Here is a 115,343-nt window from a genome sequence, read left to right on the forward strand (position 1 = left end):
ACTTTTTTGCTCTAGTTTTAGTTTTTTTATTAATATATCTATGTATTTAAACAAATCTCCACCTGTAGCAATAGATGATGAAGTTAATTCAAACATATGCTCTATCTGAGGAAGAGCCTCATCGTGAACAATATGATAAATTTCGTAAGCAGACTTCATCTGTGAGTAAGCATTTTTAAACTCAGAATCAACAGCTATTTGTGTGTCTTCTTTTAAGCTTTTAGCAACTAGTGTTGATTTTCTTGCTTTTTCTTCTTTGTAATCTTCGGTTGAGTATATTGGGAGGTTTATCCCTACCCCAAAAGTCATAAAGTCATCAAAATTATTTCTAGATGAGTATGCAGCTAAAACATTTACATCTGGATAGTTATTTGTTTTTGCACTCTCTAAAACCGCTTTACTCTTATCAATCTGCTTATCTCTTAGAGAAATGCTATTATTGTTTACTAAACCAGCTTCTAAACTCTGTATACCCGGCATATTTCCAACACTAAGTTCCAGGTCTATTTTTTTTACTTCAAAAGAAGAAAGATAAGACAGTTTTGCATACGATGAATATATTTTTGCATTTAAAGTACTCTTTTGAATACGAAGATCAGATAGAGTTAATTCAGCTGACATTATCCCCATATGTTGGTTGTCAGAAGTGGCTGTGTAAGATTGGAAAAGTTCAATATTTTGTTTTGTTAGTTCTTCATATGAGTTGATTATTTTATAAAGATTCTCAAGCTCCCATATTGTGTAAACTTGATTTTTTATCTTATTTACTAGGTTTACTTTGGCTTGTTCTAGAGAAGTAGTTAAGACTTCTTTTTCTGCTAAAGAGATTTTTTTTAAATTTTCTCTTTTCCCATAGAATGGAAGTTTTTGTTGCAGTGTTAAAATCTTTTGACTCATCGCTTGAGCATCATCTAAAGTATTTTGTGCATAAGATAAAGTAGGGTTGGAAAACTGGTTTGAAATATCTATGATTGAGTCATTTACCTCGATACGGTGTATTATAGATTCTAGCGATGGGTTTTTGTCTAAGGCTCTTGTTATTATCTCATCAAGAGTTAAGCCGTAAAGACTTGAAGCAAGAACAAAGATGGTTAAAAATATGTTTTTCATTTACTTTCCTTAAAAGTTCAAAGAGGTTTTAACACGTGATTTCTTACCAACTGTAGGCGTTATAAAGATATGCAACTGCCATGTACCGCCCATAGAGAGGTTTACAGTAGTTTCAAATTTTCCATTTCCCAAATCTTTTGCATCAGCTTTTGATTCCATCGCCGGCATTCCAGGCATCGCAGGCATAAAAGCTTTTACGCTTACTTTTGCATCTTTATATTTTGGTGTAATATCAAGAATAATAGTATTTGAGCCTGTAGTAAGTGGTTTGTCAGAACTGATAATTACTTCAGTCGTTCTACTTTTTGCAGATTTTTCAAAAGCTGCAGCTTGCAAGAAACTAAGACTAAGTAATAAAGTCAGTAAAATAGTTGAAATATTTTTCATCATGTATCCTTTTTTAAGTATTTTGAATTGTACCATACTGTATGTGCAGAGAGTGTGTAGAGTTCAGTGTGTGTTGTGTATAATTGCACTATGGATAAGATTAAACTAATTGCAATCAATGACTCAAATAGAGAATCCTTAGAGATTTACCACAAACTAAGGGAGAACGCTTTTACAAAGGACAACAGCTTTATAGCAGACTCTCCTAAGGTGGTAAATATACTCTTAAAGACAGAGATAGAGGTTAAGAGTATACTTGCCACACAGGAGTATTATGATGAGTTTGAAGAGTTGATATCTTTAAAAAAAATCCCTAAACTTTTTGTTATAAAAAAAGAGGAGATGGAGAAAATAATCGGACACAAAATACACCATAACTGTATGATGCACGGAATTCGTCCAGATGACACTTCGCTTGAGAATATGGGTCAGAATATAATAATGCTAGACGAGATAACTTCAACTGAAAATGTCGGCTCAATTGCTAGAAGTGCAGCCGCACTCGGAGTTACTTCATATATGCTTCCAAAACAGGCTCCACACCCTTATTCACGCAGAGCACTTAGAGTTTCAATGGGGCATATTAGTAAGCTACATGTACATATTTATGATGATATATTTTCCGCACTAAACTCTTTAAAAGCTGATGGGTATAAAATATTTGGAGCTGAAGTAACAGAAAATTCCACTTCACTTAAGGACGTGAAAATTCCTAAAAAATGGGTACTTTTGATGGGTCATGAGGGAAAAGGGCTGAGCGAAGAGGTTATCGAGATGTGTGATGAAATTGTAGAAATTGAGATGATGGATGATGTAAGAAGTTTCAATGTCGGTATTGCAGCATCAATACTAATGTATCAGTTTAAAAATAGCACAAATCTAATATAATCTGTTGAAGCTACTAATGTATAGGATGGTATTATGCAAAATGTATATTTAGGACGTCAGCCAATTCTTGATTCAAAGGGCACTCTAGACTCTTACGAAATTTTATATAGAGAAGAGTGTGAATCAAAAGAGGGTGTCAGCAATCGCTTTGTAAGTGCTGCTGTAATCAGTAGTGTATTAAATAAATTTGGAACACATGCAGTACTTGGAAACCGTAAAGCATTTGCAAAAGTAGATGCAAAATTTTTAATGAGTGATATGATCTTCACAATCCCAAAAGAATTTTTCATATTTTCTATAGTTGAAGCTGATGTTAATGAGAGAGTTATTGAGAGGTGTGAACAGTTACAAAAGAAGGGTTATGAACTTGCAATAAATGATGTAACATTCAATGAAGATAATTTAAATAATTATTTAAGAATACTATCTACACTCTCTTTTGTTAAAATGAATTTTGATAAGACATTTAAAGACGATGAGTATGTTAAAAATATAATAATAGGTCTTAAAGATAATAATATAAAAGTTGTTGCTACAAAAATAGAAAACGAAGAAGAGTATGAACTAGCTAAAAGTTTAGGGTGTGAACTATTCCAGGGCTACTTTTTCGCAAAACCAAAAATTTTTGAAAGTGCAAAGTATGATTCTTCACAGATGAATGTATTAAAACTCTATAGCTTACTTATGGATGACACAAATATAGACGAAATCACATCAGAGTTTGAAAAAAATCATGCCCTTACTATTCAGTTACTTCGGTACATAAACTCAGGTGCATTTCATTTTAGAACTAGAATCTCTTCAATTCACCATATATTGACTCTTGTTGGCAGAACTCCTCTTGCTCAGTGGTTAATGCTTATGATTTATTCGAAGTCTGTTGCTAAAAAAGGTGAAGTATCACCTTTACTGTTAATGGTGAAGCACCGCACAGAGTTGATGCAGACTATTTTAAAAAAAATAGAACCAGATGTTAGAAGTAATGTTCTAGGACAAGCATATTTTGTCGGAGTATTGTCTCTTATAGATACTATATTCGGCGTTAAGCTAGATAAAATTTTAGATGATATGAATGTGGATGCAGCTGTAGGAGAGGCTCTTATTAGTGATAATGGTCTCTTAGGTGAGATATATGCTTTAGTGCTAGATGTTGAGCAATTTAATACAAAAAGCATATCTCTCTTTGAGAAAAAACATAATTTAGAAAATAATACAATTGAGTGCTTAATGTTTGATAGCATGAGAGAAGTAACAGCATTTGAAAATGCATTTTGTTCAATATAAAGGTTAAATATGGACGGTACAAAACGGGTAAATATTAGAAGCGGAATGAGTGTGGCAATTGTTCTTAAAGAGGACCAAGAGAGCGGACGTCTTACAGATGGTATTGTCCGTGATATTTTAACAAAATCTTCAACTCACCCTCATGGGATTAAAGTCCGTCTTATGAGTCGTGAAGTTGGAAGAGTAAAGGTAATACACTAATGAACAAAACAGATTTTTCAAACCTTCCTTTATCGAAAGAGATGCTTAATAACCTTAACGAAATAGGGTACACAGAGATGACTCCTGTTCAAGCGGAGAGTTTGCCTTTTATTTTAGAAGGGAGAGATGTGATTGCCCAAGCTAAAACAGGAAGCGGAAAAACAGCTGCTTTTGGGATTGGTTTGCTTCACAAACTTCAAGTAAAAAAGTTTAGAGTTCAGACTCTTATACTCTGTCCGACTCGAGAGCTAGCTGATCAGGTTGCAAAAGAGCTTCGTACATTGGCGAGATTTGCTCACAATGTAAAGATTTTAACATTATGTGGCGGAAGTGCTTTTGGACCGCAGCTTGGTTCACTTCGTCATGGCGCACACATAGTTGTAGGAACTCCTGGGAGAATTTTAAAGCATCTAAAAAAAGAGACACTTTCCCTTGAAAATATGGATACGCTTGTTCTTGATGAAGCTGACAGAATGTTAGACATGGGCTTTAGTGAAGAGATAAATGAAGTTTTAGGGTTTGCTCCAAAAGAGAAACAGACTCTTCTTTTTTCAGCTACTTATACAGATGAAATTATGAACATAAGTGCAACTTTACAAAAAGATGCTGTAAATGTTAAAACTATCTCTACAGAAATTGCAAACAGTATAGTTGAGAGATTTTATGAGGTTCAAAATTCTCAAAAACTAGATACTTTAGTAAATATTTTCAGCACTTTTAAACCTGAAAACGTTATAGTCTTTGCAAATACAAAAGTAGAAGTTCAAGAGATCGCAGAGACTCTGCAGAAAAAGAAAATTGATGCACTTGCAATTCACGGCGATTTAGAACAGTATGAGCGAAATGATGTGTTAGTTCAGTTTGCTAACAAAAGCTGTCCTGTGTTAGTAGCAACTGATGTAGCAGCAAGAGGACTTGATATAAAAGAGCTCTCAATGGTTGTAAACTATGATGTTCCTCATGGGGAAGAGACTTATACTCACCGTATTGGTCGAACAGGACGAGCTGGAAAAGAGGGCTTGGCTTTTACGCTCTTCACGGCGTATGAGGCAGACAAAGCATATGAGTATAAAAATGAGACTCGTCTTTTTGAGGATGCGGGTGAGCTAAAAGCTGCTGTTGGCTTTACAATGAAACCACCATATATAACACTTGTTATAGAGGGCGGTAAAAAAGACAAAGTTCGTGCCGGAGATTTACTGGGTGCTTTAACAGGAGACGCCGGACTTGATGGTAGCTCAATCGGTAAGATAGATATTTATGAGAGACAAAGCTACGTAGCAATTGAAAGTAAAAAAATAGACGAGGCTCATGATAAGCTGAAAAATGGAAAAATCAAAGGTAAAAAGTTTTCGGTTTGGATTCTCTAAAATATATAAATCACTACTCTGAAGATACAAAGAAGCAGGTGCATGAGCTAATTAAACAAGATAAGTTAACTCACCATCTTTTAAAAAAATATCCAAATTCACATGTTAAAAAAACAGACAAAGCACTCTTTTCCTATTTGAATGATTTAAAAAACACTCATATGAAAAAAGTAGCTCCTCTTAGCAAAGTTCTTTATGATGGGAAGATAAATGTTATTCACAACGCTTTGGGTACTCATCACTTTGTCTCCAGAGTGCAGGGTTCGAAGCTAAAATCTAAAAATGAGATTCGCATAGCTTCGATGTTTAAAAGTGTGCCTGAAGAGTTTTTACAAATGATAGCTGTTCATGAGTTAGCACATTTTAAAGAGAAAGAGCACAACAAGGCATTTTATAAACTGTGTGAGTATATGCAACCTAATTATCATCAGGTAGAGTTTGATTTAAGACTCTATTTAACGCAAATTGATATAAAAGGTAAAATAGAGGCGTGGTCCTAAGATTCTAGCTTTTCTATTTTTTGTTCATAATCTAGAGTTATCTCATCAAGCTCAGATTGCACAGTTTCTAAAAGCTCAAACTTCTCTTCTACTTCGCTCTCCTGCGTTGAGACAAGTTTTGAAAGATCAATAAGCTTAGAACTTTCACCGCTGTTTGAGACCTCAATGAGCTTTTTATGGTTAATATCCAAAAGCTCCTCTATCTTTATAATTTCGCTCTCTAGCTTTTTAACCTTTTTTTTCAAAGGCGATGTTATGGCATTTCTCTCACGAACAAGTTCAGCCTTTATTTTTTTGTTATCTTTGTTGTTCGCTTTTGGCTTTTGTTTTGCACTCTCTACGGCTTCCTCTTCTTCCCATCCTATTTTCTCTAAAAAGAGTTCGTAGCCGCCGTCAAAATACTCTGCACCATCTTTTGCAAAGATAATAAGTCTATCACAAACACGTCGAAGCAGCTCTTCTGAGTGAGTGACAATAATAACCGACCCTTTAAAGTTTTTAATTGCATTTGTCAGTGCCTCGATAGAGTCCATGTCTAAGTGGTTTGTAGGTTCATCAAGAAAGAGGAGGTTTACGTCACGAGCCAATATCTGCCCTAGCATTACACGGCTTTTCTCCCCGCCCGAGAGAAGTGAGATTTTTTTGTCTGCGGCATCTCCGCTAAACATCATTGCGCCGCTAATACTTCTTATCACCTGCGTTGAGAGCTTGGTATTTGCTGAGTGAATCTCATCCATGACCGTGCTCTCTGGGTGGAGACGGGAGATATTTGTTTGACCGAAATGGGCAAAAGTTGTGCTGGTGTGCATATTGATTTCGCCGTGAAGCTGTTTTAGCTCACCGGCAATCGTATTTAAAAGGGTAGATTTTCCCTTGCCATTTTTTCCGATAATTCCAAGACACTCACCTTTTTCAAGGGTAAAAGAGATGTCTTTAAAAAGAATGTTATCGGGCGTATAGCCAAAGCTCAGATTTTTTACATCAAGGAGAACTTTAGCAGGAGTCTCTTTAAAGTTAAAATCAAATTTCAAACTTGCATCAAATCCCAAGTCATCGAGTAGCTCCATCTTCTCCAATTGCTTTACTTTAGACTGGGCAAGCGCAGCTGTTGATGCACGTGCTTTATTACGAGCGATAAAATCTTCGAGCTCTTTTACTTTTTTATCCTGAGCTATTTTTTGTTTTTCATACAGCTCGTCGTTGGCTTGGAGTTGCTCGTAGTATTTGTGGGTGTCGCCGGGTATAACTCTTAGAGTCTTGCGTACTATCCCCATAGTGTGTGTAGTAACAGCATCCATAAAATTGCGGTCGTGTGTTATCAATATGACTTCACCCTCAAAAGCTCGTAAAAATGCTTTCAACCATCTCAAAGAGAGAATATCAAGGTAGTTGGTAGGCTCATCAAGGAGTAGCAGATTCGGCTCTGTTACTAGAAGCTTTGCGAGGTTTATCCGTATCTGAAATCCGCCCGAAAAAGAGAGAGGGTTTTTCTCTAAATCTTCCTGAATGAAACCTAGTCCGAACAGAATTTTCTCAACCCTGTAAACATCATACTTCATATCCTCTTCAAGCGCCAATGCAGCCTCTTCTCTTAGAGTACTCTCGCTAAACTCTAAATGCTGTTTAAGCGCACCTATTTTGTAACCCTTAGGTATTACAACCTCACCGCTGTCAGGGCTCTCTTCTCCTAATATAATTTTGAACAGTGTAGATTTTCCGCTGCCGTTTCGACCTACCAATCCAACTCTGTTGCCGGAGTTAAGTTTAAAGTTCAGGTTGCTGAAAAGCTCTTGAGAAGAGAAGCTTTTTGAGATATTGATTAGTTGTATCATAATGTTCTTTTGCTATTTAAAATTTTTTGTATTATATCAGGTTGTTTTTATAAACAAAGTATATTTGGTATTTGAAATTAATTAAGTTAAGTTTTCATATAATTCAATCCTTATTTTTATTTGTTAAGAAAATTATGATTAATAGGACAATTAATGAACACTTCAACTCTTCAAAATGTTGCACTCTCTAACTTATGGCAACTTGTTATTTTTGTAGCATCATTTGCTATAGAGACCTTTTTCCTCGGCTTTTCAATAGTTGTTGTTGCACTAACAGCAGTACATATTTCACTGGCACTCTATTTAAGGTCTCAGCTGATGATAGTAAAGAGTGCTATTGGTGAATTAAATAAAACAATCACGAAGGCATCTTTAGGCGACTTTGATGTTGCAGCACAAATCGTTGGTGAAGGCGAAATTAAAGAACTATCGACTGAGTTCAACTCACTTTTGGCACAATTTACGTTTTATATGAAAGAAACAATGAAAGCTATTGATGTAGCAGTAGACATAAATGCCTCTTATTATGCAAAAACTGACGGTTTAAATCCAGCTCTTGTTAATGCTGTAAAGTCTATAAATAAATCAGTTGTAGATATTGAAAAAAGTTATAAACTTCAAGTACGTGGTGAATTCACACAAAAACTTCATAGCTTAGGCGGTGGTTTGTCACAAAGTTTAAAAGTTATTCAAGATAGTATTTTGCGTAATCTAGAAGAAGTTAAAAAGATAACTGACATGTCCAAAGAGACATCAAATAAAGCAAGTAATAGTAGTAGTTCTATGGAGGATGTATCAGCCCTTTTTAGAGAGTTGATTGAAAAAATTGATTCATCCCATGACAGCATAGGGGCATTGACTGCACGTTCTAATGAGATTTCCACTATCGCCGACCTTATCAAAGATATTGCCGAGCAGACAAACCTGCTTGCACTAAATGCTGCTATTGAGGCTGCACGTGCAGGTGAGCATGGTCGAGGTTTCGCAGTAGTTGCTGATGAGGTCAGAAAGCTTGCAGAGCGAACTCAAAAAGCTACACAAGAGATATCTATTACTATTTCAACTCTTCAACAAGAGACACAAGAGATTCAATCAAATTCAGAGGAGATGTCAACAATTGCTCAAAATGCAACCAACAGTATAGATGATTTTTCTACTACATTGGATGGTTTTGAAGTTGATGCTAAAGAGTCCGCTGACTACACAGGATACATAGGTGGTTCACTGTTTATGGTACTTATAAAAATCGATCATATTTTATTTAAATCAAATGCTTATGCAACAATTGTTGCAGGCAATAGTGATGCAAAATTTGTTGATCACCATAATTGTCGCCTTGGAAAGTGGTACGAAAATGATGGTAAAAAACAGTATGGCAATACAAATGGTTACGCTCTGATTGATACTCCTCATTCTAAAGTTCATCAAAATGTACTAAAGAATATGGAGTTTGTTAAGCATGGTACGGCACTGAATCAAGTAAATGAAGATGCAATCATTAATAATTTTATAGAGATGGAAAAAGAGAGTGAAAAACTTTTTGGTATTCTTGATGGTATTGTTCATGAGTTAGACCCTTCTTTAAAATAGACTTTATTATTAGTTAGACATATAAGAGCGAGAAATATTTTCGCTCGTCTGCAACATACTTTAAATCCGCCTACTTCTGCATTGATAATTTAACCTTTGTATATGTTTTATCAAGAGAGTAAAATAAATTAGAGCAATTGCTCTTGACATTAAATATCTTTCTTAGCTATACTTTTAGAGTAATTACACTAATTAAATAAAAGGATAGAAAATGAAAGTATTAACTTCATTGGTAGTAGCAAGTATTGTAGGTGTTTCAGGTTTGTTCGGTTCAAGTTTTAATGTAGATCCGTCACACACAAATGTAGGCTTTAAAGTAAAACATATGATGATTTCAAATGTTAACGGTAAGTTTAATAATTTTGAGGGGACATTTTCTATAGACGACTCAACAAAGAAGTTCACAAAGCTTGATGGCATTGTAAAAGTTGCTTCTATAACAACAGAAAATGAAAATAGAGATAAACATTTAAAAAGTGCAGATTTTTTTGATGTTGAAAAATACCCCCAGATGAAACTAAAATTAGTGGAGCATAACGGCGATACTGCATTGGTTGAACTATCTATTAAAGATGTTACAAAAACAATCAAGATGGATGTTGAAGATATAAGCGGTATGGTTAAAGACCCATGGGGAAATGTTCGTACAGCTTTCGTTTTAGAGGGTAAAATAGATAGACAAGAGTTTAATATTAAGTTTAGTAAAGTAATTGAAACTGGTGCCCTTATGGTTGGAAATGAGGTTAAAATCATCATTGAAGCTGAGGGAATTTTAACTAAATAATATGTATAATAGCCCTCCTAAAGAGGGCTAAAAAAGGATTTTTTTGAAAATTATAAAAGCAGTTTTATTTGTATCGGCGCTAACAACACTCTTATACTCCAAATCACCATTTACCCTCACCGGCGTTAAATCTTACTATCCTGTGGTTGAGCTTCATAGCGATAGAATAGATAAAAAATATAAAAAAATTATTTTAGACTCGTTGATAGAGATGTCAAATGAGCTGGGTATTGAGACAAAAAACTTTTCTTCCCGCTCTTTAACTTTTTTAATAAACTATATAAGTGTCGGAGATATTCTTGCTTTAAAAGTATCTCTTGTTTTGGGCGAAGACGTAATGCGTTTAGATACAAAAGATGAAATTTTTGTTCTCGCATATGCAAAGAGTCGTATATTTGTTGTAGAAAATCTAGAAGAAGACTTGATGGATAACGTAGAAGAGTTGCTAGAAGAGTTTGCTGAACAATACAAAGAGGATCAGCTATGAAGAATCTAGTTTTACTATTACTATTTACAACAATATTATCTGCACAGGGGTATAGGGAGTTTGCTCAAAAAATGGGTTACGAAACATCATATGAGACAGCTGTGGAAAAAGCAAAAAAAGAGAATAAAAATATAATGTTTTTCATGATAACAAACTATTGCCCGTGGTGTAGTAAGATGGAAAAAAGAATACTTTCAAATTTAGATGTAGATAAAACTTTAAAAGCTAAGTTTGTACCTCTTATTTTAAATAAAGAAGAGAAGAAATTTCCAAAAAAGTTTGATGTTCCGGGTAGTCCAGTTACATATTTGATAGAACCAAAACAAGAAAAAGTTTACGATAAAAGACTTGGATATATGAATAAAAAAGAGTTTTTAAATTTTATAAAATAAGAGTGGATATGAGCACAAAAGAGAGAATTTTGCAGACGGCTTTAGAGCTGTTTAATAGTGGAAATACCCAAATGGCTACGACAAACCATATTGCAAAAGCCATGAATATTAGTCCAGGTAATCTGCATTATCACTATAAAAATAGAGAAGAAATTATAAGAGTTTTGTATAAGCAGATGAGGAGTAAAGCATCATTACCTATTGAAGAACTTCCAACTACTATTTTAGAGTTAAATAAGCATCTAAAAGATTTGTTGGAAATACTATGGGAGTATAGATTTTTTTATAAAGAGTTACTTTTTTTATTTTCACGTGACTCCGAACTAGAAAAGATGTGTGTTGAGGATAATTTAAAACATCGTCAAAGGATTATAAAGAGTATTGAGAATTTTATAAAAAATGGTGAATTAGAACTACACAACGGACAAAGTACGGGGTATGTTGCAGACTATGTTTTAATGACAGAGCAATTTTACTTCTCTTATTCAAAAACTTTAGGCAAAGAGATTGATAGAGATAGCGTTAGAGAGACTATAAACCATATCAATGGAGTTTTTAGACCTTATTTAACTAAAAAAGCTATTCAAAATCTCAAACTAGACTAAGCCCTATTTTCCCCTTTTCGCTATCTATCGATATTACCTCTATTTGAGGAAGGTACTGGTTTAGTGCAAGAATTTCAAGGGGGTGGGAAATTCTTTTTTCACTCATTTTGGATATATGAATCATCCCGTCATTCTTGAGTCCAATATCTACAAATGCACCAAAGTCAGCGATGTTTCGGACAACACCGGATACAAAACTCCCAACACTAAGCATAGCAATATCTGTAACGCCATCTTTAAAAGGAATAGGGGGCAAATCCTCCCTAGGGTCAAAACCAGGCTTATTTAGCTCTTTAATGATATCTTTTAATGTCTCTTCCCCTACATGTAGCTCCTGAGATTTTGTTTTTATATCTATCGAGCTTAACTCTAAAGCGCTCAATTTTTTTGCAATATCATAACTCTCAGGATGAATACCGCTGTTGTCAAATACACTTTTTCCATTTTTTATACGTACAAATCCTGCAGCTTGCTCATAGGCTTTTTTTCCGAGCCCTTTGACTTTTAAAAGTTGTTCTTTCGTTTTAAAGAGACCATTCTCCTCTCTAAAGGCAATTATATTTTGAGCAACTTTAGCGCCGACTCCGGCAACATAAGCAAGAAGAGAAGCCGAAGCTGAGTTTATGTCAACACCAACGCGGTTTACAAGGTCTTGGGTTACATCTGTTAGCTTTTTTTCCAAAAGTTTTTGGTCAACATCGTGTTGATACTGCCCTATCCCCAAAGATTTCGGGTCTATTTTAACTAGCGCTGCCATAGGGTCTTGCAATCTTCCGGCAATAGAGATAGCACCTCTAATTGTAACATCAAGGTTTGGGTACTCCTGAGCGGCTATTTTTGAAGCAGAGTAAACAGACGCACCAGCTTCAGAGACAACCGTGTAATTTAGTTTGGCATCTTCTTCTTTGTTTAAGCGGGCAAAAAACTCCTGTGTCTCACGAGAAGCTGTCCCGTTTCCAATAGCAACGCCTGTTATGTTATACTTTTTTGTTAGTGTTAGTACCTTGTTTTTAGAGTTCTCATAATCTTTTTTTGGCTCGGTAGGGTAGATTACAGCAGACTCTAGATAATTTCCGTTTTCATCAATAACAGCTAGTTTGCATCCACTCACAAAAGCGGGGTCAACTCCAAGAAGAACCCTTTTTGTGACCGGAGGTGTCATAAGAAGTTGGCTTAGATTCTTGCCAAAAGTATTAATTGCAGAAATATCAGCCTTCTCTTTTAGCTCTACATGTAGCTCTCTCTCAAGCGAGGGGAGGAGAAGTCTTTTCAGCCCATCTCTGTAAGCTTCAAACAGCAACTCTTTGGAGCTTGAGGCATGAGATGGGATTTTGTACCGTTTTATATTCTCTTCTATATGGCTTATGTCTGTGGTTATCTTTACCGAGAGCTCTTTTTCTTTTACCCCGCGCATAATTGCAAGGTAGCGATGGGAAGGGATATAAGCAACTTTTTCACCCTTTGCGTCTTTGTTTGCAAAATTCTTAAAAGTACCGTTCTCATCAAAACTCTTACTCTTTTTAACCTCTAAAATACCAAAACGGAGCATATTATTACGGATGGCTTCGCGCTCACGCGGCAAATCGGCATAACGCTCTGCTAAGATGTCTTGTGCACCTTTTACGGCTCCATCAACGGAGGAAACAACCCCTTTTATAAACTTTTTAGCTTCTTGTTTAAACTCAGAAGTAGTTAATCTGGCACTTTGCAAAGTATTGGCTAGAGGTGTTAAACCATTTGCCATAGCAGTTGTTGCCCGAGAACTTTTTTTCTCTTTAAAAGGTCGGTAAATATCTTCTAAAACTCTAAGAGTATCAGCCTCTTCTATGCTTTTTTTAATAGAGTCAGTTAAAGTTGCTCTCTCGGATATAAGTCTAGCAACTTCTTCTTTTCTCTCTAAAATTTTTTTACTACTTATGTAGATTGTCTCAAACTCACGAAGAACTTCATCATCTGCACCACCAGTCATCTCTTTTCTGTAGCGTGCAATGAAAGGGATAGTAGAACCCTCATCTAGAAGTTTTAAAATGTTTGCGATGTGCTCTTTTTTTAGTGGAGTTTTTTGTGTTAGTAACGTTATTAGATTTGTCATAAATGCAGCTTCTTTAATGATTGTATTTTTGAGAGATTTTATCTTATATTCACTTTGTTTTAAGTCTCTTATTTAGATATTAGTCGTTAAATACAAATTTAACAGTAATTTTAAGTTATAATCAATGTAATTTTTTTATGTTAAATTTAGATTGTTAAGGATTTTATCGTGAAGCAAACAGACCAGACTTTATTGGAACAGATGAGAATTACAGAATTTGAAATGGCAAATCGAAAAGAGTTGTTTTATCTTGAAGATGTTGATTTTAACCTTTTAAAAAAATGTAAAACTTTTATAGAGCCAAGAATGAATTCTCTAGTTGATGAATTTTATGAGATGCAGACATCGATTATAGAGATTGCACTGTTGATTGGTGATTCTGATACTCTATTTAGGCTTAAAAATGCACAGCATAAATATTTGCAAGATCTTTTTAGCGGAGTGTACGACCTTGAATATATTAATAATAGACTTAGAATCGGATTGGTGCACAAGCGTATTGGCGTTGAACCAAAGCTCTATCTCTCAGCAATAGGTACGCTAAAAAACCTCCTATTTAAAGTTATTAGAGAAGAGATGAAAGACTCACAAGAGCTAGTAGATACACTGTCATCACTGGATAAACTATTTTTATTTGATATAACTCTGGTCTTTGAGACATATATTAAAAGTTTGGTGGCAGAGATAGAATCTTCAAAAGAGAAGTCAGAACGGTATGCTTTAGCATTGGAAGAGACAGTAATGGAGCGTACGCATCAACTTGAGATTATGTCAACAACTGACGCTTTAACTGGTTTACTAAATGTAAGAAGTCTCTCAGAAACGCTTACAAAAATACTCAGGTCAGCTGAGCGTCGTTCTGAATTAGTAAGCATTGTTTACATTGACGTTAATGATTTTAAAATAGTAAATGACACAGACGGACATCAAAAAGGAGATGAAATTTTACGGGCAGTAGGTGATGCAATAAAAAAGGTATCTCGTATAGTGGATAACTGTTATCGTTACGGCGGTGATGAATTTTGCATAGTTTTACCAAATTGCTCTAAAGAAGAGGCGCATAATATTTATATGAACCGTCTTAGAACTGAGTTAAAGAAGAGTTTTAAAGATGTAACTTTAAGTATTGGTATTGTTGATGCAGGACCGACTGATTATTATGGAGCTCATACACTAATTCAAAAAGCTGATGAGCAGATGTATATTGATAAAAAAAAGCATAAGGAAAATAAGTCTAAATAAAAGACCTATTTAACACTTAGTATCTTTTTCCCTCACACTCCATGAGGTCTCTTTCACTAAGGTCTTCAACAAGGCTTTTAAAGTTTTTAAGAGCAAGCAGTTTTACATCTGCTCCCTTTAAACTTTTAAGCTCATTTGTAAAACCACTTTTTGAGATAACTACACAGATATCAGGGGTCATCTCTGCTAAAGCACATTGCTCTTTTAGTTTAGTAAGCTCAGATTTTTTCGCTTTTGAATTAGAATATTTGCATATACCGGCAACGACTTTGCCTGATTTTGTTTTTGCTAAGATATCTATTTCTGTATTTCTATCCCAATAACTTCCTATCTCAGTAATAGGGTCATCTTTGAAACTATTTTTCATAACTTCCTGTGCTAACTTCATAAAGACTAGCTCAGAAAACTCTTGTTCACGGTTAGCAAAACTCTCTTTTGCTTCTTTATAATCGCCATCTTTAATACTTTTAAAATATGGGGATACAAATGAGAACCAAAAGCGCATGAATGGCTTAGTAAAGTTTAGTTTTTCATCTACTCGTTCTTCTTCATTTGGAGGATTTTCAAGAGAGTACTCAGCTTCTAGCATACCTCTGTCAAACATCTTTTCCATAGCGTATTCGCCATCATTTCTAGAGATACGTCCTCTTTTTAGTGCAGAGTGAGTACGACGGTCACCAGTAGCAATACCGCTAAGTAGAGAGTGACTGTGCTTATCACTCTCTGTAAGCTGAGTAATGTCCGCATGAATGTAGCGGTAGTTGTTTAAAACCTTACTTATTATAATCTCAGGAAGAGGTTTCTCCATGTCAACACTCCAACTCATACCACCAAATACAGCAAAGTATTTTATAGCCTGCTCAAGGTCTTTAGGGTTGTTTTGAAAATAAAAAGAGCGAAACTGTTCTAAAATTGTAGGGTTTTTTTTGTACTTGTTGTATTTTGACATGTGAATGACCTTGGAGTTTGTTTTTGTAATTATACAGTAATAGAATGAAAGTGGGGTTTTTCTGATTTATGACATGTAATTAAGATATTTTCTTATTTAGTATGAATTTATTTTAGGCTGGATATAATAAATGAAAATAAAACTAACAAAAATTAATAAAGGATTTAAAAATGAATTATTATCTTTTTGGGTATGGATCTATCATGAGTCCAAAAAGTGCTTCACGTGGGATGAAAAAAGTTTTGCATAAAGATGATTTTATACATGTAGTTTTAAACGGATATATAAGAACATGGACGGCGGCAGAATTACTGTTTTTTGAGCAAACTCAAAAAGAGTCAACAGGGGTGTTCTTAAACCTTAGTGAGAAAGTGGACAAGAAAACCAACGGAGTACTGATACCTATCTCTGAAAAAGAACTAGAGCATATGAAAAAGAGAGAGAAGAATTACGACTGTGTAGATGTTACAAACAAAATAGAAACATCATTAGAAAATATTTCAGTTTTTACTTTTATCACACCCTTGGAGCGTCAGGCAAAAACAGGAATGCCAAATGCATATATACCTGCAAGATACCTTGATATTTTACAAGATTCTTTTGACACATGGGGTGAAGATTTCGAAAATAGTTATAAGAGCACGACAGAAGATATGAATTTTACATTAATGCAAGGGCCTTACAGGTTTGTTGATGCTCAACAGCAAGAACATGTTTGAGTATAATAATGAATACTAGTAATATAAAAAATATAGTAATACAAAGTTTTTCACTTCACAATTCTAAGCGTTCAGGCAAAAAAAATTTTGTATATAAATCAGAGACAGAACTTGAAATTTCTCTTTTAGAAGATGATGATTTTGAGACTTTTGAGAGAACACTTCTAGCACTACGCAAAAAAGGGAAACTGTACTATAAACTTTTAGAGTATTGGAGACATTTAATTGTAGTTATGGTTCCTGCCTTGGTTATTGCTATTGGCTTTGCCTCCGTTTCTATTTACGAGGACACTTTTAAACAGCTGCTCTTTTCATTTCCACAAACCTTTGGTTCAAAAGAGACAATAGCTGTCATTATATCATTGTTCACGGTAGGCATGATAGCTTTTCTTCCTGCTCTTATTGCTGGAGAAAATGGGCATTTTGAAGAAAAAGTTCGTTCCTGGTTTAATCATGAATATCGACTTACTAAAAGGCTTGAGTTTTTACTTAAAACACTCCTTCGCAGTAATAGTTCCATACATGTATACAATGTGGATATGTTTTGTGAAAAAAGCTGGATATGGACTGTGCTAATCCCTTCTGTTATTAAACAACCAAATTCGCTTATTCTACATGTACGTCATGATATGAAAAATGAATTTAGTAAAAAGTTAGAGCAAATTGCTAAAGAGAACTCATTATCTATAAATATAATATTTAAAGATGAAAAGATTTCTAAAGAGCCAATAAGAATAGAGATGCTTTTTAAAGACGAGCAGAGATTGCTGGGAATACTTTACTTTTGTTCATTGTATAATCTTCCTAAAGAGTGGAAAAAAGAAAAAGAGACAGAGCTATCTTCCATGGAACGGATATCTACTGTTTTTGCAGATTTTATTTTTGATATACTTGAAAAACAGGATAAATGGAAAAATAAAGTATCTTTTGAACATTTTTTGCAGCGATGCTCACAAGACTACGGTTTTTGTCAGTTTGAAGATGGAGAGTGGTATCTAAATAGATTGGAGCACAAACCTGCTTCATATGAGAATGATTATGTTACTTTATATAATTATCTTCATAGTCATCCTCATGAGATTTTGCATAAGCAAAGTGATGCAATAGGACTTATGATTATATATGCTATTTTACCATCAATGCGTCAAGTTTCATCTTATAAAAAACCATTGATTTCTCTGCTAATTGACAAGCTTTATAAGAATGAACAGTATTTTCTTGTTTCAAGGTATTGGCATAATATTGCAGGGAATATACCTGATATCAAAAAGCCTGCTCAAAGTTTTTCAGTTAATTCAACAACTTTATACAGAGAACTTAATGTAGAGAGTCTAGATGCATTAGAGACACTGTTTGAACGTGCAGGTATGTTTGACGAAGCACTTCTTCTGTCACAATTTTTATATAATTATGAACCATTTAAATACCATATAGGTATTGCCAGATTGTATGAGAGAAAAGGGGAATTTACAAAAGCAATAAAAGAACTTGAAAGTGCAGAATATTTAGATTTTTTTACTAAAGAGAGCCCTGTATATCTACAGTATCTTCAGTATCGTGCTTGGTTTATTGTTAGTGCTCGTGAAGAGGAAAAGAAAAAATGGGGTCAAAAAGCCCTTGAGGAGTTTGAATCAGTATTAAACTCTTCAAATATTGGCATACGGGATACAAAAATGCTTTGGCATCTTTATAACACTAAGGCTAATTATGCAGAGTGGGAAGGTGATTACATAAAAGCTATAGAGGCTTATGAAAAGTGTCTTCTTATGCCAGGTGTAGGCTATTATGAGTATGGAGGTACATTTGTAAATATGGGTATATCCTACCGTCTTTTAGCTGATAGTAAAAATATTGAAGAAGCAAAAGAAAAAGCGAAACTTAGTAAGATATACGGAGAAAAGGGAGTCAAGCTTAAACGTATGCTTGGTGATGAGGATGAACTTCCTATTGCATTGCATAATCAGGCTTTAAACAGGTTGACAGAATATATGCTATCTCCATCTGAACCACTATTGCAGGAGGTGTTGGATGAGACTAAAGAAGCTTGCAGTATTTTAGAAAAAAATGGTGCAAAAAAACGTTATGCTATGCTATTGTGTGAAAGATACATTGCTTATATCCTCTTAGGCAAAGATATTGAGGGAGATGAAGTTTTTAACAGGTTATTGGAATGGGTGCAAAATTCTAATTCATCAAAACAAGAGTGCAGAAATATATATAATACTTTCAACACTTACTTAAGTTTAAATCCAGATAAGCTTGCTTTTTTGGTTGAGATATAGAAATTGCAGTTAGTTCACGATTAGCACACATTTATTTAATACCATATGCAATCACTAAAAATAGTTAGTGTATAATCGTCTGATTAAAGCTAATAAGAAAGTTATGAAATGTTGAAATTTTTCACTATATTGCTCTCATCTTTATTGTTAATCTCTTTTTTGTATGCCAAAGAGAACTTTAGTGAAATGAGTACACAAGAGCTTATTTCTATAATGGGCTATGTGAAAAAAGAGAATGTTCAAGAGTTTAAAAAAGAGCTTCAATCAAGAGTCTCAAGTATGAGCCAATCAGAGAAAAAAACTTATGAAAAAAACATAAAAAAGATAAAATAACTAATATGAAAGCAAAAATACTTTTACTTGAAGATGATTTAACTCTTAGTGAAACTGTAGTTGAGTTTTTACAAGAGAATGACTATGAAGTGATAACTGCTTACGATGGTGAAGAAGCTTCGGAGCTTATTTATGAGCAACAGTTTGACCTTTTTTTACTTGATGTAAATGTTCCTCTTCTTAATGGGTTTGAGCTTTTAAAACAAAAGCGAGACGATGGCATTAAAACTCCTGCTATCTACATAACATCGCTAAACTCAATAGACTCTCTTGAAAATGGCTACAAAAGTGGTTGTGATGACTACATTAGAAAACCTTTTGTTTTAAAAGAGCTTCTCTTTAGAGTGGAAAGTATCTTAAAAAGAGGCTTTTTTCATGAGAGTAGTTCAAGGGTTAAAATAGATGTACATGTAGAGTATGATACAGAATCAAATCTGCTTTTTGTAGACTCTAAACATGTTGGGCTAAATACAAAAACATCTCAGCTTTTAAAACTATTTTTACAGAATCAAGAGGAAGTGATTTCACATGAGAGGATTTACGATGCTCTTTGGAGTTACGGCGAGACACCGAGTGAAAATGCTTTGAGAACATACATAAAAGATCTTAGAAAAATTATAGGAAAGGAAAAAATTGTTAGCATCAAAAAGCTTGGGTATAGATTTTCCCCGCAGTGAAAAACAGACTCTAGTTAGATTCTTAGCTCTGTATATTTTACTAACGGTTATTATAATATTGGTATTTTCTTTTATCTATTTTGAACTTCAAAAAGATTTGATGCTGCAAGAAAAAAAATCAACCCTGCAAAAGTATTCTAAGGAGCTTATAGAAGACCTCAAGCAACTACATGTATATTTTGATAAAACACAAATCTATCCAAGAAGCGACAAGTTTGATTCTGCAATTTTTGATAATGAAAAAAAGCTGATTTTTTCAACGAATGATACTAAATTAAGATTAGATAAGATTTTATATCTTGAAAGTGGAGTGATTCACTTAGTCAACATTCCTGAGTCTTACTATCTTGGCGCTAGATATATTATAGTCAAAGTAAAAGATGATGAGGTCTGGCTAGAGCAAACCAAAAAAGAGATTATAACTTTTGGAGCTATAACATTTTTGTTTATGTTAGTTATTGGCTATATCTTGCTTAGGCTGTTTTTGAAACCAATGCGTGATGCAATCACTCTTCTTGATGAGTTTATAAAAGATACCACCCATGAGTTAAATACACCTGTTAGTACTATAGTCGCGAATATAGAGATGATAGATAAGTCGTCTCTTGATGAGAAGCTGTTAAAAAAGATAAATAGAATAGACATAGGTGCAAAAACAGTATCAAATATTTACCAAGATTTAACCTATCTAACACTTGGTAATGAGATAGCCTCCAATAATGAAGATATAGATATAGAGCAGTTAGTCCTAGAGAGGGTAGAGTACTTCACTTCACTTGCCCTTGCTAAAAAAATAAAAATCTGTACAAATATTAGAGAGAGAACATTTCTACATGTAGATAAGTTTAAAATCTCAAAACTTTTAGATAACTTGCTATCAAATGCGATAAAGTACAATAAAGTTGGTGGAGAGATTATAGTCACTGTAGAGAGTAGAGTCTTTAGTGTAGAGGATTCTGGCATTGGTATAGCAGAGGAGGACATCTCAGAAATCCAAGGGAGATACAAAAGGTTTAACAAAAGTAGCGGTGGGTTTGGAATAGGTCTTAGTATAGTATCTGCAATCGCTAAAGAGTATAACCTGAAAATTGATATAACTTCCAAAGAGAGAGTTGGAACAAAAGTGAGTGTCTCATGGTAAAAAAAACAGTTTTAATTCTTAGTCTTATGTTTTGTATTGCAAACGCAGATGTATATAAAAACAATTGTGTAAAGTGTCATGAGCAACTCCCTATAAGCATAGATAAATATTTTTATAAATACTTACTTATATATAGTAGCGAGACAGATATGAAAAATGCGATTATTAGTTACTTGAAATATCCAGCAAAAGAGACCACTGTTATGTCAGATGCATTTGTAATTAAGTTTGGTATAAAGAAAAAAACTAAACTTAGTGAAGCTGAACTAAAAGAAGCTGTTGATGTTTACTGGCAAAAGTATAAAGTCTTTGGAAAGTTAAAATAGTAAATATCTCATTACACAATTGCCTCACAATTAATTGTTAAACTTACTCTATCAAAAAAGGAGTTTCAAATGAAAACTACAACAATAACAAAAACATTAAAATCTTTAGTTATAGCAAGTGCTATTATTGGTTCATCAGCTCTGTTTGCTGCTGATGGTGCTTCACTTTACAACAAGTGTGCAGGTTGTCACGGTACTACAGGTGAAAAAGTTGCTCTTGGTAAGTCAAAAGTTATTGCGAATATGAGTGAAGATGAGATAAATATAGCGATAAATGGCTATAAAGCTGGTACTTATGGTGGAGCAATGAAAGGTCTTATGAAAGGTCAAGTTGCAAGTCTTTCAGAGGATGATGTTAAAGCAGTGTCAGCTCATATTGCTTCGTTAAAAAAATAGGCTAGGTTGCCTCGTGTTTAGAATAACAGCTAATAGATACTTAGCTGTTTTTTTAAACTTTAATACTAGTCAATAAAGTTTTGAAATTATAAAAAATCTTTTGAGTATAATAATGAAAATCAATTATAAGGATATTCATGAAAACTATCAAATTACCAACACTTATTTTAGGGGCGGTTTTATTTTTAAGTGTGGGTGCTACAACGGCTAGTGCAGAAGCTATGAAGTGTGGAGCAGGAAAGTGCGGTTCTGAGATGAAAACACCTAAAGCTAAGAAAGAAAACATGAAGTGTGGAGCAGGAAAGTGCGGTTCTGAGATGAAAACACCTGAATCTTCAGATGATAAAAAATGGGGCAAAAAGTATTATGAAAAAGAGAGACCAAGAGGTGAGATAAAGACTCACTAAATTTTTTTATTAACCAAACTACTCAAGACATCTTCAAATCTGCCTTTTATTATCTCATAGCAAGAACAGGCAATCATTAGGTTTATTGGGTGGCTGAAATCTTCTATACTCTTTCCATTTGAATCTACATGTAGATTATTTACCAGTTTTTTTTCATCTTTAGAAAACTGGTTGATGTACTCAGAAGTATCATCCATATAGCCGTAAACTTTTTTACCTAAAGCACTGGCATAACCACACTCCCAGATAGTTCCGCTATCGGCTTCTTTGCCTCTAAAAGGGTTAAGGTTCGCTATAACTATATCTGCTTCTTCTATTAGGTTTACATTTGCAACAAAAATATCTTTGGCAATCTTTTTCTTCTCCTGGCTAAAGTCAACAATGTTATCTAAAGGATAAAGTCCTTTAAAACCATACTCCTTGCACAAAGCAGAATACTCTTTACCAATTTCTATCGAGTTAGGCTCAAAAACATCAGGACCAGCTATGTAGATTTTTTTCATTTGTTTATCTCTTCTAGCATCCAAGGCCATTCACCAAAACCGCTGTCGGCGTTTATATGCCCAGAAGCATCTAAAACCTTCATAGGAATATCAAGAGCTCTCTGGAGTGCTTTTGCTTCATCTAGTGTCATATAAGGGTCATCTGTTGAGGTGATTAGAAGAGACTCTTTTGCGTGGAGGTTTGTAGGTATTTCACAAGGAAAGAAGCTTTTTAACTCCTTTATATCACACTTTAAACTTGGTGGAGCTACTATGTATAATTTCTCTATTTTTTCTACATGTAGATCATTAGAAATATGAAACCAGAGGATATTCGCTATGGAGTGACAAATAACTATGTCTGGTTTGAACTCTTCGAGCTCTGTTTTCAGCTCCTGCTCCCAATCATTTTTATTTGGAAAATCAATATTGCTAAACCTCAAAAAACTTACTTTTCCATAATTTTTTGCAATTTCACTAGCCAACCAACTCTGCCAATGTGGAAAATCGCTTCCGCCCCAGCCGTGTATAAGTAAAACTTTTTTACTCATATGTTCTCATTTTTTAAAGTACGGTTTTAGTATAAAAAATAGCATAAAGCCCCAGAGTATAATAGAGCTTGCTATCTCTAAAATACCTACCTCTTCATGAAAATGCACTAATGATTTTGGGTCAATTGAGTTGATGTCAAATATATAGTCTAGACCAAGTCCAAACAGAACGCTTCCAAAAACTATGCTTCCTAGATAGATATACAAAGATTTTGTGCCAAGCATCTTTTTAACAACACCGATTGTCACTGTATTTGTTGCAGGCCCGGCACTTAAAAATACAAAAGCAGCTCCAGCACTTACTCCACTTAGCATAAGTGCCGCTGCAATCGGAAGAGAGGCTGTCGCACAAACATACATCGGTACTGCAATTGCGATAACAATTAGATAGGAGAGCCAAGAGTATTCAACTAAAACATCACTCAGGTTTTGAGGAATAGCTATTGTGATTAGTGCACCCAAAAGCAGACCATAAAAGAGAGGTTTTGCTATGTCTGAAAGGAGTGTTAAAAAAGCGTAGTTGATTGCTTTTTTGAATGAAAATCTTATCTTCTTTTCATCTGTTGAGCAAGATGATTCCCCTGCGCAGCAACAGCTTTCTCCTTCTTCATCTGGAACTTCAATGCTGAAGTTTTGAGGATGGATGCTAAACTTGTTCATAGCAACAACTTTTTCTGGCTCTTTGTCTAAAATATTAGTCATTATCCCTGCAAACATAGCAATAACCATAGATGTAATAACTCTATATATAGTAAAAACCCAGCCAAACATACCAAAAGTAGCCAAAATAGAGTCAACACCTGTAATGGGTGTAGAGATTAAAAATGAGAGAGTTGCACCTTTACTTGCACCACTTTTTTTAATACTTGTAGCAAGAGGAATTACACCGCAAGAGCATACGGGAAGAGGTATTCCAAAAAGTGTAGATTTGACAACTGAGCTGATAGTCTCTTTGCCTAAATGTTTTGTAACAATTGTGTCTGGAACTAACTCGTGTAAAATACCCGCAAAGATTAGTCCAAAGAGAATATAAGGAGCCATAGCATTGCTAAGCTCAATTAATGCCGTAAAAAAAAGAGTAACTATCTCCATGATGTTTAAGAGTGAACTGTTATTGCATTTGCAATTCTAAGCATAGTCTCATCTCTGCCTATAATCGCCATAACGTTGTCAAGTCCAGGACCACTCATCTTTCCTAAAAGTGCAACTCTAAGAGGTTGTCCAATTTTGCCAAAACCTATACCCATTTCATTAACCACATCTTCCATTAAATGGTGATAATCACTTGGAAGATGTAGCTCGTCACATGAGCTGATTTTTGCCCCAAAAGCATTTAAAACTTCAATAGAGTCTTCTTTAAAAGCTTTTTTGACAGCTTTTTCATCGTATGAGATTGGAGCAACAATAATCTCATTTGTTAACTCTGCTAACTCTTTTAAAGTTTTTGCACGATCTTTTAGTGCATCTAAAAGTATCTCTTTTTTATCATGTGAAGTTAAGATTAGTCCATACTGCTCTAGAAGCTTTGCAAGCTCTGCATTTGAAGTATTTTTGATGTAGTGTGAACTTAACCAATCAAGTTTTTCAGTATTGTAGATAGATGCTGATTTGTTTATGTCTTTAGGGTTGAAAAGATCTTGCATCTCATCCATAGAGAATATCTCTTGGTCGCCATGACTCCAGCCAAGACGAACTAAAAAGTTTAAAAGTGAAGCCGGAGTATAACCCATCTCTTTGTAAGCCATAACATCAGTCGCACCATCGCGCTTACTTAGCTTTTTCCCCTCAGAGTTATGAATCATTGGTACATGGTAAAACATTGGCAGATCAAAACCAAGAGCTTCGTACACAACTATCTGTTTTGGAGTGTTTGATAGGTGGTCATCCCCGCGGATAACCTCATTTACACCCATTAAATAGTCGTCAATAGCTACAACAAAATTGTAAGTAGGAGAGCCGTCAGCACGTGCTATAACAAAATCATCTAAGATATCTTCAGCTTGAAAACTCACATTGCCCTTTACTCCGTCTCTAACTAAAATTTCCCCAGTTAGTGGTGCTTTTATGCGAATAACAGGCTCTACGCCATCTGGTGCTGTTCCATCAAAGTCACGATATTTTCCATCGTATTTTGTTCTCTCTTTATTCGCCATCTGACTTTCACGAAGTTCTGTGAGTTCCTCTTTTGACATATAGCATCTGTAAGCTTTTCCTTCATCTAAGAGTTGCTTTATATATTGTGCATAAATCTCATCTCTGTTTGATTGGTATATTATCTCGCCCTCATGTTCTAAACCTAACCACTCGAATGCTCTTAAAATAGCATCTGTAGCCTCTTGAGAATTTCTGGCTTTATCCGTGTCCTCTATGCGCAGAAGAAACTTGCCACCATTTTTTTTAGCCCAAAGATATGAAAACAAAGCGGTTCTTAAACCACCAATATGTAGATAGCCAGTAGGGCTTGGAGCGAAGCGAGTAACAACCATGAAAAACCTTTTATTATAGTTAATGGAATTTTAGGCAAATGTTTGTTAAAGGTGGGTAAAATACTTCTTTTAATTAATAGGAATATATATGTATAAAATATTTTTGATTCTTCTGTTTAGTGCAATTTTAAATGCTGAGCTGATTAACGGTGTTGCGATTGTTGTAAAAGGTGAAGCGGTAACTCTTCACGATATAAGAGAAGAGATGCGAATCTCCAAGCTAAACATTAGTGATGCTACTGATGTTTTAATAAGAAAAAAACTTGAAGAAGTTGAGACAAAAGAGAGAGAAATAAGTGTAAACAGCAGTGAAATTTATGATCACATAAAGCAAACAGCGGCTAAAAACAACATGAGTATAAGTGAGTTTTATGAGGCTGTTAGAAACTCTAACGGATTGAGTTCTGAAGAGTTCAAAGAAAAAACCAAAGAGAAATTACTCTCTCAAAAACTATACTCAGCAATATCTTATTCATCGGTTTCTATGCCTACGAAAGAGGAAGCAGAAGAGTATTTTGAACTTCATAAAAATGAGTTTACGCATCCAGGCAGTTTCGATGTTATTATTTATAACACTAAAGATGAAGCAGCACTTCAACAGAAAATAAATAACCCAATGTTCTACTCAGCGAACATCAAAGAAGATCAACAGAAGCTTGAATATGAAAGAATTTCACCAGAATTAGCAGGATTTTTAGAAAAGCAAAAAGTAAAAAGCTTCAGCCCCATTGTTCCTGATGGAAAAGGTGGGTTCATGTCTTTTTATATAAAAGAGATTGATAATATTAAAGAAGCGACTTATGAAAGTGTTGAACAACAGATAATCAATTTGATTATGGGTAATAAAAGAGAACAGGTTCTTAGTGACTATTTTGCAAGACTTCGTGATAGCGCAGATATAAAAGTTATAAGAGAAGCTAAATAGATGCTAAATGATGAAAACTTTATAAAAATTGCATTAGAGTTGGCAACAGCTTCGAAATGTGTATCCAAGCAGGTTGGAGCAGTTATTGTAAAGGATGGAAGAATTCTAAGTACTGGTTACAATGGTACTCCTGCAGGTTATAAAAACTGTTGCGATCATTGGGATGGTGAGTACACAAAAGACCATCATGAATGGTCGAAAACATATGAGATACATGCAGAGATGAATGCAATAATCTGGGCAGCAAGAAAAGGGATATGTGTAGAAGGTGCTACAATCTATGTGACTTTGGAGCCATGCAGTGAGTGCAGTAAAAACTTAATCGCCAGCGGTATTATAAGAATAGTATATTCAAAGCCGTATGAGCACACACACTCAGATACAATCTCAAAATTTATCGAAGATAACGGAGTGAGCATTGAGAAACTCACTTATAAGGAGTAATTTATGAATGAACAAGAAGAGTTAGCTGCTGAGATAGGAAAACATCTTATACAGCCAGAAAACTATGGAAAACTTGAAGGTGCAAATTGCACAGGCGTTGCAGTGGATCACGCTGGTAAGGCATATGTTATTATGTATATAAAAAGAGATGAAAACACAATCTTGGATGTTATGTTTGGAACAAATGACCCTGAAGATATTACAACTCTTGGCTCTATTTTTACGGAGATGATTAAGGGTGATAATATTGAGAGTGCAAATATTGCAGTAAAAGCTTTGGAAGATGAAATTAGAGAGATGGTAAACTCAAATAACACTGCGGATGAGTATAACCACTCAATAATGAAACATCAAGATAATGCCAACATGGTCATGCTTTCATTTCGTGCAGCTATGCGTCACTACGAGCGTCAGCAAGAAGGTATAGAAGAGGAACAGTTTGAGATGAGTTTGGTAAAAGCTTGTCCCCCATCATCAGCTAAAGCCTGTCAAATAAAGTAGAAATAGAGTGATATTTGAATTATCCAATCCCGTTACAAAAACTTTAGTTACACACTTAAGAGATCAAAGAAGAGATGCTATTCGTTTTAGACATACTATAGCAGAGATTGCAAAGCAACTTGTTTATGAAGCGTTAAAAGAGTTTCCTTTAATAGAAAAAGAGATAACTCCATGGCAGGGCGAGGGTAAGTTTAGCGGTATTGATGAAGATAATATAGTAGTTGTTACAGTTTTAAGAGCTGGGATGCCTATGTTAGACAGCGTTATGGAACTACTACCTGAAGCTCACGCAGGCTTCTTGGCAATGAAAAGAGATGAGACTACACACGAAAGTGTTCTTTACTATGACAGGCTACCTGATTGTAAAGGTAAGAACATTCTTTTAGTTGACCCTATGGTTGCTACAGGCGGTTCTATAAGAGATGCAATAGAGCTTCTCAAAAGCAGAGAGCCTCTAAAAATTATAACACTCAATATAATAGGTTCACCAGAGGGTTTAAAAGCAGTCAGCTCAGCCTACCCTGAAGTTGATATTTACATTGCACAGATAGATGAAAAACTAAATAGTGATAAATACATTATTCCAGGTCTAGGCGATGCTGGTGACCGTTCGTACAATACTCTAGAGTAATAAATAAGCATGACAATTGATTTAAAAGGGAAAACCTCATCAGAGATACTTAAGTATTTTGAGATGCTATATGTAGAAGATAGTGAAGTTATAGATGTAGAAGTTTTAGAGTCTGATATTGAATCAATTGGATATAAAGCTTTTGTAGATTTGGCACAAATATTTTTTATGAAAATGCTTACTCCATTTCAAAAAGAAAATGATACTATTGTCTTGAAGTTTCAAAAATTAAATCAAAAAAACTCCTTTCATAAAGCACAAACAAGTAGTGAAAAATACGGCGTAGAGAGTCAGTTTTTTAGTGTTGATAAAACAAAACAGTTTACTTTTTTATACCACTATCAACAAGCACTTCAATTTATAAACATAGATAGTAAAAAGAGAGTTCTGAACCTTGGTGTAAACAAAGGCGATGAGTTTAAAGTTATAAAAGATATGCTTACATGTAACGAGTTTGAGAGTAAAGAATTTATTGGCATAGATTACTCTGCTTCTGCCATAGCGTACGCTTCACAAGAGTTCGCACAAGATACTAATGTAACATTCGCATGTCAAGATATAAATAAACTCCAAGCGTCTGACTTGGGTAGATTCGATTTAATAATCTCCATAGGGACACTGCAAAGTTCAAATATAGAATTTAACGCTACATTTATGTCTCTGTATCAAAACCACTTAGAAAAAGATGGCTCTATAATACTTGGATTTCCAAACTGCAGATGGATTGACGGTGAGATGGTTTATGGGGCGAAAGCACCAAACTATAGCTTTAATGAGATGAGTTTAGTTTTAAAAGACATTCACTTTTGTAAGAAGTATTTACAACAAAAAAAGTATAGAGTAACGATTACTGGTAAAGATTATCTATTTTTGACTGCAAGAAAGATAGTTTAGGTATAATAACGTTAATTTTAAATAAACCACCCCTCATTATAAGTAAATCATATAAAAATAATAAATAATTAGTATAATTCTTCTTTTTTAGGTATAATTCCAGCATAATTAACATATGTGGTTTTTCAATAAAATGTTAAATTTCAAGCAATAAAATAAAGGGGAATACAGATGAAATTTGTATCAATTGTAATGGGTTCTAAAAGTGATTATGAGGTAATGAAGTCGTGTTCACAAACACTAGAGACTTTTGGCGTTAAATTTGAGATGATTGTATCTTCTGCTCACCGCTCACCAGCAAGAACTGCGGAGTATGTTCAGAGTGCAGAGAACAAAGGTGCACAAGTTTTTATAGCTGCAGCAGGAATGGCTGCACACTTAGCTGGTGTTTTGTCTTCAAAAACAGTTAAGCCGATTATAGGTGTACCGATGAGCGCTTCTGCACTAGGTGGAATAGATGCTCTTCTCTCAACGGTTCAAATGCCAGCTGGAATGCCAGTTGCCACAGTTGCAATAGGAAAAGCTGGGGCTATCAACTCTGCTTATTTAGCTATGCAAATACTTGCACTAAATGATGAAGAGTTAGCTGCAAAATTAAAAGAAGACCGTGTAACAAAAGCTAAAAATGTTGAAAAAGATTCTTTAGAAATAGAGACAATCATAGCCATATAGAGTTCTAAAAAGGATATTTATGCCAATAACTAAGCTTCTAGATGACAATTGTAAGAAGAGAATAAAACCTACTCTTTTAAGAGACGTTAAAACTGAAGCTTTACTCGTTTTTTCAAGAACGGCTCTTGAGAGATATTTTGAGCAGATAGATGAGGCTGGATATAAACCTAGCGTTGGGACAGATGAAGATACAATTTACGTATATGACACTCTAAGAAAGTTATTAGTTAATCTCCAGGAGTGTGTAGTTAATGTAGATTATGCAATCAATCTAGTTCAAGGTGCTAAAAAGTACCCAGAACTTAGATCGTTAGCCAAACTTGAAGAGCCTTTAATTAACTACTATGATGTAATGGCAGAAAAAGTATCAAAATATTATGCGGATAAGCCAGCATACTTGCCAGAGTGTTTAGTTGTTTGTCTGCTTGGAGATTGGATTTTAGAAGAGGAAAAATCTGTAAACTTATATCCATTTTTAAAAGAGATAAACTTTTTAGACTTGATAGGTAAATTTGAATCCAACAGAAAATCTTTTGAAAAGAATGATGAGTGTAAAATCAGTGAAGTACATGAGCTCTCTTTTAAAATTATCGAAAAACTTAAAAATAAAAAATACAAGGTAAATAAAGCTAGAGTTTCAAAAACTAGAAAGAAATAAGTGGTGAAGTTATAATTAGTATTGTTTGTTCTGAGATATACTACTCTATGTCAAATTCACAAGGAAATTAATATGAATAATTTTGGCCTTATCCAAGGAAATGAACTGTTTCAAAAGAGTTATTTTAAGGCTCATGAAAAAGAGTTTCTCTCTTTGGCTAAAAAAGGTCAGCATCCAAAAGCTTTATATATAGGCTGTTCTGACTCTAGAGTTGTACCAGATCTAATGATAAGTAGTACTCCGGGTGATTTATTTGTTGTTAGAAATGTTGGTAACTTTGTAGCTCCATATCAACCAGATGAAGATTTCCACTCTACTGCCTCAGCCATAGAGTATGCAGTAAGTATTTTGAAAGTAAAAAATATTATAGTTTGTGGACATACACATTGTGGAGCAATTGCAGCAATTCATAATAAAAGTTCTTCAAATGACCCAGAACTTGTTCATACACATACATGGCTTACTCTTGGTGAGAGTGCAAAAGAACAGGCTCTTTTAGCCTTAGGTTCAAAAGCTGATAAAGAGGTTCTTTATCGTCTCACAGAAAAACTTTCAGTAATCTCTCAATTGGAAAACCTTTTAACATACCCATCTGTAAGCAAAAGGGTGGATAGCGGTGAGATAGCTATCCATGGCTGGGTTTACGATATAGAGAGTGGTGAGATAGAGTATTATGACCCAGAGAACTCACAGTTCTTTCCAATCAGTTCACTAAAAGTTGAAGAGTAGATTACAATAACCACTTTTTTATCCAAACACTAAGCACATAAAGACCCCAAATGTGCTGTTTGAAATTTCCACTGTTTGAACCTTTTATATATTCATCAAGTTTATCTTTTTTAAAGAGCCCACTTTGCTTATTTACCTCATGAATCAACTCTATTTTTTTGCTATTTATAAGGTACTCCATATATGGATTTGAGAATCCTTTTTTCTTTCTTGACAGTATTTTTTCATTCAAGTGCGGTTTGGAAATTTTCTTAAGAAGAGCCTTTGTAACTCCATCCTCATACCGAAGTTTTGGGTCAATACTAAAAATAGCAGAAGCGAGCTTATGGTCCAAAAAAGGTGTGCGGGACTCTATGGAGTGAGCCATACTTACTCGGTCTAGTTTTGTTAAAAAATGCTCTGCTTGAAAAAGGTTTAAATCAATATAGCTATACCAAATACTCTCATCTGCATGTAGAGATTTTTCAAATCTATCTCTATAGCTTTTGAGGTATTTTAATGATTGGTTGTCTTTTACATTTCTCTTCATAAGCTCATTTTTTTGAAGGTCTGTAAAGTTCTCTCCTGAAGTTCTAAAGAGAAGGGTCTCATCAAAAATCCGCTTATAGTGCTCCCACTCTCTATTCTTAGAGAAGTTCGAGCGGAAGTATTTTTTCAGCCAATTTTTGTTGTTTAGTTTGGATAAACTCTCTATATCTAAATACTCAAAATATTGTCTATATCCTAAAAATAATTCGTCACTACCCTCACCGCTCAAAACTACTTTATACCCATCTCTTTTTATTTTTTCAAACAGTAGATAAAGTGGGACTGATGCAGGGTCATTTAGCGGTTCATCCAAGGTATCTAAAACTTTGTCACTTGCACCTATGAAATCATCTTGTGATATCTCTATATCTTGATTTTTAAGTCCCAAAAACTCTGCAGACTCTTTGGCATTAACTCTTTCGTCATACTTTGCAAACTCTTTGTAGCCAAGAGTATAAGTTTGCAGACTAACACCATTTTTAAGAGCATAAGCATTTATAGTTGCACTGTCTATTCCACCCGATAGCAGTGAAGCTATAGGGACATCGGAACTTAGTCTTATGTCTATAGACTCTTGAAGTAAGTTTTCTAACATATAAACGGCTTCGTCTTTGTTAGCTATAACGTTTGGTTTGTTATCCATCAGGTCAAAGTATCTTTTCACCTCTGCATGTGAATCTTTAAAAGTGAGATACTCCCCGGCAGCGAGTTTTTTAATCCCTTTGAAAAAAGTAAAGGGAGGTGTCGGAGCTAAAAAAGACAAGTAGCTCATAAGGGCATCATCATCCATCTCTATATTGCTTAAAAACGGTGTAAGCGCTTTGATTTCAGAGGCGAATATAAAGCTTTTACCATCGAGATAAAAGAGAGGTTTTTTACCAAGTCTGTCACGAAAAAGATAAAGTGTGTCATCGTCCAAAAGAGCTATTGCAAACATACCTCTTAGATGATTTACAAACTCTACCCCCCACTTCAGATAGGCGGCTATTATAACCTCACTATCACTTTGTGTTTTAAATTCAAACTCACACGTTAGCTCTTGTTTTAGCTCTTTGAAATTATATATCTCTCCATTAAAAGATAGCAAAATATTCTTTACATGTAGAGGTTGGTTTGAATGGGAGTGAGCGTCGATTATACTTAGGCGATGATGAGCAAAAAAAAGATTTTTACTTTGTGTGATTCCGCAAAAATCAGGACCTCTATGAGTTAGCGAAGAGAGTGCCTTTCTTGCTTTTTCTTCCTCGTATTCTCCTATGATTCCAAAAATTCCACACATTAGTCACGAGCCTTTAAAAATGTGACAGTTATGTCATTTTTAAAGTAATCATCTCTAAGTATTACTTTATCAACATTTAAGTTATTGGCAATATCTTCAATCTGCTCAGTTGTAACATAATTGTATGTTTCACTTTTTTTATCCCCGTGAAGTACATTAAATATAAACCCATATCTACATGCGGAGAAACAGTTTTGAATAAATAGATGTGATTCAAATAGTTTTAGTGTATTCATAGCACCGCTGCATATGTAATAGTCTGCTGATGGAAGAGAATCTCTGCAAATATCAGCCAGTATTATTTCACAGCCAGTACGCTCTGAAGATATTTCGTACATGTCAATAAGTGAATCTATCCCAATATACTCTTTAGGCTCTTTAGAATTTTTTTGAGCATAGAGGTAAAAATCACCAAATCCACAGCCGGCATCAGCGATAGAGTAGGAAGATAAATCATTAGGGAGCATATCAAGTATAACATCAAATCTAAGCGTTTGAGTCCCTTTGGATAACCAGTTTACACCTTTGGCTGTTATGCCGTATTTTTGTATGGCAGAAGTATAAAAATTTTTATTAAATGAGTTCAACTGTGGTACGTCTTTATTTGCAAGATTTTAATTAATAGATTATATTATAATTTTTTCTAATTAGCCTTAACTAGGGTATAATTCCATAAAGAAGATAAAGAGATAATGAATAAACTACAAGAGTACCTAAATTCTTATGAACTTAGCGAGATTCACCCCTCGGATATAGCAAGAATACTTAAGCAGCTAGATGATAGTGAGTTTGCTGATGCCTTAAAACTTGTACCTAAAGATTTACTAGGGGATGTTGCTCTTGCACTCCCTGACAGATATTTTGATGACGTAGTAGGCAACCTTAGTGTAGATGAGTTAAGACATGCTGTAACTGAGCTTGAGTCAGATGATCAAGTTGACTTTATGCATGAACTTGGAGAGCTTGATGAAGATAAAGCTTTAGAAGTTTTTAAAACACTTGATGAGGAAGATAAACAAGAGATTACAAGGCTTCAAACCTATGATGAGGATGAAGCTGGTGCTTACATGCAGCTTGAAGTCTTCACAGCAGCTAAAGATGAAGTTGTTCATGATGTAATTAAGAGGTTTGGTGAACTTAGAAAAGCTAAGACTATTGAGAATGTTCAAAACCTTTTTATTGTCTCAAGTGATAAAAAACTTCGTTTTACGGTTGGGCTAGATGACCTTCTTGTATTTGATTTTGATAAAACATTATTAGAAAATATTGAGCAGAGTGAAGATAGCTTTGAGCCTAAAAAAGCAGAAGATAGAGAGAGTATTAAAGATGTAGTACACTATTTTGAAGAGTATGACCTCTCTGTAATGCCAGTTGTTAATGCCTATGGTATTTTGCTTGGTCGTATAACTTCGGATGACATTTATGATATTATTAATGAACACGCAACAGAACAGATGTATAATCTCGCCGGTGTGGATGATGAAGCAGAAGAGGATGATGAGGTTTTCAAAGCTGGAAAAAAGAGAGCTTCTTGGCTAAGTTTAAACCTGTTTACTGCAATTTTTGCCTCTTTAGTTATTGGTCTTTTTGCCGATACATTGGAGAGTATGGTAGCACTTGCAGTGCTTATGCCAATTGTCGCTTCAATGGGCGGTAATGCAGGAACTCAAAGTCTAACAGTTGTAGTTAGACAGTTGGCACTTGGAGATATTTCTCAGGGTGATGCGATGCGTATTATAAAAAAAGAAGTTACGATTGCATTAATGAATGGAATCTTATTTGCTATAATTATGGGAATAGTAGCAGCTATCTGGTTTGATATGAAAATGCTTGGTGTGGTAATTGCACTTAGTATGATTATAAATCTTCTGATGGCTGGTTTTTTTGGTGCGGCGATACCACTCTTTTTAAAGAAGATGGACATTGACCCAGCAATTGGAAGTACTGTAATCTTAACAACAGTAACGGACGTTGTAGGCTTTTTTAGCTTTTTGGCACTAGCCACTGTTATATTATTTTAAAGGATATTTAAAAATAAATGGATTTATTAATTCTATTTTTCGTTTTGTCGGTCGGTATTTCGTTTTTGTGTTCAATTTTAGAAGCGGTGCTTCTATCAGTAAATATGTCATATGTCTCGGTTTTGGAACAAGAGAGACCATCAGTCGGAAAACTCTTAAGACACCATAAAAAAAATATAAATAAATCTATAGCCGCTATTTTAATCTTAAATACTATCGCACATACCTTGGGAGCTGCCGCTGTTGGAGCACAAGCTGCTGCTTTGTTTGGGAATGATGCTGTTGTGATTATCTCAATTATTATGACCTTTGCTATTCTTTTTCTTTCAGAAATTATTCCTAAAACAATCGGTGCAGTATATTGGAAGCAATTAGCCCCTGCGGCAGCTCAATTCATTAGATTTTTTATCTGGATAACTTATCCTATTATTTTAACAACACTTTTTGTAACCAACAGAATCTCAAAGGGCAATGAATTTGCAAATAGTTTAACTAAAGAGGAACTGCTCCACAGTATGCTTCTTAGCGAAGATGATGGTGTTATTGATGAAAAAGAGTCCGACTTTATAGAGAACATACTAAACTTCAATAAGATAAAAGTAAAAGAGGTTTTAACACCTAGAAGTGTTGTCTTTGCACTTGAAGAAAATATGAGCATAAAAGAGGTTATTGATACGCAAAGTGATATTTTTAAATTCTCCCGCATACCGGTTTACAGAGGCTCTTTAGAGAATGTAACAGGTATAGTTTTAACAAAAAAAATATTCAGACAAGCATTAGAAGATGATGCTGTAAGTGTAGGTTCTATCCAAAAAGATATTTTTACTATTAATGAAAATATTCCAGTTAGTAAGGCACTTGACCTATTTATAACTAAAAAAGACCATATGTTCTTGGTTGTAGACAGCTACCATCAAACAGATGGAATTATAACACTCGAAGATTGTATAGAGACTATATTAGGTGTTGAGATAGTAGATGAGAGTGACTCTATTGATGATATGCGTGAGCTTGCGAAGATGCAAATGAAACTAAAGAGAAAAGATATTGAAAGTAGAAACTGCGAAGTGAAAGAGAATCCACTCTAAAACTTCGCTCATAACTACATTCCAGGAATTCTTGGAATTTTGCCAAGCTTAGAGTATCTGCAGTAGCTGCCCCATGCTTTTTTAAGCCAATGACCAATCACAGGCAGCGGAATCATAAAAGCTCTTTTTTCATCTCTGTAGATAAATGAAGCACCATCTCCACTGTCCATAATACAAAGGATGTTTAGATGTTCATGGTAACCTTTGAAGTTTGTGTTATTGTTGTCTTTTTCTTGAATATTATGGGCAACATTTTTAGCCATAACTTCAGCAATATGACCTTGTTTTGCTCTCCACTCATAGCCTTCAAGTGCGACTGAATCTCCTATTGCATATATGTTAGTAGGCATTGCAGGGTCTTTAAAAATCACATTGGAGTAATCATCTGTTTTTATAAATCCAGCTTCATTAAGGGGAAGGTCAGACAATTTTGCAACTTCATGTCCGTCACCCGCCGGAATAAACATGGTAAAATCTGATTCTAGTTTAGAGTCATCTTCAAAAATAATACCGTCTTTTTCAAACATTTTTATTTTTTTTCCAAAGTGTTGGTTAATATCTAACATGTTAAAAAACTTATTCATCATCTTCAGTGCTTTGGGACCCATTCTTTTTCCAGGCTCAGGCATTGGTGCAAAAAATGTTAACTCGAATTTGTCTCTAATCCCTTTTTTCTTTAAAAGATTGTGCACATTAAAAAGCAACTCAAAGCCGGGACCACCACGAACAGCAGATGTATCTTTAGGGTTCCCGCCAAAACCAAAGCAGATTTTACCACTACCTTTTTGTATAAGCTCATCTATTTTAGCACGTATCATAAGTGACTGCTCTGGAGCACCGCAAATTGAGAGTGTATTCTCAATCCCCTTATGTTTCATTTTAGATGCGCCAATTCCAATAACTAAGTGATCATAATCACTTAATACAGTTCCGCTTTTGAGCGTTACTGTATTGTTTTTTGCGTCTATTTTAGAAACTGAGTCAATGATAAGCTCAAATCCATGAGCATTTTTTAACTCATTCATATCTACACAAACATCACTAAATTCAGACTCTCTAGTTGGAATCCAGATTGATGTAGGATATATATAAAAGTAGTCTCTATCGCTAACTAAAGTAACTTTGTAGTTTGCTTTTCGTAAATATATTGCAGCCTCTAGGCCAGCAAAACCGCCACCAAGGATAAGTGCATTTTTCATAATTTAACCTTATAAATATAATAAGAAATATTACACTGTAAGATGTTAAAAACTAATTAATCACTTTTTTATTTATAAAATATACAGCAAACAAACTAAGTGCTCCCCCTATAATTATATGTGTTTGAATCTCCTCATCGAGCACAACCCAGGCAATTAAAAGGGCAAAAAGAGGAACAAGGAACATAAAAGAGCTTGTTTTTTCACTACCAAGTTTACCGGATGCTGTAAAAAATATGGTTGTAGCAACGCTCTGTCCAAGAACAGCCAAGTAAATAAGAGCTATCCAAAACTTACTACCTTGATTAAAAACAGACATTAAATCGCTATTAAAAGCGTACAAAAATGTCACTACTGTAGCAACAATAGAGATAAAAAAACTATAGTGTACAGGGTGTATATTTCTTTGTGAGTGCTGTGAGAGAACTGTCACTCCGGCCCAAATTATTGCACAGAGTAAAAAGTAGATATTTGAACCATTTAAAAATTGGCTTAAACTACCTAACTCTAACATTATTACTCCGCCGATTAGGCCTAAAAAAAGTCCAAAGTACTGTCTGTTGTTAAGTTTACTTTTGAATATTATTAAAACTAAAAGAGAGGTCATAATTGGACTCATTGTAGTGATTATTACGCCACCCGCTCCAGCTAAACCATATTTAATACCTAAAAATGATGAGACCATAAAGGCTATATTTAGAGTTGAGCTTCCAACTATATATGTTAGCGTTGATTTGTTTAGTATTATTGGTTTTTTAATGAAATAAAGTATTGGAATAAAAGAGAGACTCATAATAAAAAATCTCCAAAATATAATTACTTCAATTGATAAATCATAAGTTAAAATTTTAAGGGCGCTCCATCCGCCACCCCATAGGAGCATAGATAATACCAATAAATAGGTGAAATTTATATTTTTCATACAAACCTTTTGATTATGATTTAATGTTATTTTTTAAGTAAAAACTTGATATTATCATACTTAATTAAATTAAGGGTTTAAATAATGAGAAATGAGCGTTTGTTTAAAGTAGGTGTAAATCTAGTCAGGTTTGCATGGCTGGTGGAGATTGTAGCAGTATTAATAGGTTTTTTAATATCTATAATTGTTTCATACTCTGTCTATTTTCAGATAAATAGAGCAGATGAAGCATTTACATTTGGAGACTACTCAACAATATTGGTGGCAGGCTTGCCCTTTTTTCTTGTGGCAATTGTAGAAGCTACTAAAATCCCGGTTGCAACTGCTTTGATGTATGCTAAACATAGAAGTTGGAGAATAATACTTTTTGTCGGACTATTGTTATTAGCAACTATTACCTTTGAGACTATGATTAACGGTTTTGAGAGAAACTTTTCTAACTTAACTCTAACAATAGATGAGAGAAAGAATGATGAGCTTTTATTACAGCATAAGATTGATATTTTAGAAGATAAAAAGAATAAAATTGATGTTATATCCCCAGAGAAAGTTGAATCTTCTTGGAACCAAAGAATATCAATGGCAAATAAGAGTTTCAACACAAGAGTAAGTAAGCAAAGAGAGTTTATTGAAGCCCAAATCAACTCTTTGTCTAAAAATGACATGGAAAAAATTAATGATGAGATATCAAAACTTTCAGAGCAAGAGAGTGAAATATATAAATCATGGGACAACGAGAGAACAGAGTTAAGAGGTCGTGTAAGAGGCTTAATAAATCAAAATATTGAAGGTTCTACATCTGATAAAGTAAAATTGGCAAAGGAATTAGATGCGTTAAAGGCTGAGATGAAGAGAGAATTGGATGATTCTAACTTTTTGACAAGGCTTGGAATTGAGCAAAAATACAGAGCATTAATAGATAAAAAAGAGAAGAGGCTATATGCTGTAACTGATTATGCAGTAGGATCTAAAGCAATTGAGCAACAAACAAAATCTGAAGAGCAGCTTCAAGAGCATTTAATTGTTGTTGCAAAGAATTATCAAGCACGTATAGACACTGTTAGAAATAGAATAGACTATTTAAATAAAAAGATAAAAAGTCACCAAGAGGCAAATGAATTTTTGGAAAATAAGTACAGAAGTGAGTTAAATACTTTTACTACTAATGCTTCTCAAAACAGAAAAACTACAGTGCGAAAAGCAGCTAATGATAGAAACAACAGCCTAAAGGAATACGCAAATATTCAAGTTAAAGTTAAAGCTTATGATGAGGAGATATTTAAACTCATTGAGCAACAACGTGAGATTCACTATGGAATCAACAAGCTTGTAAATCAAAATCAGGTGTACCGTGTAGCAACATACATTAGTGGAAAAGAGAATGCTATAGAAGTACCTCGTGATACAGTTGGTCTGGTAGCCTTGGTCTGGTTTGCATCACTGGCATTTATTTGTGCTGTTGCGGGTGTATTTCTTGCAATATCAGGAATATATATACAAAAAATTTATTCAGGCGAGTATGAGCTAAGTGATTCAAAAAATTAAAAAATACTCCACAACTAACACCTTGGTAATTTTTGGAATTATTTTTGGTGTTTTGTTTGGAATTCTTTTTCCGGAACTGGCTTTAAAACAGCAGGTAATCGGGCAGATTTTTATAAGCTTTTTAAAAATGCTGGTAGTCCCTTTAGTCTTCTCAAGTATATATATCGCAATAATGGGACTTGGGAGTTTAAATGATTTAAAATCAATTGGACTCAAAACAATTGGTTTATATCTTCTGACTACAGCTTTAGCTGTTTTGTTAGCTATAGCCGTAATGAACTTAGTGCCAATAGGGGAGCCCACTTCTGTTGAAGGTTTAGAGTATGTTAAAGCATCGCAAGTAGCACCATTTACTTTTGAAGCAATGATACTAAGCTTTATCCCTACTAATATTTTCAACTCGTTAGCAGATGGTTCAATGATGCAAATTATTGTTTTTTCAATCTTGTTTGCCATAGCCTCAATGCACTTACATGTAAAGAGACAAGAGCTGATGCTAGATTTTTTCACAGCTGTTACTAATGCAATGCTTACGATGGCAGAGTGGGTTATTAAACTTACCCCTATTGGGGTATTTAGTCTTATCTCATATGTTATTGCAGAGCAGGGTGTTGATGTTGTTTTGGGTCTTTGGAAGTATCTATTAATGGTTATATCGGTTTTACTTATTCATGCTGTTGTGACTCTTCCGGCTCTGTTAGCAATTTTTGCAAAGATTAATCCATTCAAATACTTAAGTGATGTTCGCGAAGCACCAATTATGGCTTTTTCAACAGCTTCGAGTGCAGCAACTCTACCTGTGTCAATGCGCATAGCAGAAGAAGATGGCGGAGTTGATGAAAAACATGCATCTTTCGTTTTACCACTTGGTGCTACAGTTTCTATGGATGGAACAGCAGCTTATCTTACTGTGGCTGTTTTATACATTTCACATTTAGCCGGTGTTGATTTGAGCTTAATGGACCAAGTCCTCTTAGGGGTAACTGTGGTCGCACTAAGTGTAGGAGTCGCAGCACTGCCAAGTGCATCACTGGTTATGATGGTTGTTATTTTAAATCAAATAGGACTACCTGTTGAGTATATTGCACTTATTGTCGCAGTGGATAGAATATTAGACATGGCAAGAACATCTTTGAATGTTACCTCAGATTTAGTTGTTGTAAAAATTATTGACCAGATTCAAAAAACGACAATAAAAGAGAAATAGTGAAATCAATATGCTATAATTATTTCAATTAGGAGTAACCTATGGTAAATGCTAAAGAACTAAAAGAGATTACAAAAAATCTAACACTTCTTTATGTAGAAGATGAAGATGATTTAAGAGTATCAGTAGAGGGTTATTTAAGTAAACTTTTTGCTAAAGTTGTTTGTGCCACAAATGGTAGAGAAGGGTTGGATTACTACAAAAATGGTCAATACGATATTGTAATGACTGATATACAGATGCCACTTATGGATGGCTTGGAGATGTCAAAAAAGATAAAAGAGATTAATCCTAATCAGGAGATTATTATTACCTCTGCATATGGGGAGACCATTTACTTCCTTGAGTCAATCCGAATAGGGGTTAATGGCTATATTATAAAGCCTATTGATTACATGCAAATGAACCAAGAGCTATATAAGTCAACGTTAAAACTAGTTAGCTTCAAAGAAAATGTAAACTATAAACTACACCTTGAAGATATGGTTACAGAGCGAACAGAAAAAATCTTGGCTATGGAAGATGAGAGAACAAGAAACTTTGAAAATACAATATTATCATTTGTTGAGATGATTGAAGACCGCGACACATATACCGGTGGACACTCTCAGCGTGTAGCTAGCTATGCTAAACTAATTGCAAAAGAGATGGGTCAAAGTGATGAAGATTGTGAACTTCTCTATGTGGCTGGTATGATGCACGATATTGGTAAAATTGCTACACCAGATACAATACTGCTTAAACCTGGGAAACTAAATGACATAGAGTATGAATTAATCAAAGAACATGCAACGGTTGGTTATGAACTTCTTAATAAAATTCCTATGTATAAGAAACATGCAGAGATAGTTAGACATCACCATGAGAGATATGACGGTAAAGGCTATCCGCAAGGTCTTGCAGGTGAAGAAATTCCATTACTCTCTCATATCTTACTTGTTGCGGATGCCTTTGACTCTATGACAACAAATCGTATTTATAAAGGGCGTAAAAATATTGACAAAGCAGTAGAAGAGCTTGATACGTTCTCTGGTATGCAGTTTCATCCAGATGTTGTCAAAAGTGCAATAAAAGTTCTTTCAAAAATAGATATAGATACTTTAATAACGCAATTACCTCAAACAGAGATTGAAAAAGAGCGCTTCTCCTATTTTTTCCGTGACCAAATAACAGATGCCTATAATAAACAGTATCTTGATTTTATATTAGAGCGTAATATCCTAAAAGAATATGTATGTGTTAATAAGTTATATCTTCATAACTTTAATCAATATAATCAAAAAAACAGTTGGGAGGAGGGTGATGTGTTTTTAAATAAATTTGTTACTTATTTACACAAAAGCTACCCTTTATCAACAGTTTTTAGAGTCAATGGCGATGATTTTGTATTAATGAATAAAGAGCATATAGAGATTGATGTAAAAGAGTTTGAAGCGCTAGATTTTATACAAAATGCTAATGTTAATATAAGTGTTATGCATTTCGACTTAAGAAAAAAGAATATATCAAATAAACGGGAACTGGAAGAAGCACTATTAAAGGCAGAGCAAGATGATTAAAGATATAAAAGTACTAAAAGAGATGGTTAATGAGTTGAAAATACTTTATGTGGAAGATGAAGATGAGATGCGAATGGGAAGTGAACTTTTTTTAAAAAAGTTTTTTAATTTTGTTGAAACTGCTAAAGATGGGAAAGATGGTCTTGAAAAATTTCAGAAAAACAGACACAATATAATTTTCACCGATGTTATGATGCCAAGAATGGACGGGGAAGAGATGATTGAGAAAATTAAAGAGATTGATGATGATGTTTTCTGTGTGACGCTAACAGCTTCTGAAGTAAGATTAGAAGATATTAAAGAGATGTGTGATTTATACTACAGAAAGCCAATTTCTTATGATGATATGAATACGGTTTTGCAAGAAATTGTAAAGAAATTTAACTTATCAAAATAGACTTTTAAATCACAAGGGATGTAAAATATGAGGCTCTACTTGTTAATAGTCAGCATTATGATGACAACTTCACTTTTTGCACAAGCAGAGGTTAAGATAGGTGTGAGAGCCTATAACAGTGAAAAAGTTTCCGTAAAGAGATGGGAAGAGACAACAAAAGCTCTTGAGAGAGCAATCCCTGAATATAATATTTCAATGGTTCCTATAGTCTCTTTTAAAGAGATGGAAGATGCCGTTAAAAATAAAGAGATTGATTTTATTTTAACAAACCCGAGTGAATATGTTGCATTTGAAGCAAGAAATAATGTACGAAGAATTGCCACACTTATAAATCACAGAGATGAAGGTGGACTAGCTAAGTTCTCATCTATTATATTTACCAAAGCAGATAGAGATGATATAAACTCTTTAGAAGATACCAAAGGCAAATCTATACTGGGTTTAAAGAAACAAGCATTTGGTGCTTGGCAGATGGCTCATAAAGAGTTCTTAGATAGCGGTATTGATCCATTTGAAGATCTGGACGTTAAATTCAACTTGGCTTCTAGCCAACAAGAGATTGTATACGCTGTGCTAAATGGTAAAGCAGATTTAGGAACAGTTAGAACAGGAGTAATGGAGAGATTGATAAAAGATGGAAAAATTCTAACATCTGAAATAAAAGTAATCAACGTTAAGGTTGATGGATTTCCACTTCTTCATAGCACCGCAACTTACCCAGAATGGGCATTTGCCTCACTGCAACATATACAATTTGACCTTGCAAATAAAATAGCTATAGCCTTGTTGCAGATAAGACCAAATGATGAAGCTGCGGTAAAAGGCAACTATACCGGCTGGACTACGCCCCTTGAGTATGGAAAAGTTCACGATACTTTAAAAGAACTCAAAGTCTTCCCCTATGAAAATTATGGGGAGATTACTTTGGAACTAATATGGAAAGAGTATAAATATACTCTCCTCCTTCTTTTATTGGGTGTTTTATCACTAATAATTTATAATAAACATGTAAAGAGCTTAAATGATAGATTGGCGAAAAAGAGTATAAAATTAAAAAAGATAAACATGGAGTTAGAAAAAGCTACTTATGAGCTGTCAAAATTCAGTAAAGAGTTAGAGAAAAGAGTAAAAGAGGAAGTAAAAGAGAACAAAGAAAAAGATAAATTAGTATCCCAACAATCAAAGATGGCAGCTATGGGAGAGATGATAGGAAATATTGCACACCAATGGAGACAGCCAATAGCAATCATATCTATGTGGGCAAATAATATAATAGCAGATATAGATATGGGAAATATAAAGAATGAAGAGTTAAGAAAATATGCAAACAGTATTAATATGCAAACTCAACACCTATCCCAAACAATAGATGATTTTAGAAACTTTTTCACTCCAAATAAAGAGAAAAGCATCTTTACTCTAAGGAGTAGTGTAGATAAGACAATGTCTCTTTTAACTGCTTCATTTAAAACACACAGTATTGAACTTATAGAAGATATAGAAGATATAGAGATAGTAGCTTTAGAAAATGAACTAACGCAGGCTATCTTAAATATTATAAAAAATGCTAAAGATGTTTTAGAAACACGTCCTGATGGTAGTAGAAAACTAATCTTTATAAATGTATATAAAAAAGATAGCAAAGCAATTATAGAGATAAAAGACAGCGGTGGCGGGATAGCAGACAATATTATAGATAAAGTGTTTGAGCCATACTTTACAACGAAGCATAAATCACAAGGGACGGGGATAGGTCTTTATATGACAGAGTCTATAATTACTAAACATTTACATGGAGAGATAACTGCTGAAAACTCAGAGTATGAGTATAAAGGGAAACATTACAAAGGGGCAGTGTTTGCTATAAGCTTGCCGACTAGTGAGGAAAAAGGGTGAAAGTTGAAATTTAGCCAAAAATTAATATTTCTTTTTTTACTGATTCTTACTGCAGTACTCTTAAATAAAGTATGGCAAGAGAAGATTGAGTTGCTGAAAAAAGAAAAATATATAGCAGTCACGCAAGAGATACAAGAACAAACAAATATATTAGTGGAAGAGAAGAAAAATGCAACTGTTGCTATTGGTGTCTCCCTGTCGTTTGACAAAACTATAAAAGAGGCATTGAAAAAAGATAAAGTAGAGCTAATAAAATTAGGTGAACTCTCAGCATCCTTGCGAAAAAATAGTGACTTTAAAAATGTTTGGTTCCATGTTCTTACAGGAGAGGGAAAATGCTTTTATAGAAGCTGGACAGATAGAAGGTGTGACACGGTTTTAAATAATAGAATTGATATTGAAGAGATGCTTAAAGATCCAAAAATAATGACAACCATCAGTGTTGGCAATTACGATATGACATTTAAGGTAATGATTCCTATTTATGAAGAAAAAAATCTACTAGGAATAATAGAGGTCATTACACATTTTAACTCGATCACTATAAAACTTCTTAAAAAAGGGATTGAACCTGTCGTTTTAGCTGATAAAAAGTACAAAGAACAACTTCTATACCCGTTTACAAAACTGTTTATAGGCAATTATTATGTAGCCAATTTAAATGCAAATCCTAAATATATGGACATAATTGAGGAAAAAACAGTAGAACACTTTTTAACTTTTGAAAAAATTTATAATGAAGATATAGAGAGAGGTAATATAGAAACACTATATACGGTGCCTGATATTAAAGGTGACCCTTTGGGCTACATCATACTCTTTAAACCAATAAATGAAATAGACATGTCAGATATAGAGTGGATGAAAGAGGAGATGGTTTACTATATTGTAATTTTACTTATTTTATCTGCATCTATCTTTTATTATCTTACAAACAGAAGGGTTATATCTGCAATCTCATCTAAAAACAGAAGTATGAAAAAATTAAATGATTATTTGGAAAAAGCATTAATAGAGGAGAAAGAAGCTCAAAGACAGCAGGAAAAAGAGAGACAAATTTTATTCCAGCAATCAAAGATGGCGGCCATGGGTGAGATGATAGGAAATATAGCACACCAGTGGAGACAACCAATAACAATTATATCAATGTGGGCAAACAATATAATAGCAGATATAGATATTGGAGATGTTGAGAATAAAGAGTTAAGAAAATATGCCGTAAATATCAACGAACAAACGCAACACTTATCTCAAACAATAGATGATTTTAGAAACTTTTTCATTCCAAACAAAGATAAAAGTATCTTCACTATAAAGAGCAGCATAGATAAAACAATGAGCCTCTTGAGTGCAGCCTTTAAAACACACGGTATTGAACTTATAGAAGATATAGAAGATATAGAGATAGTAGCTTTAGAAAATGAACTAACGCAGGCTATCTTAAATATTATAAAAAATGCTAAAGATGTTTTAGAAACACGTCCTGATGGTAGTAGAAAACTAATCTTTATAAATGTATATAAAAAAGATAACAAAGCAATTATAGAGATAAAAGACAGCGGTGGCGGGATAGCAGACAATATTATAGATAAAGTGTTTGAGCCATACTTTACAACGAAGCATAAATCACAAGGGACGGGGATAGGTCTTTATATGACAGAGTCTATAATTACTAAACATTTACATGGAGAGATAACTGCTGAAAACTCAGAGTATGAGTATGAGGGGAAACATTATATGGGTGCAATGTTTACTATAGCTCTGCCAATTGATGAAAAGAGATAATAATGAAGAATGAGATATTCTATAAAAGATTAAAAAAAATAAAAAAATATTATATCAATATTTTGGTTTTAGCAACTCTGACTATTGTTTCTTTATTAGCATGGAGCATTGATAACGAAGTAAAGCATTATAAAAATTTGGCATTAGAATATGCAAAAATTTCTTTTGATAAAGATCTAATATTTAGAAAGTGGGCTGCAAGTCATGGAGGAGTATATGTTCCTCCTACTAAAAGGACACCCTCAAACCAGTACTTGATTAACGTAGAAGATAAAGATGTAGTTACAACAACAGGTAAAAAGCTAACACTTATGAATCCGGCTTATATGATAAGACAGCTAATGGAAGAAAATGAGGGCCTGTATGGAGCAAAAGGGCATATTACAAGTTTAATTTTGCTAAATCCCAAGAATAAACCAAGCGATTGGGAGACTAAAGCACTCAAGTTGTTTGATAAAGGTGAAAAAGAAGAAGTTTATGAGTTTTTAAACAAAGATGGCAAAGAGTACATATACTATATGAAAGCTTTGGTGACAGAAGAGTCTTGTCTGAAATGTCACGCACATCAAGGTTATAAGATAGGTGATACCAGAGGTGGAGTTTCTGTAGTTATACCAATGGAAAAGTACGATAATGAGATGTATGGTGAAATCATTAGAATTATCAGTGTGTTTTTTATTTTTTATATGATTGCTATAGTCGGTATGATTTATACATACGGGCGGCTTAAAGCCTCTTTACTAGAACAAGAGAAGCTATTTGACGAGAACAGAAAAAAAGATGAGATTATGCTTGCTCAATCAAGAAACGCGGCAATGGGAGAGATGATAAGTATGATAGCTCATCAGTGGAGACAACCAATAGCAATCATATCTATGTGGGCAAATAATATAATAGCAGATATAGATATGGATGAAGTTCATAATGATGACTTTAAAAAATATGCTAAAAATATCAATGAACAAACTCAGTATCTATCCCAAACAATAGACGACTTTAGAAACTTTTTTAAACCAGATAAAGCTAAAGAAAAAGTTTTGATACAAGATGTAATGGATGAGTGCTTAGGTGTTGTTGGAAAAAGCTTACAAAACAGCAATGTACATGTAGAAAAAAACTATACATGTAATACTCCTATAAGTATACACGCAAGAGAGCTTATGCAAGTCTATATTAATATACTCAAAAATGCAAAAGAGGCACTTGTTGAGCAAGAGATTAAAGATGCTAAAGTAATTATAAATATTTATGAAGATGAGAATAGTGTGGTTTGTGAAATCAAAGACAATGCAAATGGGATTAAAGAAGAGATAATGCAAAAAATATTTGACCCGTATTTTACAACTAAGGGTGTTCACTCAGGCACTGGAATAGGTCTGTATATGAGCAAAATTATAGTAGAACAGCACCTACATGGGACAATTAGTGCAGTCAATATTAAAAAAGGTGTCTGCTTTAGTATTGTTATACCTAAAAAGTAAAGTTTTAAATAGGAACTATTTTATATCCTGAGCCATAAACAGTTTTAATAGTGTCTTTTGGCAGTTTACTTCTTGTGCGTTTTACCAAAGAGGTGACGGCATCGTTTGAAAATTCATTTTCACTTGCTGATTGGTGAAGATAATTAAATATATCCTCTGATGTAAAGTTATGGTTTGGTTTTGAACATAACAGTTTTAGCAGTAAAGTCTCTTTTTTTCTAAGTTGTATCTCTGCATTGTTCTCCCAAAATGTATATGTGTCACTATCCCAATAGATGTTGTCACTGAAATATATACGTCTGTTGGTAACTCTGATTTGTTCTACTGTGTCAAATAAAACTTTTTTTAAAACATCAGATTTTATGGGCTTTATCAGGTATGTTTCAAGATGCAGTTTAACTGCGTGAAGAAGTTTTTCCTGATCAGAATGGGCACTCATAATTATGACTTTTGTCTCTTTGTCCTTTTCTCTTATGTTAGAGATTAGGCTTAGTCCATCAAGGTTTGGCATATTAATATCTGTAAGTATTATATTTGGACGTTTCTCTTTATATATCTCATAAGCCTCTTTGCCGCAAGCCGCACTATATACTCTAGAGAAAAACATTTGGAGATACTCAACCGTTGACTCTCGTAACTCTTCTTCATCTTCAGCTAAAAGGATAGAAATATCCCTGATTAAATCAATTTTCATTTTTCATCTTTATAATAAATTTAGCACCTATTTGTGTGCCATCATCTTCATTACTGTTCTTTACACTTAAAAAGCCATTCATATTGTTTTCAATAATCATTTTTGCTATATGTAAGCCGAGTCCAGTTCCCATAGACTTATGTTTGGTTGTAAAGTATGGATCAAATATCTTGCTTATGATTTTATCATCAATCCCGCCACAATCATCAGTTATACTAAGAGTTGTGTAATAATCATCTGATTTTAGAGAGATAGTTATATTGACATTTGCTAAGTTTTTGCTGTCTATGATATCGTTGATATTCGAAAGAATAGAGACTATAACTTGAACAAACTCATTCATAATACCGTATATTTCAATATTATCATCAAGATAAAGGTTGAGTTTAACTCTTTCATCGTTGCCAGATAAATGCACAATATTAAGTGCTTTTTTTATTGAATTATTAACTTTAAACCAACTTTTTTCCTTATCTGGACGATAGTAGTTCATGAAGTCTTCAATTGTATCAGACATGTAGATTATAGATTTTTCCATTTTTTGTAGCTTAGCGTTAACATCATCTTTTTGCAGTATATCTGCACTGTTTTTCTCTTGGAGAATCGCTACAGTTGTATTTATAATTGCGAGGGGTTGCCTCCATTGATGTGCTATATTACCAAGCATCTCGCTAATGTCTACCCTTTTAGCTTGCTCGAACAACAGCATATCACGCTCTTTTAAAGCTTCTTCTTTCTCTTGAAGCTCTTTTATTGTGTCGACTAGTTCCTTGTTATACTTCTCTTCTATATATAATCCGCAATCAAGATTTTTCATATTGCTAATCAAACCACTAATGTACTTTTTCTCTATTATTGAGCCATGCTGTGGTGCAATTAAGCTAATATCCAATTTCTCTATTTTATTTAGAGCATAGTTAAATATATCTTTGCTTGGCATATACTCTTGATGGAAGAGTTTAGCTTTATGAAAATATGTCTCATCGGCATAAAAATCCCAAGAGTCATCTAATCCTCCGAAAATATCACCCGAAAATAGAACTTTAGAAGCAGGGTCATAAGATACAAATGCACCAGGTGAGTGGCAATATGGAGTAGTGTGAAAATCAAGTCTGAAACCGGTTGAAGTCACTAATTGGTTGTTGTTTTTATCTATCTCATAATAATCTGATTTAATAAGATAGTGTTTAATTAATACGGAAGTTCTTGAGTGCGTAACAACCAACAGGTCGTCTCTGTTTATAAGTTTTTCAATCTCAGGAACTGCTGCAACCAAATCAGGGTCTTGATGATGAAGTACAATATATTTTATATTTTTCATATCAGTTAGTGTTTTCACTTTTCTGATTGTCTCATCAAATTCAATCATTGAACCTGGGTCAATTAAAATAGACTCATTACTGTTAAGTATAATATATGGGTGGCACTGAAAAGGGTCGTCTTTGAGGTGCATTCCAACCCAATAGATATTAGGAGCTATCTCTACCGCCTCTTGAGTGTTTATATCTCTATTTATCATTTTCAAACCATTTTAGCTGCTCTCTAAGCGCTACAACTTTTCCAACAATAATCATAGCCGGAGTTCTTAGGCCTTTTGCTTTCATTGCTATATCCATAAGTGTACCGGTCACTACCTTTTGCTCTTTTGTAGTTCCCTTGGAGATTACAGCACATGGGCAGTCACTCTCTTTTCCAACCTCTATTAGTTTTTTGGAGATTTTTTCAAGGTTGTGTAGCCCCATTAAAAACACAATTGTGTCATCTGTTTTTAGACTATTCCAATCGGTCTGGGTCTCTTTTTTATCTGGAGATTCATGTCCAGTTACAACTCTAAAGCTCACAGCTATACCACGATGAGTTACAGGAATCCCAGCATAAGCAGGAACGCTAATAGCAGAAGTGACACCAGGGATAATCTCAAATTTAATATTTCTCTCAAAGAGGTATGCAGCTTCTTCGCCTCCTCTTCCAAATACAAAAGGGTCACCACCTTTAAGGCGAACAACATTTTCATACTTTAGAGCATTTTGGTAAATAGTTTCGTTTATATCATCCTGAGGCATAATGTGGCGACCATCCTCTTTGCCGACAAATATAAAACCACAACCGCTCTTTGCCTCTTTTAAAATATCTGGATTTGCTAAACGGTCGTAAATTATCACATCTGCTTTTTTAATTACCCTAAGTGCTTTTATAGTCAGCAGTTCAATATCTCCAGGCCCGGCACCTGTTAAATAAACTTTACCCATCAGAGTGCAACCTCATATAATCTGCCGCTTTTTTTTCTAGCATTTTCATCCGCTCTCTCCCCTTGGGAAGAGTTTTTCGTAAAGCTTTCATTTGAGCTAAAAAATCTGAGAGACCTGATGGAAGCAGATTTTTTATATAAGATTTTAATTGTTTTGCCATTGCAGGAGAAGCCCCTGAGGTTGAAATGGCAATTGTCAAATCATCTTGTTTTATGTAAGAAGGAAAAATAAAATCACAATAGTCGACCGAATCAACAGCGTTGCAAAGACATTTGTATTTTTTTGATTCACTGAATATTTTTTCTTGAAGAGAGATGTCATCAACAGCAACTATTACAATTGCAAAATCTTTAATGTCCCCAGTTTTGTACTCTCTATTTTCTACATGTAGAGTTTTTTCTTTTATGGTTTTATTCATAATCTCTGAGATTTTAGGAGATATAACTGATATGTTTGAGGTGAAGTCTAAAAGGCGCTCTAGTTTTTCATAAGCTATATTCCCGCCACCAACAATTAGAATTTTTTTATTATCTAATTTTAAAAATGCAGGGAAATAACTCATGCGTCTCTTTCATATATTTATTTATGACATAATAACATATAGTTATTAAATAATCTTATCGAACTTTAGGAGACAGCAATCAAAAATATTAGTATTATTGGGTGTGGTTGGTTGGGTAAGCCACTTTCACAAGAACTTTCAGTTGATGCACATGTAGAGTGTTATGAGCGTGATATAACACAAGACAACTCAAGGTTTTACCAATGTGACATTATGATTATTGCCATTAATCCAAAGCAGAATTACCTTCAAACACTTAGCAAAATAGCTTCATTAACCAAGCCTACATGTAGAATAATTTTAATGAGTTCCACTTCTGTTTATAGGGAGTTTGACAAAGAGGTTGATGAGGCTACATGTATAACAAAAATATCTTTGCAAAAAGAGGCTGAGGAGCTAATGCAAACTCTAAAAGAGAATGTTATCGTTCTGCGACTTGGAGGTTTGATGGGCGAAGACAGAATCTCCGGTAAGTGGAAAAATAGCTTATCTTTTAGTGATGGGTTTGTGAACTATATTCACAAAGATGATGTTATAAATATTACAAAAGAGTTGATTGAGGGAAAGATTACAAAAGGGGTTTACAATCTCGTCGCTCCTAAACATCCCCTGCGCTCAGAGGTACATAAAAAAAACAGTGAAGAGTTAGGGTTTGAGCTTGGAGAATTTGAGGGTAATACTTGTCGTATAGTGAATTCAGACAAGATTATAGAAGAGTTGCATTACACCTTTTTGTATCCAGACCCTCTCTACATGTGGAGTGAAAAAGTTTAGTTTTCTCTGGCTAGTTTTGCAAAGTCTATCTCTTCTTCTTTTGTTTCACTCTTTATCTTGTCGCCCTCAAAACTTCCACTGCTAAAGATAATCCCGTCACACTTATTTAGTATGCACCCTTTTATACCTGGTACACAATCTTTGTTTAGAAGTTTGCAGTAACCTTTGTGGTCATGTTGACATGTCCAACCCATAATAGACCTCTGATTTTTATTATATATAGCTAATTATGATACAATTTTTTAAACGAACAGTAGGGAGTATTATGAACTATAAAGTATTAGATGTAAATAGCGTAATCGAATATCTTTTAACAATTAAAGCGATTGAGACTTTTTTTGGTTCTGACACTATAAAAGCTCAGGAAATTGGAGATGGAAACCTAAACTATGTTTATAAAGTAAGCTCAGAGCAAGACCCTGAGAAAGCTCTTATAGCTAAACAGGCAGTTCCATATCTTAGATGTGTTGGGGAGGAGTTTCCTCTCTCTCGTGAGCGAATGACTTTTGAGATAAGAGCTTTAGATAAATTTTACAAAATATTTCCAAATTTTATACCAAAAGTACAGCACTCAAGTGAAGAGATGAGCCTTGTTGTAATGGAGTATTTAGGTAATCATATCATTATGCGTGAAGGTCTTATAAACGGAGTTAAATATACTAAATTTTCCGAACATATATCGACTTACATGTCAGCTACACTTTTTTACACTTCATCTCTTGCTTTAAGCAGCTCAAACAAAAGAGAACTGATGGATAAGTTTAACGGCAACACAGAGCTGTGCAAATTAACAGAAGATTTAGTTTTTAGTTTCCCTTTTATGGAACATGAGACAAATGACAATGAGAATGTAACAAGTAATCCAAATGCCAAAAAACTTTTTGAAGATTTTGAATTTAAAGAGAAGGTATTGGACTTGAAATATAAGTTTATGACACAAAGTGATGCTCTTCTTCATGGTGACTTGCACACTGGCTCTATTATGATAAACAAAGATGAAACTTATGTTATAGACCCAGAATTTGCCTTTGTTGGTCCTTTTGGTTTTGATGTAGGAGCACTTCTGGCAAACCTAGTAAATAATTATATTCACCACTGCGTTGTGACTAAAGATGAAGAGTTTAAGGAGTGGTTGCTCCAAACAATAAAAGAGGTTTTGGATAAATTCAGTGAAAAATTTTTGCAGTACTGGCGTGAGTTAAAAGACTCTGCTCTTTGTGTTTCAGGCTATTTGGATGATCGCACATCTGAAGTATATAAAAAAAGATTTGTTAAAAATATCATTAGAGATAGTGTCGGATTTGCCGGATGCAAGATGGCTAGAAGAGTCTACGGTGTAGCAGGTGTAGCAGAGATACGAGGTATACAAGATGTAACATTAAGGGGTGAGGCTGAAGAACTAGCCCTTAAAATCGCAAGAGAGTTTGTTATGAACTACGACAAGATAAATACAAGTGATGAGATATTGGAGATTATAAAAAATGCAAGGTAAATATAAAGCTTTATGGTTAAATGATGATGACTTTTATGAGTATTTAGAGGTAATAGATCAGACAAAACTTCCATTTGAGTATGATACAAAAATTCTTACAACTACAGATGAGGTAGTGAGGGCTATAAAAAATATGACTGTTCGCGGTGCCGGAGTTATAGGTAGCGTTGCTGCGTTTGGAATATACATAGCAGCTATCGAAGTAGAGGGAGACTATGAAAAGCTCAAAGAAAAAGCTAATCTTATAAGAGAGTCACGCCCGACTGCTGTAAACCTTATGTGGGCGGTTGATAAGATGATGGAGCTTTTAAAGGATTCAGAAGATCCGGAAGATTCAGATGCTTTAGCAGAAGCTGCATTGGAGTTTGCTATACAACTAAATGATGAAGAGGCGTTAGAGAGTCAAAAAATAGCTCAGTATGGGTGTGACATTATAGAAGAGATTTTAAAAAAGAAAAACAAGACAAAAATAAATATACTAACACACTGTAACGCTGGATGGTTAGCTGTTATAGATGAGGGAACAGCTCTTGCACCAATCTATGAGGCAAAAAGAAGAGGAATAGATGTACATGTATGGGTTGATGAGACAAGGCCAAGAAACCAAGGGGCAAGCCTAACAGCATGGGAACTTGCACAAAGTGAAATTGAGCATACTATCATTGCAGACAACACAGGTGGACACCTTATGCAGCACGGAGAAGTTGATATGGTTATAGTCGGGGCAGATAGAGTTAGTGCAAGTGGCGACGTTGCAAACAAGATAGGAACATACTTAAAGGCGCTCGCAGCATATGATAACAATATCCCTTTTTATGTAGCTATACCAGCTTCCACATTTGACTTTAGTATAAAAGATGGTGTTAAAGAGATTCCTATTGAGCTGAGAAGTCCAGACGAAGTGAGATATATGAAGGGTGTTGATGATGAGGGAATTGTAAGAGAAGTTCTTATAACTCCAAAGGATTCACCGGCAATTAACTACGGTTTTGATGTGACTCCTGCCCGACTTATAACGGGTCTTATAACAAACAAAGGTGTTTGCGAGGCAGACTTTGATAAAATTCAAGAAAAATTTAAAAGAGAAAATATATGAAAAGTTTATGGAATGATTTAGAGGCACAAGAGTTTAAAACAGATTTAGATTTAAGAGTATATACATCAAGACTGCTAGGACGTGACCCATCTTTAGTTCTTCACGGTGGCGGAAATACTTCTGTAAAATCAACTGCAATAAACCTTTTTGGTGAGAGCGAAGATATACTATACGTTAAGGGGAGTGGCTGGGATTTAGCGACTATTGAAGCGGAGGGCTTTGCCCCAGTTAAAATGGATATGCTTTTAAAAATGGCAGAGTTAAAAGAGCTTAATGACCCAGATATGGTTAAGTACCAAAGACTCGCCATGACAAATCCATCCGCACCAAACCCTTCAGTCGAAGCAATATTGCACGCAATTATTCCCTTTAAATTTGTAGACCATACTCACACTGACGCTGTTGTGACTATTACAAATACTGAGGGTGGTGAAGATAAAATAAAAGAACTTTATGGAGATAAGGTTCTTATTATTCCTTATATTATGCCAGGATTTGTTCTTGCAAAACTTATTTACGATATGACCAGAGATGTAAACTGGAGTGAGCTAGAGGGTTTAGTTCTTATGAATCATGGTCTTTTCACATTCAATGACGATGCTAAGAAATCTTATGAAAAAACAATTGAGTTAGTTGATAAGGCTGAGAAGTATTTAGAGTCTAAGGGCGCAAATCTACATGTAGAAAAAGAAGAGTCACATGTAGAACTTTTAGAGCTTGCAAAAATTAGACGTGAAGTTTCCAATATTAAAGGTAAAGCGACTATTTCTATTTTAAATGATAGTGATGAAGCAATCTATTTTTCTAAACAAGATATAGAAAAAATTTCAACACAAGGTCCTTTAACGCCAGACCATGTTATAAGAACAAAACGAATTCCTGCTATATTGGGAGTTGATTTTGAAGTAGATTTAGAAAAGTATGTACAAGATTATAAACAATACTTTGGGGATAATAAAACGAACGAAACACTTTTGAACCCTGCGCCTAATTTTGCTATCCTTAAAAATAATGGGACACTCTCTTTTGGAGCAAATGCAAAAGAAGCAAACATTATCAAAGATATAAATGACCATACCTTCGAAGCGATTTTAAAAGCCGAAAAGCTTGGTGGTTATAAGGCGTTAAGTGCTGCTAATATCTTTGAGGTTGAGTATTGGTCCCTAGAGCAAGCAAAACTTAAAAAGGGTGGTTCTGCACCGGAGTTTAATGGACAAGTTGCTCTTGTAACTGGAGCTGCAAGTGGAATAGGGTTGGCAATTGCAAAGATGTTAAATGCAAGAGGTGCTGCAGTTATAGCACTTGATATAAACCCTGACATTGAGACAATATTTGCTAAAAGTGATGCGATTGGTGTGAAGTGTGATTTGACATGTAGCGATGATATTCAAAACGCTGTTAGCATAGCTATTAAGAGTTTTGGCGGAATTGACATAGTTGTAAGTAATGCAGGTATCTTTACACCTAGTGAAAACCTTGACATGTTAAGTGATGAAAATTGGCAAAGAAGTATGGATATTAACCTTACTTCACATCAAAAACTTATCAAAGAAACAGCACCATTTTTAAAACTAGGGGTCGATGCATCTATAGTTATGGTCGCTTCTAAAAACTTTCCAGCTCCAGGAAAAGGTGCAGCAGCATACTCAGTGGCAAAAGCTGGACAGACTCAGCTTGCTAGAATAGCTGCGTTAGAGCTTGGTGAATATGGCGTAAGAGTAAATACTCTTCATCCTCATGCAGTGTTTGACACAGCAATTTGGACTGATGAGGTTTTGGAAAATCGTGCAAAAGCTTACGGAATGAGTGTTGAGGAGTATAAAACTAACAATGTCCTTAAAACAGAGATAAAGTCAGATAATGTTGCAGAGTTAGTATGCGCTATGGCAGGAAAGCCATTTTCAAAAACTACTGGTTCTCAAGTTGCAATAGACGGTGGAAGCGATAGAATAATTTAGCTTACATCTTCTCTGAGAGGTGGGTCATAAGTAGCAGTTGACCCATTCCCTCAAAAAACTTGTTTATGCCCATCTCTTTAGCCTCTATTGCCTTTTTAAGAGCTGTTATAAATACTAGTTGAGATTCATCGGAAGCCAGCATAAAAGTCTCTACTATATAGTTAAAAGATAGCGTATGAACTTTTCCGTTAATATCAAAGTCTATCTCAGAAAATATATCAATATTTTGCTCTGTTAAAATCTGCTTGCATTGTTGTTCAATATTATTCATATTATTGCCTCACGATCTAGTTCACCGCTTTTGAGTTTTACTAGATAATCTTCTAGTTGTTTTTTAACATCACCGCTTAGAATAAACAGTCCTAGGATATTTGGAAGTGCCATTGTAAGCATAAGCATAAAACTAAAGTCTACCATTATCCCTGTGTTTACAACCGTTGCTATTACGGAGAGGGATAAGAATAGTATCTTATAGATGATTGAGAACTTTGAGCCAAAAAGATAAACCCAAGCACGCTCTCCATAGTAAGACCAAGATATCATTGTAGAAAAAGCAAAAAGAAATATACTGACAGATAACACAGTTGGAAACCAAGAAATAACAGTTCCGTAAGCTGCACTTGTGAGAGCTGCTCCCTCTTTTGCTGCAATAAGAGATGCATGAACACCATCTGGCTCATAAACACCAGTAATGATGATAACTAAAGCAGTCATGGTACATATAACTACAGTGTCAATAAACGGTTCGTAAAGTGCAACAAAACCTTGTCTTACTGGGTATTTAGTTAAAACTGGTGCATGCGCAACCGGTGAAGAGCCAAGCCCGGCTTCGCTTGAAAAAACAGCCCTTTGGAAACCTTGAATAAGTGCTCCAATCATTCCACCATAAAGTGCACTTGTGCTGAACGCACCTTCAAATATAAGTACAAAGGCATCATCGATTTTGTCATAAAATGAGCCTAAAATCCAAATAGATGCACTAAGATATATAACGACCATAATAGGTACAAGTCTCTCTGTGATGGCAGAAATTCGTGTTATTCCACCAATGATAACCGCACCAGTTAGAGTTGCAATAATAAATCCAAATACTAAAGGGTTTTCTGAGAAATATGGAACTTCATGTGAAATAGCACTATAAGCTTGTGAAACTTGAAAAATGTTTCCTCCACCAATCGCTCCGCCAATCATTAAAAATGCAAATACAACAGCTAGGACTTTGCCAAGGCTCACATACCCTTTTTTTGCAAGACCCTTTGAGAGATACTCCATAGCACCACCCATAATAGTGCCATCTTTTAAAAATTCTCTGTATTGAAGTGAAAGTGTTACCTCTGTAAACTTTAGACTCATACCTAAGAAGCCAGCAACAATCATCCAAAAAGTAGCTCCAGGACCTCCAATAGATACAGCCAGTGCAACTCCTGCAATGTTACCAAGTCCAACTGTGGCACTTAAAGCAGTTGTTAAAGCTGCAAAAGGAGATATTTGCCCTTCGTCATCTATGGTTTTATATTTACCTCTTAATATGTTAAAAGAGTGAGTAAATGCTCTTACATTTATAAACTTAGTTAAAAATGTAAGATAAATGCCACCAGAAATAAGCCAAGCAACGAGAAAAGGAAAGCTTACGCCATCAACTGTTCCAAAAAGTATGTCAAAAAACAACAATGCCTCTAGAAAAGAGTTAATACTAATAAAAAATTCGTTCAAAAAATGCCCTTCAAAACTATTTAAAAGTATTGTAACAAACTAATCTTAATCTCATTTTGTGTCAATAGTAGCAAAGTTTATTAATTGTGATAGAAAACTATTGACATTTGAAAATTTATTGACTATAATTTCGCCTCATTAACCAGCTGTAAAGTCGGTTTTTGTAATAGGTCGGGGTGTAGCTCAGTATGGTTAGAGTACCTGGTTTGGGACCAGGGGGCCGAAGGTTCGAGTCCTTTCACCCCGACCACTCTTTTATATTTACTGCATGGTGGGATTAGCTCAGTTGGTTAGAGCACTGGTTTGTGGTGCCGGGGGTCGCGGGTTCGAATCCCGTATCCCACCCCATAAAATAAATATAAAAACTTAAAAATTAATAATAAATTATTGTGGCGTTCGTGGCTCAACTGGATAGAGTTTCGGACTTCGGATCCGACGGTTATAGGTTCGAATCCTATCGGGCGCACCATGTTTTATATGTATGCGTCCTTAGCTCAGCTGGATAGAGCAATGCCCTTCTAAGGCATCGGTCTCAGGTTCGAATCCTGAAGGGCGTACCACTTTTCTTTTTATTTAAGAATAAAAAGATACAATGTCGAACACAAATCACATGCGGATGTGGTGAAATTGGTATACACGCCAGACTTAGGATCTGGTGCCGCAAGGCGTGGAGGTTCAAGTCCTCTCATCCGCACCACTCACTCGAAAACCCCTGAAACACGTTACTTCAAAGACTCTTTAAAATTCATTGTTCCAAAACTGTGCCAAAAATGTTCCATCTTTAAGAAGCTAACTTATCAAATATAGTACCTTTTCTTGAATTAGTAGGTATAAACTTTGAATATTTCTCTAAAGTTATTCTTGGATTCTTATGTCCTAATATTCTTGACTATAATGCCCCTAAAATCTAAGACAACTCTTTAGTAAGATTTATTTCCTAAATGTTAAAATTTTAATAACAAATATGGAGATAAAAAATGGCACGCAAAAAAGGTCAAGTTTACACAGCAGAACAAAAAACTAAAATTGTCTTAGAACTTCTCAAAGAGGAACAGACTATTAGTCAAATAGCCACAAAATATAAGATTACATCTAAAACTATCCAGAATTGGAAGAAACAGTTTTTAGAAAATGCATCTTTAGCATTTGATGTTGGTGGTGCGACTAAATCTTATAGAGATGAGATAGAAGAGTTGAGAACTGAAAATGATGGGTTAGCTAAAGCACTTGGAAAAGCAACTATCAAAGCGGAGTGGGCAGCGGGAAAGTTAAAGAGCTTGGACTTTGATAACAAAAAGTCTCTGATTGAGTCTAAGCATAAAAAAATATCTGTGTCAGAGCAGTGTGCAACTATTGGTATTAGTCGAAGTAGTTACTACTATCAACCAGTGCCAATGAGTCAAGAAAATATAAAATTACTTCATAAAATATATGGGAATACTTGGCACTCAAGCTATATACCCTACTAAAAAAAAACTCACAAGCCTTAAAAACCAAGCACATCCAATTTATGAGTATCTACTTAAACAATACTGGACTAAAGTTGGCAGAAAAAAAACTGTATATGTACCAACCCCTAACGAGGTGTGGAGTGGCGATATTACTTATATTCGCATCAATGGTGGCTTTATGTATCTTGCAGCAGTTATAGACTGGCATAGTAAAGCTATTCTTTCATATAAAATATCAAACTCAATGGATGCAACACTGGCTACCGATGTTCTCGAAGATGCACTTGCTAAATATCCTAGACCTAAAATATTTAACTCAGATCAGGGTAGCCAATACACAAGTCATGAACATACTCAGCTACTTAAAAAACATGATATAAAAATATCAATGAATGGCAAAGGCAGAAGTATAGATAATATTGTCATTGAGAGATTTTTTAGGACTCTAAAGCATGGCAATATTTACATAAACGATTATTTAACAATCAAAGATTTAAAAGAAGGAGTTAAAGCTTATATACACAAATACAACTTCAAGAGATTTCACTCAAGTTTGAATTATCAAAAACCTATGAATGTTTATCTTGAATATCTTAAAAATGTAGGATAAAGTAGCAGTTGCAGAGGGAAATAAATTAAGCTGTTAGGTTGTCTTGATTTTTAGGGGCATTATAGTTTGGTGAAAACCATGAAGAAAAACAGTACATTTTTTTTGTAACAGCGTAAAGTTTTTAGTTAATTTATCCCTAGTTATTCGATATAATACCAAACTTAATACAAGTCTATTTTTGCTTGAAGGAAGGAAGGTTAATTAATGGGTTTAAGTATTTTATGGACTTTTGTTGTAATCCTTGTATCATATATTAGTTTTAGACTTTTTAAACGAATTTTAAACAAGATTGCAAAAACTAAGTCAGTCGCTATAAAAAGACTTTTTTATATTCAAAAAGTTTTCGAGATATTGTTTTTTATCATAGCAATGGTTGCTATGTCATTTGTTTGGAGCGTTGACTTAAAGGGTGCCTCTGTTTTTGCATCATCAATTTTTGCCATTATTGGTGTTGCGATGTTTGCACAGTGGTCAATACTAATTTTATACCCTAACAACCTCTTATTGCAAAAACCGGTTATCAGAATAAACAAATAATCCACAATATCTACAAAGTACATAACTCATGCAAGGGGGTGAAGATGAAGCAATTAACTTTTCTTTTATTATTGTTTTCTTCGCTTTTGCATGGAGATTTTGTACCTATTTACTTTCAAGGCAACCAACAGATAAAAGAGCGGGAACTATATGAAGCATTAAATCTCTATAAACCCTACATGTATGAGTTTTGGAAAAAAGAACCAACTGTAAGCCCTGAAACAGCTACTTTACTTAGTGAAACTATTAAAAACTTTTACCGTTCAAAAGGGTACTTTCATGCGGAAGTTACGCACACTAAGAGTAGTAAAGATGTGAATATTACAATTTCTGAAAAATCTCCTGTACTTGTAGCCGCTATTTCAACAATATCAAAGCTGAAGATTCATTCCGCAATACCATTTAAAAAAGGGATGTTGTTTGATGCCGACAAATTTGATGTCAGCAAAAAAGACATAAAGCTTCTTTACGCAAACAGGGGTTACTGCAATGTAGAAATTGACTCCAAAGCGTGGATAGATATAGAAACAAACAATGCGTATCTTATGTATGATGTTACTCCAAATAAGTTATGTTATTTCGGAGAGGTAGAGATAAACGCTCCTAAAAGTATTGACCCTCAGATTATTAGTTCAATGCTTCACATTAAACAAAACGATCCATTTTCTCCCCAAAAGGTACGCAGAAGCTATCAGAGCCTCTATGCAAATGAAGGAATCAGTAAAGTATTGATAGATACTGTTGTTAAAAACACAAATATTGCACCAGTAAGCGTCTCTGTAACTGAAATTGAAAAGCCGATTAGATTTCAAGCAGGTATTGGGGCGAGCAGTGATGAAGGGGCTATGATCTCTCTTGGAGTGAAGCATAGAAATATATTTGGCAATCTAAAAACAGCTGCCGTAGAGACACGACTAACAGAGATAAAACAGACAATCAAAACAAATTTTTTTATGCCTCTAAAAAATAGAAACTCAACAGGTGCAGAGATTGGTTTTGAGAAAGAAAAGTTTATAGGTTTTAAGGAGGATAGATATTTTGGAAGTATCTTTCTTAAGCAGAGCGAGACCCCGCATATATTTCAAGAGATGCTTCTTTTTGACCATGTGACTACCTATGAGAGTGAGGATGAGAGTCTGTTCCCGCAAGGTCAGCTCTTTGTCACATCTGCAAAGCTTCAATGGAGCTATGACACTAGAGATGATATTCTTAATCCTAAAAAAGGCTATTTCCTCCGTCCTCAGCTAACCGGCTCGATAAAGTCGCAAATATCGGATGCGAGTTATTACAAATATAATATATCCGGAGGGTATATAATCCCGCTGCTACCTTCTATTTTGGCATTAAAAGCAAACTTTGGTTCACTACGACTTTATGAGGGTAATATTCCGGCATCTTACCGTTTTTATGCAGGGGGGATGAACAGCAACCGCGCGTACAATTATAGAAAACTAGGTCCGGTTAATGAACACGGTAATCCAATAGGGCTCCATTCGATATTGGAGATGACGGCAGAATACAGATTTGCAATAAGCGGCAATTTCAGAGGAGTGGTTTTTAATGACACCACTTTTATAGGGGAGAATGAAACTCCAGAGTACAAGAGGGGTTACTATTCTCTTGGTGTGGGTGTCCGCTATGCTACCCCTATCGGTCCAATAGCACTCGATGTCGGATTTGACGCAGAGAATCCAACAAAGCAGTACGCTTTTCATTTTCATATAGGTGAACTGTTTTGATTGTAAGAACCTATCTGTTTAGCTACTATTTGACAATCTTTATAACGGTTGTTGTTCTGGGCGTTGCAACCATACTTGTACATCCAGATTCTGTAAAGTATCTTGCAGATAAGTTTTTAAAAGAAAACGAAATTGCGTATAGCAGAGTCGAAGGTTCTCTTCTTACGGGGGTGACTCTTCATGACATCAATTATGCGGATACTTTTACTGCCAAAAGAGTTGAAGTGGGATACAACTTTTTTATGCTTTTTAATCCCACTCCAGTTATTAGAAAAATCAAAGCAGACAAAGTAGTGTTAAACCTTGACAAGCTGCCAAAAAATCAAGAGGGCAGTGATGAGTTTTTTGCTTTTGCCATAGGAAAACTTCAGCTGAGAGATGCGAGTGTTATTTTTGAGGATGAGCGGTTTGTTTTTAATCTAAAGGCATCAAGGATTGATTACGGTAAAACCTTGGATGTGAGAAAACTTTTTATAGAGTTATTTACCCCATATGCAGATGCGACCATAGATGGAAAAATAGATTCAAGCAGGCTTTATGCAAAAACTTTAGTTACACCTAAGGCATCAGTTACAAAAAAATATTTAGGATTTTTAGAGGGAGTTGCTAAAACAATTGCTATAGATGTTGATGCATCGCTGCAAAAAATATTTATGCGTACACATTTTAATCGATTAGGCTTCAGTGCAGACCAGAACATAAGAGTTGGCAATGCAGATGTGAATCTAACATATTTCACAAAAGAGGAGTACGTCTCTCTTGATAGCTCCTACACTCTCTCTTATCAAGAGTTTGAAGCAGAGGTAAAACAAAACGGAATCTTTAGCTATTTTGGAGCCTATTTCTCTGAGTTAAGTGCAGAGTTGACAAAATACCCACAGCAACTCCCTTTTAAAAGATTTAGTGCGGAGTTTGCCGGAGATACAGAGAGTCTTGCAGGTAAGATAAAGACAGAGCAGTTTAATCTTAATATAAACTCAAAAGATTATAAAGAGTTTATGCTACATGTAGACAGTAAAGCTCTTGCCTTATCGTCTATCTCGCAGCTTCCAGATATGCTCAAAAAACACACTCTCACTGTTAATGCAGATGCCGTTATAGCGATATCTCCATTTTCACTGATTGGAACGTTCAACACACAAGGGCTTTATTGCAGTGCAGAGGGAAACATAGCACTAGATGGCAGCAGTCAGCTTTTTTTTGCACAGCTCTATCCAAAATTGGAGTTGGAGATTTTCAAATCATACCCTGCTGATATGTTCTCACCTTTGGAGTTTATATATTACAACGAAGATGAAAAAGCTGTTTTAAATCTTGATGCAAATATGTTTGGCCTTACTCTTTTTAAAAGTGGCACGTCTCTTAACGGACTTGGAAATTTCGGTTCACAGAGTTTTGATGTCAAAGGGGGAATCTCTGATAAAAATGATGCAAATATAACACTTAGCGCAAACATACCATCACTCAACACACTGTTGAGTGAATTTGGCTTGGTAAAACCAGAAGATGGCATTTTCTTTGATGCAGAGGCAAAAATAGAGGCATCCGTGGATTTTTCAGAAAATATGCAGATAAAAAGCCGTCTTCACATCCCTTGGTCTATCGCAAGAGTTGATACTAAAACGGCATACACGGTAGAAAACATTTATTTTGAGGCAACCACGACAAATAGAGATATAACTATTGAGCAATATACTCTGGACTTTAAAAATCATAATTTTAACTCTCAAAAAAAGTCAAAAATAAGTTTTGACAACAATGCAACTTTAAAACTAAAAGAGTTTTGGATATATGATAACCTTCTTGTGACGGGTCTCTTCAACCCTGTTCAAATGAAAGGGGATTTGCAGATAAAAAGTGATATGTTTAAATATGAGGGTAAAGAAGCAAGCGTAACACTAAAAGCCGATGTGGATATCTCCTTGGATGGCAACGGTACACAAAAAATAGAGGGGGATATAACACTGCTTGATGGTGTTATAACGTATGAGCCACCAGTTGAATATACAATCTCAGACGACATAATAATTATACAGGATATCAAACCGCAAGCGCAGAGTAAGCGTTTTATAAATATACATGTAAACTCTCTAAAGCCTATTGCATATAAAACAAAAAATATTGATTTGCGCTTTGTTCCCGATATGGTTCTTTGGCAGGAGCCGTCACGACCTTTGGCTCTTTTAGGAATGGTAACAATTGAAGAGGGGAGAGTGACGGCAAGCGACAAACTCTTTACATTTGAGAAGAGTGAGGTTTATTTTAATGGAGCAAGTCCGATAAACCCGCATCTGAGCCTGAACATGCACTATCAGACATTGAACTACATCGATATAGAGATATATATTACAAACACTCTCGCTTCACCTATAGTGATATTTAAGTCAACACCATATTTAAGCCAAAACGACATAATGTCATACATACTCTTTGGAGAACCGGCAGCCTCAGCTTTTGATAGCTCATCTGGGGCAAAAACCTCTGTCAGCTCCCTGCTTTTGGCAACCGGAGTAAAGCAGATATTTAATGACACGGCAGGGGTGAATATAGACACATTAAATGTATTGACAAACGAAGAGGGTACTCTGGGGTATGAAATCGGGGCGCGTTTTAGCGATAAGTTAAGAGTTATATACAAGAACGATACAATTTCGAGCATAATATTGCAATACAGTTTTAGCAAATCTATTAGATTAGATATTAATCTCCACGAGACTGGGCAGGGAATAAATATACTGTATGTAAAAGACTTTTAACTGACCCCAAAGAAACTTATGTGACCAATAAAAATCAAGACAGATTACCGAAGTATTTGCTTTAATATAAAGCTATATTGATGTTTTATATATTTTTTATATTATTATTATAATTATTGCTATACAATATCAGCAAATATATAAAAAATAATAATAAACGCTAAGGAATAAAAAATGGCACTTAAAGTAGCAATAAATGGAACAGGTCGTATAGGAATTAGTGTAGCTAAAATCATAGCATCTCGTGATGATGTTGAGCTAGTAGCAATAAACACAACTGCAAAGCATGATATGCTTGAGTATCTTTTTAAGTTTGATAGTGTTCATAAAGGCATTGATGCTAAAGTAATTGATGATAAAACAATAGAAATTGATGGTAAGAAAGTAGCACTGTTTTCTACTCGTAGCCTTGATGAGCTTGATTTTGGTTCTGCTGGCGCTGAGTTAGTTATTGAGTGTACTGGTGCATTTTTGACAACAGAAAAAGCACAGGGTTATCTGAAAAATGGTGTTAAAAAAGTTGTTATGTCTGCACCTGCCAAAGATGATACACCTACTTTTGTTTTAAATATTAATACAAATGATTATAAAGGTGAAGCAATCATATCTAATGCTAGTTGTACTACAAACTGTTTAGCTCCAATCTGTAAAGTTCTTGATGATACTTTTGGAATTGAGAATGGCTTGATGACTACAATTCACTCATACACAAATGATCAAAATATACTTGATGTAAAACATAGCTCTGATAAGCGTCGTGCACGTGCAGCGGCTATAAACATGATTCCAACTACGACAGGAGCTGCTAAAGCAATAGCTAAAGTTATGCCACACCTTAAAGGTAAACTAAACGGTTATGCTATGCGTGTTCCTACTCCAAATGTGTCTGTAGTTGATTTAACAGTTAATCTAAAAAAAGAGACAACCGTTGAAGAGGTAAATGCAGCTTTTAATGCAGCAGCAGCAGGAGAATTTTTAGGTTTAATAGAAATTGATAACGATAAACGTGTTTCTAGTGACTTTATCGGTTCTACTTACAGCTCTTCTTACATACCTGATATGACTAGCCTAGTTGATGGCAAGACACTAAAAGTACTTGCTTGGTATGATAATGAGTGGGGATACAGCAGCCGACTTGTTGATATGTGTGTGCTTGTCGGAAAGTAAGTAATGCTGACATTTCAAAAATATTTTCCTCTTGAAGATACTCCAGAGAATGCGAGTATTATGCAAAGTGCTATGGCAGTTGTAAAAGATGAAATGCAGAGTAATCAAATTGGTTATTATAAATTGCCATCAAATTCACTATCGCTTCTTGAGAGATTAAAGGAGATAGATAGTGGTGTATTTACGCAAATTATAATTATCGGTATTGGAGGCTCTTCACTTGGAATTAAAGCGATTGATTCAATTTTACGCCCCTACACACCAAATGCTAAAGAGGTTTTGTATTTTGAAAATTCTGACCCTATAACAATATCTGAAACATTAACTAAAATTAAAAAAGACAAAGCTGCATTTTTTATAATCTCAAAATCAGGCTCAACCATTGAAACAACTTCAATTTTAAAAACTGTTATTGCCACATGTAAGTTAGACCTTGATGGAGTTGACCGTAAACGTGTTTTTGCTATTACCGATAAGGACTCTGCACTCTCAAAATTTGCCCAACATCACAATCTTAAGGAATTTAATATACCTGATAATGTTGGAGGACGCTTTTCTGTGCTTAGTGCAGTTGGTGTGGTGCCACTTCAAATGGCAGGTTATGATGTGCAAAATATTTTAAAAGGTGCACAAGAGTTTATAACAAGTTTTTTTGAAGGAGGTGAGAATCATCTACTTGAAAAAGCGTGCTACATGTACATTAATTCTAAGAATCATGGCATTAATGTTCTTTTCTCTTATGCTGACCATCTTGAAGGTTTAACAAAGTGGTATGTACAGCTTTGGGGTGAGTCACTCGGTAAAATAGATTTTAATGGCAATAGAGTAGGACTAACACCTATCGGATTAATTGGTTCAGTTGATCAGCACTCGTTTTTAGAACTTATTATTGAAGGACCTCACGATAAAAGTGTTACCTTTATAAGTATTAAGGATGCCGGAAATAATCTTAAAATTCCAGATATTTCACTTTATGGTATTGAGAAGACAGACTTTATCAATAATCAAAGTTTCAACACACTTATCAATGCCCAGTGCGATGCTACAATGCAGAGTGTTATTCAGTCTGATATAGCAGTTGATGCTATTTCTTTTGACAAAGTAACACCTGGAAATATTGGTGCAATTATTATCTATTATGAGCTATTAACCTCACTTATGGGTGCGATGCTTATGATTAACACCTATAATCAACCAGGTGTAGAGCTTGGTAAAGAAATTCTATATAAAAATTTAGAAAAAAATTAAAGGAAATTTTATGAATCTATTCTCATATGATATTAACGAAAAGTACAAGACATCAGTTGCATACTTTTCTATGGAATTCGCAATTGATCAGGCTTTAAAAATATACTCTGGTGGTCTAGGGTTTCTAGCAGGGTCACATATGCGCAGTGTTTTTGATCTTAAGCAAAACGTTATCGGTATAGGTATGCTTTGGAGTTTTGGCTATTATGACCAATCACGAAATGAAAACCGCTCTCTTAGACCGCAATATACACGAAAACATTACTATTTTCTAGAAGAGCTTGACGTTAAAGTAACTGTAAAAATTCATGGTGAAGATGTTATGATCAAAGCATTTTTGGTACGTCCAGATATTTTTGGTACAGCACCGATGATTCTTCTCTCAACAGATATTCCTGAAAATGATTATCTTGCACAAACTATTACTCATAAGCTCTATGATGGAAATGAGCGTACCCGTGTGGCACAAGAGATAGTTTTGGGAATCGGCGGTACAAAAGTTCTTGAAGCTTTAAATCAATCAATAGATATTTATCATATGAATGAAGGGCATTCTCTACCTCTGGCTTATGAACTATATTCACGATATAAAGATATGGATGAAGTGCGCAAGCATGTTGTTTTTACAACACATACTCCAGAAAAAGCTGGTAATGAAGAGCACAATATTCACTTTTTACATGAGATGGGTTTCTTTAGTAATCATTCACTTGCTGAAGTTCGTCAAATTACCGGCTACAACAATGATGATAATTTTAGTCTTACTGTTGGTGCACTGAGAGCTTCTAAAATAGCAAATGGGGTATCTAAGATTCATGGTATAGTTGCTAATGAGATGTGGGCAAATGTTGAAAATAAATGTGAAATTATTTCAATAACAAATGCTCAGAATAAAAAGTATTGGACTGATAAAGCACTGATACGTGCACTTGATGAACATGAAGATTATGAAGTCATAGCACGAAAAAAGCATCTTAAAAAAATTCTTTTTGAAATAGTAGCAAATCAAACAGGAAAAATATTCAACCCTGAAGTATTAACTATAGTCTGGGCACGACGCTTTGCAGAGTATAAACGACCAGGACTATTAAAATATGATATTGACAGATTTATAAAATTTATTAAAAATACAGACAGACCAGTACAGATAATATGGGCAGGAAAACCTTATCCAACTGATGAAGGGGCTATGGAAATATTTAATGAACTTGTACATATGAGCCATTATTATAAAAACATGGCAGTTCTTGTGGGGTATGAACTGTATCTATCACGTCTTATGAAAGAGGGAAGTGATGTGTGGCTAAATACACCTCGTATTACACGTGAAGCTAGTGGTACAAGTGGTATGACAGCTAGTATGAATGGTTCAGTTCACTTGTCTATTGATGATGGCTGGCATCCTGAGTTTGCTCTAGATGGTAAAAACGCATTTACTATCCCCGCACTTGACCATAAGCTTCCTATTGAAGAGCAGGACCGTATAGATAATAAAAATTTGATGGATATTTTAGAGAATAAGATTATTCCAATTTATTATGATGAGCCAGCTAAATGGACAGAAATCATGAAAAGCGCTATGACAGACGTTGAGTTCGAGTTTAATTCAGGCCGTATGGTAGCGGAATACTATATACATATGTATGACTATAAAAGTTGATGAAATGAGCTCAAATTTAAACTTTATGCAAGGAGGAGAGTAGATAATGGCTTTAGCAATAATGAGTTCAGGCGGCGATGCACCTGGTATGAATCCGGCAATTAAAAAGTTTGTTGATTATACCCATAAAAAAGGTGAAGAGTCTTATCTTATTTATGATGGTCTTGAGGGCTTGATTGATAATAAGATTAAAAAAGCAAGTCACAAAATTGTTGCCGGTATCATCCATAATGGAGGCACAATAATTCGTTCATCACGCTCCAAGCGATTTTTTGAGCATGAGTACAGACAAAAAGCTTTTGATAACCTAAAAGCTCACAATATTACAGGCTTGGTTGTTTTAGGTGGGGATGGTTCATTTAGGGCTATGGAGAAGTTTAGTTCAGAGTTTGATCTCAACTTTGTAGGTATCCCATCAACAATTGATAATGACATATATGGAACAGAATATTGCTTAGGTGTTGATACTGCACTAAATGTTATACGTGATGCTCTTGATAAAATACGTGATACGGCAACCTCTTTTAACCGTGCTTTTTTAGTTGAAGTTATGGGGCGTGATTGTGGATACCTAGCAATTGTATCATCTATGATTAGTGGTGCTGAGGTATGTGTAATTCCAGAAGTACCGTTTAATCCAAAGTCACTAGAAAAAAGACTTAAAAAAGAGGTCAAAGAGGGACGAAACTATATCCTTGCTATTGTCGCTGAAGGAACAAAAAAGACAAGCGAAGTTCATAGCTGGTTGCAGGATAGTTTTGGTCTAGAAACCCGTGTAAGTATTCTAGGTCATATTCAGCGTGGTGGTAATCCAACTGTGTATGACCGTATGATGGCATTTGATTTTACAATCATAGCTGTTGACCATCTCCTTACTCACACTGATTCTAGCAAGGTTGTAGTTTATCAAAAAGGTGATTTTAAACTACTTGATATAAAAGAAGTTGTATCTAATAAATATATGATGCCCCAGCATTATTTAGATGCTATAAACTATTTAGATTAAAAGGATAAAACATGGTAAAGATTACAGCAAAAGGTCAAAAAGCTTGGGTTACATTTAGTGTTATGCCAAATGACGGAGATAGTGTAGCTATTTGTGGTGAGTGGAGTGATTGGAAAGATGAGCCTATGAAGGTTAAGAAAAGCGGTGAATTTTATATCACAAAAGTTCTTCCTTTAGATAACGATTATCAATTTGGTTATCGCATAAATGAAAATAGATGGGAGTGTGACAGTGAGTTAGGGAATATTCTATCACCATTTGGTTCTCATAACACTTTATTAAAACTTTAATTAACATTTAACAATAAGTAATTAATAATTAATAAAGTATAATATACAAAACCAATTTTTGTTTAGTTGAGAGGATAGTTAATAGTGAAAGCAGTAGTAATGGCAGGTGGATTCGGTACAAGAATTCAACCACTTGCAAATTCTAGACCAAAGCCAATGTTGCCAATTGTAAATCGTCCGATGATGGAACATACTATGATGACGTTGAAAAATCTTGGCATTGAAGAGTTTATAATACTTTTATATTTTAAGCCTGAGATAATTCAAGACTATTTTAAAGATGGTAGTGACTTTGGAATTAAAATTACATATGTTATACCAGATGATGATTATGGTACAGCAGGAGCGGTGAAATTAGCTCAAGAGTATATAGGTGATGATAATTTTATTATAATTAGCGGTGACTTAGTAACTGACTTTGACATGCAGGGCTTTTTTGACTTTCATGAAAATAAAAAATCAAAACTCTCTATTGGTTTGACATCTGTTGAGAATCCATTGCAGTTTGGTGTTGTAATCGCAAATGAAGAGAATGTGATAGAAAAGTTTCTTGAAAAGCCAAGTTGGGGTGAGGTTTTTAGTGATACTATAAATACTGGCATCTATATAATTGAACCTGAAATTCTAAGTTATATACCTAAGGGTAAAAACTTTGATTTTGGAAAAGATCTGTTTCCTTTGATTATGAAAGAAGAGATTCAGCTTATGGGTTATAACTTTGAGGGATACTGGCGTGATGTCGGTAATCCTGAAAGTTATCGGGATGTATATTCAGATATTTTAGGAAATCGAGTTAATTTTCCAATCCCTGGGAATAAAGAACTCTACACTAGTGGTGTATTGTATAGCGACAAACCGTATAAACTCGATAAAAGTATAGAGATTATGGGTAATGTTGTACTTGGTAAAAATGTAACGATTGAAAAGGGTGTTAAGCTTAATAATGCTGTTATAGGTGATAACGTAAAGATTGGAAGCGACAGTAGTATTTTCAATAGTGTTCTTTGGGAAAATATAGTTGTTGAAAAAAATGTGCGACTAAATAACAGCGTTATATGTAATGACAATGTAATTAATAAACATGTTAATGTTAAAGCAGGATTGATATTAGCTGAGGGTTGTGAGATTGGTGAACTGACGACTTTTGAGCAAGATGTTACAATCTGGCCTGATAAAAAAATTGAGCCAGCCTCTATTGTTAGTAACAATGTAGTGTGGGGAAGCCGCTATAAAAACTCAATTTTTGAAAACGGAAGCGTATCAGGTAAAAGTAATGTTGAGCTTTCATGTGAGATGGCTACTAAATTAGCAGAAGCTTTTGCTGCTCAACTCCCAATCGGCTCAAAGGTGATTATAGCATGTGATTACGATAAGAGCTCACGAATGCTCAAGAGAGCATTTTTAAGTGGTCTTCTCTCTGCTGGAATAAATGTTGTTGACCTTAGAAGAACTCCTCCGTCAGTACTGCGATACGCTCTAGTAAATGATGATAACTTTATTGGTGGTGCGTATGTTGAGCAGTCTCTTATGGATGCTACTGGCTCGCAGATTACACTATTTAATGAAGAGGCACTTCGTATTGATTCTAATTCGGCCAAAGCGATTGAGAAAGCTTTTTTTATTGAAAAATTTCGTCGTGTTGAACACTCTAAAATAGGTTCTATCTATGAGACAGTAAATGCCAGAGAGGCAAGTTTATATAAAAAGGCTGTTGAGGACAAGTTTGCAGGCACAATTAATAATGCCAACTTCAGTGTTTCGATAGATTTAATGTATGGAACAACAGCTGATGTTTTTCCAGGTATAATAAATAATCTTGGTATAAAAAACATTGTCCTAAATGCTTATTATGACGAGAAGAGGCTATTTAATCTTGCAGCGATTGAGAAACGCTCTGAAGATGATATTTCAGGTATAGTAAAAAGCCTAAATTACGATATGGGTATTATAATACATCCAAATGAACAGCAAATCAGTATTGTGACAGACAAGGGTGAAGTTCTTGATAAAGTTAATGCCCTGCTCGTGGTATTGCATCTCCTGAATATGGATAAATCACAAGAGAGAAAAAAAGTATTTTTACCAACTTGGGCTCCAGATATAGTTAAATTTGATAACTTGGAAATAGAGAGAGGTAGTTACTATAACTTTAAAGCTGTTAAACTAAAAGAGTATGCTCTTGTCGCTACAGTTGATGGTAATTTCGCTTTTACTGAGTTTAGTGTTACAAGAGATGCTATGTACGCAAGCATTAAAATAATGCAACTGTTAAATTTACATGGTGTGAAACTTTCTGATTTATCAAGTAGAATTGATTCTTTTGATTATCGTTCATTACAAATCGAGTGCACTCAGGCGCTTAAGGGTAAGATGATGAGAAAGTTTTTAGAGCATTCAAAAGATAAACAATCCTCATCTATTGATGGCGTTAAGATTTGGGAAAATAATACAGACTGGATATTAATGATTCCAGATAACTACAGTGATCATCTAAATATCTATATTCAAGCTCAAAACAAAGCAGCTGGAGATATAATATACGATAATTATAGTGCCAAAATAGAAGAATGGTCAGCATTATAAAGGAAATTTATGAACATTAGTTTTATGTGGCATATGCATCAGCCTGACTATCGTGATGGATCGGGTGTTATGCAGATGCCATGGGTGTTTTTACATGCTATTAAAGACTACTATGATATGCCGTGGATGCTTGCACGTCATGAAGGATTAAAAGCTACCTTTAATATTACACCTCCATTGATAGAGCAGCTTAAACTTTATTATGAAGAGCCTCAGAAACATGATCGTTTTTTAAATCTATGGATGCAAGATCTTGTTTTACTAAACGAAACGGATCGCAATTGGATGATAAAATTATGCAAAAGTACTCCGTTTGAAACAATGGTTTTGGTATTGCCATCTTATGCAGTACTGCATAAAAAAGAGCATTATAATGATAATGAGCTTTTTGACATGCAGGTACTGTTTATACTCTCCTGGTGTGGAATATATCTGCGTTCAAACAATGAGTTAATTGGTCGTTTGATTAAAAAAGAGCGCAATTACAACTGTGAAGATAAAAGAGTGCTGCTGCGTGAGCTATCTAAATTTGTAGCAACGATATTTGACTACTACACAAAACTATATAAAGATGGACGTATATCTATCTCTACCACACCACTTAATCATCCTATTTTACCACTTCTTATGGATATGCAAAACGCTGTTAAGGCTAACCACTCAACAAAAATCCCAAAGCAGCACACTTCTCTTGAAGATGATGCCTTACTTCAAGTAATACGAGCTCAAGACCTCTTTGTAGAGACTTTTGGTTTTGTAGCAGAAGGCTTTTGGCCAGCTGAGGGTGCTGTAGATGAAAAAAGTGTGGCACTCTTAAAAGAGTGTGGGATTAAATGGATTGCTACAGATGAAGCAATACTATTTAAGTCACTAGGAAATGCAGATAGAAGTACACTCTATACACCATACAATTATAGTGACATGTGTATAGGTTTTCGTGATCATGGACTAAGCGATCATATTGGATTTACATATAGGTATTGGGACGCTAATAAAGCAGCTAACCATTTTATCTCTTCTCTTTCTTCCATTAATGAATCAAATCCACAAGGGACAGTTTTTATTATATTAGATGGTGAAAATGCTTGGGAATTTTTTGATAATAACGCATTTGACTTTTTTGATGAACTTTATACAAAAATCAATAATACTTTATGGTGCAAAACACTTCACATGGATGATGTTGCTAAACTTCCAACTAAGCCTTTAAACAATCTATCTCCTGGGAGTTGGATTCATGGTGAATTTAATACCTGGGTTGGGCATAATGAAAAAACACGTGGCTGGGAACTGATTTATCTTACAAAACGCGATTATAATCACCATGAAACAACACTCGACAGTGGGACAAAAGAGAAGATAACCAATCACTTCTTGGCGGCTGAGTGTTCTGACTGGTTTTGGTGGTATGGTGATGATCACTTTACAGAGTTTGGTGCTGAGTTTGATATGCTGTTTCGCTCACACCTAATCTCCATCTATGATCTAATGAATATCGCTCCACCATCAGACCTTTTTGAGACAATTATTGGCGATAGAAGTTCTCAAAATTTCTGGTTGCGACCTCAGTCTCATATCTCGCCTACAACTAATGGTATCCATGACTCATTTTTTGAGTGGATAGGGTGTGGTGTTGTTGACGAGAGCAAACTTTTCTCTACAATGGATAGAGTCAGAGGACCAGTTAGTAAAATACTCTATGGTCAAGATGAGACATCTGTCTATTTTGCCTTTGATGCTGATATTACTAAACTGTATGAGAGTGATACAATAGGGATTATTATAGAACCAATAGGGTTTAATGAGAATATTGAGCTTAACTCTTTAAAAAAGTTAAATAATGAAGAGTATTTTGGAGATATAAAAGTTGAAATTGCGGCTAAAAATATCTTAGAGCTTCGTATCGAAAAAAGCTCAATAAAAGTTGATCAGATACAGATTCGTTTTGAACTCACACAAGGAGATGTTATTATTCAGACACTTCCAGGTTTTGGTGAACTAGAGATTGATTTAACAACTGATTATAGTGAAAACTGGTATGTTTAGGAGTTAGTATGAAAAAAGTTTCTTTGTTGTTTGGTATACATATGCATCAGCCAGTAGATAATTTTGGCGAGGCAGTTGATGAAGCGATAGAGCTCTGTTATGGACCATTTTTTAAGACGATGGTTAAGTACCCTGATTTCAAATTTGCTGTGCATTGTAGTGGTTGGTTGCTGGACCAAATCCGCACTAAGCATCCAAAAATATTTAGCAATATGAGTAAATTGACTAAAAAAGGTGCTATTGAATGGGTAAGTGCTGGTTATTATGAACCGGTACTTAGTTCTATCCCCTCTCGTGATCGTCAAGCTCAGGTTAATAAGCTGAATGATTATATAAAAGAGCATCTAGATGCAACAGCAGAGGGTTTGTGGCTAACAGAGAGAGTGTGGGAATCATCAATAGTTCCAGACTTGCATAAAGTAGGAATAAATTACGCTATTGTTGATGATTATCACTTTTTAAGCAGCGGGTTTAGCGCATCAAAGATGGATGGATATTATATGACAGAAGAGGGTGGTTATCCTCTCGCACTTTTTCCTATTTCACAGTCACTTCGTTATGCACTTCCATTTTTTAGTGTAGAGCGTGCTATTGATGCGATACTTGATTGTTCTAAAGAAGAAGATTCTGCTGCTATTATATTTGACGATGCTGAAAAATTTGGACTATGGCCAAAGACGCATAAGTGGGTTTATGAGGAAAAATGGCTAAAAAGTTTTGTAGAAGCTGTTATAGCCCATGAAAATATTGAGACAATGCACTATAGTAAATATCTTACACAGAAGCACTCGCGAGGCCTCGCGTATCTTAATGATACATCCTATTTTGAAATGGGAGAGTGGAGTTTAAGCAGTGAGAATACTCTTGTACTAGAAGAGCTGAAATCACATGTTGGTAGTGAGTATATAGAGAAGATGGGTGTAGCTTTTATTAAAGGCGGTATCTGGAAAAATTTTTTTATTAAATACCATGAGAGCAATTATTTGCATAAACGGATGCTTTCTCACAGTGTTCAGCAGGAGAGTCTTAAAGCTTCCTCATTGGAGAGTCTCTATAAAATGCAGACAAACGATGTTTTTTGGCATGGTGTCTTTGGGGGTATATATCTCCCAAATTTACGCGATAATGCCTATCGACATTTACTAGAGATTGAACGTGAACAGGCTAAAAACAAGATTTCTTTTGAGCGTAAAGATATAGATATGGATGGGTATGATGAATTGAAAGTGTTAAGTAAATCACTCTCAACCGTTTTTTCAAGTCGCTGGGGCGGACAGATGATTGAGTTTGGTTCACTTGATAAGCTCTTTAACTGGCAAAATACACTTATGCGACGTAAAGAGGCATATCATGGAAAAATACTTAATCCAATAGAGAGTAAAGTAGCAAGCAGCGATGAAAATAGAGATGGGATTGAAACAATACATAATAGTTCTGAGGATATAGATGAGAGTCTAAAAGCTGAACTTATTTATGACTGGCACCCAAAACATTCATTTATAGACCATTTTACAGCTGAGCCTTTTGAGCTGGAGAGTTTTAGAACACTCTCGTTTTGTGAAGTTGGTGATTTTGCCAATAAACCATTTGAGCTAGATGTAAAAACCAATTCATTTAGGCGCAAAGGCGGTATCTATCTGGATAAGCACTATGTGAATGAAGTTGAAAAAATCTACACCTTTGATAATGAAAGTGTAACTTTAGACCTTATATGCAACAGTGAATATACCAAAAAATTATTTTACGCAATGGAGTGTAATTTTCATCTGGCTCACCCTCATCATGCTACACTTAATGGTCAAAAAGTTGAGGATGGATTGAGTATAAATGATATTGACACACTTACGATTGTAGATACTTTTACAGAAAAAAAGATTACTCTTACATGTAGCCAAAAGTGTAATTTACACGCTTATATTTTAAATACTGTCTCACAAAGTGAAAGCGGATTTGACACAGTTGCACAGCAGATATCTTTAATCTTTTCACTGGGGTTTGAGTCTAGCTTAAATATGCAAATAAATCTTGGAGTATCTAATGTCTGAAATCCGTCTTGATCGAATGCATAATCAGTATGTATTGATTGCACCAGAGCGACTTCGAAGACCAGACTTGCTTGCGCCCATAAAATTAAAAAAATTACATCAACGTTGTCCTTTTTGTGAGGGGAATGAAGTGCTAACTCCACCAGAGCTCTATGCCATGCGTGATAATTCACCAAATTCTGCAGGTTGGAAAACTCGTGTAATACCAAACTTATATAAAGCAGTGCAAATTGAGTTAGAAGATAAATCCAAAAGAGAGAGTATGTTTGAGTCAATTCCAGGTGTTGGGGCTCATGAGGTGTTAATTGACTCACCATGTCATGAGTGTGATATTGAAGAAGCTGACACACAAAGTATTGAAAATTGGCTAAGAAGTATGATAATACGCGTTGAAGATTTAAGGAATGATAATAGATTAGTACATATTAGTATCTTTAAAAACTTTGGTTCAGTAGCTGGGGCAACACAAGAACATCCACATACTCAAATATTGGCTTTGCCTATTATGCCGCAAAATGAGATAGTATTTTTAGAACGAAATATGAGATATTACCAAAGACATGGACGCGGAATGGTGGAAGATATCTTACAAAATGAGATATCTGCTAAAGATCGTATAGTCTCAGAAATAGGCAGTTTTGTAGCTTTTTGTCCATATGCCAGCAGTTTTCCTTTTGAGATTATGATTGCTCCAAAACGCAATATTTCATCTCTTGAGCTATGTACACGCGATGAGATTAGTGATTTGGCAGTGATTATTAAAGAGATTTTCCAAAAACTCTCAAAGCAACTTGGCAGTTTTAACTATAACCTTTATTTTCGTTTAGCACCACTAAACTCGAATTTTGAAAATGAGTCATATATGCCATACATGGATAAAAACTATCGCTTTACAATACGGATAACTCCACGTATCTACCGTATTGGCGGTTTCGAAATTGCTACAGGCATGGCGATAAATCCCGTTTCTCCCGAAGAGTGTGTAAAGCTATTTAATACTCAAGAATCTTTATGAAAATTCTTTTTGCTGCAAGTGAGATTTTCCCTTTTGCTAAAACTGGGGGTCTCGCAGATGTGGCTCAAGCACTACCACACTCTCTAAGTAAACATGTTGATATAGTTTGTGTTATGCCGCTGTATGACTTTATGGATAAATCATTATTGCAAAAAAGTGAACTTAGCTTTAGTGTAATATTAGGTGATATTACTCATCTTATCACTCTTTATACGAGTAATTATAAAGGCGTAACAACGTACTTTATTCAAACACCAATGTTAAGCGATTCCCAAGAGTTATATAGCAGCAGCAGTGGTTCATATGCTAACAATAATCCTAATTTTGGAATCTTTTGTGCCGCTATTGTTTTGTTGGCAAAAGAGCTACATGTAGATATAGTACATCTTAATGATTGGCATACTGCATTGGCCGCATTGTGGATAAAAGAGTCTGCGCCACAGATTAAAACTGTTTTCACAATTCATAATCTTGCTTATCAGGGGCTTTTTGATGCATCAATGCTAAAATATTTCGGTATAGATACAAAGTATTTTACAATGCAGGGGATAGAGTTTCATAATCAGCTTAGTTTTATAAAAGCGGGTATAGCTTACAGTGATATTGTTACAACCGTTAGCCCTCAGTATGCTAAAGAGATAATGAGTGAGAGATTTGGGTGCGGTCTTCACACTTTTTTACATACTCACAAAGAGAAAATATTTGGCATTATTAATGGTATAGATTTGGAGTTGTTTAACCCGCAAACAGATACAGCACTCAGAGCTACTTTTAGTTCAACAAATATAAACTCTAAATATCTTAATAAAAATGCACTTTTAAAAGAGCTTAGTCTTGAAATTTCTCAAAAACCTCTCTTTGTTATGGTTAGCAGATTAGCAGAGCAAAAAGGTTTTGATTTACTTATTGATTCCATAGAGCAGATACTAAAGAAAAATTTAATTTTAGTAATACAGGTTGATGGCGAAAACTCTTACAAACAAAAGCTTGTATCTATCGCCAAGAGATTTAAAAATTTATTTTTGCAATTTGGATACAACGAAGATAAGTCTCATCGTTTATACGCAGCAGGAGATTTTTTGCTAATGCCATCACTTTATGAGCCTTGCGGGCTGAGCCAGATGATAGCTATGCGCTATGGCGCAGTGCCAGTAGTTCATGGAGTTGGCGGTCTTCTTGATACCGTACATGAGAATCAGCAAAAGTGCGGAGAAGGTATTGTGTTTTCACACCCAACAGAAGATGCGCTTCTTGATGCAGTTGATAGGGCTTTAAAACTCGGAAACAATACCAAAGAGATGAAAAGAGTAATCGGCTTTAATATGGAGTGTGATTTCTCTTTTGATAAAAGTGCCCTATCATATATTCATCACTACAAGGAGCTGGTAGCATGAATTTAGCAATAGATGTTGGCGGTAGTAATCTTCGTGCTCAAATATGGGATGCAAATGTACATATTGACTCTATGACTACAAAAAGTAAGACCATTGGAGTTGCTGAGTGGATTGAGTCTATACTAAACAAACACAAGAGGATAAGCACTATAGGAATTGCTTATGCAGGGCAGGTCGAAGATGGATGTATAATCTCCGCACCAAATTTAAACATAGATAAAAAAGATATAAAAAGTTTTTTTGAGTCAAACTATGACGTCACTCTTAAGATAGAAAATGATTTAACATGTGCGGTAATGGCTGAAGCAAATTACCATAATAGTAAAAACATTTGTGCGCTGTATCTTGGAACAGGTCTTGGTCTTGGTGTTGTTGAATCAGGGAAAATTCTTAGAGGTTCTCATAACATAGCCGCTGAATTAGGACATATTCCATATAAAGAAGCACCGTTTAGATGTGGCTGTGGACGTTCTAATTGTATAGAGCTTTTTGCTTCTGGCATTGCTTTGAAAAATTGGGTACAACATTATGCGCTAGATTGCAACCCAAGTTTAAGTGAGCTAAAAAAAATATCTGAGGAAAGAATTACTGATACGTTTGAAGAGGCTCTTTTATATGCAAGTGCTACAGCTATTACTATTTTCAATCCCGATGTTTTAGTATTGGGTGGTGGCATAGTATCAGCAAATCCGTATCTTAAAGATTTAATAACTAAAAATATAGATAAATATGCTCTTCCTCAATCATTAAAAGATATAGAGATTTGCATAAGTAACATAGATGATGCACCGCTTCAAGGGGCACTTTTATTGAAGGATTATAATGATTAAGAAAAAATTGAATATTTTATTTGTGGCATCCGAAGTGGTTCCTTTTGCTAAAACAGGAGGGTTGGCTGATGTCTCTGGAGCTTTACCTAAAGCACTAGGTGAATTAGGTCACAACATTATTGTTGTGATGCCTCGTTATTACCAGGTTGATAAAGCTAAGCTGACTCACCTTGAAGGTGCTTTAGGTGTTCCAATGGGGCCAATTGGTGAGTTATGGGCAGGTATTTATACAGCACCTCTTCCTAACAGTAATGTCCCTGTTTATTTTATAGATTATGAAGAGTTTTTTGGACGTAAAGAACTTTACAATGATGATAATGAGCCTTTTAAAGATAATGATAATAGATTTATATTTCTCTCAAAAGCAGCACTCCAGCTTTGTAAAAAGTTGAATTTTGTACCAGATGTAATTCATGCAAATGATTGGCATACTGCTTCACTCCCACTACTGACTCAAACACGCTTTTGGCATGATTTTGGAAATGTTCCAACGGTGCTAACAGTTCATAACCTTCAACATCAAGGGAACTTCTACAAGGGTGCTATGGATGTTATGGAGTCTGGGTGGGATCACTTTGACCCAACAAGTTTTGAGAGCCTTGATAGTATAAATATGCTAAAAGGTGGAATTGCCTATGCAGATGCTGTTACAACTGTGTCTAAGCGCTACGCACAAGAGATTCAGACACCAGAGTTCGGTTTTGGATTAGAGCGTCATATCCAAGCACATTCAGGAAAACTTTTCGGTATTTTAAATGGAGTGGATTATGATGAATGGAATCCTTCTATAGATACTAAAATTGCTCAAACATTTGATGTAGATGATATGCAAGGGAAGGCTACATGTAAGCGTGCAATGCAAGAGTATTTTGGTCTTGAAATTAATGAGAATATACCACTAATCGGGTTTGTTGGACGCTTTGCAGAACAAAAAGGTATAGGTCTAATATCTGGGATACTCGATGGTCTAATGGAGCAAAATATTCAGATTATTATGCTTGGCGCTGGAGAAAAATGGGCAGAACGTTACTTTAGTGATGCAGCAGCAAGACATGGTGGTAAATTTGGTGTATATGTAGGTTATTCTGATGCTTTAGCTCACCAAATTGAAGCGGGGTGTGATTTCTTTTTAATGCCATCTCTTTTTGAGCCATGCGGTTTAAATCAAATATATAGTCTTCGCTATGGAACTCTTCCTATTGTTCGTGCTACCGGTGGGTTGGATGATACTATTGAAAACTTTGATGAAAACCATGAACATGGTAATGGCTTTAAGTTTGATTTACCTACTCATGAGGCGCTTTACTGGACTATACATTGGGCTGTAAGTATTTACAACAGTGATAAAAAAGCCTTTAAAGCAATGCAAAAACATGCAATGCAGATGCACTTCGGCTGGGATGATGCCGCTAAATCGTATGAAGATGTATATAGACATACTATTGCCAACCGTCGCAAACACTAAACTACTATAGGAGTAGACAATGACATATCCTATTTATTATGATATAAGCCGCTTTAGCACTCTTGATATTTATTTATTTAAAGAGGGAACACATGTAAAGCTTTATGAACGCTTAGGTGCTCATATGATGGAGAGAGAGGGACAAAACGGTACTTACTTTGCGCTATGGGCACCAAATGCCAATTGGGTAACAGTTCGAGGTGATTTTAATAATTATGATATAGATTCACATGCTCTAAGAGTTCGTGATGATGAGTCTGGAATTTGGGAAGGCTTTATTGAAAATGTAGAGCCGGGAACAACTTATAAGTATCATATCTCAACTGATGGTGATAATGCAAACCCAGATAAAGCTGACCCATACGCTTTTTATGCTGAGGTTGCTCCTAGTTCATCATCTCGAGTTTGGAATATAGATGACTATAAGTGGAATGATAAAGAATGGATGAAATCACGTTATAAAAAAAACTCTCATAAAGCACCTATCTCTATCTATGAAGTGCATCTAGGTTCATGGAGACGTAAGGTTGAAGAGTCAAATCGCCCTTTAACATATGCTGAGGCAGCTACAGAGTTGGCAGAGTATTTATGTGAGATGAACTTTACACATGTAGAGTTAATGCCCATTACTGAATTTCCTTTTGAAGGGTCGTGGGGTTATCAGGTTACTGGCTATTTCGCACCAACTGCACGTTATGGTACGCCACAAGATTTTATGAGTTTTGTTGATGTAATGCATGCTTATGGAATCGGGGTAATCCTTGACTGGGTCCCTTCACATTTTGTTACAGATGGGCATGGTCTTATGAACTTTGACGGCACATGTCTATATGAGCATGAAGATCCTCGTTTAGGCTATCATCCAGATTGGAAAAGTGCAATTTTTAACTATGAGCGTAATGAAGTTCGTGCATTTTTAATCAGTTCTGCAATGTTGTGGTTAGATAAATACCACATTGACGGTATCCGTGTTGATGCTGTTTCTTCTATGCTATATTTAGATTTTGCAAGAGAAGATGGTGAGTGGTTGGCAAATGAGCATGGAGGCAATGAAAATCTAGGCGCAATAAAGTTTCTAAGACAACTCAACACTAGTCTCTACGGTGAGTTTAGTGATATTATGACTTTTGCAGAAGAGGCTACAAACTTTCCTATGGTTAGTCGCCCTGTTAACGAGGGTGGTTTAGGGTTTGGTTACAAGTGGAATATGGGATGGATGCATGATTCATTAAAGTATATGAAAAATGACCCTATTCACCGCCAACATTACCATAACCAACTCACTTTTAGTTTTGTCTATATGTATAACGAAAACTATGCTCTACCGCTTAGTCACGATGAGGTTGTACACCTTAAAGGCTCTTTGATAAACAAAATGCCTGGAGACAATAACCAAAAATTTGCAAACCTGCGAGCTCTGTTTACCCTGATGATTGCCCACCCTGGAAAAAAACTGCTTTTTATGGGCGGGGAATTTGCCCAGTTTGGAGAGTGGAATTATAAGCAAAGTCTAGATTGGCACCTTCTTGAAAACCCACAAAACAAAGGTATGCAAACTCTTGTTAAGAGTCTTAATAAACTCTATAAAGAGGAGCCCTCTTTACATAAAAATGATGTGCAAGTCGAAGGTTTTGAGTGGATTGATGAAAATGATTATCAGGCTAATGTTATCTCATTTATTAGAAAAGGGAAGAAAAAAGATAAGCCTATTATTATCATTTGTAATTTTTCAGACAAGACACATGAAGGTTATCCTATCGGAGTTCCTAAAAAGGGAGTTTATAAAGAGATTTTCAACTCTCAATCAGCAGAGTTTGATGGTTGGAATATTACCAATGAAAACCCTATAAAAACGATAGCAAAAGAGCATCATGGACGTAAACATATGTTACATGTAACGCTTCCACCACTGGGTGTAATTTACCTTAAAGTAATTGATAAATAATTAAGTGATGTACAAAGAGGCTAGGAGTTCTTAGCCTCTTTGTAGAACTTCATAAGTCCTTTTTTAGATTTTGCATCAAGTTCGTAAGAGATATATTTTAGATAGTTTAAAATATCTTTTTGAGAGATATCCGTTCGCAGAGATGCCTGTTTTAAGATATATTGTGGAATTTTCACCTTTTGTTTTAGGAAATTATTTTGTATACTTTTGTAAAGTTTTTTATCTTTATGAAAACACAAAAGTGCGAAAACAAAGGGGAGATTGTATCTTTTGTACCACTCTCGCGCTAAGTCTACATGTGGCTTATTTTGCAGATAATATTTAAGAGCTTTATCTCCTATAATAACCTCTCCGTGAACATTTAAAACCTTAGCTAAGACATTTGAACTTGCTGATGCTGTGTCGTCAACACTATCTACATGTGGAATAACCAAAACACTTAAAACTTCTTTTTTTGCAATGATTCCCAAATCTACATGTAAATATTTTTTTGCACTTATACTAGAGATAAAAGCAGCATCTACTCTGCGTGAAATAAAATCTTTATTTATCTTTGAAGGAATACCACGTTTATAGTGCATACTCATGCTCTGTTGGCTACTTTTTGTAAATCGCTTCATAAACACATGAAATGGTAAAAGATTTAGATATTCTATTTTGCCAAAAACCACATTTTGCTCCAAAATTATATTATTGAAATTATACATGCCTTAGCTTATTTTGATATAATCGCACTAATAAATTAACTTTAAGGAATGCTAACATTTGGCATTATCCACGAAGAGTCGCCTCAGCGGCGTTAGCGAAGTAAAAGGGACATGTTCTTTTTACGGATAAATAAAGTAGGTAGTTTACTTTATTTTACTAGGTACCCCTTGAGGGTGTGAAATAAAATTAAGGAGATATTTTGGTAAGAGTAGAATTTTTAGGACCAATACAAAAAGAGCCTTTAGAGCTAGAGATAACAAATTTAAGCGAATTAGCAAAAATACTTCAAGACGATAAAGAGATGCAAAAGTGGTTGGAAAATTCAGCTGTAGCTGTAAATGACACACTAGTAAGCTCTCGTGACTTTACACTAAAAGATGGCGATAAAGTTTCACTGCTTCCACCAGTCTGCGGAGGTTGATAAGTGTTATATTTATATGACGGACCTTTAGATGTACCAACAATTTTAAAAGAGTGGTATGAACAAGAGGCTACAAGTAATTACGGAGCGTACATCCCTTTTGTTGGAACCGTTAGAAGCGAAGATGATATTGACGGATTAAGTTTTGATTTGTATGAACCTATTTTAAACTCTTGGTTCAAAGCTTGGCAAGAAAAAGCAGAGGCTAAAGGGGCTATTATAAAAATGGCTCACTCTAAGGGAGACGTAATGCTCCATGAATCATCTTACATAGCGGCAGTTTTCTCGCCAAAGCGCAGAGTCGCTTTGGAGTTTATAGATGAGTTTGTAGAGGATTTTAAAGCGTCTGCCCCTATATGGAAATATGACCTAAAAGGCGGAGAGAGAATATATGCTCTTGATCGCTCAACTGCTATAAATGGTAGCGGTTTATTAGCTTAAGCTAATAACTTTAGTCGTCACAGCGGCGTAAGCGGAGTTAAGGGACTTTGTTCCTTAATGGGATTAATATATGAAGGTTCCCTTCATTTTATGTAATAAAATTAAGGATAAATTAAAATGAGTCTTTTATCATACGAGACGAGCCAAAATATGTTAGATTTACTTGAGGTTAACTCAGCTAGACATGAAAATTTGCCACTGAGTTTTTCTCTTGGACGAGTTTTGGCAGAAGATATAGTTGCAGAGTATAATGATCCTCAGTTTCCAACAGCTTCAATGGACGGCTACGCTGTTATTCACGCTGATTTAGATTGTGATGGTATAAGCATACTAGGGAGTAACCCTGCAGGACATGCTGAGACAAGAGTTGTAAAGAGTGGAGAGTGCATCAAGACTTTTACAGGTTCTATGATGCCTAAAGGTGCAGATACACTTATTCAAATTGAGAATGTAACTGTAAATGATGGCAAAATTACAATAGATGAAAAAGTCCCTCTTGGCTCATCTGTTCGACCGATTGGCGAAGGGTATAAAGCCGGAGATGTACTTATTAAAAAAGGTACAAAGATTGGTTTTGCTCAGATTGGTGTTATGGCAGGACTCAATAAAGTAATGGTTAAAGTTGCACTCAAGCCCAGAGTAGCAGTAATATCTACAGGGAGTGAAATCTTAGACCTTGGCGTAAACAGCACTAATCCATCACAAATAAGAAGCTCAAACAACTATACTTTGTGTGCTCTTTTTGAACAGGCGGGAGCAGATGTTATCCAGCTTGGAACTGTTGGTGATGATAGAGATTCAATTATGAAAACATTTGAAAATGCCCTCTCGTGTGCTGATATATTGGTGAGTACAGGCGGAGTGAGTGTTGGAGACTATGATTTTGTTAAAGATATAGTGCCTCGCCTTGGTGCAGAAGTAATCTACAAGGGTGTAGCTATTAAACCGGGTAAGCATATCCTAGTGGCGCAAAGAGCAGACAAATTTGTTTTAGCACTTCCAGGTTTTGCATACTCTTCAACCGTAACATCAATTCTTTATGTACTTCCGCTAATAGCTAAAATGCTTGGACGTGACTCTGCTTATAAAACTGTAGAGGCAAAACTTAGTGAAGAGTTCAACAAAAGAAGCAAACTTACAGAGTTTACCGCCTGTAATGTAGTGGTAGAAGATGGTGAGTATTTTGTAAATTTTAAAAATAAGAAGGTTGGAAGTTCTGCGATACTTACTAACTTGTTAGATTCAAGTGCTTTAATGGTTGCAGGTGAAGAAGATGGTAATTTGTCAGAAGGTACTTTTGTAAATGTAATTTTACTGGATAGTTTTTAGTTTTATATTTATTTTACATTATATTGATATACTCGTTAAAAATATTTTATATTAAAGAGTTGAAAATGAAAAAATTTATTATTATAGTTACCATTTTTTTAGGTTTACTCAGAGCTGATGAAGATATATATAAGCTGGTTCTTGATGTAACTACCTCTGACATAGGAAAGTTTAAGCAGAGTGTCATAAGTGGTGTAGCGAAAAATAAAGCATACTATGAGGGTAAGTTTAAAGAGCTCGAAGTAGTAGCGGTTATCCATGGCGGCGCTTATAAATTCTTTTTAAAAGATGTAGCCTCTTCTAAATACAAAGAGGACAAAGAACTTATAAAAGAGCAAAAAGAGCTTGCCATAAGGGTTAAATCTCTTAGTGAGACATACAACGTAAAATTCTTAATCTGTAAATCTGGTATGGATAAGCACTTAATAAAAAAAGAAGATATGTATGATTTTGTGGAGCTTATACCAAATGCTATGATAGGACTGATTGATACCCAAAACAACGGTTCTGCTTATGTTCCAGTCAAGTAAATAATTCTTTACATGTTAAAAAAATTAGTACCAATATTTACTTTTGTTATTGTTGTCATAATACTACTAATTATCTATTTTAGAGATACGATTAAAGAGCAAAAAATTGACTACATCCTTGATAAATCTCTCCTAACACTAGAATCTCAGCTAAAAAATGAAAAAATAAACTCTTTAAATATCGCAATCTCATTGTCTAAAAATGAGGCTCTTATAAATGCTCTTGAAAATGATGATGAAGATTTAGGCTATGAAATCCTTTCAGATATTATGAATACAATCAAAGAAAATACAAATATAGTAATTAGAACGCAGATAATTACCACAGATTACAATATATTTTCTAGAAGTTGGGATAATACATATGCAGGTATGCCTTTGCAGGAGTATAGAACAGACCTGAAATATTTCCAAACGCACAAGACTCCTCGTACTTCTATAGAAGTGGGGAGAATGTTGAGTATTAAAACAACAGTTCCTGTATATAAAGATGAGACACTCCTTGGGTTTGTAGAAATAATTAGTTTTTTTGATTCAATTACTGATTTTTTTAAAAATATGGGTATTGATTTATATGTATTAATGGATGACAAGTATTTTGATATATCTGTTTTTATGCAAGAGAACGTTACCGTAGACAAGTATATACTTTCAAACAGAAACTACAATCATAACAATATTAAAATGCTCAATAATATAGATTTTAAAAAACTTAAAATAAACCGCATACTGCACAGAGGTGATAAGTATATATTTTATGAAAATATGAAAAATGGCGATGGGGAATCTATTGGTATGTTTCTCTTCGTTTTAGATAAAGAGTATTTAGAATATTTCAAAGAGCCAAAAGATGATGTATCTTTTCTTATAAACATGACTAGAAACAACCTATATGATATTATCAAAGAACATAATTATGAAGATGCTTTGAATGATAATATTGAAATAAAGTCACTTTTGTCATTAAGAGATATTATTTCAAAAGAGGATAAAAAAAAGTATTTGGAGATAGTTCAAAAAAAATTAGATAAATATTCTAAAGATGAACTAATACAAATAATTTTAGAACAAAAAATTATTAAAAAAGTTGACGGGAAAATAAGATGAGAATTTTACTGCTGGAAGATGAGTACTCGTTGAGAATGAGTATTAAAGAGTTTTTAGATGATTTAGAGTATGAGGTGGATGACTTCTCTGACGGATTAGAAGCTTACGATGCCATTTATTCCAAGTCATACGATATTCTGCTTTTAGATGTTAATGTTCCAACTATGAACGGATTTGATCTCTTAAAATCTATACGAAAAGATGGTAATAAAACACCTGCAATTTTTTTAACCTCCATGATAGATATGAATGATTTAAAAGAGGGGTATAAAAGAGGCTGTTGTGATTATATTCGTAAACCTTTTGATCTGCTTGAGCTAGAGCTTAGAATAAATCAGGCATATACCAGCCACTATCTTGATGATAGCGAAATTATCTCTTTAAATAGTGATATATCTTATGATATGACAAAAGGTAAGCTTACATGCAAGGAAGATGAGATAGTTCTTAGAAAAGCTGAAAAAGATATTTTAGAGCTTTTGATAAAACATAAGAACTCTGTTGTGTCAATGCAGATGTTTCAGGATGAAATATGGGGAGAGTATGTTGAACCGGCAACAATAAGAGTTCAGGTGAATAACTTAAAGCAAAAACTACCAGAGTCAATAGTGCAAAATCGAAGAGGGTTGGGGTATATAATTGAACGATGACGGATACGGACTAAAGTATGCATATATCTATACTGTCTTAATAACAATAATTCTTTTAGCACCACTGTTCTTTTACACTGTTCATATGAAAAATTTGTATGGCGTACAGAACGAACTGCATTTGAAAAATCAATCATATCTTGTTGTGCAGATGATGCAGGAGCATACTCAAGATGATGAATATTTTGAGTATCCGAGATTTCAAACATTTAAGTCGGGTCTTTACGATTATCAGCAAAAACCAATATTCTCTCTAATAGAAAAACCGATAAAATATTTTCTAGAGGGGTACCATGTTGATGATAAAGATGCATATCTTATAACAAAACTACCGGCAGGAAAGTATTTTGGTGCCGATTACTTAGTTATAAAAAACAGATTGTCATATTTTGAAGTTTATGAAAAGTCTATGTTTATTTTACTCTCAATAGCTATATTGGTTTTTGCTCTAAGCTTTCTTTTTTTAAATCGCTTTGCAAAACCTTTTAAGCAGGTAAATAAAAAACTGGATAATTTTATAAAAGACTCTATTCACGAGATCAATACCCCTCTGTCTATAATAAATGTAAATATTGACCTTTATAACAGAAAGCATACCCCTAACAAATATTTGCAAAGAATGAAAGCCGCAGCTAAAGTTCTGTCTAATATTTATAATGACATGGACTACCTTATTAAGTACGACAGATTGGATTTTGAAAAAGAGCCAATTAACATGGCGGAGTTTTTACAAGAGCGGATAGATTACTTCTTAGAAGTTGCTCAAATGAAAAATATTACACTCAGCAGTGATATTCAGGATAATATCTCTTTGTATATGAACACAAAACAGTTTCAAAGGGTGATTGATAACAATATTTCAAATGCAATCAAGTACTCTTATGAGAAAAGTACAATAGAGGTAAACTTATTTGTACAAGATGGTATTTGCTTTTTATCTTTTAAGGATTACGGTATCGGGATAGAGGATGTGGACAAAATATTTAACCGTTACTATCGTGAGAGTAACCAGACTGGCGGCTTTGGTATAGGTTTGAATATTGTCAAATCAATCATAGACAAGGCTGGTATTGAGCTTATTATTGACTCTACACCGAAAAAAGGGAGCACTTTCACATATAAGTTTCCTGCAGCAATTGTTACACTAAATTGAATTAAGTAACATTCTTTTTAAAAACTTCCCACATTTTATACAAATTTTACACTTAGCAGTTAAACTTACCACTGAAACAACTAAGGAGTAAGACAAATGAAGAAAACAATTATGGTGTCATTACTAGTTGGAGCTTCACTATTAGCTACTGATTACAGCAGTGTAATAGAGAGTCCAAACGCGAGTAAAATAATAGATAAAGATCTACTGGCGCCAGCAACAGTTTACACAATGCCTGCTGGATGTATATCAACCGACAAAGATGCTATTGCTAGAGGTGCTTTTATATTCCATAATCTAAATGGTGGAAAAGTTAAAGGGGATGCTCCTGCAGGTCTAAGTAAAAAAGATGAAAAAGGCAACAATAAGCAGTATGGTAACTGTGTAGCATGTCACAATATAGAAGACGCAGTAGGTGCTGGAAATATCGGTCCTGATTTAAGTAACTACAACGCTATGTTTATGGCAACAAATGTTAGAGACAACCAGTTTGTATATCAAAAGATTGCAGACCCTAGAGTTGACAATGCACAAACACACATGACAGTTAATTTAACTACTAAGTTATTCAACGAAAGAGAAATATGTGATATTACTTCATATATCGTATCTCCAAAATAATACAAGGAAATAAAAAATGCAAAGAAGAGACTTTTTTAAACAACTAGGTACGGTTGCAGCTGTTACTGCTGTTGCTCCAGCTATGAGTTTTGCAGCAGATGCTAAAAAAACAAAAGGGCCGAATGATTTTTCATATCAGCAAGCAGTTGAGGTTATAACAGGCGGTAAACCTGTTGTTGTATCTTCAAAAGTTGAGTTAAAAGTTCCAGAGATAGCTGAGAATGGTGCAGTTGTTCCTGTAACAGTAACAGTTGATAGCCCAATGACGGATTCTGATTATGTAAAAGCTATACATATTTTTGCAACTAAAAATGGTAACACTCGTTGTATTGATGTGTTTTTAACTCCTGATAACGGTAAGGCTATGTTTGCAACACGTATTAAACTTGGTCAAACTCAAGAAGTTGCAGCTTTAGTAGAGTTAAGCGATGGAACATTTTTAAGTGCTGCTCAAAGTGTAAAAGTTACTATCGGTGGATGTGGTTGATTTTAAACCAGTAGATAAATGTAAAGTTGTTATACCTCTTAAGAGGTTAGCTTTAGCGCCACAGCGGCTAGCATAGTCTGACTGGGTTCTTACTCAGATAGACGTATAAAACAGTAATAAAGGATAAAAAATGGGAAAAAGTCAAGCACTAATTAAGATTAAGCCAAAAAAATATAAAGATGGCGAAGTTGTTAAGGTAAGTTTTATGGTTATGCATCCTATGGAAACAGGATTACGTAAAGATAAAAAAACAAAACAAGTTATTCCTGCTCTATATATCAATGATGTAAAGTTTGAGTATAACGGTAAAGTAATCACTACAATGAAAGTATGGGAGACATTATCTGTAAATCCAGTATTTACAACATACATGAAGATTAACGGCAGCGGAGAGCTAAAAGTAACATATACTGACAGCAGCGGCGAAGTAAATGAAAAAAGTACAAAGATAAAGCCAAAAGGATAATCGATGAAAATAGCAACTAAAATAGTATTGTCAGTAGCACTTTTATCATCATTCTCTTTTGGTGGTGAACAGTTTGCTATGAGTGATGCTGACCGTGCAATGTATGCAGAGATGTTGGAGAATAATCCAGCAGATATAATGGTTGAAAGTGGTAGTGAATTACTAGGTGAAATTGGTGGAGATTCAGCTTTTGCTAAATACTTAGGTATGAGCGAAGATGAGTTACCAAAATATATAGCTGGCTTTCCCCGTTATGTAGAGAAGTTTGATATGGTTGTTGGAATAGACCAAGTACTTCAAGCTATGATGTTTGATGCAGGAAAAAAACCATATAAGTTAAAAAGCAAAGATATGTTTAATATGCTTGCATATGTAAAATCTTTAGCAAATGATGAAGCAATAAATATAGATGTAAATGCAAATAAACAAATGAAAGAAGCATTCGCTTTGGGTCAAAAAACATTTGATACTAAAAGAGGTGGCAGAGGTTTGGCATGTTTAAGTTGTCACAGTCCAGATGTTATTGGTTCTGTTTTAAGAACTCAGCCACTTCCGGATTTAGGTGCTCAAAATGCAGGTGGTACTTGGCCGGCATACAGAATGACTAAGTCATCTTTAAGAACACTTCAGCGCCGTTTTCAAGGGTGTATGAAAAATGCACTTTTAGCTGTTATTCCAATCGGTTCACCTGAGATGGTTGCACTTGAAGTTTATATTACAGATAAAGCAAAAGGTAAAACTATTGCTATACCTGGTTTAAAAAGATAGGGATGCATAATGGAAATTTCTAGAAGAGACTTTATGCATATAGCAGCGATATTTGGTTTAGGTGCAGCAACTGCAGGATGTACTAGTGCATCAGCAAAAACACCAGCTCAAATATCTCTGAAAGATATTTATGATTTTAAGGCAACTGGTAACTTTTCTTTGCTTCATATGTGTGATTTACATGCACATATTAAGCCGTTGTATTGGAGAGAGCCATCTACTTTAATCTCTGCTCCAAACTTAGTTGGAACACCGGGATTTTTATGTGGAGAAGCTTTTGCAAAACATTATGGTTTAGAGCCAAGTTCATTAGACGCATATTTTGATACGCATATGGACTTTGACACTCTGGCTAAAAAGTTTGGAAAGATGGGCGGTATAGCTCATATAAAAACTGTTCTTGAGCATATCAGAGCTGAGAGAGGAGCAGAAAATGTTCTTTTTCTTGACTCAGGAGATACTTGGCAAGGTACAGGCGTTGCATTAAAAACTAAGGGTGAAGCTATTGTAAAAGCGCAAAACTACTTAGGTGTTGATGTAATGGTTGGACACTGGGAATTTACTTACGGTAAAGAGCGTGTTAAAGAGCTTATAGAGATGCTTGATGCTAAGTTTATTTCGCAAAATATAGTCGGTGACGATTCATTTTCGGATGAGTATGAAGAGTTGATATTTGAGCCATATACGATTCAGGAAAAAGGTGGAGCTAAGATTGGTATTATTGGACAATCTTTTCCATTTACATCAACTGCAAACCCTAAAGAGTTTACGCAAGGGTGGAGTTTTGGTCTTAGACTTGAAACACTTCAAGAGTATGTTAACGAGCTTAGAAAAGTGCACAAAGTTGATTGTGTGGTTGTTTTATCACATGACGGATTTAGTGTTGATCAAGAAGTTGCACGTCAGGTTCATGGTATAGACTTTATCTTAAGCGGACATACTCATGACCCTTCTCCTAAGCCTATTACAATTAACGGAACTGTTATTGTAATTGCGGGAAGTCATGGTAAGTATATCGGACGTTTAGACGTTGATGCTAAAGATGGTAAAGTTATTGATTATGAGTATAAACTTATCCCAATAGCATCAAATATGATACCGGCTGATCCAGCAGGTGTTAAGTTGGTAGATGAGCTTTATGCTCCATTTGCTTCAGAGTTTAATGAAGTGCTTGGTAAAACTAAAAATACACTTTATAAAAGAGATACATTTTTCTCAACTTTCGATCAGTTGATAAATGATGCAATTATGGATGAGATGAAGTGTGATATCTCATTTACACCTGGGTATAGATGGGGAACAACTGTTTTAGCCGGTGATGATATTTTAATGGATAATGTATATGAGATGTGTGGAATAACATATCCGAATGTGTATACATTTGAGCTAAAAGGTAAAAGGATTGCTACTCTTTTAGAAGATATTGCAGATAATGTTTTCAATGCAAATCCACTTTACCAACAAGGTGGTGATATGAGCCGTCTTGGCGGTATAACATATAGTATAGCCGTAGCAAACAAAGCTGGAGAGAGAATCTCTAAGCTTACAGTTGGTGGTAAACCAATTGATTTAGAAAAGACTTATATTGTCTCTTCTTGGGGTGGGAATTTACAAAATGCTGGTGAAAATCTTCAAAAAGATAAAATCAGAGCAGTTTACGATGTTACAAGAGATTATATTAAAAAACAAAAAGTTGTTGACGTAAGTAACGACGGTAATGTTACTTTGGTTGATTACGACTGCGGTTGCCCAGTTGAGGGCTCAAGAAGCTGTTCATAAGCTTCGTTATTCCGTATTTAATATGGAAATAAATTTTTATAAAAAGGGTTAATATGAAAATATCTAAATTAAGTATAGCAGCGTTTACAGTTATTGCTTTGGCTTCGTCAGCTCAGGCAACACTTAAATCAGACAAAGTTACTTTAAAAGGTAATATGGTTGTAGAGTACACTAAACTTCCAGCTCCAGTAAATACAATTAAAGAAGCATTTACTGAGGGTATGTTTTATGGTCGTTTAAGAGCAAATGCTTTTTATTGGGACTGGGATAAAGATCCTGCTGCAGGCAAAGACAATAGAAACCTTGGTGTAGGAGCTAGTTTAATATATAAGTCTGCACCACTTAATGGCTTAAGCGGTACGGTAGGTCTGTACACATCACAAAACCCTTTCTTTCGTATGGATAAAGAGGATGTTGGAAGTTCAAAGGCAGGTAAAGATACATTTAGCCGTCGTGATGTTTTAACTGGTGGTCACTATGGAATGACTGTGTTAGGTCAAGCTTATCTACAATATGATGCAGCTAAAACAAGCATTAAAGTTGGTCGACAAATGTTAGAGACTGTTTTTACAAAATCTAACGACACAAAAATGATACCAAATACTTTTGATGGTGTAACAGCTACTATTAAAGACATTCCAGATACTACTATACAATTAGCGTATTTTACCGCACAAAAACTGCGTGACCATACTTCAGGTCATGATGTAATTGCATTTGGAGGCGGTTCTACAAGTGAACAGAAGTGGTCACAAAATGATGACTCTGCTGTAAATAAAAGTTTGGATGTTGCAAAAGTTGGAATTGATAATACTTTGCAAATAGCATCTGTTACAAACAAATCTATCAAAAACTTAAAAGCAAATATTAGTTATGCGAGGGTTCCTGATGTTATTAGTAACTTAACTCTAGAGGCTCACTACACTATTCCAGTAAGCGGTGATTGGAAAATTGCACCGGGTATTAGATATATGAATCAAATGGATGATTTAGATTCTACTACTGCGGTTGCAAACTTGGGTAAAAAAACAGACAACTATACAGATCCAAATAGCTTAGACTCTAGTTTACTTGCTCTTAGACTTGATGTTAAAAACAAAGCATTTTTAGGTCGTATCGGTTACTCTAAAATTGCTGATGAAGCAGATATCGTAGCTCCATGGAGAGGTTTTCCTACTGGTGGATTTACTCGTGCAATGGCTCAGTATAACTGGTATGCAAATACTAAAACATATATGTTAAGACTTGGGTATGACTTTGGTAAAGCAGATATGATCCCAGGATTTAGCCTTATGGCAAGATATGCTGTTCAAGATTTCGATGAGACTAAACCTGGAGTAGCTGCAGACAGTAATATTATCCATATTGATGCTCGTCAAAACATTGGTAAAGACTTAGAACTTAAAGTAAGACTAGGTTTTGTGGATGCAGATGTAAAAGCTGGAAAAGATACTTCATACAATGAATATCGTGTTGAATTAAACTACTTCTTTTAAGAGGTAGTTAAAATATTATGTTAGTGGTTATTGTAGTTGCTGTTAGTTCATTTATTATAGTTCTCTCCTGTTTTATATAAAAATGTTAGTAACTGCAATAGCCACTAAAATAATATAAGCAATTTAATGATATAAATTATAAAGTTTATGTATAGTGGTTTTTTTAATTTATATAGAGTGAAAGTAGAGTTATGATAAAAATTTCTATGGTTTTGTTATTTTGTTTTTTTAACTTGTCTGCATTGGAGTGGCATACTTACAAAGATGCTCTAAAATTGCAAGAAAAAAGCTCTAAGGTAATAATGATTGATGTTATAAGAACAGAGTGTCAATATTGTATAAAAATGGATAAAAATGTCTTTTATAATGAAGAGATGTCTCAGTGGTTGGAAGAACGCTTTATACCAGTTAAGATAAATTTAGATAACGAGGAGATGCCATTGGATGTTGAAGTGAAAATGACACCGACTTTTTATTTTTTAGATAAAAATAATAATATAGTGAAAACTATACCTGGCTCTTGGAATATAGAGGATTTCAAAGACTTAACTAAAAATATCAAAGGAGAGTAGATGATTAAATATATACTTGTATTGTTACTCAGTACCTCTTTTGTAATTGGAGATACCGAGTTCGCAGAACCTGCCCCTTCAATAGTAGAGCCAAGAAAAGTAGTGTTGTCCATAAAGAGTGCAGATGATGAAGAGATAAACCATGTGTTAAGCAGTGCTAATAATGTGCTCAAATTTTACGGACCTGAAAATGTAAATATGAGAATTGTCGCTTACTACCATGGAATTAGAGCTTTACTTAAAAAAGAAAAAGCAATAGCTGCACGTATAGATGCAATGATGCAAGTAAATGTAGAGTTTGTTGCATGTGGCAATACTATGAGAACTAAGGGTATAAAAGAGGACGAACTTGTAGATGGTACTGAGATAGTTACAGCAGGTATTGTAGAGATGATAGAGCGCGTTAAAGAGGGTTGGGTAAATATTGTTCCATAAACAATAATTTACTTAAATTAAAAATCAAAGGAAAAGAAATGAAAAAAATCATAAGTTTAATTGTTGCACTTTTAAGTGTTTCTGTGTTGTCAGCAAAAGGTGATTTGCATCTATTTGATGTAGATAATAAAGATGGTTCTATAACAACTGTACAAATTGAAAAAGCATTTGTAGATGCAGGCTTCGGTATAGGCGTAAATTCTAATATGAATAAACCGTTTATGATACAGTTTAAAAAGACAGGTTATAAAGTATTTACACTTCTTACTGTTTACCATAAACAAATGTCTATGGACTTAGTTACTAAATATCCTGATTTTGGAGTATTTATGCCAATGGGTGTTGGAATATACCAAAGTAAAAGTGAAGACACTCTACATGTATCTGTATTAACAGCTGATGCACAGGCTAAAATATTAGGATTTGATGATCCTCTTATTAAAAGTATAGAAAAAGAAGTTTTAGCCGTTTTGAAAAAAGCTTTACCAAACTCTAATAATAAACTTAGTGAAGATGCTCTTAAAGCAGACAAGTCACTTGTTACAAAGTATGAACTTGAGTTAGATGGTGAAGACTGGGCAGAGTCTAGAGAGAACCTTATGTTGAGTCTAAATAATGGCTTTGATTTATATGGTTTTGTTATCCCAAGTAAGTTGAATGTAAATGAGAGTTTAAAAGAGAGCCCATACGATTTTTATGAAACAATATCAATATGTAAACTACCAGTTATTTATACTGTATCTTTGACAAGACCAGAGGCTGCTGCATTTGCTCCATGTAGCCTTATGTTATATAAGAAAAAAGATGAAGACAAAATTGTTCTTGGATTTCCTGCTGTTCACAACTGGATAAGCAGTGCACATGTAGAAAATAAAGAAGCTACTGATGTTTTATTAAAAGCTCAAAAGCAATTTGAGTCTATTTTAGCAGAAGCAACAGAGTAAAACTAAATAAACTATATGACTTTTGCTTTTAAAGTGAATAAATATTCTGCCTCAAAGAGGCTAGCTTTAGTGCCATAGCGGCTAGCGAAAACTATATGGGCTTTTGCTCATCTAGTGACTAAATATTCTGCCTCAAAGAGGCTAGCTTTAGTACCATAGCGGTTAGCGAAAACTATATGGGCTTTTGCTCATATAGTGACTAAAATAATGTAGGCTCGAGTGCTTTGAGCTTATAACTTCTTCTATGAATTTCACAATACCCATACTTCTTAATCATCTCTACATGTAGGGCTGTTCCATAACCTTTATGTTTCTCAAACTGATACTCTGGATACTTTTTAGCTTCTATTAAAATATCTCTATCATGTGTAACTTTTGCAAGAATCGAAGCAGCACTAACCTCGGCCACCTTGCCATCCGCTTTTACCATTGTGGGAAGCCCACTAACTCCGAAGTTGGAGTTTCCATCAAAAAGGTACTCTTCACATTTTAGATTTTTCATTATCTCCTGAAGCCCTCTTTTAAGACATATTGATATACCATTATCGTCAATCTCTTTAGGGGAAAACTTAACTATATGAAAAGAAGCAGCTTTAATAATTAACTCATATAGAGCTTCTCTTTTTTTCTCACTCAGTTTTTTTGAGTCATTCAAGCCTTCTACCTGCAGGTTTAAAATACACCCAGCCATAACTAAATCTCCGGCTATCGGCCCGCGACCAGCTTCATCAATTCCGCATAATTTTCCAAACATTTATTTGCCCTTTTAGTTTTAGTAATATTTAAAGATAGCCTAATCCCCAATGGCCCATATATCAAATGGAATCATCTCTACATGTGAAAGTGGATGGCTAACGCTTCCCTCTCTACTCATGGTAACTGCAGTCACGCTCTTAACCTGATGTGTAAATATAAAAGCTTCAATAGCCTCCATCTTTTTAAATAGTGTTCTCTCATCCGCAAATGGCATACCTAAAATAACTTCATCACTTTGCGGAAGATAAAAATCAATTCCATCATCATAAAAACACTCTATGTCTGATTTTAGTAACTCCAAATATATCATATTTTCAAAAAGTCTAGCAAAGTTCTTATCTATTGTAAGGGCAGACTTTAAAGATATATCGCATAAATATATCTTTTTCGTTGCCTTCGCATGGTTGGTTTTTTCTAGCTGATGAATATATTTTTTAGAACTTAGGGTCTCAATAGATTTATAGAGTTTATCTTTTGAAATCTTTCTTGTCTGTTTGAGTCTCTCATATATAGAAAAAGGAGATATCTTTTGTGCAATCATCTTTGCGCAAAATACTAAAATATCAAGTTCCATATCATCAAGTGCATACTTTAGTGTTTTTTGAATATACAAGTTGCGCTCATCACTATTGACTTTATGCATTGATGGAAATGCACCAAGCTGGAAGAAGTGGTTTAGTGCAGTAGAATCATATTTATGTTCATAAGCTAAAAACTCTTCATAATCAAGAGGGTAAAGCTGTAGAGTTTTTAAATAATCAATAGTATAGTTAATTTCACTACATGTAATTAGTTGAGGAACATTAACAATTTTAATATTTTGCGTATAGTTGTCTAAAACCAAGGTGCTTATTTTATTTTTATTGCAGAAAATTGATAGATTTTTATTTAATTCATCAATATCTATCCGTATATCACTACAATCAATATATAAGTAACTGCTCTTTTTTAGGCTTAATAGGTAATTTTTTACTAATTTAGTTTTTCCACTTTGAGAAATACCATTTATTTGATAGCTCAAATCATCCAAAAATACTTTTCTATAGTGAAATTTATCTAAACTAATTTCTGTTTTATATAACTCTTCCAAGAATATTTCCATATTGCAATTTTATCATTTCCTTATTAAAAGGAAATAAATTTGAGATAAAATCAATATTTACCCCTTATTTCCTTGAATATAGAGACTTGTTTGGGTACAATTCCACTTCACTAATATAGTTAGGCTAGACCTGACGAGTTCTTTTAGAGGGAAATACATGGAAAAAATTCGTTTAAAATTGAAAGCTTATGATCATCGTGTACTTGATAGATCTGTAGCATCAATCGTAGAGGCTGTAAAACGTACTGGCGCGGTAATCCGTGGTCCAATACCTTTACCAACAAAGATTCGTAAATATACTGTTTTAAAATCTGTTCACGTTAATAAAAAAGCTCGTGAGCAATTTGAAATTCGTATGCATGCTAGAGTAATTGACATCGTTTCTGCTACGCCAGAAACTGTAGATTCTCTTATGAAACTAGATCTTGCACCTGAAGTGGACGTTGAAGTTCGCTCTATGGACAAGTAGGAGGTCATCGTGGAATATATTGTTGAAAAAATCGGTATGAGCCGTACTATCACGGTTCCTAGTAAACCTGTTACTCTTTTAAGAGTTTTAGATGCTAAAGTATGTGAAGTTAATGAGGGTACTGCAATTGTTGCTTACAATCGCGGTAAAAAAATGAATAAGTCAATTGAAGGTCAGCAAAAGAAATATAACCTTTCATCTGAGTTTAACCGTTTAGTTACTATGGAAGTAGCTAACACTGAAGCTGGAGATTTAGATTTTACTCCTTTGGCAGAAGCTAAAGTTTTAAAAGCTACTTTTACTACTAAAGGTCGCGGTTTTACTGGTGCTATGAAGCGTTGGAATTTCTCTGGCGGTCCTGCATCACACGGTCATAGATTTGGTCGTAGAACAGGTTCAATCGGTATGGCAGAGTGGCCAGGTCGTGTAATGAAGGGTAAGAAAATGCCTGGACAATACGGAAATGTACAAAATAGCGTGAAAAATGAAATCGTTTCTTACGATGCTGAAAACAAAATCATTGCGGTTTCTGGTTCAGTTTCTGGAGCTAATGGTTCATTAGGTCGTGTAAAGGTAGCTAAATAATGAGCGCAATCGTTTTAAATGAAAAAATGGAAAAAGCATCTGAGTTAGCATTACCAGAGAGTTTTTCTGGTATTAATCCTCATAACTTATACCTGTATGTAAAGTCGGCACAAGCTGCTATGAGAGCAAATAGCTCAAAAGCTTTAACTCGTGCAGAAGTTAGAGGTGGTGGTAAGAAACCATGGGCTCAAAAAGGTGGCGGTCGCGCTCGTGCTGGTTCACGTCGTTCTCCTGTCTTTGTGGGTGGTGGTAAGGCATTTGGTCCTAATAACAACCGTAATTATGATCTTAAAGTTAATAAAAAGCAAAAGAAACTTGCTCTTAACTTTGCTCTAAACGAGCATGCACAAAACGGTACGCTTTTTATAGTTGACAACTTTGAAGTTGCATCTGGTAAAACTAAAGATGCAAATGCAATGTTTAAAGCTTTAAATCAAAGAGATGTACTTATTGTTAAGTCTATCTTAGATGAGAAGACATTTTTAGCATTTGAGAATCTTTCACAAACTTATGTTGTTGAAGCAAATGAATTAAATGCTTACTTAGCTGCTAATTATCGTTCACTTGTGATCGAAAAAGCGGTATGGGAAAATCTTGTAGGTGAGGCTAAATAATGGCAGATATTACAGATATTAAATCTATACTATATACAGAGAAGACATTAGGTATGCAAGAAGATGGAATTATAGTTGTTCAAACATCTCCTCGTATGACTAAAACAGGTCTTAAAGAGGTTTTTCGTGAGTACTTTGGAATAGTTCCATCAAGAGTTAACTCACTTAATCAAAGCGGAAAAACAAAACGTTTCCGTGGTGTACAAGGTAAACAAAATGACTTCAAAAAGTTTTATGTTCAATTACCTGAGGGTGCACAAATAGAAAGTTTGGCGGTTTAACATGGCAATTAAAACTTATAAGCCGGTAACTCCGTCTCGTCGTTTTTATACTAATGTTGACAGTGGTGATATCACAGCGAAAGCTAGTGTCCGTTCTTTATTGGTTAAGCTTCCTGCTCACGCTGGTCGTAACAATAATGGTCGTATCACATCTCGTCATAAACAAGCTGGTGCTAAAAAACTTTACCGTATCATAGATTTCAAAAGAAATAAATTTGGTATTCCAGGTACAGTTAGCACTATTGAGTACGATCCGTACCGTAACTGTCGTATCGCGTTAGTTACATATGCTGATGGTGAAAAAAGATACATATTACAACCAAAAGGTCTATGTGTCGGTGATGCGGTTATGTCTGCTGAATCTGGACTAGATGTTAAACCTGGTAATGCTATGAAACTAAAAAGTATCCCGGTTGGTACAGTTATTCATAATATTGAGTTAAAGACTGGTAAGGGCGGACAAATGTGTCGTGCTGCTGGAACTTCTGCTCAAATTATGGGTCGTGATGGTAAATATGTTTCACTTCGTATGCCTTCATCTGAAATGCGTTTAGTATTAGGTGAGTGTTTAGCGACTGTTGGAACAGTAGGAAATGAAGAGTATGGCAATATAGTAATAGCGAAAGCTGGTCGTAGTCGTCATATGGGTATCCGTCCTCAAACTCGTGGTTCAGCAATGAATCCAGTTGATCACCCGCATGGTGGTGGTGAAGGTAAAACGAATTCAGGACGTCACCCGGTTACTCCTTGGGGTAAACCGACTAAGGGTGCTAAAACTCGCCGTAAGAAAGCTAGTGATAAACTTATTATTACTCGCCGTAAACCAAATGCGAAAAGGGTAGGATAATGGCTCGTTCAGTAAAAAAAGGTCCATTCATTGATGACCATTTAATGAAAAAAGTTGTTGCAGCAAAAGCTGAAAGCAATAAAAAACCTATTAAAACATGGTCAAGAAGATCAATGGTTATACCTGAAATGGTTGGTTTAACATTTAACGTTCACAACGGACGTCAATTTATTCCTGTGCACATTTCAGAGAACCATATTGGTTATAAGCTTGGTGAATTTTCACCAACTCGTACATTTAAGGGCCATAAGGGCTCTGTACAGAAGAAGGGTTAATCATGGCTAGAGCATTATTAAAATACATCCGTGTTTCACCAATCAAATCTCGTCTTATTGCAAGAGAGATTCAAGGTATGAATGCTGAAGCAGCACTAGCAGCTTTAGAGTTTACACCAAACAAAGCAGCAAAAATCATCTATAAAGTGCTTGCATCTGCAGTTGCTAATAGTGGTAGTGAAGCTGAAGATTGTACAGTAACATCGTGTCGTGTTGACAACGGTCCTGTTCTTAAGCGTTTCCGTCCACGTGCTCGTGGTATGGCGTCTGGAATCAGAAAACCAACAGCACATATCTTAGTAGAAGTAGAGGGTAAATAGTATGGGTCAAAAAGTTAATCCTATTGGTTTACGTCTTGGTATTAACCGCAATTGGGAGAGCCGCTGGTTCCCTGATTTTAAGACTGCGCCAGCATCTTTAGGTGAAGATCACAAAATTCGTACATATTTGAAAAAAGAGCTTTACTATGCTGGTGTTGCTAACATCATTATAGAGAGAACAGTTAAGAGACTTCGCGTAACTATCGTTGCTGCTCGCCCAGGTATCATTATTGGTAAAAAAGGTGCGGACATTGAGAAGCTTAAAACTACTCTTCAAAATCTTGTTGGTAAGCAGATATCTGTAAACATCAAAGAAGAGAAGAAAGCTCAAACTTCAGCTCAGTTGGTTGCAGAAAACATAGCTACTCAACTAGAGCGTCGTGTTGCTTTTAGAAGAGCAATGAAAAAATCTATGCAAAATGCACAAAGAAGCGGTGCTAAAGGTATTAAAGTGTCTGTAAGTGGTCGTCTTGGTGGAGCTGAAATGGCTCGTACTGAGTGGTACTTAGAGGGACGTGTTCCTTTACATACACTTCGTGCAAAAATAGATTATGGTTTTGCTGAAGCACATACTACTTATGGTTGTATCGGTGTTAAAGTATGGATATTCAAAGGTGAAGTGCTTACTAAAGGTATTCCTGCTGAAGTTCAAGAAGACAAACAAGAGAAACAAGAGCGTCGTCCAAAGCGTGCTCCGAGAAAGGCTGATTAATTATGTTAATGCCAAAGAGAACAAAATATAGAAAAGTAATGAAGGGTCGTAACCGTGGTTATGCTCGTTCAGGTTTTACGCTAGCATTTGGTGATATCGCTTTAAAAGCGGTTGAAGCTGGTCGTATTAACTCTCGTCAGATTGAGTCAGCTCGTATTTCAGCTACTCGTCATATTAAAAGAAATGGTAAGATTTGGATTCGTGTATTCCCTGCTAAACCGTTAACTGCAAAACCTCTTGAAACTCGTATGGGTAAAGGTAAGGGTGCAGTTGACCAATGGGTTATGAATATTAAGCCAGGTCGTATTATATTTGAAATGGCCGGTGTTCCGCATGAACTTGCTCGTGAAGCATTAACTCTTGCATTACACAAATTACCTTTCAAAACTAAAATAATTACTGCGGAGATGAGCAATGAAATATTCTGATTTAGCAGATAAAAGTGTAGCAGAGCTTCAAGCAATGCTTAAAGTTAGAAAGACTGAGCTTTTTACTTTAAAAATAAAAAAACAGATGATGCAACTACAAAACACAAGCGAACTTCGTGTCGCTAAAAAAGATGTTGCTAGAATCAACACTGCACTTAGTGCAGCGAAATAGGGGCTGGCAATGACACATAAACGTGAAATTCAAGGTAAAGTTGTAAAAATTTCAGGCGATAAAACAGTAAGTTTACTTGTAGAACGCCGTGTAATGCATCCTCGTTACCACAAAGTTGTAAAACGTTTCAAAAAGTACCTAGTACATGATGAGCGTAATGAAGTAAAAGTTGGTGATGAGATTGTTGCAATCGAATGTCGTCCACTTTCAAAGACTAAATCTTTTAGACTTAAAACAGTAGTAGCGGGAGCAGAATAATGATCCAAGGTTTTACTCGTCTAAATGTAGCTGATAATACAGGTGCTAAAGAGATTATGTGTATCAAGGTACTTGGTGGTTCTAAGCGTCGTTACGCAACAGTTGGTGACGTTATCGTTGCTTCTGTTAAGAAGGCGACACCTACTGCTAAAGTTAAAAAAGGTAAAGTTGTAAAAGCTGTTATCGTTAGAGTAGCTAAAGAGGTCCAGCGCGAAAATGGTTCTCTTATCCGTTTTGATGATAATGCAGCTGTTATACTTGATGACAAGAGAGAGCCAATTGGTACTCGTATTTTCGGCCCTGTTGCTCGTGAAGTACGTTATGCTGGATTTATGAAAATCGTATCTCTCGCGCCGGAGGTTGTTTAATGGCAAAGTTTAATTTCAAAAAAGGCGATACTGTAGAAATTATCGCTGGTGATGATCGCGGAACTAAAGCTACTGTGCTTGAAGTATTACCTAAGAGAAATAAGGTAATAGTAGAGGGTTGTAAAGTTGCTAAGAAAGCTATCAAACCAACTGAAGAGAACACTAAAGGCGGACATATCAATAAAGAGATGCCAATAGATGTTTCAAATGTTCGTAAAGTGGAGGCATAAGTAGATGGCTCGTTTAAAAGAAAAATATTTAGGTTTAAAATCTGAATTACAAGCAGACTTAGGAATTAAAAATCCTATGCAAACTCCTCAGTTAGATAAAGTTATTATCTCTGTTGGTGCTGGTTTTGCAATGAAAGATAACAAACTTATCCAAAACATTGAAGACACTATTACTAAAATTGCTGGTCAAAAAGCAACTACTGTAATAGCTAAAAAATCAGTTGCTGGTTTTAAAGTTCGTGAAGGTATGCCAGTTGGTATCCGTGTTACACTTCGTGGTGAAAACATGTATAACTTCTTTGATCGCCTAGTTGCTATAGCACTTCCTCGTGTTAAAGATTTCCGTGGTGTTCCAAGAAATGGTTTTGATGGCCGTGGTAACTACAACTTTGGATTACAAGAGCAACTAATTTTCCCAGAAATTAGTTATGATTCTATCATGCAAATTCATGGTATGAATATCACAGTTGTAACAACTGCTGATTCAGATAAGGCAGGATTCGCTCTTTTAGAGAAAATTGGTATGCCTTTTAGTAAAGGGAGCAACTAATGGCTAAGAAATCGATGATTGCTAAAGCGGCAAGAACTCCAAAATTCAAGGTTCGTGGTTATACAAGATGTCAGGTTTGTGGTCGTCCACACTCTGTTCTTCGTGACTTCGGTATCTGCCGTATATGTTTTAGAAAAATGGCAAATGAGGGATTAATCCCAGGTGTTAGAAAGTCTTCTTGGTAGGCTCTGCCTTCCAAGAGGAAACTTCTAATTATTAGTAATTATTTTATAGTTAATTAAATTACTCTATAAAATAGTCACAACTAAGGAAAATAAATGATAAATGATTTAGTATCGGACGCGTTAACTCGTATTCGTAATGCTGGTATGAGAAGATTACCTGTTACTACTTTAGTTCACTCTAAGAGTGTTGAAGCTATGGCAAATATCTTAGTAGACAAAGGTTATATTGAAAGCTGTAACGTTATCGAAGATGGCGTTAAGAAAACAATTAAAGTTGTATTAAAATATAATGAGAGTGAAAAAACTGTTATTAATGAAATGAAAAGAGTTTCTAAGCCTGGTAGACGTGTTTACAAAGGCAAAGAAGATATTAAGCGTTTCAAAAATGGTTACGGAACTATTATTGTAAGTACATCACATGGCGTTCTACCAAATGACAAAGCATATGAGCTTGGCATTGGTGGTGAAGTTATGTGTACGATTTGGTAGGGAGATAACATGTCAAGAATTGGTAAATTACCTGTAGATTTTGCTGCTGATATTAATGTTAGTACAAATGGAAATGTTATAACTTTTGCTAAAGGCAAAAATAGTGTTGATTTAGATACAAAAGGAAATGTTTCTTTCACGTTAGAAGGAAATACTTTAACTTTTGCTACATTAACGGATGCAAAAGCTCATAGAGCTTTTTGGGGAACTTATCGTGCTTTAGCTGCAAATATTGTTACTGGTTTAACTACTGGCTACACTAGGCAGTTAGAGATTAATGGCGTTGGTTACCGTGCTTCTGTTAATGGAAAAATACTTAATCTTCAACTTGGTTTTTCTCATGATATCAATTATGAGTTACCAGAAGGTATACAAGCTAGCGTTGAGAAGAATGTTATAACTCTTAAAGGACATGAAAAGCAAGTGCTTGGTCAAGTTGCTGCAGAAGTTAGATCATTCCGTCCACCAGAGCCTTACAAAGGTAAAGGTGTTAAATACATGGAAGAGCATATCGTGCGTAAAGCCGGTAAAACTGCTAAGAAGTAAGGGAGGGTATTAAAAAATGAATGCAAAAGTATTAAAAAATAAAGTAGCTAACCGTTTAAAGCGTAAGCGTCGTATTCGTGCAAAAATATCTGGATGTGCTTCACTTCCTCGTGTTTCTGTATTTCGTTCAAATCGTTACTTAAGTGTACAAGCAATTGATGATGCAACAGCAACAACTTTAGCTGCACTTAACTCGAAAATAACTGGTCATAAATCAAATAAAGAAGGTGCTGCTGCACTTGGTGAAGCATTTGCTGCAACACTAAAAGCTGCTAAAATTTCTGAAGTTGTATTTGATCGTAATGGTTACCAATACCACGGCGTAATAGCTGCATTTGGTGACGCACTTCGTGCAAACGAAATTAAGTTCTAGGGGTTAAGATGGAAATCAATAGAGAAGATTTTGAAGAATCAATTGTAAATATAGGTCGTGTTACAAAAGTTGTAAAAGGTGGACGTCGTTTTCGTTTTACAGCACTTGTAGTTGTTGGTGATAAAAAAGGTACTATCGGTTATGGTGCTGGAAAAGCGAAAGAAGTTCCAGATGCTATTAAAAAAGCGGTAGATAATGCATTTAAAAACATCTCTAAAGTTAGTATCAAAGGTACTACAATTGCACATGATATTGAGCATAAATACAATGCAAGTCGCATTTTATTAAAGCCAGCATCACCAGGTACGGGTGTAATTGCGGGTGGAGCTACTCGTCACGTTCTTGAACTTGCAGGTATTAAAGATGTACTTACAAAGTCAATTGGCTCAAACAATCCAGGTACACTAGTGCGCGCTACAGTCGAAGCACTAGGTCGCTTGAAAGGATAGATGATGGGAATTGAAAATTTAACTCCGGCAGAAGGTTCTACAAAGAATCGTAAACGTGTAGGTCGTGGACATGCTTCTGGAACAGGTAAAACTGCCGGAAGAGGTAGTAAAGGTCAAAAATCTCGTTCTGGTTACAGTAGAAAAAGAAACTTCGAGGGTGGTCAAATGCAACTTGCAAAAAGACTTCCTAAAATTGGATTTACTTCTCGCGTAGTAAAACCACACATTGTTAATGTAGAGAAAATCACTGCAGTTGCTGAGTTAGCTGAAATAACTATAGAATCAATCCGTAGTGTTCATAAACTTAGTGCTTCGGTAACTAAAGTTAAGTTAGTTGGTGCATCTGCTAAAGATTTAGCATCAAAAATTAAAGACGACAACATTACTACTACAGGTAAATAGTCGTGAATAAAAATCTAGTTAATAAGATACTTATTACTATCGGGTTTTTATTTATCTATCGTCTACTGGCATACGTGCCAGTGCCAGGCGTTGATACTGCTGTCATAGCTTCATTCTTCGATTCTCACCAAGCCGATGCACTAGGATTATTTAATATGTTTAGCGGTAATGCTGTTGAGCGTATGTCAATTATTGCACTTGGAATTATGCCTTATATCACTGCTTCAATTATTATGGAACTTTTAGCTGCAACTTTTGCACCTTTGGGTCAAATGAAAAAAGAGCGTGATGGTATGGTTAAGTATATGCAAATTATACGTTATGCAACTATTGTTATTACAATAATCCAAGCAATCGGTATTAGTGTGGGACTTCAAAGTTTAACTGGACCAAATGGAAACAGTGCTATTCTTGCTGATCATAATACATTTATAATACTTTCTGCTGTTTCAATGCTAGCGGGAACAATGTTACTAATGTGGATAGGTGAGCAGATTACACAAAGTGGCATCGGTAATGGTATTTCACTTATTATTTTTGCTGGTATAGTTTCAGCTATTCCAAGTGCGATTGGTCAAACAATCACAATGGTAAATACAGGGGCTATGAGCTTCTTAACTGTAATAGCAATTCTTGCTCTTATATTTGGAACAGTTGCTGTAATTATCTATGTTGAACTTGGTGAGCGTCGTGTACCTATTACTTATGCTAAAAAAGTTATGATGCAAAATCAGAATAAAAGAGTTATGAATTACATTCCTATCAAAGTTAACTTAGCTGGTGTTATTCCAGTTATCTTCGCTTCTGCAATATTAATGTTTCCAATGACTGTTTTATCAAGTAGTACTAATCCTACTATGATTATGATTGCTGATTATCTAAATCCAAATAGTTATTTCTTTAACTTTTTGACATTTGTATTTGTTGTTTTCTTTGCATTCTTTTACGCATCAATTACTTTTAATGCAAAAGACATTGCAGACAATCTAAAAAAACAAGGTGGCTTTATTCCTGGTATTCGTACTGGTGAAGCGACTAAAGAGTTTTTAAATAAGACAGCTGGTGATTTAACTTTTACTGGTGCTCTTTATCTTGGACTTGTTGCAACTCTGCCATTTATGATTATTAAAGGGATGGGTGTACCATTCTTTTTTGGTGGAACAGCGGTTTTAATCGTTGTTCAAGTGGCACTGGATACAATGAGAAAAATTGAGGCACAAGTTTACATGAGTAAATATGAGACACTAAGTGCAGTTGGACTTTAAATAATGGCCATCGCGCTTAGAAAACCTCAAGAGATTGAGAAGCTTCGTGCTGCTAACAAAATTGTTGGCGGTGCTTTAGAATTACTAAGACAAAACACAAAAGTAGGTGTATCTTTAAAAGAGTTAGATGCTATGGCTGAGGAGTTTATTCTCTCTCATGGCGCTAAACCATCTTTTAAAGGTCTCTACGGCTTTCCTAATGCAGTATGCTGCTCATTAAATCAAGTTATTATTCACGGTATTCCAACAGATTATAAACTCCAAGAGGGTGATTTGATTGGTTATGATATTGGCACTGAATTAGATGGCTGGTTTGGTGATGCAGCTATAACGGTTGGAGTAGGTAAAGTTAGTGCAAAAGATGAAGAGCTGATTGCTTGTGCGAAAGATACTCTTTATGAAGCAATATCTGCTATAAAAGTAGGTATGCGTTTTAAAGAGCTTTCATTAGTATTAGAGAACTCTATTCGTTCAAGAGGTTTTGTTCCACTTTACAACTTTTGTGGTCATGGTATTGGTAAAAAGCCTCATGAAGAGCCTGAAATTCCAAACTACCTTGATGGTAAAAATCCAAATGCTGGTCCAAAGATTAAAAACGGAATGGTTTTTTGTCTTGAGCCTATGATATGTCAAAAAGATTCTAAACCTGTTATCCTAGGTAACAAGTGGGATGTTGTTAGTGCCGATGATTTACGCGGCTCACACTATGAGCATACTGTTGCAATTATCAACGGTAAAGCTGAAATTTTATCTCTCGCTTAGAGAAGTTTGAAGGACTTATAAATGGCTAAATCAGATGTTATCGAAGTAGATGGCAAAATTATAGAAGCTTTGCCTAATGCAACATTTCGTGTTGAATTAGAAAATGGACACATTATTTTATGTCATATCGCAGGAAAAATGCGTATGCACTATATTAAAATACTTCCAGGTGACAAAGTGAAACTTGAACTAACGCCTTACTCACTTGATAAAGGTCGTATCACTTATAGATACAAATAATAGTCTCCCTGATTATCAGGGACTATTTTTTTTTGCTCCATAGATTAACGTAGGTAAGAATTTACCGCCCCACAATATAAACAATAATAGCCATACGCTAAATGATATATCAAACAAGAAGTTCATTCCCCATCCAAAACCTACACTTAGACTATATATTGCACGCATAAGAACAACGGCTTGTATGAACCAAAAGAGAGCTGTTACAAAGGTGTCAGCATGTGGACTTTGAGCTGAATGGCCAAGTGTTACACGAGTTCCAAAGCCAATTAGTATTGTTGTTAAAAAACCTATTGCTATTAGATGTATACCTAAGAAGTAAAACGATGTGTTCAAATAAATTTCACCGACAAGTGATACTGCATCAATAAAGAAAGCTGCTGGAAGCCAAAATAGACCAAGATGAAGCACCCAAAGTATAGATGGAGTATTAAACTTATATATTTTCCATCTTATGAATTCCCATGAGAGGTAGAATCCTAATACTAAATCAATTAAAATTTCTGCTAACTTTATATATTCATATGAATTAAATGTACCAAGTATAGTTTTGAGTACAAATAAAACAAACACTCTTTTTACAAATTTTTCATTTTTTTCTTGCTGGGAATGTGAGAAAAATGGGACCATTCTTTGCGCTATAGAAAATGTCAAAAAAATTAGATACAAAAAAAATGAAAATAGTATAGCAAAGGTTGAAAGCTCAGGAATAAGTAGTGAAATAATCATCAATATATTTCCAACTAGACCAAAGCTAAAAGCACTGAGTATCCAAAAAGCGTCTTGTAAGTTTGTTGCTTTAGAAGTATTGTAAATATTTCTAAGTTTTAATACTATTAAAAAATGACCCAAGGCTAAGGTTAACATAGCAGCAAACATGATTTCAAATTTAAAAAATGCGCCTAAAATATATAGTGATGAACCAGCTAGATTTATCAATAAAATATTTTTATAATATTTTTTCTCGATGGCTTCTACAGAGCAGAATCTTGTATAAGTAGTAAATACAAACCCTGTAAATAAATTTGTAAAGACAATATATATAAGTGAGTAGACATGAAAATTGATTGAGGAGGTTGTTAGCTGAATAATCCCTTTATAACTAAGTGCAAAAAATAAAAGAACAAGAATTGAATTTACAATTCCTAGAACAAAAAATGGTTGATGAGGCTGAGAAAGAAAATAACTCTCTTTCTTTTCTTGTTGCTTAAATGTCAAAAAGACTCCAATTTAAAAAATATTTTTATAGTTATTCAGCCTATATAAAATATAAGTAAAGTTAAAATATTTCTGAATTTCTAAATTCAGAAATTTCAGTCTCTACCATTTCATCAATCATTATTTGAAAAAGCTCTGAGACCATATTTGGAGAGACATCCGCTTTTATCGCAGCGTGACGAACTTTTTGCAGAATATACTCTATTCTATCTTCAGCCTTTACTTCATCAACACTATTTTTAAATGCCGCTGCTTGGCGTATTAGATGACTTCTATCAGATATAAGTTCAACAATTTTGTCATCAAGCATATCTATCTCTTGTCTAACCTCTTCTAGTGAGTTACATTTTTTTATATTTGACATATATTTTCTCCATAATTTATGATATATTATCCAAAAATAGATAATAACTAAGTTACTTTGTATTAAGCAATATTTTGAATGCATGTAAATATTATTTTAGCTATACTTTTTTATACTTAGGTTTTAAAGGAGCTATATATGGAAAATGATTTTAGCTTGGATGGATCTTTAGAACTTATTCAATCAAACTCTACTCTTTTATATGACTTGTATGTAAATTTTATTGAAGTAGACCAAAAAGAATATAAAAAATTAGCCAAAGATTTAGAGATATTTTATGGTTATGGACATACTCCCTTTGGAGATGCTCTTTTAGCATTTAGTACAAAAGGTATGTGCTTTTTAGCTTTTGGGGATGATGAAGAGAAGCTTCATAGTGAGCTTAAGGGAACTTGGAAAAATGCCAAGGTAACTAAAGATGATGAAAAAGTAAAAGAGTATTTAAAAAATATTTTAATTAATGAAAAAAAAGTAGATATATTTGTAAAAGGGACAAATTTTCAGGTAAATGTATGGAAGGCTCTTTTAAATATTGAGTATGGATGTGTGGCTACATACCAAGATATAGCTGATTGTATATGTAAACCAAAAGCAGTAAGAGCTGTAGCGAATGCAATTGGTTCAAATAATATAGCTTATTTTATACCTTGTCATAGAGTCATAGCAAAATCTGGCGCTATAAGTGGTTATAGATGGGGAGTAGATAGAAAAAAAATATTATTAGCATATGAGGCGTCAAAGAGTGAATAAAATATATGAGATTTACAAAACACTTTATGGTACTTATGGTCCACAAGGTTGGTGGCCTTTTATAAACTATAATGGAGTAAATGAAAGCAAGAATGGAAATGTTGATGGTTATCATATAGAGGATTACTCTTTTCCTAGAAATAGTGATGAGGTTTTTGAAGTATGTCTGGGTTCAATACTGACTCAAAACACAACTTTTACATCTGTTGTAAAATCACTGCACAATTTAAAAGACAAAAATGCACTTACTCCAGAAGCTATAAAAAATATGGATATTGATGAGTTAAAAGAGGCTATTAAACCATCAGGATATTTTAATCAAAAAGCTCGTTATATATTGGAATATATCTCTTTTTTTGAAGGCTTAAATGGAGTAACTCCAACTAGAGATGAACTTCTACATGTAGTTGGTATTGGAGAAGAAACAGCAGACTCAATATTACTATATGGATATAACACAGCAGAATTTAAAGTCGATGCTTACACAAAAAGAATGCTTATAGAACTTGGACTTATTGACGAGAAGTTAAAATACAAAGATATAAAAAAACTGATGCAAGACTCTTTAAAAGAGTGCATAAACGATGAGAAAAAGTTAGTGATAGTTTATCAGGAGTTTCATGCTCTTATAGTTAACCACTCAAAAGAGTTTTATTCTAAACAGCCTTATGCTCAAGGATGTTTTTTAAAAGAGAAATATTATGAATAGTTTGTTTGACAAAAATAATAATGTAGCAATACTAGTGGCTGGAATTATAGCGATAGTTGTAGGAGTCGGTGTAGCACGCTTTGCTTTTACTTCGCTTCTTCCATTTATGCTCGAAGATTTTTTATCACTTACAAATGCCGGGATAATGGCATCGTTTAACTTTGCTGGTTATTTATCTGGCGCGATATTTTCTATTTTTATAAAAGATATAAACACAAAAGTAAAGTACTTTAGAATAGGTATGGTTCTTAGTATTATTACTACTTTAGTGCTTGCAACAACAACAAATGAGACTCTGTGGATAGCATCAAGAGTTATCGCAGGGTTTGGCTCTGCAATGGTCTTGATAGTTGGCGGAGCATTGGTTATGGTCAAGCTAAACTTTGAAGATAAAACAAAAGCGATGGGGATTCACTTTAGCGGTATAGGTTTTGCGATACTTATAAGCGAACTGATTAGTCAATATATATTAAAAGATGGGAGTTGGGCCGATGCTTGGCTTGCCTTAGCGATATTCGCTTTTATAATATCTTTTTATTCAGTATATATTTTGTCGTTTGACAAAGAGATAAAGCAAGAGGCAATAAAACATAAACTTTCAAAATCTGTATTTACTCCATATGTTATTTTGCTTATACTGGCCTACTTTACAGAGGGTGTCGGTTTTGTAGTGCAAGGGACATTTTTGCCGGACATAATAAATTCTCTTAAAGGTCTGGATGGCTACGGAAGTATTGGTTGGCTAATGGTTGGAATCGCAGGTATACCATCCTCTATAGTTTTCATGAGATTGGCGCATAACTACGGAAGTGTAAATATAATTATTCTAGCAATGGCTCTGCAAATTGTAGGGATACTTATACCTGTACTGAGTACAAATATCTATCTTAACTTACTAAGCGGTGCTCTTTACGGGAGTACTTTTATAGCACTAGTAGCACTTTTTATGCACCTAGGCGGCAGACTCGCAGGGAATAATCCGGTGGTTTTGATGGGTTCTATGACAGCTGCTTACGGAGTAGGTCAGGTTGGTGCTCCACTTTATAGTGTAGCTTTGATTGAGTATTTTGGAGACTATAACTCTACACTCTATTTGACAGCATTTATAGTTTTTGTAGGGATACTGCTTCTAGTTTATGCAAAAAAAATAGAAAATAAGAGATAACGAATATTTCTACATGTAGATTAGTTCTACATGTAGAAATAAATTGATTAGAATTTTGCGTTAGGAATAGGGTAGTTTTGTACAACAAAGTCTATATCTTTATCACCTCTGCCGCTTAAATTGATTAAAATTGTTTTATCTTTGCCAAGAGTTTTTGCCAGTTTCATGGCATACCCAACAGCGTGAGCAGACTCTAGTGCAGGGATAATACCTTCAAGTTGAGATAGTTTATAAAATGCATCAATTGCTTCTTCGTCGTTGCAAAGAGCAACTGTAGTTCTTCCAGTCTGCATTAAATGTGCATGCTCAGGACCAACGGATGGGTAGTCAATTCCAGAACCAACAGAGTAAAC

124 protein-coding genes, 5 tRNA genes and 2 pseudogenes (2 of these 131 cut by a window edge) are annotated in these 115,343 nt (G+C 34.8%); 105 read left to right on the forward strand and 26 right to left on the reverse strand.

Translation table 11 applies throughout. The annotated features are described in order from the left end of the window. Positions 1-1,110, reverse strand: partial view of a TolC family protein gene (locus HUE87_RS00585; protein ID WP_194366823.1) — the 5' portion only. It extends 69 nt beyond the left edge of the window; the window shows 1,110 of its 1,179 coding nt (coding positions 1-1,110); the start codon lies at positions 1,108-1,110; its stop codon lies beyond the left edge, outside the window. 9 nt (positions 1,111-1,119) lie between these two features. After that, a complete protein-coding gene (locus HUE87_RS00590; RefSeq protein ID WP_194366824.1) occupies positions 1,120-1,497 on the reverse strand; it encodes a FixH family protein in 378 nt (125 codons plus the stop codon). 90 nt (positions 1,498-1,587) lie between these two features. Here HUE87_RS00590 and HUE87_RS00595 point away from each other — a divergent pair, with 90 nt between their 5' ends. From HUE87_RS00595 to HUE87_RS00615, 5 genes are read left to right on the forward strand one after another with little or no spacing between them, the layout of a single operon-like run. Further along, positions 1,588-2,385 carry a TrmH family RNA methyltransferase gene (locus HUE87_RS00595; RefSeq protein WP_194366825.1) on the forward strand — a complete coding sequence of 266 codons (798 nt, stop codon included), beginning with the start codon at positions 1,588-1,590 and terminating at the stop codon, positions 2,383-2,385. A gap of 33 nt (positions 2,386-2,418) precedes the next feature. Next, entirely contained in the window at positions 2,419-3,669 is a 1,251-nt protein-coding gene (locus tag HUE87_RS00600; protein WP_194366826.1) for an EAL and HDOD domain-containing protein, read from the forward strand. A gap of 9 nt (positions 3,670-3,678) precedes the next feature. Next, positions 3,679-3,870 (forward strand): YwbE family protein, encoded by a 192-nt coding sequence (locus tag HUE87_RS00605; RefSeq protein ID WP_194366827.1) that lies wholly within the window; start codon positions 3,679-3,681, stop codon positions 3,868-3,870. Further along, complete coding sequence (gene dbpA, locus HUE87_RS00610; protein ID WP_194366828.1) at positions 3,870-5,240, forward strand: ATP-dependent RNA helicase DbpA; 1,371 nt, start codon at positions 3,870-3,872, stop codon at positions 5,238-5,240. Before HUE87_RS00605 ends, dbpA begins: the two co-directional genes overlap by 1 nt. Further along, positions 5,228-5,740 (forward strand): YgjP-like metallopeptidase domain-containing protein, encoded by a 513-nt coding sequence (locus HUE87_RS00615; protein ID WP_194366829.1) that lies wholly within the window; start codon positions 5,228-5,230, stop codon positions 5,738-5,740. The genes dbpA and HUE87_RS00615 overlap by 13 nt, the downstream gene beginning before the upstream one ends. Here the strand turns inward: HUE87_RS00615 and HUE87_RS00620 are convergent. Continuing rightward, positions 5,737-7,572 carry an ABC-F family ATP-binding cassette domain-containing protein gene (locus HUE87_RS00620; RefSeq protein WP_194366830.1) on the reverse strand — a complete coding sequence of 612 codons (1,836 nt, stop codon included), beginning with the start codon at positions 7,570-7,572 and terminating at the stop codon, positions 5,737-5,739. The genes HUE87_RS00615 and HUE87_RS00620 overlap by 4 nt on opposite strands. A 783-nt stretch (positions 7,573-8,355) precedes the next feature. Here HUE87_RS00620 and HUE87_RS12890 point away from each other — a divergent pair. The 6 genes and pseudogenes from HUE87_RS12890 to HUE87_RS00645 form a co-directional block, all read left to right on the forward strand. After that, positions 8,356-8,679: pseudogene (locus tag HUE87_RS12890) on the forward strand (methyl-accepting chemotaxis protein); the annotation flags it as partial. 123 nt (positions 8,680-8,802) lie between these two features. Continuing rightward, positions 8,803-9,162 carry a CZB domain-containing protein gene (locus tag HUE87_RS12895; protein WP_229855298.1) on the forward strand — a complete coding sequence of 120 codons (360 nt, stop codon included), beginning with the start codon at positions 8,803-8,805 and terminating at the stop codon, positions 9,160-9,162. Positions 9,163-9,373: 211 nt separating this feature from the next. After that, positions 9,374-9,946 (forward strand): YceI family protein, encoded by a 573-nt coding sequence (locus tag HUE87_RS00630; protein ID WP_194366832.1) that lies wholly within the window; start codon positions 9,374-9,376, stop codon positions 9,944-9,946. Positions 9,947-9,989: 43 nt separating this feature from the next. Continuing rightward, positions 9,990-10,433 (forward strand): hypothetical protein, encoded by a 444-nt coding sequence (locus HUE87_RS00635; RefSeq protein ID WP_194366833.1) that lies wholly within the window; start codon positions 9,990-9,992, stop codon positions 10,431-10,433. After that, entirely contained in the window at positions 10,430-10,825 is a 396-nt protein-coding gene (locus HUE87_RS00640) for a thioredoxin fold domain-containing protein (protein WP_194366834.1), read from the forward strand. Before HUE87_RS00635 ends, HUE87_RS00640 begins: the two co-directional genes overlap by 4 nt. 8 nt (positions 10,826-10,833) lie before the next feature. Further along, positions 10,834-11,430 carry a TetR/AcrR family transcriptional regulator gene (locus HUE87_RS00645; protein WP_194366835.1) on the forward strand — a complete coding sequence of 199 codons (597 nt, stop codon included), beginning with the start codon at positions 10,834-10,836 and terminating at the stop codon, positions 11,428-11,430. Here the strand turns inward: HUE87_RS00645 and HUE87_RS00650 are convergent. Next, positions 11,417-13,522, reverse strand: coding sequence for a helix-hairpin-helix domain-containing protein (locus tag HUE87_RS00650; RefSeq protein ID WP_194366836.1), 2,106 nt, complete (start codon positions 13,520-13,522; stop codon positions 11,417-11,419). The two genes, HUE87_RS00645 and HUE87_RS00650, sit on opposite strands and share 14 nt — an antisense overlap. A gap of 168 nt (positions 13,523-13,690) precedes the next feature. On the opposite strand from HUE87_RS00650, the gene HUE87_RS00655 reads away from it, so the two are divergent. Further along, a complete protein-coding gene (locus HUE87_RS00655) occupies positions 13,691-14,764 on the forward strand; it encodes a diguanylate cyclase domain-containing protein (protein WP_194366837.1) in 1,074 nt (357 codons plus the stop codon). A gap of 16 nt (positions 14,765-14,780) precedes the next feature. Here HUE87_RS00655 and HUE87_RS00660 read toward each other — a convergent pair whose 3' ends face one another. Next, a complete protein-coding gene (locus HUE87_RS00660) occupies positions 14,781-15,713 on the reverse strand; it encodes a DUF234 domain-containing protein (RefSeq protein WP_194366838.1) in 933 nt (310 codons plus the stop codon). Positions 15,714-15,883: 170 nt separating this feature from the next. Between HUE87_RS00660 and HUE87_RS00665 the strand changes: the two genes are divergently transcribed. The 8 genes from HUE87_RS00665 to HUE87_RS00700 all read left to right on the forward strand — a co-directional run bounded on the left by HUE87_RS00665 (position 15,884) and on the right by HUE87_RS00700 (position 21,994). Next, the gene (locus HUE87_RS00665; RefSeq protein WP_194366839.1) at positions 15,884-16,432 is read left to right on the forward strand and encodes a hypothetical protein; all 549 of its coding nucleotides are present in this window, start codon (positions 15,884-15,886) and stop codon (positions 16,430-16,432) included. Positions 16,433-16,440: 8 nt separating this feature from the next. Then, positions 16,441-18,714 carry a tetratricopeptide repeat protein gene (locus HUE87_RS00670; protein WP_194366840.1) on the forward strand — a complete coding sequence of 758 codons (2,274 nt, stop codon included), beginning with the start codon at positions 16,441-16,443 and terminating at the stop codon, positions 18,712-18,714. A gap of 108 nt (positions 18,715-18,822) precedes the next feature. Next, positions 18,823-19,047: a DUF1104 domain-containing protein gene (locus tag HUE87_RS00675; protein WP_194366841.1), complete on the forward strand. Its 225-nt coding sequence runs from the start codon at positions 18,823-18,825 to the stop codon at positions 19,045-19,047. A 5-nt stretch (positions 19,048-19,052) separates the two neighbouring features. Beyond that, the gene (locus HUE87_RS00680) at positions 19,053-19,724 is read left to right on the forward strand and encodes a response regulator transcription factor (protein WP_194366842.1); all 672 of its coding nucleotides are present in this window, start codon (positions 19,053-19,055) and stop codon (positions 19,722-19,724) included. Continuing rightward, positions 19,681-20,865, forward strand: a complete 1,185-nt coding sequence (locus HUE87_RS00685) for a sensor histidine kinase (RefSeq protein ID WP_194366843.1) — start codon at positions 19,681-19,683, stop codon at positions 20,863-20,865. The genes HUE87_RS00680 and HUE87_RS00685 overlap by 44 nt, the downstream gene beginning before the upstream one ends. After that, positions 20,859-21,191: a hypothetical protein gene (locus HUE87_RS00690; protein WP_194366844.1), complete on the forward strand. Its 333-nt coding sequence runs from the start codon at positions 20,859-20,861 to the stop codon at positions 21,189-21,191. The genes HUE87_RS00685 and HUE87_RS00690 overlap by 7 nt, the downstream gene beginning before the upstream one ends. Before the next feature lie 69 nt (positions 21,192-21,260). Further along, on the forward strand, positions 21,261-21,587 hold the full coding sequence (locus tag HUE87_RS00695; protein ID WP_194366845.1) for a c-type cytochrome: 327 nt from the start codon (positions 21,261-21,263) through the stop codon (positions 21,585-21,587). Between the two features lie 137 nt (positions 21,588-21,724). Further along, positions 21,725-21,994 carry an HvfA family oxazolone/thioamide-modified RiPP metallophore gene (locus HUE87_RS00700; RefSeq protein WP_194366846.1) on the forward strand — a complete coding sequence of 90 codons (270 nt, stop codon included), beginning with the start codon at positions 21,725-21,727 and terminating at the stop codon, positions 21,992-21,994. Here HUE87_RS00700 and HUE87_RS00705 read toward each other — a convergent pair. The 4 genes from HUE87_RS00705 to gltX are packed head-to-tail and all read right to left on the reverse strand — an operon-like array spanning position 21,991 to position 25,513. After that, entirely contained in the window at positions 21,991-22,497 is a 507-nt protein-coding gene (locus tag HUE87_RS00705; protein ID WP_194366847.1) for a nucleoside 2-deoxyribosyltransferase, read from the reverse strand. The two genes, HUE87_RS00700 and HUE87_RS00705, sit on opposite strands and share 4 nt — an antisense overlap. Continuing rightward, positions 22,494-23,027, reverse strand: a complete 534-nt coding sequence (locus HUE87_RS00710; RefSeq protein ID WP_194366848.1) for an RBBP9/YdeN family alpha/beta hydrolase — start codon at positions 23,025-23,027, stop codon at positions 22,494-22,496. The genes HUE87_RS00705 and HUE87_RS00710 overlap by 4 nt, the downstream gene beginning before the upstream one ends. 6 nt (positions 23,028-23,033) lie before the next feature. Continuing rightward, positions 23,034-24,119, reverse strand: a complete 1,086-nt coding sequence (locus HUE87_RS00715; protein WP_194366849.1) for an SO_0444 family Cu/Zn efflux transporter — start codon at positions 24,117-24,119, stop codon at positions 23,034-23,036. A gap of 5 nt (positions 24,120-24,124) precedes the next feature. Then, positions 24,125-25,513 carry a glutamate--tRNA ligase gene (gene gltX / locus HUE87_RS00720; protein ID WP_194366850.1) on the reverse strand — a complete coding sequence of 463 codons (1,389 nt, stop codon included), beginning with the start codon at positions 25,511-25,513 and terminating at the stop codon, positions 24,125-24,127. A gap of 88 nt (positions 25,514-25,601) precedes the next feature. On the opposite strand from gltX, the gene HUE87_RS00725 reads away from it, so the two are divergent. From HUE87_RS00725 to HUE87_RS00760, 8 genes are all read left to right on the forward strand, one after another. Then, positions 25,602-26,438 (forward strand): peptidylprolyl isomerase, encoded by an 837-nt coding sequence (locus HUE87_RS00725; protein ID WP_194366851.1) that lies wholly within the window; start codon positions 25,602-25,604, stop codon positions 26,436-26,438. Then, a complete protein-coding gene (locus HUE87_RS00730) occupies positions 26,439-26,882 on the forward strand; it encodes a deoxycytidylate deaminase (RefSeq protein ID WP_194366852.1) in 444 nt (147 codons plus the stop codon). Between the two features lie 3 nt (positions 26,883-26,885). Then, positions 26,886-27,383, forward strand: a complete 498-nt coding sequence (locus HUE87_RS00735; RefSeq protein WP_194366853.1) for an iron-sulfur cluster assembly scaffold protein — start codon at positions 26,886-26,888, stop codon at positions 27,381-27,383. 7 nt (positions 27,384-27,390) lie between these two features. Further along, positions 27,391-28,014 (forward strand): uracil phosphoribosyltransferase, encoded by a 624-nt coding sequence (upp, locus tag HUE87_RS00740; RefSeq protein ID WP_194366854.1) that lies wholly within the window; start codon positions 27,391-27,393, stop codon positions 28,012-28,014. Between the two features lie 9 nt (positions 28,015-28,023). Beyond that, complete coding sequence (locus tag HUE87_RS00745) at positions 28,024-28,908, forward strand: class I SAM-dependent methyltransferase (RefSeq protein WP_194366855.1); 885 nt, start codon at positions 28,024-28,026, stop codon at positions 28,906-28,908. Positions 28,909-29,079: 171 nt separating this feature from the next. Beyond that, positions 29,080-29,580 carry a 5-(carboxyamino)imidazole ribonucleotide mutase gene (purE, locus tag HUE87_RS00750; protein WP_194366856.1) on the forward strand — a complete coding sequence of 167 codons (501 nt, stop codon included), beginning with the start codon at positions 29,080-29,082 and terminating at the stop codon, positions 29,578-29,580. A 19-nt stretch (positions 29,581-29,599) separates the two neighbouring features. Beyond that, on the forward strand, positions 29,600-30,238 hold the full coding sequence (locus HUE87_RS00755) for a hypothetical protein (RefSeq protein ID WP_194366857.1): 639 nt from the start codon (positions 29,600-29,602) through the stop codon (positions 30,236-30,238). 72 nt (positions 30,239-30,310) lie between these two features. Next, positions 30,311-30,967, forward strand: coding sequence for a carbonic anhydrase (locus tag HUE87_RS00760; RefSeq protein ID WP_194366858.1), 657 nt, complete (start codon positions 30,311-30,313; stop codon positions 30,965-30,967). Position 30,968: 1 nt separating this feature from the next. On the opposite strand, the gene asnB is transcribed toward HUE87_RS00760, so the two are convergent. Beyond that, positions 30,969-32,774, reverse strand: coding sequence for an asparagine synthase (glutamine-hydrolyzing) (asnB, locus tag HUE87_RS00765; protein ID WP_194366859.1), 1,806 nt, complete (start codon positions 32,772-32,774; stop codon positions 30,969-30,971). Continuing rightward, positions 32,774-33,361, reverse strand: coding sequence for a class I SAM-dependent methyltransferase (locus HUE87_RS00770; protein WP_194366860.1), 588 nt, complete (start codon positions 33,359-33,361; stop codon positions 32,774-32,776). Before HUE87_RS00770 ends, asnB begins: the two co-directional genes overlap by 1 nt. Positions 33,362-33,466: 105 nt before the next feature. Here HUE87_RS00770 and mgtE point away from each other — a divergent pair, with 105 nt between their 5' ends. Then, a complete protein-coding gene (gene mgtE / locus HUE87_RS00775) occupies positions 33,467-34,795 on the forward strand; it encodes a magnesium transporter (protein WP_194366861.1) in 1,329 nt (442 codons plus the stop codon). Between the two features lie 17 nt (positions 34,796-34,812). Further along, positions 34,813-35,883: a CNNM domain-containing protein gene (locus HUE87_RS00780; RefSeq protein WP_194366862.1), complete on the forward strand. Its 1,071-nt coding sequence runs from the start codon at positions 34,813-34,815 to the stop codon at positions 35,881-35,883. 14 nt (positions 35,884-35,897) lie between these two features. On the opposite strand, the gene HUE87_RS00785 is transcribed toward HUE87_RS00780, so the two are convergent. Together HUE87_RS00785 and HUE87_RS00790 are read right to left on the reverse strand one after the other, a co-directional pair. Further along, positions 35,898-37,082 (reverse strand): NAD(P)/FAD-dependent oxidoreductase, encoded by a 1,185-nt coding sequence (locus HUE87_RS00785; RefSeq protein ID WP_194366863.1) that lies wholly within the window; start codon positions 37,080-37,082, stop codon positions 35,898-35,900. Positions 37,083-37,134: 52 nt separating this feature from the next. Next, positions 37,135-38,004: a DMT family transporter gene (locus HUE87_RS00790; protein ID WP_194366864.1), complete on the reverse strand. Its 870-nt coding sequence runs from the start codon at positions 38,002-38,004 to the stop codon at positions 37,135-37,137. 84 nt (positions 38,005-38,088) lie between these two features. On the opposite strand from HUE87_RS00790, the gene HUE87_RS00795 reads away from it, so the two are divergent. The 7 genes from HUE87_RS00795 to HUE87_RS00825 are packed head-to-tail and all read left to right on the forward strand — an operon-like array spanning position 38,089 to position 47,874. Continuing rightward, complete coding sequence (locus tag HUE87_RS00795; RefSeq protein WP_194366865.1) at positions 38,089-39,549, forward strand: hypothetical protein; 1,461 nt, start codon at positions 38,089-38,091, stop codon at positions 39,547-39,549. Further along, a complete protein-coding gene (locus tag HUE87_RS00800) occupies positions 39,533-40,756 on the forward strand; it encodes a dicarboxylate/amino acid:cation symporter (protein ID WP_194366866.1) in 1,224 nt (407 codons plus the stop codon). The genes HUE87_RS00795 and HUE87_RS00800 overlap by 17 nt, the downstream gene beginning before the upstream one ends. 41 nt (positions 40,757-40,797) lie before the next feature. After that, on the forward strand, positions 40,798-42,315 hold the full coding sequence (locus HUE87_RS00805) for an HD domain-containing phosphohydrolase (protein WP_194366867.1): 1,518 nt from the start codon (positions 40,798-40,800) through the stop codon (positions 42,313-42,315). Continuing rightward, on the forward strand, positions 42,308-42,712 hold the full coding sequence (locus HUE87_RS00810; protein WP_194366868.1) for a response regulator: 405 nt from the start codon (positions 42,308-42,310) through the stop codon (positions 42,710-42,712). The genes HUE87_RS00805 and HUE87_RS00810 overlap by 8 nt, the downstream gene beginning before the upstream one ends. A gap of 57 nt (positions 42,713-42,769) precedes the next feature. Further along, positions 42,770-44,608: a sensor histidine kinase gene (locus HUE87_RS00815; RefSeq protein ID WP_194366869.1), complete on the forward strand. Its 1,839-nt coding sequence runs from the start codon at positions 42,770-42,772 to the stop codon at positions 44,606-44,608. Positions 44,609-44,611: 3 nt separating this feature from the next. Further along, a complete protein-coding gene (locus tag HUE87_RS00820; protein ID WP_194366870.1) occupies positions 44,612-46,393 on the forward strand; it encodes a sensor histidine kinase in 1,782 nt (593 codons plus the stop codon). A 2-nt stretch (positions 46,394-46,395) separates the two neighbouring features. Then, positions 46,396-47,874 carry an ATP-binding protein gene (locus HUE87_RS00825; protein ID WP_194366871.1) on the forward strand — a complete coding sequence of 493 codons (1,479 nt, stop codon included), beginning with the start codon at positions 46,396-46,398 and terminating at the stop codon, positions 47,872-47,874. Positions 47,875-47,878: 4 nt separating this feature from the next. Here HUE87_RS00825 and HUE87_RS00830 read toward each other — a convergent pair whose 3' ends face one another. Genes HUE87_RS00830 through HUE87_RS00845 form a run of 4 tightly spaced genes read right to left on the reverse strand, consistent with a single transcriptional unit; the run spans position 47,879 to position 51,379 of the window. Further along, complete coding sequence (locus HUE87_RS00830) at positions 47,879-48,568, reverse strand: response regulator (protein WP_194366872.1); 690 nt, start codon at positions 48,566-48,568, stop codon at positions 47,879-47,881. Continuing rightward, positions 48,558-50,087, reverse strand: a complete 1,530-nt coding sequence (locus HUE87_RS00835; RefSeq protein WP_194366873.1) for an oxygen-binding di-iron domain-containing protein — start codon at positions 50,085-50,087, stop codon at positions 48,558-48,560. Before HUE87_RS00835 ends, HUE87_RS00830 begins: the two co-directional genes overlap by 11 nt. Beyond that, on the reverse strand, positions 50,077-50,817 hold the full coding sequence (gene cobA / locus HUE87_RS00840) for a uroporphyrinogen-III C-methyltransferase (RefSeq protein ID WP_194366874.1): 741 nt from the start codon (positions 50,815-50,817) through the stop codon (positions 50,077-50,079). The genes HUE87_RS00835 and cobA overlap by 11 nt, the downstream gene beginning before the upstream one ends. Further along, positions 50,810-51,379 carry a precorrin-2 dehydrogenase/sirohydrochlorin ferrochelatase family protein gene (locus HUE87_RS00845; protein ID WP_194366875.1) on the reverse strand — a complete coding sequence of 190 codons (570 nt, stop codon included), beginning with the start codon at positions 51,377-51,379 and terminating at the stop codon, positions 50,810-50,812. The genes cobA and HUE87_RS00845 overlap by 8 nt, the downstream gene beginning before the upstream one ends. 111 nt (positions 51,380-51,490) lie before the next feature. Between HUE87_RS00845 and HUE87_RS00850 the strand changes: the two genes are divergently transcribed. Beyond that, a complete protein-coding gene (locus HUE87_RS00850; protein WP_229855177.1) occupies positions 51,491-52,153 on the forward strand; it encodes a Rossmann-fold NAD(P)-binding domain-containing protein in 663 nt (220 codons plus the stop codon). Here HUE87_RS00850 and HUE87_RS00855 read toward each other — a convergent pair. Further along, positions 52,150-52,347: a hypothetical protein gene (locus HUE87_RS00855; protein ID WP_194366876.1), complete on the reverse strand. Its 198-nt coding sequence runs from the start codon at positions 52,345-52,347 to the stop codon at positions 52,150-52,152. The genes HUE87_RS00850 and HUE87_RS00855 overlap by 4 nt on opposite strands. Positions 52,348-52,418: 71 nt before the next feature. On the opposite strand from HUE87_RS00855, the gene mtnK reads away from it, so the two are divergent. Genes mtnK through HUE87_RS00870 form a run of 3 tightly spaced genes read left to right on the forward strand, consistent with a single transcriptional unit; the run spans position 52,419 to position 56,699 of the window. Then, positions 52,419-53,645, forward strand: a complete 1,227-nt coding sequence (mtnK, locus tag HUE87_RS00860) for an S-methyl-5-thioribose kinase (RefSeq protein WP_194366877.1) — start codon at positions 52,419-52,421, stop codon at positions 53,643-53,645. Then, positions 53,635-54,741: an S-methyl-5-thioribose-1-phosphate isomerase gene (gene mtnA / locus HUE87_RS00865; protein ID WP_194366878.1), complete on the forward strand. Its 1,107-nt coding sequence runs from the start codon at positions 53,635-53,637 to the stop codon at positions 54,739-54,741. Before mtnK ends, mtnA begins: the two co-directional genes overlap by 11 nt. Continuing rightward, a complete protein-coding gene (locus HUE87_RS00870; protein ID WP_194366879.1) occupies positions 54,738-56,699 on the forward strand; it encodes a bifunctional aldolase/short-chain dehydrogenase in 1,962 nt (653 codons plus the stop codon). The genes mtnA and HUE87_RS00870 overlap by 4 nt, the downstream gene beginning before the upstream one ends. A gap of 1 nt (position 56,700) precedes the next feature. Here the strand turns inward: HUE87_RS00870 and HUE87_RS00875 are convergent, their stop codons facing one another. Both HUE87_RS00875 and HUE87_RS00880 read right to left on the reverse strand, forming a co-directional pair. After that, positions 56,701-56,970, reverse strand: coding sequence for a hypothetical protein (locus HUE87_RS00875; protein WP_194366880.1), 270 nt, complete (start codon positions 56,968-56,970; stop codon positions 56,701-56,703). Further along, the gene (locus HUE87_RS00880; protein ID WP_194366881.1) at positions 56,967-58,412 is read right to left on the reverse strand and encodes an alanine/glycine:cation symporter family protein; all 1,446 of its coding nucleotides are present in this window, start codon (positions 58,410-58,412) and stop codon (positions 56,967-56,969) included. Before HUE87_RS00880 ends, HUE87_RS00875 begins: the two co-directional genes overlap by 4 nt. A gap of 172 nt (positions 58,413-58,584) precedes the next feature. Here HUE87_RS00880 and HUE87_RS00885 point away from each other — a divergent pair. From HUE87_RS00885 to glgB, 22 genes and pseudogenes are all read left to right on the forward strand, one after another. Next, positions 58,585-58,662 (forward strand) — tRNA-Pro (locus tag HUE87_RS00885). Positions 58,663-58,683: 21 nt separating this feature from the next. Beyond that, positions 58,684-58,760: transfer RNA gene (locus HUE87_RS00890), tRNA-His, on the forward strand. Between the two features lie 44 nt (positions 58,761-58,804). Next, positions 58,805-58,881, forward strand: a tRNA-Arg gene (locus HUE87_RS00895). A 14-nt stretch (positions 58,882-58,895) separates the two neighbouring features. After that, a tRNA-Arg gene (locus tag HUE87_RS00900) sits at positions 58,896-58,972 on the forward strand. Between the two features lie 52 nt (positions 58,973-59,024). Then, positions 59,025-59,109, forward strand: a tRNA-Leu gene (locus HUE87_RS00905). Positions 59,110-59,389: 280 nt separating this feature from the next. Further along, positions 59,390-60,473, forward strand: a pseudogene (locus HUE87_RS00910) (IS3 family transposase). A 204-nt stretch (positions 60,474-60,677) separates the two neighbouring features. Continuing rightward, entirely contained in the window at positions 60,678-61,010 is a 333-nt protein-coding gene (locus tag HUE87_RS00915; RefSeq protein WP_194366882.1) for a hypothetical protein, read from the forward strand. Positions 61,011-61,054: 44 nt separating this feature from the next. After that, entirely contained in the window at positions 61,055-62,749 is a 1,695-nt protein-coding gene (locus HUE87_RS00920; RefSeq protein ID WP_194366883.1) for a BamA/TamA family outer membrane protein, read from the forward strand. Then, complete coding sequence (locus HUE87_RS00925) at positions 62,746-65,505, forward strand: translocation/assembly module TamB domain-containing protein (RefSeq protein ID WP_194366884.1); 2,760 nt, start codon at positions 62,746-62,748, stop codon at positions 65,503-65,505. Before HUE87_RS00920 ends, HUE87_RS00925 begins: the two co-directional genes overlap by 4 nt. Positions 65,506-65,679: 174 nt before the next feature. Then, complete coding sequence (gene gap, locus HUE87_RS00930; protein ID WP_194366885.1) at positions 65,680-66,672, forward strand: type I glyceraldehyde-3-phosphate dehydrogenase; 993 nt, start codon at positions 65,680-65,682, stop codon at positions 66,670-66,672. 3 nt (positions 66,673-66,675) lie between these two features. Beyond that, on the forward strand, positions 66,676-67,920 hold the full coding sequence (locus HUE87_RS00935) for a glucose-6-phosphate isomerase (RefSeq protein WP_194366886.1): 1,245 nt from the start codon (positions 66,676-66,678) through the stop codon (positions 67,918-67,920). A gap of 10 nt (positions 67,921-67,930) precedes the next feature. Further along, positions 67,931-69,580 carry an alpha-glucan family phosphorylase gene (glgP, locus tag HUE87_RS00940; protein ID WP_194366887.1) on the forward strand — a complete coding sequence of 550 codons (1,650 nt, stop codon included), beginning with the start codon at positions 67,931-67,933 and terminating at the stop codon, positions 69,578-69,580. Between the two features lie 46 nt (positions 69,581-69,626). Then, positions 69,627-70,586, forward strand: a complete 960-nt coding sequence (locus HUE87_RS00945; RefSeq protein ID WP_194366888.1) for a 6-phosphofructokinase — start codon at positions 69,627-69,629, stop codon at positions 70,584-70,586. Between the two features lie 11 nt (positions 70,587-70,597). After that, positions 70,598-70,876, forward strand: a complete 279-nt coding sequence (locus HUE87_RS00950; protein WP_194366889.1) for an early set domain-containing protein — start codon at positions 70,598-70,600, stop codon at positions 70,874-70,876. An 84-nt stretch (positions 70,877-70,960) separates the two neighbouring features. Further along, on the forward strand, positions 70,961-73,459 hold the full coding sequence (locus HUE87_RS00955; RefSeq protein WP_194366890.1) for a sugar phosphate nucleotidyltransferase: 2,499 nt from the start codon (positions 70,961-70,963) through the stop codon (positions 73,457-73,459). Positions 73,460-73,468: 9 nt separating this feature from the next. Continuing rightward, entirely contained in the window at positions 73,469-75,505 is a 2,037-nt protein-coding gene (locus tag HUE87_RS00960; RefSeq protein ID WP_194366891.1) for a glycoside hydrolase family 57 protein, read from the forward strand. Between the two features lie 8 nt (positions 75,506-75,513). Then, a complete protein-coding gene (locus HUE87_RS00965; protein WP_194366892.1) occupies positions 75,514-77,550 on the forward strand; it encodes an alpha-amylase/4-alpha-glucanotransferase domain-containing protein in 2,037 nt (678 codons plus the stop codon). Next, the gene (galT, locus tag HUE87_RS00970) at positions 77,543-78,565 is read left to right on the forward strand and encodes a galactose-1-phosphate uridylyltransferase (RefSeq protein ID WP_194366893.1); all 1,023 of its coding nucleotides are present in this window, start codon (positions 77,543-77,545) and stop codon (positions 78,563-78,565) included. Before HUE87_RS00965 ends, galT begins: the two co-directional genes overlap by 8 nt. Next, complete coding sequence (locus HUE87_RS00975; protein WP_194366894.1) at positions 78,562-79,959, forward strand: glycogen synthase; 1,398 nt, start codon at positions 78,562-78,564, stop codon at positions 79,957-79,959. The genes galT and HUE87_RS00975 overlap by 4 nt, the downstream gene beginning before the upstream one ends. Continuing rightward, on the forward strand, positions 79,956-80,789 hold the full coding sequence (locus HUE87_RS00980) for an ROK family protein (protein ID WP_194366895.1): 834 nt from the start codon (positions 79,956-79,958) through the stop codon (positions 80,787-80,789). The genes HUE87_RS00975 and HUE87_RS00980 overlap by 4 nt, the downstream gene beginning before the upstream one ends. Then, positions 80,782-82,254, forward strand: a complete 1,473-nt coding sequence (glgA, locus tag HUE87_RS00985; protein ID WP_194366896.1) for a glycogen synthase GlgA — start codon at positions 80,782-80,784, stop codon at positions 82,252-82,254. The genes HUE87_RS00980 and glgA overlap by 8 nt, the downstream gene beginning before the upstream one ends. 19 nt (positions 82,255-82,273) lie before the next feature. Continuing rightward, complete coding sequence (gene glgB / locus HUE87_RS00990) at positions 82,274-84,199, forward strand: 1,4-alpha-glucan branching protein GlgB (protein WP_194366897.1); 1,926 nt, start codon at positions 82,274-82,276, stop codon at positions 84,197-84,199. Positions 84,200-84,219: 20 nt separating this feature from the next. On the opposite strand, the gene HUE87_RS00995 is transcribed toward glgB, so the two are convergent. Continuing rightward, positions 84,220-84,870 (reverse strand): MqnA/MqnD/SBP family protein, encoded by a 651-nt coding sequence (locus HUE87_RS00995; RefSeq protein ID WP_194367867.1) that lies wholly within the window; start codon positions 84,868-84,870, stop codon positions 84,220-84,222. 236 nt (positions 84,871-85,106) lie between these two features. Between HUE87_RS00995 and HUE87_RS01000 the strand changes: the two genes are divergently transcribed. The 16 genes from HUE87_RS01000 (at position 85,107) to HUE87_RS01075 (ending at position 98,106) form a co-directional block, all read left to right on the forward strand. Further along, positions 85,107-85,328 (forward strand): MoaD/ThiS family protein, encoded by a 222-nt coding sequence (locus tag HUE87_RS01000; RefSeq protein WP_194366898.1) that lies wholly within the window; start codon positions 85,107-85,109, stop codon positions 85,326-85,328. A 3-nt stretch (positions 85,329-85,331) separates the two neighbouring features. Beyond that, entirely contained in the window at positions 85,332-85,769 is a 438-nt protein-coding gene (locus HUE87_RS01005) for a molybdopterin synthase catalytic subunit (RefSeq protein ID WP_194366899.1), read from the forward strand. Between the two features lie 117 nt (positions 85,770-85,886). Next, positions 85,887-87,098, forward strand: a complete 1,212-nt coding sequence (locus tag HUE87_RS01010; protein ID WP_194366900.1) for a molybdopterin molybdotransferase MoeA — start codon at positions 85,887-85,889, stop codon at positions 87,096-87,098. A gap of 65 nt (positions 87,099-87,163) precedes the next feature. After that, positions 87,164-87,628 (forward strand): DsrE family protein, encoded by a 465-nt coding sequence (locus tag HUE87_RS01015; RefSeq protein ID WP_194366901.1) that lies wholly within the window; start codon positions 87,164-87,166, stop codon positions 87,626-87,628. 12 nt (positions 87,629-87,640) lie between these two features. Further along, positions 87,641-88,735, forward strand: a complete 1,095-nt coding sequence (locus tag HUE87_RS01020; protein WP_194366902.1) for a cache domain-containing protein — start codon at positions 87,641-87,643, stop codon at positions 88,733-88,735. Then, positions 88,732-89,385, forward strand: coding sequence for a response regulator transcription factor (locus HUE87_RS01025; protein WP_194366903.1), 654 nt, complete (start codon positions 88,732-88,734; stop codon positions 89,383-89,385). Before HUE87_RS01020 ends, HUE87_RS01025 begins: the two co-directional genes overlap by 4 nt. After that, the gene (locus HUE87_RS01030; protein WP_194366904.1) at positions 89,375-90,538 is read left to right on the forward strand and encodes a sensor histidine kinase; all 1,164 of its coding nucleotides are present in this window, start codon (positions 89,375-89,377) and stop codon (positions 90,536-90,538) included. Before HUE87_RS01025 ends, HUE87_RS01030 begins: the two co-directional genes overlap by 11 nt. 96 nt (positions 90,539-90,634) lie before the next feature. Then, complete coding sequence (gene soxX / locus HUE87_RS01035; RefSeq protein WP_194366905.1) at positions 90,635-91,159, forward strand: sulfur oxidation c-type cytochrome SoxX; 525 nt, start codon at positions 90,635-90,637, stop codon at positions 91,157-91,159. 16 nt (positions 91,160-91,175) lie between these two features. Then, positions 91,176-91,646, forward strand: coding sequence for a thiosulfate oxidation carrier protein SoxY (gene soxY / locus HUE87_RS01040; protein WP_194366906.1), 471 nt, complete (start codon positions 91,176-91,178; stop codon positions 91,644-91,646). 130 nt (positions 91,647-91,776) lie between these two features. Then, complete coding sequence (gene soxZ / locus HUE87_RS01045; RefSeq protein ID WP_194366907.1) at positions 91,777-92,112, forward strand: thiosulfate oxidation carrier complex protein SoxZ; 336 nt, start codon at positions 91,777-91,779, stop codon at positions 92,110-92,112. Positions 92,113-92,115: 3 nt separating this feature from the next. Further along, a complete protein-coding gene (gene soxA / locus HUE87_RS01050) occupies positions 92,116-92,880 on the forward strand; it encodes a sulfur oxidation c-type cytochrome SoxA (RefSeq protein ID WP_194366908.1) in 765 nt (254 codons plus the stop codon). 9 nt (positions 92,881-92,889) lie between these two features. Continuing rightward, entirely contained in the window at positions 92,890-94,659 is a 1,770-nt protein-coding gene (gene soxB, locus HUE87_RS01055) for a thiosulfohydrolase SoxB (RefSeq protein WP_194366909.1), read from the forward strand. Positions 94,660-94,712: 53 nt separating this feature from the next. Continuing rightward, the gene (locus tag HUE87_RS01060; protein WP_194366910.1) at positions 94,713-96,155 is read left to right on the forward strand and encodes an OprD family outer membrane porin; all 1,443 of its coding nucleotides are present in this window, start codon (positions 94,713-94,715) and stop codon (positions 96,153-96,155) included. Between the two features lie 191 nt (positions 96,156-96,346). Beyond that, entirely contained in the window at positions 96,347-96,727 is a 381-nt protein-coding gene (locus HUE87_RS01065; RefSeq protein ID WP_194366911.1) for a thioredoxin family protein, read from the forward strand. Further along, complete coding sequence (locus HUE87_RS01070) at positions 96,728-97,162, forward strand: DsrE family protein (protein ID WP_194366912.1); 435 nt, start codon at positions 96,728-96,730, stop codon at positions 97,160-97,162. It begins immediately after the preceding gene. 38 nt (positions 97,163-97,200) lie between these two features. Then, a complete protein-coding gene (locus tag HUE87_RS01075) occupies positions 97,201-98,106 on the forward strand; it encodes a DUF302 domain-containing protein (protein ID WP_194366913.1) in 906 nt (301 codons plus the stop codon). A gap of 199 nt (positions 98,107-98,305) precedes the next feature. Here HUE87_RS01075 and rnhB read toward each other — a convergent pair whose 3' ends face one another. Both rnhB and HUE87_RS01085 read right to left on the reverse strand, forming a co-directional pair. Beyond that, positions 98,306-98,860, reverse strand: a complete 555-nt coding sequence (rnhB, locus tag HUE87_RS01080) for a ribonuclease HII (RefSeq protein WP_194366914.1) — start codon at positions 98,858-98,860, stop codon at positions 98,306-98,308. Between the two features lie 39 nt (positions 98,861-98,899). Next, positions 98,900-99,964 carry an ATP-binding protein gene (locus HUE87_RS01085; RefSeq protein ID WP_194366915.1) on the reverse strand — a complete coding sequence of 355 codons (1,065 nt, stop codon included), beginning with the start codon at positions 99,962-99,964 and terminating at the stop codon, positions 98,900-98,902. Positions 99,965-100,121: 157 nt separating this feature from the next. On the opposite strand from HUE87_RS01085, the gene rpsJ reads away from it, so the two are divergent. The 23 genes from rpsJ (at position 100,122) to infA (ending at position 110,784) form a co-directional block, all read left to right on the forward strand. Next, complete coding sequence (gene rpsJ / locus HUE87_RS01090; protein WP_194366916.1) at positions 100,122-100,433, forward strand: 30S ribosomal protein S10; 312 nt, start codon at positions 100,122-100,124, stop codon at positions 100,431-100,433. Positions 100,434-100,442: 9 nt separating this feature from the next. Next, positions 100,443-101,018, forward strand: coding sequence for a 50S ribosomal protein L3 (gene rplC / locus HUE87_RS01095; RefSeq protein ID WP_194366917.1), 576 nt, complete (start codon positions 100,443-100,445; stop codon positions 101,016-101,018). Next, positions 101,018-101,632: a 50S ribosomal protein L4 gene (gene rplD, locus HUE87_RS01100; RefSeq protein WP_194366918.1), complete on the forward strand. Its 615-nt coding sequence runs from the start codon at positions 101,018-101,020 to the stop codon at positions 101,630-101,632. Before rplC ends, rplD begins: the two co-directional genes overlap by 1 nt. Continuing rightward, on the forward strand, positions 101,632-101,913 hold the full coding sequence (locus HUE87_RS01105; protein ID WP_194366919.1) for a 50S ribosomal protein L23: 282 nt from the start codon (positions 101,632-101,634) through the stop codon (positions 101,911-101,913). The genes rplD and HUE87_RS01105 overlap by 1 nt, the downstream gene beginning before the upstream one ends. 1 nt (position 101,914) lies before the next feature. Beyond that, a complete protein-coding gene (rplB, locus tag HUE87_RS01110) occupies positions 101,915-102,760 on the forward strand; it encodes a 50S ribosomal protein L2 (protein WP_194366920.1) in 846 nt (281 codons plus the stop codon). After that, a complete protein-coding gene (gene rpsS, locus HUE87_RS01115; protein ID WP_194366921.1) occupies positions 102,760-103,035 on the forward strand; it encodes a 30S ribosomal protein S19 in 276 nt (91 codons plus the stop codon). Before rplB ends, rpsS begins: the two co-directional genes overlap by 1 nt. Positions 103,036-103,037: 2 nt before the next feature. Next, a complete protein-coding gene (rplV, locus tag HUE87_RS01120) occupies positions 103,038-103,355 on the forward strand; it encodes a 50S ribosomal protein L22 (RefSeq protein WP_194366922.1) in 318 nt (105 codons plus the stop codon). A gap of 1 nt (position 103,356) precedes the next feature. After that, positions 103,357-104,067 (forward strand): 30S ribosomal protein S3, encoded by a 711-nt coding sequence (gene rpsC / locus HUE87_RS01125; protein WP_194366923.1) that lies wholly within the window; start codon positions 103,357-103,359, stop codon positions 104,065-104,067. A 2-nt stretch (positions 104,068-104,069) separates the two neighbouring features. Then, a complete protein-coding gene (rplP, locus tag HUE87_RS01130) occupies positions 104,070-104,495 on the forward strand; it encodes a 50S ribosomal protein L16 (RefSeq protein ID WP_194366924.1) in 426 nt (141 codons plus the stop codon). Beyond that, entirely contained in the window at positions 104,482-104,667 is a 186-nt protein-coding gene (gene rpmC, locus HUE87_RS01135) for a 50S ribosomal protein L29 (RefSeq protein WP_194366925.1), read from the forward strand. Before rplP ends, rpmC begins: the two co-directional genes overlap by 14 nt. A 9-nt stretch (positions 104,668-104,676) precedes the next feature. Next, complete coding sequence (gene rpsQ / locus HUE87_RS01140; protein ID WP_194366926.1) at positions 104,677-104,925, forward strand: 30S ribosomal protein S17; 249 nt, start codon at positions 104,677-104,679, stop codon at positions 104,923-104,925. Further along, positions 104,925-105,293: a 50S ribosomal protein L14 gene (gene rplN / locus HUE87_RS01145; RefSeq protein WP_194366927.1), complete on the forward strand. Its 369-nt coding sequence runs from the start codon at positions 104,925-104,927 to the stop codon at positions 105,291-105,293. Before rpsQ ends, rplN begins: the two co-directional genes overlap by 1 nt. Continuing rightward, on the forward strand, positions 105,293-105,523 hold the full coding sequence (gene rplX, locus HUE87_RS01150; protein WP_194366928.1) for a 50S ribosomal protein L24: 231 nt from the start codon (positions 105,293-105,295) through the stop codon (positions 105,521-105,523). Before rplN ends, rplX begins: the two co-directional genes overlap by 1 nt. A 4-nt stretch (positions 105,524-105,527) precedes the next feature. Beyond that, on the forward strand, positions 105,528-106,073 hold the full coding sequence (gene rplE / locus HUE87_RS01155) for a 50S ribosomal protein L5 (RefSeq protein WP_194366929.1): 546 nt from the start codon (positions 105,528-105,530) through the stop codon (positions 106,071-106,073). After that, the gene (locus HUE87_RS01160) at positions 106,073-106,258 is read left to right on the forward strand and encodes a type Z 30S ribosomal protein S14 (protein ID WP_194366930.1); all 186 of its coding nucleotides are present in this window, start codon (positions 106,073-106,075) and stop codon (positions 106,256-106,258) included. The genes rplE and HUE87_RS01160 overlap by 1 nt, the downstream gene beginning before the upstream one ends. A gap of 93 nt (positions 106,259-106,351) precedes the next feature. Continuing rightward, the gene (gene rpsH / locus HUE87_RS01165; protein ID WP_194366931.1) at positions 106,352-106,747 is read left to right on the forward strand and encodes a 30S ribosomal protein S8; all 396 of its coding nucleotides are present in this window, start codon (positions 106,352-106,354) and stop codon (positions 106,745-106,747) included. A gap of 9 nt (positions 106,748-106,756) precedes the next feature. Then, positions 106,757-107,293 (forward strand): 50S ribosomal protein L6, encoded by a 537-nt coding sequence (gene rplF / locus HUE87_RS01170; RefSeq protein ID WP_194366932.1) that lies wholly within the window; start codon positions 106,757-106,759, stop codon positions 107,291-107,293. Positions 107,294-107,309: 16 nt separating this feature from the next. Continuing rightward, on the forward strand, positions 107,310-107,666 hold the full coding sequence (rplR, locus tag HUE87_RS01175) for a 50S ribosomal protein L18 (RefSeq protein WP_194366933.1): 357 nt from the start codon (positions 107,310-107,312) through the stop codon (positions 107,664-107,666). An 8-nt stretch (positions 107,667-107,674) separates the two neighbouring features. Further along, positions 107,675-108,115: a 30S ribosomal protein S5 gene (gene rpsE, locus HUE87_RS01180; protein WP_194366934.1), complete on the forward strand. Its 441-nt coding sequence runs from the start codon at positions 107,675-107,677 to the stop codon at positions 108,113-108,115. A 3-nt stretch (positions 108,116-108,118) separates the two neighbouring features. After that, on the forward strand, positions 108,119-108,517 hold the full coding sequence (gene rplO / locus HUE87_RS01185; RefSeq protein ID WP_194366935.1) for a 50S ribosomal protein L15: 399 nt from the start codon (positions 108,119-108,121) through the stop codon (positions 108,515-108,517). Between the two features lie 2 nt (positions 108,518-108,519). Then, positions 108,520-109,782, forward strand: coding sequence for a preprotein translocase subunit SecY (gene secY / locus HUE87_RS01190; RefSeq protein WP_194366936.1), 1,263 nt, complete (start codon positions 108,520-108,522; stop codon positions 109,780-109,782). Positions 109,783-109,785: 3 nt separating this feature from the next. Further along, positions 109,786-110,544: a type I methionyl aminopeptidase gene (gene map, locus HUE87_RS01195; RefSeq protein ID WP_194366937.1), complete on the forward strand. Its 759-nt coding sequence runs from the start codon at positions 109,786-109,788 to the stop codon at positions 110,542-110,544. A gap of 21 nt (positions 110,545-110,565) precedes the next feature. Then, positions 110,566-110,784 carry a translation initiation factor IF-1 gene (gene infA, locus HUE87_RS01200; protein WP_008338996.1) on the forward strand — a complete coding sequence of 73 codons (219 nt, stop codon included), beginning with the start codon at positions 110,566-110,568 and terminating at the stop codon, positions 110,782-110,784. A gap of 15 nt (positions 110,785-110,799) precedes the next feature. On the opposite strand, the gene HUE87_RS01205 is transcribed toward infA, so the two are convergent. Then, the gene (locus HUE87_RS01205; protein WP_194366938.1) at positions 110,800-112,002 is read right to left on the reverse strand and encodes an NnrS family protein; all 1,203 of its coding nucleotides are present in this window, start codon (positions 112,000-112,002) and stop codon (positions 110,800-110,802) included. Positions 112,003-112,063: 61 nt separating this feature from the next. Further along, positions 112,064-112,366 carry a chorismate mutase gene (locus HUE87_RS01210; protein WP_194366939.1) on the reverse strand — a complete coding sequence of 101 codons (303 nt, stop codon included), beginning with the start codon at positions 112,364-112,366 and terminating at the stop codon, positions 112,064-112,066. Positions 112,367-112,504: 138 nt separating this feature from the next. Here HUE87_RS01210 and HUE87_RS01215 point away from each other — a divergent pair, with 138 nt between their 5' ends. From HUE87_RS01215 to HUE87_RS01225, 3 genes are read left to right on the forward strand one after another with little or no spacing between them, the layout of a single operon-like run. Further along, positions 112,505-113,116 carry a methylated-DNA--[protein]-cysteine S-methyltransferase gene (locus tag HUE87_RS01215; protein ID WP_194366940.1) on the forward strand — a complete coding sequence of 204 codons (612 nt, stop codon included), beginning with the start codon at positions 112,505-112,507 and terminating at the stop codon, positions 113,114-113,116. Further along, positions 113,109-113,825: an endonuclease III domain-containing protein gene (locus HUE87_RS01220; RefSeq protein ID WP_229855178.1), complete on the forward strand. Its 717-nt coding sequence runs from the start codon at positions 113,109-113,111 to the stop codon at positions 113,823-113,825. Before HUE87_RS01215 ends, HUE87_RS01220 begins: the two co-directional genes overlap by 8 nt. Further along, positions 113,818-114,990 carry a YbfB/YjiJ family MFS transporter gene (locus HUE87_RS01225; RefSeq protein ID WP_194366942.1) on the forward strand — a complete coding sequence of 391 codons (1,173 nt, stop codon included), beginning with the start codon at positions 113,818-113,820 and terminating at the stop codon, positions 114,988-114,990. Before HUE87_RS01220 ends, HUE87_RS01225 begins: the two co-directional genes overlap by 8 nt. A gap of 47 nt (positions 114,991-115,037) precedes the next feature. Here the strand turns inward: HUE87_RS01225 and trpB are convergent, their stop codons facing one another. Next, a protein-coding gene (trpB, locus tag HUE87_RS01230; RefSeq protein WP_194366943.1) for a tryptophan synthase subunit beta crosses the window boundary here: on the reverse strand, positions 115,038-115,343 show its 3' portion. 912 nt of this gene lie beyond the right edge of the window; only the last 306 of its 1,218 coding nucleotides appear in the window; its start codon lies off the right edge, out of view; the stop codon is at positions 115,038-115,040.

Source organism: Candidatus Sulfurimonas marisnigri (assembly GCF_015265475.1).
In the GTDB taxonomy this organism is placed as follows: Bacteria; Campylobacterota; Campylobacteria; order Campylobacterales; family Sulfurimonadaceae; genus Sulfurimonas; species Sulfurimonas marisnigri.

Coding starts and splice junctions, on each gene's coding strand:
- HUE87_RS00590 (WP_194366824.1), bottom strand. CDS start 1,497: ATGAAAAATATTTCAACTATTTTACTGACTTTATTACTTAGTCTTAGT.
- HUE87_RS00595 (WP_194366825.1), top strand. CDS start 1,588: ATGGATAAGATTAAACTAATTGCAATCAATGACTCAAATAGAGAATCC.
- HUE87_RS00600 (WP_194366826.1), top strand. CDS start 2,419: ATGCAAAATGTATATTTAGGACGTCAGCCAATTCTTGATTCAAAGGGC.
- HUE87_RS00605 (WP_194366827.1), top strand. CDS start 3,679: ATGGACGGTACAAAACGGGTAAATATTAGAAGCGGAATGAGTGTGGCA.
- dbpA (WP_194366828.1), top strand. CDS start 3,870: ATGAACAAAACAGATTTTTCAAACCTTCCTTTATCGAAAGAGATGCTT.
- HUE87_RS00620 (WP_194366830.1), bottom strand. CDS start 7,572: ATGATACAACTAATCAATATCTCAAAAAGCTTCTCTTCTCAAGAGCTT.
- HUE87_RS12895 (WP_229855298.1), top strand. CDS start 8,803: ATGGTACTTATAAAAATCGATCATATTTTATTTAAATCAAATGCTTAT.
- HUE87_RS00630 (WP_194366832.1), top strand. CDS start 9,374: ATGAAAGTATTAACTTCATTGGTAGTAGCAAGTATTGTAGGTGTTTCA.
- HUE87_RS00640 (WP_194366834.1), top strand. CDS start 10,430: ATGAAGAATCTAGTTTTACTATTACTATTTACAACAATATTATCTGCA.
- HUE87_RS00645 (WP_194366835.1), top strand. CDS start 10,834: ATGAGCACAAAAGAGAGAATTTTGCAGACGGCTTTAGAGCTGTTTAAT.
- HUE87_RS00650 (WP_194366836.1), bottom strand. CDS start 13,522: ATGACAAATCTAATAACGTTACTAACACAAAAAACTCCACTAAAAAAA.
- HUE87_RS00660 (WP_194366838.1), bottom strand. CDS start 15,713: ATGTCAAAATACAACAAGTACAAAAAAAACCCTACAATTTTAGAACAG.
- HUE87_RS00665 (WP_194366839.1), top strand. CDS start 15,884: ATGAATTATTATCTTTTTGGGTATGGATCTATCATGAGTCCAAAAAGT.
- HUE87_RS00670 (WP_194366840.1), top strand. CDS start 16,441: ATGAATACTAGTAATATAAAAAATATAGTAATACAAAGTTTTTCACTT.
- HUE87_RS00675 (WP_194366841.1), top strand. CDS start 18,823: ATGTTGAAATTTTTCACTATATTGCTCTCATCTTTATTGTTAATCTCT.
- HUE87_RS00680 (WP_194366842.1), top strand. CDS start 19,053: ATGAAAGCAAAAATACTTTTACTTGAAGATGATTTAACTCTTAGTGAA.
- HUE87_RS00690 (WP_194366844.1), top strand. CDS start 20,859: ATGGTAAAAAAAACAGTTTTAATTCTTAGTCTTATGTTTTGTATTGCA.
- HUE87_RS00695 (WP_194366845.1), top strand. CDS start 21,261: ATGAAAACTACAACAATAACAAAAACATTAAAATCTTTAGTTATAGCA.
- HUE87_RS00700 (WP_194366846.1), top strand. CDS start 21,725: ATGAAAACTATCAAATTACCAACACTTATTTTAGGGGCGGTTTTATTT.
- HUE87_RS00705 (WP_194366847.1), bottom strand. CDS start 22,497: ATGAAAAAAATCTACATAGCTGGTCCTGATGTTTTTGAGCCTAACTCG.
- HUE87_RS00710 (WP_194366848.1), bottom strand. CDS start 23,027: ATGAGTAAAAAAGTTTTACTTATACACGGCTGGGGCGGAAGCGATTTT.
- HUE87_RS00715 (WP_194366849.1), bottom strand. CDS start 24,119: ATGGAGATAGTTACTCTTTTTTTTACGGCATTAATTGAGCTTAGCAAT.
- gltX (WP_194366850.1), bottom strand. CDS start 25,513: ATGGTTGTTACTCGCTTCGCTCCAAGCCCTACTGGCTATCTACATATT.
- HUE87_RS00725 (WP_194366851.1), top strand. CDS start 25,602: ATGTATAAAATATTTTTGATTCTTCTGTTTAGTGCAATTTTAAATGCT.
- HUE87_RS00730 (WP_194366852.1), top strand. CDS start 26,439: ATGCTAAATGATGAAAACTTTATAAAAATTGCATTAGAGTTGGCAACA.
- HUE87_RS00735 (WP_194366853.1), top strand. CDS start 26,886: ATGAATGAACAAGAAGAGTTAGCTGCTGAGATAGGAAAACATCTTATA.
- HUE87_RS00745 (WP_194366855.1), top strand. CDS start 28,024: ATGACAATTGATTTAAAAGGGAAAACCTCATCAGAGATACTTAAGTAT.
- purE (WP_194366856.1), top strand. CDS start 29,080: ATGAAATTTGTATCAATTGTAATGGGTTCTAAAAGTGATTATGAGGTA.
- HUE87_RS00755 (WP_194366857.1), top strand. CDS start 29,600: ATGCCAATAACTAAGCTTCTAGATGACAATTGTAAGAAGAGAATAAAA.
- HUE87_RS00760 (WP_194366858.1), top strand. CDS start 30,311: ATGAATAATTTTGGCCTTATCCAAGGAAATGAACTGTTTCAAAAGAGT.
- asnB (WP_194366859.1), bottom strand. CDS start 32,774: ATGTGTGGAATTTTTGGAATCATAGGAGAATACGAGGAAGAAAAAGCA.
- mgtE (WP_194366861.1), top strand. CDS start 33,467: ATGAATAAACTACAAGAGTACCTAAATTCTTATGAACTTAGCGAGATT.
- HUE87_RS00780 (WP_194366862.1), top strand. CDS start 34,813: ATGGATTTATTAATTCTATTTTTCGTTTTGTCGGTCGGTATTTCGTTT.
- HUE87_RS00785 (WP_194366863.1), bottom strand. CDS start 37,082: ATGAAAAATGCACTTATCCTTGGTGGCGGTTTTGCTGGCCTAGAGGCT.
- HUE87_RS00790 (WP_194366864.1), bottom strand. CDS start 38,004: ATGAAAAATATAAATTTCACCTATTTATTGGTATTATCTATGCTCCTA.
- HUE87_RS00795 (WP_194366865.1), top strand. CDS start 38,089: ATGAGAAATGAGCGTTTGTTTAAAGTAGGTGTAAATCTAGTCAGGTTT.
- HUE87_RS00805 (WP_194366867.1), top strand. CDS start 40,798: ATGGTAAATGCTAAAGAACTAAAAGAGATTACAAAAAATCTAACACTT.
- HUE87_RS00810 (WP_194366868.1), top strand. CDS start 42,308: ATGATTAAAGATATAAAAGTACTAAAAGAGATGGTTAATGAGTTGAAA.
- HUE87_RS00815 (WP_194366869.1), top strand. CDS start 42,770: ATGATGACAACTTCACTTTTTGCACAAGCAGAGGTTAAGATAGGTGTG.
- HUE87_RS00825 (WP_194366871.1), top strand. CDS start 46,396: ATGAAGAATGAGATATTCTATAAAAGATTAAAAAAAATAAAAAAATAT.
- HUE87_RS00830 (WP_194366872.1), bottom strand. CDS start 48,568: ATGAAAATTGATTTAATCAGGGATATTTCTATCCTTTTAGCTGAAGAT.
- HUE87_RS00835 (WP_194366873.1), bottom strand. CDS start 50,087: ATGATAAATAGAGATATAAACACTCAAGAGGCGGTAGAGATAGCTCCT.
- cobA (WP_194366874.1), bottom strand. CDS start 50,817: ATGGGTAAAGTTTATTTAACAGGTGCCGGGCCTGGAGATATTGAACTG.
- HUE87_RS00845 (WP_194366875.1), bottom strand. CDS start 51,379: ATGAGTTATTTCCCTGCATTTTTAAAATTAGATAATAAAAAAATTCTA.
- HUE87_RS00855 (WP_194366876.1), bottom strand. CDS start 52,347: ATGGGTTGGACATGTCAACATGACCACAAAGGTTACTGCAAACTTCTA.
- mtnK (WP_194366877.1), top strand. CDS start 52,419: ATGAACTATAAAGTATTAGATGTAAATAGCGTAATCGAATATCTTTTA.
- mtnA (WP_194366878.1), top strand. CDS start 53,635: ATGCAAGGTAAATATAAAGCTTTATGGTTAAATGATGATGACTTTTAT.
- HUE87_RS00870 (WP_194366879.1), top strand. CDS start 54,738: ATGAAAAGTTTATGGAATGATTTAGAGGCACAAGAGTTTAAAACAGAT.
- HUE87_RS00875 (WP_194366880.1), bottom strand. CDS start 56,970: ATGAATAATATTGAACAACAATGCAAGCAGATTTTAACAGAGCAAAAT.
- HUE87_RS00915 (WP_194366882.1), top strand. CDS start 60,678: ATGGGTTTAAGTATTTTATGGACTTTTGTTGTAATCCTTGTATCATAT.
- HUE87_RS00920 (WP_194366883.1), top strand. CDS start 61,055: ATGAAGCAATTAACTTTTCTTTTATTATTGTTTTCTTCGCTTTTGCAT.
- gap (WP_194366885.1), top strand. CDS start 65,680: ATGGCACTTAAAGTAGCAATAAATGGAACAGGTCGTATAGGAATTAGT.
- HUE87_RS00935 (WP_194366886.1), top strand. CDS start 66,676: ATGCTGACATTTCAAAAATATTTTCCTCTTGAAGATACTCCAGAGAAT.
- glgP (WP_194366887.1), top strand. CDS start 67,931: ATGAATCTATTCTCATATGATATTAACGAAAAGTACAAGACATCAGTT.
- HUE87_RS00945 (WP_194366888.1), top strand. CDS start 69,627: ATGGCTTTAGCAATAATGAGTTCAGGCGGCGATGCACCTGGTATGAAT.
- HUE87_RS00950 (WP_194366889.1), top strand. CDS start 70,598: ATGGTAAAGATTACAGCAAAAGGTCAAAAAGCTTGGGTTACATTTAGT.
- HUE87_RS00960 (WP_194366891.1), top strand. CDS start 73,469: ATGAACATTAGTTTTATGTGGCATATGCATCAGCCTGACTATCGTGAT.
- HUE87_RS00965 (WP_194366892.1), top strand. CDS start 75,514: ATGAAAAAAGTTTCTTTGTTGTTTGGTATACATATGCATCAGCCAGTA.
- galT (WP_194366893.1), top strand. CDS start 77,543: ATGTCTGAAATCCGTCTTGATCGAATGCATAATCAGTATGTATTGATT.
- HUE87_RS00975 (WP_194366894.1), top strand. CDS start 78,562: ATGAAAATTCTTTTTGCTGCAAGTGAGATTTTCCCTTTTGCTAAAACT.
- HUE87_RS00980 (WP_194366895.1), top strand. CDS start 79,956: ATGAATTTAGCAATAGATGTTGGCGGTAGTAATCTTCGTGCTCAAATA.
- glgA (WP_194366896.1), top strand. CDS start 80,782: ATGATTAAGAAAAAATTGAATATTTTATTTGTGGCATCCGAAGTGGTT.
- glgB (WP_194366897.1), top strand. CDS start 82,274: ATGACATATCCTATTTATTATGATATAAGCCGCTTTAGCACTCTTGAT.
- HUE87_RS01010 (WP_194366900.1), top strand. CDS start 85,887: ATGAGTCTTTTATCATACGAGACGAGCCAAAATATGTTAGATTTACTT.
- HUE87_RS01015 (WP_194366901.1), top strand. CDS start 87,164: ATGAAAAAATTTATTATTATAGTTACCATTTTTTTAGGTTTACTCAGA.
- HUE87_RS01020 (WP_194366902.1), top strand. CDS start 87,641: ATGTTAAAAAAATTAGTACCAATATTTACTTTTGTTATTGTTGTCATA.
- HUE87_RS01025 (WP_194366903.1), top strand. CDS start 88,732: ATGAGAATTTTACTGCTGGAAGATGAGTACTCGTTGAGAATGAGTATT.
- soxX (WP_194366905.1), top strand. CDS start 90,635: ATGAAGAAAACAATTATGGTGTCATTACTAGTTGGAGCTTCACTATTA.
- soxY (WP_194366906.1), top strand. CDS start 91,176: ATGCAAAGAAGAGACTTTTTTAAACAACTAGGTACGGTTGCAGCTGTT.
- soxZ (WP_194366907.1), top strand. CDS start 91,777: ATGGGAAAAAGTCAAGCACTAATTAAGATTAAGCCAAAAAAATATAAA.
- soxA (WP_194366908.1), top strand. CDS start 92,116: ATGAAAATAGCAACTAAAATAGTATTGTCAGTAGCACTTTTATCATCA.
- soxB (WP_194366909.1), top strand. CDS start 92,890: ATGGAAATTTCTAGAAGAGACTTTATGCATATAGCAGCGATATTTGGT.
- HUE87_RS01060 (WP_194366910.1), top strand. CDS start 94,713: ATGAAAATATCTAAATTAAGTATAGCAGCGTTTACAGTTATTGCTTTG.
- HUE87_RS01065 (WP_194366911.1), top strand. CDS start 96,347: ATGATAAAAATTTCTATGGTTTTGTTATTTTGTTTTTTTAACTTGTCT.
- HUE87_RS01070 (WP_194366912.1), top strand. CDS start 96,728: ATGATTAAATATATACTTGTATTGTTACTCAGTACCTCTTTTGTAATT.
- HUE87_RS01075 (WP_194366913.1), top strand. CDS start 97,201: ATGAAAAAAATCATAAGTTTAATTGTTGCACTTTTAAGTGTTTCTGTG.
- rnhB (WP_194366914.1), bottom strand. CDS start 98,860: ATGTTTGGAAAATTATGCGGAATTGATGAAGCTGGTCGCGGGCCGATA.
- HUE87_RS01085 (WP_194366915.1), bottom strand. CDS start 99,964: ATGGAAATATTCTTGGAAGAGTTATATAAAACAGAAATTAGTTTAGAT.
- rpsJ (WP_194366916.1), top strand. CDS start 100,122: ATGGAAAAAATTCGTTTAAAATTGAAAGCTTATGATCATCGTGTACTT.
- rplD (WP_194366918.1), top strand. CDS start 101,018: ATGAGCGCAATCGTTTTAAATGAAAAAATGGAAAAAGCATCTGAGTTA.
- HUE87_RS01105 (WP_194366919.1), top strand. CDS start 101,632: ATGGCAGATATTACAGATATTAAATCTATACTATATACAGAGAAGACA.
- rplB (WP_194366920.1), top strand. CDS start 101,915: ATGGCAATTAAAACTTATAAGCCGGTAACTCCGTCTCGTCGTTTTTAT.
- rpsS (WP_194366921.1), top strand. CDS start 102,760: ATGGCTCGTTCAGTAAAAAAAGGTCCATTCATTGATGACCATTTAATG.
- rplV (WP_194366922.1), top strand. CDS start 103,038: ATGGCTAGAGCATTATTAAAATACATCCGTGTTTCACCAATCAAATCT.
- rpsC (WP_194366923.1), top strand. CDS start 103,357: ATGGGTCAAAAAGTTAATCCTATTGGTTTACGTCTTGGTATTAACCGC.
- rplP (WP_194366924.1), top strand. CDS start 104,070: ATGTTAATGCCAAAGAGAACAAAATATAGAAAAGTAATGAAGGGTCGT.
- rpmC (WP_194366925.1), top strand. CDS start 104,482: ATGAAATATTCTGATTTAGCAGATAAAAGTGTAGCAGAGCTTCAAGCA.
- rpsQ (WP_194366926.1), top strand. CDS start 104,677: ATGACACATAAACGTGAAATTCAAGGTAAAGTTGTAAAAATTTCAGGC.
- rplN (WP_194366927.1), top strand. CDS start 104,925: ATGATCCAAGGTTTTACTCGTCTAAATGTAGCTGATAATACAGGTGCT.
- rplX (WP_194366928.1), top strand. CDS start 105,293: ATGGCAAAGTTTAATTTCAAAAAAGGCGATACTGTAGAAATTATCGCT.
- rplE (WP_194366929.1), top strand. CDS start 105,528: ATGGCTCGTTTAAAAGAAAAATATTTAGGTTTAAAATCTGAATTACAA.
- HUE87_RS01160 (WP_194366930.1), top strand. CDS start 106,073: ATGGCTAAGAAATCGATGATTGCTAAAGCGGCAAGAACTCCAAAATTC.
- rpsH (WP_194366931.1), top strand. CDS start 106,352: ATGATAAATGATTTAGTATCGGACGCGTTAACTCGTATTCGTAATGCT.
- rplF (WP_194366932.1), top strand. CDS start 106,757: ATGTCAAGAATTGGTAAATTACCTGTAGATTTTGCTGCTGATATTAAT.
- rplR (WP_194366933.1), top strand. CDS start 107,310: ATGAATGCAAAAGTATTAAAAAATAAAGTAGCTAACCGTTTAAAGCGT.
- rpsE (WP_194366934.1), top strand. CDS start 107,675: ATGGAAATCAATAGAGAAGATTTTGAAGAATCAATTGTAAATATAGGT.
- rplO (WP_194366935.1), top strand. CDS start 108,119: ATGGGAATTGAAAATTTAACTCCGGCAGAAGGTTCTACAAAGAATCGT.
- map (WP_194366937.1), top strand. CDS start 109,786: ATGGCCATCGCGCTTAGAAAACCTCAAGAGATTGAGAAGCTTCGTGCT.
- infA (WP_008338996.1), top strand. CDS start 110,566: ATGGCTAAATCAGATGTTATCGAAGTAGATGGCAAAATTATAGAAGCT.
- HUE87_RS01210 (WP_194366939.1), bottom strand. CDS start 112,366: ATGTCAAATATAAAAAAATGTAACTCACTAGAAGAGGTTAGACAAGAG.
- HUE87_RS01215 (WP_194366940.1), top strand. CDS start 112,505: ATGGAAAATGATTTTAGCTTGGATGGATCTTTAGAACTTATTCAATCA.
- HUE87_RS01225 (WP_194366942.1), top strand. CDS start 113,818: ATGAATAGTTTGTTTGACAAAAATAATAATGTAGCAATACTAGTGGCT.